This window comes from Streptomyces sp. NPDC050619, assembly GCF_040654815.1.
Lineage (GTDB): Bacteria > Actinomycetota > Actinomycetes > Streptomycetales > Streptomycetaceae > Streptomyces.
On the sequence record NZ_JBFAIR010000014.1, the window covers coordinates 1 to 115,343 of the forward strand.

The 115,343-nt window shown below is 70.8% G+C and carries 89 protein-coding genes and 6 pseudogenes (1 of these 95 running past the window's edge); 47 read left to right on the forward strand and 48 right to left on the reverse strand.

Annotated elements, in window-relative coordinates:
- Positions 1 to 223 (forward strand): annotated as a pseudogene (locus AB0I77_RS23105) (hypothetical protein); the annotation flags it as partial.
- Here AB0I77_RS23105 and AB0I77_RS23110 read toward each other — a convergent pair.
- From AB0I77_RS23110 to AB0I77_RS23120, 3 genes are all read right to left on the reverse strand, one after another.
- Positions 137 to 1,099 (reverse strand): transposase, encoded by a 963-nt coding sequence (locus AB0I77_RS23110; RefSeq protein ID WP_363284541.1) that lies wholly within the window; start codon positions 1,097 to 1,099, stop codon positions 137 to 139. The pseudogene AB0I77_RS23105 and the gene AB0I77_RS23110 overlap by 87 nt on opposite strands.
- The gene (locus AB0I77_RS23115; protein ID WP_363284542.1) at positions 1,080 to 1,835 is read right to left on the reverse strand and encodes a transposase; all 756 of its coding nucleotides are present in this window, start codon (positions 1,833 to 1,835) and stop codon (positions 1,080 to 1,082) included. Before AB0I77_RS23115 ends, AB0I77_RS23110 begins: the two co-directional genes overlap by 20 nt.
- A 144-nt stretch (positions 1,836 to 1,979) precedes the next feature.
- Positions 1,980 to 2,663, reverse strand: coding sequence for a rhomboid-like protein (locus tag AB0I77_RS23120; protein ID WP_363284543.1), 684 nt, complete (start codon positions 2,661 to 2,663; stop codon positions 1,980 to 1,982).
- A gap of 104 nt (positions 2,664 to 2,767) precedes the next feature.
- Between AB0I77_RS23120 and AB0I77_RS23125 the strand changes: the two genes are divergently transcribed.
- Positions 2,768 to 3,244 carry a transposase gene (locus AB0I77_RS23125; protein ID WP_363284544.1) on the forward strand — a complete coding sequence of 159 codons (477 nt, stop codon included), beginning with the start codon at positions 2,768 to 2,770 and terminating at the stop codon, positions 3,242 to 3,244.
- Positions 3,245 to 3,311: 67 nt separating this feature from the next.
- Here AB0I77_RS23125 and AB0I77_RS23130 read toward each other — a convergent pair whose 3' ends face one another.
- Positions 3,312 to 3,926, reverse strand: coding sequence for a TetR family transcriptional regulator C-terminal domain-containing protein (locus tag AB0I77_RS23130; protein WP_363284545.1), 615 nt, complete (start codon positions 3,924 to 3,926; stop codon positions 3,312 to 3,314).
- Between the two features lie 110 nt (positions 3,927 to 4,036).
- Here AB0I77_RS23130 and AB0I77_RS23135 point away from each other — a divergent pair, with 110 nt between their 5' ends.
- Both AB0I77_RS23135 and AB0I77_RS23140 read left to right on the forward strand, forming a co-directional pair.
- The gene (locus AB0I77_RS23135) at positions 4,037 to 4,297 is read left to right on the forward strand and encodes a hypothetical protein (protein WP_363284546.1); all 261 of its coding nucleotides are present in this window, start codon (positions 4,037 to 4,039) and stop codon (positions 4,295 to 4,297) included.
- A 40-nt stretch (positions 4,298 to 4,337) separates the two neighbouring features.
- Positions 4,338 to 4,687, forward strand: a pseudogene (locus AB0I77_RS23140) (transposase family protein); the annotation flags it as partial.
- A gap of 491 nt (positions 4,688 to 5,178) precedes the next feature.
- Here AB0I77_RS23140 and AB0I77_RS23145 read toward each other — a convergent pair.
- On the reverse strand, positions 5,179 to 6,216 hold the full coding sequence (locus tag AB0I77_RS23145) for a pectate lyase (RefSeq protein ID WP_363284547.1): 1,038 nt from the start codon (positions 6,214 to 6,216) through the stop codon (positions 5,179 to 5,181).
- Positions 6,217 to 6,687: 471 nt separating this feature from the next.
- Entirely contained in the window at positions 6,688 to 7,422 is a 735-nt protein-coding gene (locus AB0I77_RS23150; RefSeq protein WP_363284548.1) for a hypothetical protein, read from the reverse strand.
- Between the two features lie 176 nt (positions 7,423 to 7,598).
- Here AB0I77_RS23150 and AB0I77_RS23155 point away from each other — a divergent pair, with 176 nt between their 5' ends.
- A complete protein-coding gene (locus tag AB0I77_RS23155) occupies positions 7,599 to 8,387 on the forward strand; it encodes a DeoR/GlpR family DNA-binding transcription regulator (protein ID WP_363284549.1) in 789 nt (262 codons plus the stop codon).
- 24 nt (positions 8,388 to 8,411) lie between these two features.
- Here the strand turns inward: AB0I77_RS23155 and AB0I77_RS23160 are convergent, their stop codons facing one another.
- From AB0I77_RS23160 to AB0I77_RS23170, 3 genes are read right to left on the reverse strand one after another with little or no spacing between them, the layout of a single operon-like run.
- Positions 8,412 to 9,311, reverse strand: coding sequence for a carbohydrate ABC transporter permease (locus AB0I77_RS23160; RefSeq protein WP_363284550.1), 900 nt, complete (start codon positions 9,309 to 9,311; stop codon positions 8,412 to 8,414).
- Positions 9,311 to 10,288 carry a sugar ABC transporter permease gene (locus AB0I77_RS23165; protein WP_363284551.1) on the reverse strand — a complete coding sequence of 326 codons (978 nt, stop codon included), beginning with the start codon at positions 10,286 to 10,288 and terminating at the stop codon, positions 9,311 to 9,313. The genes AB0I77_RS23160 and AB0I77_RS23165 overlap by 1 nt, the downstream gene beginning before the upstream one ends.
- 4 nt (positions 10,289 to 10,292) lie before the next feature.
- Positions 10,293 to 11,543, reverse strand: a complete 1,251-nt coding sequence (locus AB0I77_RS23170; protein WP_363284552.1) for an extracellular solute-binding protein — start codon at positions 11,541 to 11,543, stop codon at positions 10,293 to 10,295.
- Positions 11,544 to 11,980: 437 nt separating this feature from the next.
- On the opposite strand from AB0I77_RS23170, the gene AB0I77_RS23175 reads away from it, so the two are divergent.
- The 12 genes from AB0I77_RS23175 (at position 11,981) to AB0I77_RS23230 (ending at position 36,569) form a co-directional block, all read left to right on the forward strand.
- A complete protein-coding gene (locus AB0I77_RS23175; protein ID WP_363284553.1) occupies positions 11,981 to 14,998 on the forward strand; it encodes a TIM-barrel domain-containing protein in 3,018 nt (1,005 codons plus the stop codon).
- Between the two features lie 105 nt (positions 14,999 to 15,103).
- The gene (locus AB0I77_RS23180) at positions 15,104 to 16,972 is read left to right on the forward strand and encodes a glycoside hydrolase domain-containing protein (protein ID WP_363284554.1); all 1,869 of its coding nucleotides are present in this window, start codon (positions 15,104 to 15,106) and stop codon (positions 16,970 to 16,972) included.
- On the forward strand, positions 16,969 to 20,628 hold the full coding sequence (locus tag AB0I77_RS23185; protein WP_363284555.1) for a beta-galactosidase: 3,660 nt from the start codon (positions 16,969 to 16,971) through the stop codon (positions 20,626 to 20,628). The genes AB0I77_RS23180 and AB0I77_RS23185 overlap by 4 nt, the downstream gene beginning before the upstream one ends.
- Positions 20,625 to 24,335, forward strand: a complete 3,711-nt coding sequence (locus AB0I77_RS23190; protein ID WP_363284556.1) for a beta-galactosidase — start codon at positions 20,625 to 20,627, stop codon at positions 24,333 to 24,335. The genes AB0I77_RS23185 and AB0I77_RS23190 overlap by 4 nt, the downstream gene beginning before the upstream one ends.
- Positions 24,335 to 26,341, forward strand: a complete 2,007-nt coding sequence (locus tag AB0I77_RS23195; protein WP_363284557.1) for a TIM-barrel domain-containing protein — start codon at positions 24,335 to 24,337, stop codon at positions 26,339 to 26,341. The genes AB0I77_RS23190 and AB0I77_RS23195 overlap by 1 nt, the downstream gene beginning before the upstream one ends.
- A 9-nt stretch (positions 26,342 to 26,350) precedes the next feature.
- Positions 26,351 to 27,574 (forward strand): SGNH/GDSL hydrolase family protein, encoded by a 1,224-nt coding sequence (locus tag AB0I77_RS23200; RefSeq protein WP_363284558.1) that lies wholly within the window; start codon positions 26,351 to 26,353, stop codon positions 27,572 to 27,574.
- Positions 27,575 to 27,583: 9 nt separating this feature from the next.
- On the forward strand, positions 27,584 to 29,731 hold the full coding sequence (locus AB0I77_RS23205) for a GDSL-type esterase/lipase family protein (protein WP_363284559.1): 2,148 nt from the start codon (positions 27,584 to 27,586) through the stop codon (positions 29,729 to 29,731).
- Between the two features lie 11 nt (positions 29,732 to 29,742).
- The gene (locus tag AB0I77_RS23210; RefSeq protein WP_363284560.1) at positions 29,743 to 31,191 is read left to right on the forward strand and encodes an alpha-L-fucosidase; all 1,449 of its coding nucleotides are present in this window, start codon (positions 29,743 to 29,745) and stop codon (positions 31,189 to 31,191) included.
- A gap of 5 nt (positions 31,192 to 31,196) precedes the next feature.
- Positions 31,197 to 32,141 carry a hypothetical protein gene (locus AB0I77_RS23215; protein ID WP_363284561.1) on the forward strand — a complete coding sequence of 315 codons (945 nt, stop codon included), beginning with the start codon at positions 31,197 to 31,199 and terminating at the stop codon, positions 32,139 to 32,141.
- Positions 32,138 to 33,031, forward strand: a complete 894-nt coding sequence (locus AB0I77_RS23220) for a beta-glucosidase (protein WP_363284562.1) — start codon at positions 32,138 to 32,140, stop codon at positions 33,029 to 33,031. Before AB0I77_RS23215 ends, AB0I77_RS23220 begins: the two co-directional genes overlap by 4 nt.
- A 25-nt stretch (positions 33,032 to 33,056) precedes the next feature.
- Positions 33,057 to 36,173, forward strand: a complete 3,117-nt coding sequence (locus AB0I77_RS23225) for an alpha-N-acetylglucosaminidase TIM-barrel domain-containing protein (protein ID WP_363284563.1) — start codon at positions 33,057 to 33,059, stop codon at positions 36,171 to 36,173.
- A gap of 87 nt (positions 36,174 to 36,260) precedes the next feature.
- Complete coding sequence (locus AB0I77_RS23230; RefSeq protein WP_363284564.1) at positions 36,261 to 36,569, forward strand: GNAT family N-acetyltransferase; 309 nt, start codon at positions 36,261 to 36,263, stop codon at positions 36,567 to 36,569.
- A gap of 88 nt (positions 36,570 to 36,657) precedes the next feature.
- On the opposite strand, the gene AB0I77_RS23235 is transcribed toward AB0I77_RS23230, so the two are convergent.
- Both AB0I77_RS23235 and AB0I77_RS23240 read right to left on the reverse strand, forming a co-directional pair.
- Positions 36,658 to 37,374 carry an NAD(P)-binding domain-containing protein gene (locus AB0I77_RS23235; protein ID WP_363284565.1) on the reverse strand — a complete coding sequence of 239 codons (717 nt, stop codon included), beginning with the start codon at positions 37,372 to 37,374 and terminating at the stop codon, positions 36,658 to 36,660.
- A 19-nt stretch (positions 37,375 to 37,393) separates the two neighbouring features.
- The gene (locus AB0I77_RS23240; RefSeq protein ID WP_363284566.1) at positions 37,394 to 38,425 is read right to left on the reverse strand and encodes an LLM class flavin-dependent oxidoreductase; all 1,032 of its coding nucleotides are present in this window, start codon (positions 38,423 to 38,425) and stop codon (positions 37,394 to 37,396) included.
- A 103-nt stretch (positions 38,426 to 38,528) separates the two neighbouring features.
- On the opposite strand from AB0I77_RS23240, the gene AB0I77_RS23245 reads away from it, so the two are divergent.
- The 4 genes from AB0I77_RS23245 (at position 38,529) to AB0I77_RS23260 (ending at position 40,981) form a co-directional block, all read left to right on the forward strand.
- On the forward strand, positions 38,529 to 39,005 hold the full coding sequence (locus AB0I77_RS23245) for a MarR family transcriptional regulator (protein WP_363284567.1): 477 nt from the start codon (positions 38,529 to 38,531) through the stop codon (positions 39,003 to 39,005).
- A gap of 36 nt (positions 39,006 to 39,041) precedes the next feature.
- Positions 39,042 to 39,509 (forward strand): helix-turn-helix domain-containing protein, encoded by a 468-nt coding sequence (locus AB0I77_RS23250; RefSeq protein WP_363284568.1) that lies wholly within the window; start codon positions 39,042 to 39,044, stop codon positions 39,507 to 39,509.
- A gap of 118 nt (positions 39,510 to 39,627) precedes the next feature.
- Entirely contained in the window at positions 39,628 to 40,617 is a 990-nt protein-coding gene (locus AB0I77_RS23255; protein ID WP_363284569.1) for a pirin family protein, read from the forward strand.
- 25 nt (positions 40,618 to 40,642) lie between these two features.
- Positions 40,643 to 40,981: a GNAT family N-acetyltransferase gene (locus tag AB0I77_RS23260; RefSeq protein ID WP_363284570.1), complete on the forward strand. Its 339-nt coding sequence runs from the start codon at positions 40,643 to 40,645 to the stop codon at positions 40,979 to 40,981.
- 17 nt (positions 40,982 to 40,998) lie between these two features.
- On the opposite strand, the gene AB0I77_RS23265 is transcribed toward AB0I77_RS23260, so the two are convergent.
- The 8 genes from AB0I77_RS23265 to manD form a co-directional block, all read right to left on the reverse strand.
- Complete coding sequence (locus AB0I77_RS23265; protein WP_363284571.1) at positions 40,999 to 41,736, reverse strand: spermidine synthase; 738 nt, start codon at positions 41,734 to 41,736, stop codon at positions 40,999 to 41,001.
- Positions 41,737 to 41,843: 107 nt separating this feature from the next.
- Positions 41,844 to 43,529 carry a ribonuclease J gene (locus AB0I77_RS23270; protein ID WP_363284572.1) on the reverse strand — a complete coding sequence of 562 codons (1,686 nt, stop codon included), beginning with the start codon at positions 43,527 to 43,529 and terminating at the stop codon, positions 41,844 to 41,846.
- The gene (locus AB0I77_RS23275; protein WP_363284573.1) at positions 43,526 to 44,221 is read right to left on the reverse strand and encodes a bifunctional 4-hydroxy-2-oxoglutarate aldolase/2-dehydro-3-deoxy-phosphogluconate aldolase; all 696 of its coding nucleotides are present in this window, start codon (positions 44,219 to 44,221) and stop codon (positions 43,526 to 43,528) included. The genes AB0I77_RS23270 and AB0I77_RS23275 overlap by 4 nt, the downstream gene beginning before the upstream one ends.
- Positions 44,222 to 44,993: 772 nt before the next feature.
- Positions 44,994 to 46,010 carry a sugar kinase gene (locus AB0I77_RS23280; RefSeq protein ID WP_363284574.1) on the reverse strand — a complete coding sequence of 339 codons (1,017 nt, stop codon included), beginning with the start codon at positions 46,008 to 46,010 and terminating at the stop codon, positions 44,994 to 44,996.
- A gap of 149 nt (positions 46,011 to 46,159) precedes the next feature.
- Complete coding sequence (locus AB0I77_RS23285) at positions 46,160 to 47,191, reverse strand: L-idonate 5-dehydrogenase (protein ID WP_363284575.1); 1,032 nt, start codon at positions 47,189 to 47,191, stop codon at positions 46,160 to 46,162.
- Positions 47,188 to 48,582 (reverse strand): MFS transporter, encoded by a 1,395-nt coding sequence (locus AB0I77_RS23290; RefSeq protein WP_363284576.1) that lies wholly within the window; start codon positions 48,580 to 48,582, stop codon positions 47,188 to 47,190. The genes AB0I77_RS23285 and AB0I77_RS23290 overlap by 4 nt, the downstream gene beginning before the upstream one ends.
- A 56-nt stretch (positions 48,583 to 48,638) precedes the next feature.
- Positions 48,639 to 50,090 (reverse strand): mannitol dehydrogenase family protein, encoded by a 1,452-nt coding sequence (locus AB0I77_RS23295; protein ID WP_363284577.1) that lies wholly within the window; start codon positions 50,088 to 50,090, stop codon positions 48,639 to 48,641.
- Positions 50,087 to 51,295, reverse strand: coding sequence for a D-mannonate dehydratase ManD (manD, locus tag AB0I77_RS23300; protein WP_363284578.1), 1,209 nt, complete (start codon positions 51,293 to 51,295; stop codon positions 50,087 to 50,089). The genes AB0I77_RS23295 and manD overlap by 4 nt, the downstream gene beginning before the upstream one ends.
- Positions 51,296 to 51,386: 91 nt before the next feature.
- Here manD and AB0I77_RS23305 point away from each other — a divergent pair, with 91 nt between their 5' ends.
- The 5 genes from AB0I77_RS23305 to AB0I77_RS23325 all read left to right on the forward strand — a co-directional run bounded on the left by AB0I77_RS23305 (position 51,387) and on the right by AB0I77_RS23325 (position 60,042).
- Positions 51,387 to 52,100, forward strand: coding sequence for a GntR family transcriptional regulator (locus AB0I77_RS23305; RefSeq protein ID WP_363284579.1), 714 nt, complete (start codon positions 51,387 to 51,389; stop codon positions 52,098 to 52,100).
- A gap of 164 nt (positions 52,101 to 52,264) precedes the next feature.
- Positions 52,265 to 53,371 carry an FAD-dependent oxidoreductase gene (locus tag AB0I77_RS23310; protein WP_363284580.1) on the forward strand — a complete coding sequence of 369 codons (1,107 nt, stop codon included), beginning with the start codon at positions 52,265 to 52,267 and terminating at the stop codon, positions 53,369 to 53,371.
- A 172-nt stretch (positions 53,372 to 53,543) separates the two neighbouring features.
- Positions 53,544 to 54,950 carry a cytochrome gene (locus AB0I77_RS23315; RefSeq protein ID WP_363284581.1) on the forward strand — a complete coding sequence of 469 codons (1,407 nt, stop codon included), beginning with the start codon at positions 53,544 to 53,546 and terminating at the stop codon, positions 54,948 to 54,950.
- A 120-nt stretch (positions 54,951 to 55,070) separates the two neighbouring features.
- Positions 55,071 to 55,418, forward strand: coding sequence for a hypothetical protein (locus tag AB0I77_RS23320; RefSeq protein ID WP_363284582.1), 348 nt, complete (start codon positions 55,071 to 55,073; stop codon positions 55,416 to 55,418).
- Between the two features lie 13 nt (positions 55,419 to 55,431).
- Positions 55,432 to 60,042 carry a hypothetical protein gene (locus AB0I77_RS23325; RefSeq protein ID WP_363284583.1) on the forward strand — a complete coding sequence of 1,537 codons (4,611 nt, stop codon included), beginning with the start codon at positions 55,432 to 55,434 and terminating at the stop codon, positions 60,040 to 60,042.
- 115 nt (positions 60,043 to 60,157) lie between these two features.
- Here AB0I77_RS23325 and AB0I77_RS23330 read toward each other — a convergent pair whose 3' ends face one another.
- Entirely contained in the window at positions 60,158 to 60,859 is a 702-nt protein-coding gene (locus tag AB0I77_RS23330; RefSeq protein ID WP_363284584.1) for an ABC transporter permease subunit, read from the reverse strand.
- 163 nt (positions 60,860 to 61,022) lie between these two features.
- Between AB0I77_RS23330 and AB0I77_RS23335 the strand changes: the two genes are divergently transcribed.
- The gene (locus tag AB0I77_RS23335) at positions 61,023 to 61,304 is read left to right on the forward strand and encodes a hypothetical protein (protein ID WP_363284585.1); all 282 of its coding nucleotides are present in this window, start codon (positions 61,023 to 61,025) and stop codon (positions 61,302 to 61,304) included.
- Between the two features lie 172 nt (positions 61,305 to 61,476).
- Here AB0I77_RS23335 and AB0I77_RS23340 read toward each other — a convergent pair whose 3' ends face one another.
- Positions 61,477 to 61,650 (reverse strand): hypothetical protein, encoded by a 174-nt coding sequence (locus tag AB0I77_RS23340; RefSeq protein WP_363284586.1) that lies wholly within the window; start codon positions 61,648 to 61,650, stop codon positions 61,477 to 61,479.
- A gap of 114 nt (positions 61,651 to 61,764) precedes the next feature.
- Entirely contained in the window at positions 61,765 to 61,971 is a 207-nt protein-coding gene (locus AB0I77_RS23345; RefSeq protein ID WP_363284587.1) for a hypothetical protein, read from the reverse strand.
- Between the two features lie 325 nt (positions 61,972 to 62,296).
- On the opposite strand from AB0I77_RS23345, the gene AB0I77_RS23350 reads away from it, so the two are divergent.
- Positions 62,297 to 64,291, forward strand: coding sequence for a protein kinase (locus tag AB0I77_RS23350; RefSeq protein WP_363284588.1), 1,995 nt, complete (start codon positions 62,297 to 62,299; stop codon positions 64,289 to 64,291).
- A gap of 34 nt (positions 64,292 to 64,325) precedes the next feature.
- Here AB0I77_RS23350 and AB0I77_RS23355 read toward each other — a convergent pair whose 3' ends face one another.
- The 3 genes from AB0I77_RS23355 to AB0I77_RS23365 are packed head-to-tail and all read right to left on the reverse strand — an operon-like array spanning position 64,326 to position 68,370.
- Positions 64,326 to 65,618 carry a VWA-like domain-containing protein gene (locus AB0I77_RS23355; RefSeq protein WP_363284589.1) on the reverse strand — a complete coding sequence of 431 codons (1,293 nt, stop codon included), beginning with the start codon at positions 65,616 to 65,618 and terminating at the stop codon, positions 64,326 to 64,328.
- Complete coding sequence (locus AB0I77_RS23360) at positions 65,615 to 66,889, reverse strand: AAA family ATPase (protein WP_363284590.1); 1,275 nt, start codon at positions 66,887 to 66,889, stop codon at positions 65,615 to 65,617. The genes AB0I77_RS23355 and AB0I77_RS23360 overlap by 4 nt, the downstream gene beginning before the upstream one ends.
- A 53-nt stretch (positions 66,890 to 66,942) precedes the next feature.
- Positions 66,943 to 68,370, reverse strand: a complete 1,428-nt coding sequence (locus tag AB0I77_RS23365) for a hypothetical protein (protein ID WP_363284591.1) — start codon at positions 68,368 to 68,370, stop codon at positions 66,943 to 66,945.
- A gap of 212 nt (positions 68,371 to 68,582) precedes the next feature.
- Here AB0I77_RS23365 and AB0I77_RS23370 point away from each other — a divergent pair, with 212 nt between their 5' ends.
- Positions 68,583 to 70,136, forward strand: coding sequence for an MFS transporter (locus AB0I77_RS23370; protein WP_363284592.1), 1,554 nt, complete (start codon positions 68,583 to 68,585; stop codon positions 70,134 to 70,136).
- Positions 70,137 to 70,139: 3 nt separating this feature from the next.
- Here AB0I77_RS23370 and AB0I77_RS23375 read toward each other — a convergent pair.
- Positions 70,140 to 70,719 (reverse strand): annotated as a pseudogene (locus AB0I77_RS23375) (TetR/AcrR family transcriptional regulator).
- Positions 70,720 to 70,871: 152 nt separating this feature from the next.
- Here AB0I77_RS23375 and AB0I77_RS23380 point away from each other — a divergent pair.
- From AB0I77_RS23380 to AB0I77_RS23395, 4 genes are read left to right on the forward strand one after another with little or no spacing between them, the layout of a single operon-like run.
- Positions 70,872 to 71,432, forward strand: coding sequence for a 2Fe-2S iron-sulfur cluster-binding protein (locus AB0I77_RS23380; RefSeq protein WP_363284593.1), 561 nt, complete (start codon positions 70,872 to 70,874; stop codon positions 71,430 to 71,432).
- Positions 71,429 to 72,421, forward strand: coding sequence for a xanthine dehydrogenase family protein subunit M (locus AB0I77_RS23385; RefSeq protein ID WP_363284594.1), 993 nt, complete (start codon positions 71,429 to 71,431; stop codon positions 72,419 to 72,421). The genes AB0I77_RS23380 and AB0I77_RS23385 overlap by 4 nt, the downstream gene beginning before the upstream one ends.
- The gene (locus tag AB0I77_RS23390) at positions 72,418 to 74,535 is read left to right on the forward strand and encodes a xanthine dehydrogenase family protein molybdopterin-binding subunit (RefSeq protein ID WP_363284595.1); all 2,118 of its coding nucleotides are present in this window, start codon (positions 72,418 to 72,420) and stop codon (positions 74,533 to 74,535) included. The genes AB0I77_RS23385 and AB0I77_RS23390 overlap by 4 nt, the downstream gene beginning before the upstream one ends.
- A complete protein-coding gene (locus tag AB0I77_RS23395) occupies positions 74,528 to 75,727 on the forward strand; it encodes an XdhC/CoxI family protein (RefSeq protein WP_363284596.1) in 1,200 nt (399 codons plus the stop codon). The genes AB0I77_RS23390 and AB0I77_RS23395 overlap by 8 nt, the downstream gene beginning before the upstream one ends.
- A gap of 143 nt (positions 75,728 to 75,870) precedes the next feature.
- Here the strand turns inward: AB0I77_RS23395 and AB0I77_RS23400 are convergent, their stop codons facing one another.
- On the reverse strand, positions 75,871 to 77,163 hold the full coding sequence (locus tag AB0I77_RS23400; protein WP_363284597.1) for an MFS transporter: 1,293 nt from the start codon (positions 77,161 to 77,163) through the stop codon (positions 75,871 to 75,873).
- 106 nt (positions 77,164 to 77,269) lie between these two features.
- A complete protein-coding gene (locus AB0I77_RS23405) occupies positions 77,270 to 77,848 on the reverse strand; it encodes a GNAT family N-acetyltransferase (RefSeq protein ID WP_363284598.1) in 579 nt (192 codons plus the stop codon).
- 581 nt (positions 77,849 to 78,429) lie between these two features.
- Between AB0I77_RS23405 and AB0I77_RS23410 the strand changes: the two are divergent.
- Positions 78,430 to 78,741 (forward strand): annotated as a pseudogene (locus AB0I77_RS23410) (FAD-dependent monooxygenase); the annotation flags it as partial.
- Positions 78,742 to 78,783: 42 nt separating this feature from the next.
- Here the strand turns inward: AB0I77_RS23410 and AB0I77_RS23415 are convergent.
- The 6 genes and pseudogenes from AB0I77_RS23415 to AB0I77_RS23440 all read right to left on the reverse strand — a co-directional run bounded on the left by AB0I77_RS23415 (position 78,784) and on the right by AB0I77_RS23440 (position 88,674).
- Entirely contained in the window at positions 78,784 to 81,684 is a 2,901-nt protein-coding gene (locus AB0I77_RS23415; RefSeq protein WP_363284599.1) for a glycosyl hydrolase 115 family protein, read from the reverse strand.
- Positions 81,685 to 82,137: 453 nt separating this feature from the next.
- Positions 82,138 to 82,500, reverse strand: a pseudogene (locus AB0I77_RS23420) (C40 family peptidase); the annotation flags it as partial.
- A 1,686-nt stretch (positions 82,501 to 84,186) separates the two neighbouring features.
- Positions 84,187 to 85,302 (reverse strand): NAD-dependent epimerase/dehydratase family protein, encoded by a 1,116-nt coding sequence (locus AB0I77_RS23425; RefSeq protein ID WP_363284600.1) that lies wholly within the window; start codon positions 85,300 to 85,302, stop codon positions 84,187 to 84,189.
- 24 nt (positions 85,303 to 85,326) lie between these two features.
- Positions 85,327 to 87,087 carry an acyltransferase gene (locus AB0I77_RS23430; RefSeq protein ID WP_363284601.1) on the reverse strand — a complete coding sequence of 587 codons (1,761 nt, stop codon included), beginning with the start codon at positions 87,085 to 87,087 and terminating at the stop codon, positions 85,327 to 85,329.
- Between the two features lie 49 nt (positions 87,088 to 87,136).
- The gene (locus AB0I77_RS23435; protein ID WP_363284602.1) at positions 87,137 to 87,811 is read right to left on the reverse strand and encodes a response regulator transcription factor; all 675 of its coding nucleotides are present in this window, start codon (positions 87,809 to 87,811) and stop codon (positions 87,137 to 87,139) included.
- On the reverse strand, positions 87,808 to 88,674 hold the full coding sequence (locus tag AB0I77_RS23440; protein WP_363284603.1) for a histidine kinase: 867 nt from the start codon (positions 88,672 to 88,674) through the stop codon (positions 87,808 to 87,810). Before AB0I77_RS23440 ends, AB0I77_RS23435 begins: the two co-directional genes overlap by 4 nt.
- Positions 88,675 to 88,813: 139 nt before the next feature.
- Between AB0I77_RS23440 and AB0I77_RS23445 the strand changes: the two genes are divergently transcribed.
- The 6 genes from AB0I77_RS23445 (at position 88,814) to AB0I77_RS23470 (ending at position 94,460) form a co-directional block, all read left to right on the forward strand.
- Entirely contained in the window at positions 88,814 to 89,521 is a 708-nt protein-coding gene (locus AB0I77_RS23445) for an ABC transporter ATP-binding protein (RefSeq protein ID WP_363284604.1), read from the forward strand.
- Positions 89,518 to 91,830 carry an FtsX-like permease family protein gene (locus AB0I77_RS23450; protein WP_363284605.1) on the forward strand — a complete coding sequence of 771 codons (2,313 nt, stop codon included), beginning with the start codon at positions 89,518 to 89,520 and terminating at the stop codon, positions 91,828 to 91,830. Before AB0I77_RS23445 ends, AB0I77_RS23450 begins: the two co-directional genes overlap by 4 nt.
- 140 nt (positions 91,831 to 91,970) lie before the next feature.
- Positions 91,971 to 92,417: a MarR family transcriptional regulator gene (locus AB0I77_RS23455; RefSeq protein ID WP_363284606.1), complete on the forward strand. Its 447-nt coding sequence runs from the start codon at positions 91,971 to 91,973 to the stop codon at positions 92,415 to 92,417.
- Between the two features lie 356 nt (positions 92,418 to 92,773).
- A complete protein-coding gene (locus AB0I77_RS23460) occupies positions 92,774 to 93,094 on the forward strand; it encodes an SMR family transporter (RefSeq protein ID WP_363284607.1) in 321 nt (106 codons plus the stop codon).
- Positions 93,095 to 93,146: 52 nt separating this feature from the next.
- The gene (locus AB0I77_RS23465) at positions 93,147 to 93,578 is read left to right on the forward strand and encodes a multidrug efflux SMR transporter (protein WP_363284608.1); all 432 of its coding nucleotides are present in this window, start codon (positions 93,147 to 93,149) and stop codon (positions 93,576 to 93,578) included.
- A 63-nt stretch (positions 93,579 to 93,641) separates the two neighbouring features.
- On the forward strand, positions 93,642 to 94,460 hold the full coding sequence (locus AB0I77_RS23470) for an alpha/beta hydrolase (RefSeq protein ID WP_363284609.1): 819 nt from the start codon (positions 93,642 to 93,644) through the stop codon (positions 94,458 to 94,460).
- On the opposite strand, the gene AB0I77_RS23475 is transcribed toward AB0I77_RS23470, so the two are convergent.
- Genes AB0I77_RS23475 through AB0I77_RS23495 form a run of 5 tightly spaced genes read right to left on the reverse strand, consistent with a single transcriptional unit; the run spans position 94,441 to position 99,828 of the window.
- The gene (locus tag AB0I77_RS23475) at positions 94,441 to 95,709 is read right to left on the reverse strand and encodes a glucarate dehydratase family protein (RefSeq protein ID WP_363284610.1); all 1,269 of its coding nucleotides are present in this window, start codon (positions 95,707 to 95,709) and stop codon (positions 94,441 to 94,443) included. The two genes, AB0I77_RS23470 and AB0I77_RS23475, sit on opposite strands and share 20 nt — an antisense overlap.
- Positions 95,706 to 96,614, reverse strand: a complete 909-nt coding sequence (locus AB0I77_RS23480; RefSeq protein WP_363284611.1) for a 5-dehydro-4-deoxyglucarate dehydratase — start codon at positions 96,612 to 96,614, stop codon at positions 95,706 to 95,708. Before AB0I77_RS23480 ends, AB0I77_RS23475 begins: the two co-directional genes overlap by 4 nt.
- Before the next feature lie 24 nt (positions 96,615 to 96,638).
- Positions 96,639 to 97,583: a carbohydrate ABC transporter permease gene (locus tag AB0I77_RS23485; RefSeq protein ID WP_363284612.1), complete on the reverse strand. Its 945-nt coding sequence runs from the start codon at positions 97,581 to 97,583 to the stop codon at positions 96,639 to 96,641.
- Complete coding sequence (locus AB0I77_RS23490; RefSeq protein WP_363284613.1) at positions 97,580 to 98,497, reverse strand: sugar ABC transporter permease; 918 nt, start codon at positions 98,495 to 98,497, stop codon at positions 97,580 to 97,582. The genes AB0I77_RS23485 and AB0I77_RS23490 overlap by 4 nt, the downstream gene beginning before the upstream one ends.
- Entirely contained in the window at positions 98,494 to 99,828 is a 1,335-nt protein-coding gene (locus AB0I77_RS23495) for a sugar ABC transporter substrate-binding protein (protein WP_363284614.1), read from the reverse strand. Before AB0I77_RS23495 ends, AB0I77_RS23490 begins: the two co-directional genes overlap by 4 nt.
- 166 nt (positions 99,829 to 99,994) lie before the next feature.
- Between AB0I77_RS23495 and AB0I77_RS23500 the strand changes: the two genes are divergently transcribed.
- Both AB0I77_RS23500 and AB0I77_RS23505 read left to right on the forward strand, forming a co-directional pair.
- Complete coding sequence (locus AB0I77_RS23500; protein WP_363284615.1) at positions 99,995 to 100,921, forward strand: aminoglycoside 3'-phosphotransferase/choline kinase family protein; 927 nt, start codon at positions 99,995 to 99,997, stop codon at positions 100,919 to 100,921.
- Positions 100,918 to 101,799 carry a fructosamine kinase family protein gene (locus AB0I77_RS23505; protein WP_363284616.1) on the forward strand — a complete coding sequence of 294 codons (882 nt, stop codon included), beginning with the start codon at positions 100,918 to 100,920 and terminating at the stop codon, positions 101,797 to 101,799. Before AB0I77_RS23500 ends, AB0I77_RS23505 begins: the two co-directional genes overlap by 4 nt.
- A gap of 16 nt (positions 101,800 to 101,815) precedes the next feature.
- On the opposite strand, the gene AB0I77_RS23510 is transcribed toward AB0I77_RS23505, so the two are convergent.
- Complete coding sequence (locus AB0I77_RS23510; RefSeq protein WP_363284617.1) at positions 101,816 to 102,199, reverse strand: DUF5997 family protein; 384 nt, start codon at positions 102,197 to 102,199, stop codon at positions 101,816 to 101,818.
- 58 nt (positions 102,200 to 102,257) lie between these two features.
- On the opposite strand from AB0I77_RS23510, the gene AB0I77_RS23515 reads away from it, so the two are divergent.
- Positions 102,258 to 103,034, forward strand: a complete 777-nt coding sequence (locus tag AB0I77_RS23515) for a LysR substrate-binding domain-containing protein (RefSeq protein ID WP_363284618.1) — start codon at positions 102,258 to 102,260, stop codon at positions 103,032 to 103,034.
- Positions 103,035 to 103,072: 38 nt separating this feature from the next.
- Here AB0I77_RS23515 and AB0I77_RS23520 read toward each other — a convergent pair whose 3' ends face one another.
- Positions 103,073 to 105,889, reverse strand: a complete 2,817-nt coding sequence (locus tag AB0I77_RS23520) for a beta-L-arabinofuranosidase domain-containing protein (protein ID WP_363284619.1) — start codon at positions 105,887 to 105,889, stop codon at positions 103,073 to 103,075.
- Between the two features lie 122 nt (positions 105,890 to 106,011).
- Positions 106,012 to 106,173, reverse strand: coding sequence for a hypothetical protein (locus tag AB0I77_RS23525; protein WP_363284620.1), 162 nt, complete (start codon positions 106,171 to 106,173; stop codon positions 106,012 to 106,014).
- Between the two features lie 51 nt (positions 106,174 to 106,224).
- Here AB0I77_RS23525 and AB0I77_RS23530 point away from each other — a divergent pair.
- Positions 106,225 to 106,380, forward strand: a pseudogene (locus AB0I77_RS23530) (BBE domain-containing protein); the annotation flags it as partial.
- A 5-nt stretch (positions 106,381 to 106,385) separates the two neighbouring features.
- Here the strand turns inward: AB0I77_RS23530 and AB0I77_RS23535 are convergent.
- Together AB0I77_RS23535 and AB0I77_RS23540 are read right to left on the reverse strand one after the other, a co-directional pair.
- Positions 106,386 to 107,078 (reverse strand): HAD family phosphatase, encoded by a 693-nt coding sequence (locus tag AB0I77_RS23535; protein WP_363284621.1) that lies wholly within the window; start codon positions 107,076 to 107,078, stop codon positions 106,386 to 106,388.
- Positions 107,079 to 107,097: 19 nt separating this feature from the next.
- Complete coding sequence (locus AB0I77_RS23540) at positions 107,098 to 107,574, reverse strand: Lrp/AsnC family transcriptional regulator (RefSeq protein WP_363284622.1); 477 nt, start codon at positions 107,572 to 107,574, stop codon at positions 107,098 to 107,100.
- A 212-nt stretch (positions 107,575 to 107,786) separates the two neighbouring features.
- Here AB0I77_RS23540 and AB0I77_RS23545 point away from each other — a divergent pair, with 212 nt between their 5' ends.
- Together AB0I77_RS23545 and AB0I77_RS23550 are read left to right on the forward strand one after the other, a co-directional pair.
- Entirely contained in the window at positions 107,787 to 109,430 is a 1,644-nt protein-coding gene (locus AB0I77_RS23545) for an FUSC family protein (protein ID WP_363284623.1), read from the forward strand.
- A gap of 88 nt (positions 109,431 to 109,518) precedes the next feature.
- Complete coding sequence (locus tag AB0I77_RS23550) at positions 109,519 to 110,553, forward strand: lactonase family protein (RefSeq protein WP_363284624.1); 1,035 nt, start codon at positions 109,519 to 109,521, stop codon at positions 110,551 to 110,553.
- 156 nt (positions 110,554 to 110,709) lie between these two features.
- Here the strand turns inward: AB0I77_RS23550 and AB0I77_RS23555 are convergent, their stop codons facing one another.
- The 4 genes from AB0I77_RS23555 to AB0I77_RS23570 form a co-directional block, all read right to left on the reverse strand.
- Entirely contained in the window at positions 110,710 to 111,633 is a 924-nt protein-coding gene (locus AB0I77_RS23555) for a hypothetical protein (RefSeq protein ID WP_363284625.1), read from the reverse strand.
- A gap of 203 nt (positions 111,634 to 111,836) precedes the next feature.
- A complete protein-coding gene (locus AB0I77_RS23560; protein ID WP_363284626.1) occupies positions 111,837 to 112,817 on the reverse strand; it encodes a BadF/BadG/BcrA/BcrD ATPase family protein in 981 nt (326 codons plus the stop codon).
- Entirely contained in the window at positions 112,814 to 113,491 is a 678-nt protein-coding gene (locus AB0I77_RS23565) for a uracil-DNA glycosylase (protein WP_363284627.1), read from the reverse strand. The genes AB0I77_RS23560 and AB0I77_RS23565 overlap by 4 nt, the downstream gene beginning before the upstream one ends.
- Positions 113,492 to 113,762: 271 nt before the next feature.
- Positions 113,763 to 114,848: an exo-alpha-sialidase gene (locus AB0I77_RS23570; RefSeq protein ID WP_363284628.1), complete on the reverse strand. Its 1,086-nt coding sequence runs from the start codon at positions 114,846 to 114,848 to the stop codon at positions 113,763 to 113,765.
- A 271-nt stretch (positions 114,849 to 115,119) separates the two neighbouring features.
- On the opposite strand from AB0I77_RS23570, the gene AB0I77_RS23575 reads away from it, so the two are divergent.
- Positions 115,120 to 115,343, forward strand: partial view of a hypothetical protein gene (locus tag AB0I77_RS23575; protein WP_363284629.1) — the 5' end (the start) only. It continues 361 nt past the right edge of the window; only the first 224 of its 585 coding nucleotides appear in the window; the start codon lies at positions 115,120 to 115,122; its stop codon lies off the right edge, out of view.

The following is a 115,343-nucleotide window of genomic DNA, read 5'->3' on the forward strand; positions in this document are numbered from 1 at the left end:
ACTCCAGCGCGTCTTCTACACCTCCGCACTGGTCAGCGTCCGCTACGACCCGAACTCGCGGAAGTTCTACGACCGCAAACGCGCCGAGGGGAAGATCCACACTAACTTGACTCTGTCGGGGATCTTGGGGACAAGGTCAACTGCCGAGAGTCCGCCAGGACTTCGACCGAGGGATGCCGAGCTGGTCCAGGAAGGTCTGGAAGGCGGTCGGTGGCCGCGGTGAGGGGGTTTCCTCTTTCGGTGGCAGGCCGCTGAGTCGTTCGCTGTTCACGGCGATCGCCGTGAGTACGTGTTTCAGGTGGGCTTTCGGCTGTTCTCGGTAGCGGCAGTGGCGCATGCCGTGTCCGTGGGCGAACTCGTTGATGGTGCCCTCCACCCCGGAGCGGAACGCGTAGCGGGCCTTCCGGTCGGGCGTCTGCTGCTCGGTGCGGACGCGGAGTTGCAGGTCGCGGAGTTCTCGTGGGGGAAAGCCCACGGTGCGGGCGCTGTCGGCGGTGGTGGTGCAGCGGGTGCGGGCCGGGCAGGGGCGGCACTGGCTCTTGGTGAACCGGGCCACGATCAGCGGGGCGGCGGTGGGCGAGGACGTCGGGTAGGGGCCATGCCATCCCTTGCTGACCTGGCCTTGGGGGCAGGTGACTTGCCGGCGGTCGAAGTCGATGTGGAAGTCGTTCCGGTCGAAGCCCTCGTTCATGCGGTGCTGGCGGGTGGGGTTGCCCGGCAGTGGGCCGCTGACGGTGATCTGGTCTTCGCGGGCGGCTCGTTCCAGGTGGACCAGAGAGGTGTAGCCGCCGTCGACCAGGTGCTCGGCGGGCAGCAGTCCGCGACGCGCCAGGCGGGTATGGATGCCGGGCAGGGCCTGGGCGTCGTTGGTGGCGGCCGAGGTGGTGGCCACGTCCGTGATCACGTTGGCGCCCTCGAAGCCACACGTCTCGGTGAGATGGGCGGCGAACCCTTTCCAGCGGATGATGTGTCCGTGACGGACGTAGCGCGCCGTGGTGTCGTAGGGGGAGACGATCGCCGAGGAGGAGGGCGGCAGCCCGCCGTCGTCGGCGGTGCGCCGGCGCAGGCGGCCCGCCGCGTCACGGTAGTAGTTCTGCACGACGATCTGCCGCAGGGCCTCGGCCTGCGGGGCCGGGCCGGTAGCCCGATCCCTGCCGGTGGAGGCGTTCCAGTAGTCGGCAGGCGTCGTCGCCGGCGGCGAGGATCCTGGTCTTGGGCCGGGTGGGGTTCTTGCCCAGACGGACCGGACGGCCGTAGCGGCGTCCCCAGTCCTCGTCGACCAGGTCGTTCAGCAGGTGCGAAGCGGTGCGGGCCACTTCCTCCAGCGCGGCGCGGACCGCCTCGGTGACCAGTTCCAGCCGGGTCAGGTCGCGCACCGCGGTCAGGACGTGGGTGGAGTCGGTGCGTTGCGTGGGGCGCTCGCGCACCAGGCCGGCCTCTTTCAGGCGGGCGAGTGCCAGATCGAGGAGACGGTCGGCGCGGTCGTCCTGGGCGATGCGCTCGCGGAAGTCGGCCAGCACGCTGTGGTGGAAGCCCGGGTCGTCCAGTTCCATGGCCAGGGCGTATTTGAAATCGATGCGGCAGCGGACCGCTTTCGCTGCCTGCCGGTCCGACAGACCGAGCAGGAACTGCAGCACACAGACGGTGGCCAGTTGGGCGGGCGACAGACCGGGGCGGCCGTCGCGCGGGTACCAGCCAGCGAAGTCCTCGTCATTCCACAGTCCGTCGAGGCGATCACGTACCCATATCGCCGTCGTACCGCCCGGGTTGCTCGCCCGCGCGACCTGCGCGGTCAGAGACGGAACTTGCTCACCGGAAAGGGGACGGAGCGACAACAGGCACCTCGACAACGGGATCGGCATCGGCCTTCGAAACACCCCGCATGCCCGCTGGTCATGCAACCGCACCGGGAAATTACAAGATCCCCGACAGAGTCAAGCCCAGCCCTCAACACCAAAACACGACACCACCACCGACTCTCACCACCACCGACACCACACCGAGAGGCCGCACTTTCTCTCCAGGAGAACCCCGGCCAGGAATCCGACGGCCGCCGCCGACAGATGTCCCACGGTGGTGAAGTCGGGCAGTGGGCCGTTCCATTCGGCTCCCGCGACCGGCCAGGCGATGACCGCGGCCATCGCCACGACACTCGTGGACCGCCGCCGGACTAGCACAGCCGAGGCGGCGAGCGCGGCCTGGGCGCCGTAGCTGATGCCGTAGTCCAAGGCGTGCCGAACACTCTCGGGATACCAGCCGCAACGCAGGGCGATCTCGATGACGCACGCCGTGAAGAGGGTGGCCCCGACGTGGCCGGCCAGGAACACCGCACAGGCCCGCCACGCCCCGTAGCGGGATTCGAGCCGCACCAGGCAGACCGCGACGCCCATGCCGAGCGTGATCACCGTGCCCGCGAACTCGAGCGAACGGACGTGGGTGAGCGTGCCGTCGAAGAAGAGGGCGCTGCCGGCCAGCGAACCGATGGGGTCCCGCTGGAGATTGCCGATGTTCGTGCTGACCGCCAGTAGCGTTCGTGCGGCGGTGGCAGGGGACGCGACCTCGGTGAGCCAGGCATGCGTGAGCAGGAGAAGCAGCAGGTAGCCGGTCGTCGCCGGGCTGGTCCGGGCGAGAAGGAGCAGTAAACGCGGGAGACGAAGGAGCACGCGACGATGCAATCGCCGACGGCACGCATCGTGCAAGATCGCTGTGGGAAAGCCTCGCCGGATGTTGACCGGCCGTTGACTCTCGGCATGCGACCGCATGGGGCATGGAGTCGCCGACCATCGTTCAATGCTCCTGCTGGGTCCTGTCGGACCGGCAGGCGGCAGAAGCCGTCCGCTGCCGCATCAATTTCAAGTATGCCCTGGCCATGGAGCTGGACGATCCCGACTTCCACCACAGCGTGCTGGCCGACTTCCGCGATCGTATCGCCCAGGACGCCCACGCCGACCGTCTCCTCGACCTCGCGCTCACGCGCCTGAAGGAGGCCGGCCTGGTGCGCGAGCGCACCCACCAGCGCACCGACTCCACCCACGTCCTGGCCGCGGTGCGCGACCTGACCCGGCTGGAACCTCGGCGGTGCGCCAGCAACAGACACCCGGCTGGAAGGCCCGCTACGCGGTCCGCTACGGAGTGGAAGGCACCATCAAAGAGTTCGCTCATGCGCCACTGCCGCTACCGAGGACAGCCGCTTACCTCGACGATCAAGATCCCCGACAGAGTCAAGCTGAGGGATGTCCCGTAACTGCTGATCTGCTCTGAGCGGGCTGCACGCCGGGCTGGTGCGATGCCGATGTGTTGGGCTGGAGGCGTCAGCCGCGGTCGGATGCGTTTTCCAGCAGGTGGTCGATGTGGCGTTGGAGGGTGGCCAGCGCCGTGGCCGGGGAGTGGTGGCCTGCCAGGACGTGGACCGTGAGGCCGTCGGCCAGGGCGAGGAGCGTGTGTGCTTCGCGATCGGGGTCGAGGTGCTGGAGGATTTCCTGGGTGTCCTGGCCGTAGCGGATGAGCCACGCGATGAGGCCGTGGAGCTTGGCATAGGTGTCGTGCAGGACGGCGGCCAGTTTCTCGCTGGCAGGGGCATGCGTGATGAAGGCCAGCCAGACGTGAGCCTGTGTCCTCGATTCCTCATCCAGCAGGGCGAGTTCGGCCAGGGTGTGGGACAGCAGGGTCGACGCGGCCTGGGGGGTGGATGTGGCGGCGATGCGCTGGTTGGCGCGTTCGCTGACGTGTTGGGAGATGTGCTCCAGCGCGAAGAGCAGCATGTCCTGCTTGGTGCGGAAGCACCGCTGGACAGCGCCCATGGACACATTCGCCTGGGCCGCGACGTCGCGGAGGCTGACGGCCTCCATGCCGGAGCGCGCGATCAGGGTGCAGACCGCCTCGGCGATCCGTCGGCGTCGGTCCTCGTAGTCGACCTGCCTGGGCACGGTTTGCTCCCTCCCGCGTTCTGATGCACTTGCATCGTATCCGGTTCCGCTGCACGATGTGATGCGATCGCATCGGAATGATGCGTGGACACCGGGAGGGAAAGCTCGTCATGGCGAAACAGCTCCAGAGGACGGACAGCAGCTCAGGTCAGGGGCTGCTGTGGCTGTTCGGTGCCATCCTGGCCATCCAGGGCTTCGGCTCCGCCATCACGGAGGCGGGGTGGGATACAAGCTTTGGCGTCGCTGGCCTCCTGCGGGCAGCCCATATGCCTGAGTGGGCGACGCTCCTGGTCGGCTTCGCTGGTTTGGCCCTGTTAGGAATGGCGGCGCGCCGTCACTACGCGAGGAGGCGGGCGGACCGCCACCCGTGAGAAGTCCGCAGGCCAACCGGCGAGCTGAGATGCTCCGGGTGTGGCTGGTGTGATCACGGCGTCGGAGCCGTCCTGGATAGCCCCGTTCACCGGGCTGAGCCCGCGGCTGTTCAGCAAGTTGGTGACCTCGCTGCGTCGCGAGGGCGCTGATGCTGTGCGGCGGGGCCGGCCGTGGAGCTGCCGCTGGAGGACCGGGTGCTGCTAGCAGTGGCGTACTGGCGTACGAACTTGACCCTGCGGCAACTGGCGCCGCTGTTCGGTGCATCGAAGTCCGCCGCGGATCGAATCGTCGACGACATCGGTCCGCGCCTGGCGCTGCAGCACCGGCGCCGGTACCGGCGGGACACGGTGCCGATCGTGGACGGCACCTTGGTGCCCACGCAACCGCACCTATCCGACTACGCGGTCGGCGAGTACTACCTGGCGGGTTCCGCCCGGATGGGCGACCATGCCCCGCGCTGCCGGCCGTGACGGCGCTGATCGACAGGCAGGCCGCGGACCCCGCGCACGAGCCCCCCGCCGGCCGCGGACCCCGCGCACGAGCCCCCGCCGGTCGCGGGCGCCCGTGACGCGGGCCGAGGTCGCGTGGCGCCCAGCGGGTGTCTCCGATTCGGGTGTGAGGCGTCGCGACCACGACGGCCGGAGAAGGAACGGCCGTTCCACCACTATTTCTGCCGGTCCTGCGAGAGGGCCGCCGGCCTCCGCGCCCGGCGCGGTGGCCCCATCTCCTTGGCCCGCTCACTCGCGACCGTCCACGACCAGCGACGGGCTCCGGATGCGCAGATCAGGCGGCTTCGGACGGCTGGCGACCGGTGACAGCGGGGGCCGGCCTCCGACACGAGACCGGCACCCGTCATGCCAGTGATCCAGGGCAAGACCGCTCAGGCGCCGATCTTCCCGATCCCCACCCCGGCCCGGACGAGGGAGGGAACGTCGGCTGCCGGGTCCAGCGTGTACGAGTAGTACGTGCGCGGCTCGGTCACCGTTCCGTTGGTCTCGCACGCACCGGACCCGGTGAAGACGTTGCTGCGCTGCACCAGCCGGCCCGGCCCTGACTCGTCGTACCCGCTGGCGGAGTAACAGGGGTGCGGAACGCTTTCGAAGTAGTTGCCCTCGACCACCACGCCCGCGTTCATGGTCGATGCGACGCCGTATATGGCGTTCCCCTTGTAGTAGTTGTTGTAGATGTGCACCGGCTCACCGAACCGCACCCGCGGATGCCGCTGACGTGAGCCGTCGAAGAAGTTGTGGTGGATGGAGACCTTCAGTTTGGCCGCGTCCTGGCTGCCGTTGCCGTCAGAGTGCCCGAGCAGCATGCTCTTGTCGGTCTTGTTGAACCAGTTCCACGACACGGTCACGTACTGGGACGCGCGGACGATGTCGATCGCCCCGTCGACCGGTGCGACGAACTCGTTGTGGTCGATCCAGATGTGGTGTGACTCCTGGCCGACGTTGACGGCGTCGTCCTCGGCGTTGGTGAACTTGAGGTTGCGCACGATGACGTTGTAGGAACGGTAGAAGTCCAGGCCGCCGCCGTTGATGACCGCCGAGGAACCGACCCCGATGATGGTCTTGTTCGGGCGCACCCCCTGCTTGCTGGTGATGTTGATGGTGCCCTGCACGCGGATGACCAGCGGGCCGGTCGTGTCGATGTAGTCCAGGAACTGCTGGGTGTTGGTGGCGGTCACGGTCGGCCCGCCGACTCCGCCGGTGGTGCCGTTCTGGCCGAGCGCGTTGACGGCCGCGAAGCCGGTGGGGGACGTCTCCGCCAGCGGTGCCGGGGTCTGCGCGGCGGCGCTGTCACTGCCGGTGGACACCGCCGTCCCGCCGAGCAGCAGAGCGAGCGCGAGAGCCGTAACGCCGCGTGCGGCACGTAACGGCCGCTTCGGCTCGGGCAGTTTCAGGAGCGACGACCTCATGCGGTTCCTCCTCAGCTGAGTGAGTGGATCTTTCCGACGCCCGGGCCCGCTTGCACCGGGACGGGGCGGTCCGGGGCGAGGCGGCCACTCTGTGGGCGGACTCGCCAGTTCGCCTGACTCGTTGGCGGCTGTGCCGGATGCCCTTGGCGTCCCCGGTGGCGGCACTGGTCTGTGCTGTGCCGAGTGCATATCGACACTCTCCTGTCAGGAGATGCGCCCCGCGCGGGCGGACGTGTTGAGGCGCAAACGGAAAGATAGAAAGCGCTTTCCAATGTGTCTTGGACGTTACTCAGGTGTCCCGAGCATGTCAACAATGGGCGCCTCCAGGGCGAAGGAGTCCGTGGACGGATCGCCCTCGTTGGCGCTGGCAGCGCGGTGATCGGGGTGAGGAAGCACTGGGGATCTTCCAGAGGGCGACTGCCGAGCAGTTGGGGAAGCTGACCCGGGTGAGGAGCGGTTCTTACCGCACTGTCATCGCAGGATGTTGACGGCCCGGGCGACCACCAGGACCACGGTGACCAGGGAGACCGAGGACTGGAGCATCATCAGCATCTTGGCCCAGCGCGACAGCGGCATCACATCGGTCGGGCTGAAGGCGGTGGAGTTGGTGAACGACAGGTACAGGTAGTCCGGGAACGACGGTTCCCAGTCCGGGGGCGCGGTCTCAGGGCTCTGCATCTGGACGAAGAGGAAGTCGGCGAACTGGTGGTGACCGCGAGCTCGCGCCAGCGGTCCGCCGCGGTCCCACTCCCAGTACCACAGGGCGAACACGATGACGTTCGTCAGCCAGATGCCGCCACCGGTCAGCAGCAGCGGCCCGGCGTCCGTCCCCTCGGTGCCGTTCACCAGGCCCGCCACCAGCCGGACCGCCGCCCAGCCGTTGGCCATACTGATCAGGCAGATCAAGGCCAGGCCCAGCCACCGCAGCCACCGGGTCCGGGGCTCCACCCGCCGCGGGTTCGCGGCGATCAGGCCGGCCAGCAGTACCAGTTCCAGGACCGGTAGCGCCCAGTACGGCTGGAGGGTGAGCCGGTGCGGCAGCATCAGCTGGAGGGTTACCGCCACCAGGATCACGGCGGTCACCGCCCAGCGCGGCTCACCCTGCGTCGCCCGGCGCCATGCGGGTGCTACATCCTGCTCGCCGCTCCGCAGCAGCCGCTCGATCCTCGCCAGGCGGCTCTCGGCGTCGTGCATACCGTCGCTCATGGCGACGATTGTCCAGGGGACAGATGTTGATCACGTGACTGGCCGGACCGCGGGCGGCACTGTGCGCAGAAGTGCTGGCTTTGGCCGTCTAAGCTGCTGAAAAAGGCATCACCTTTCAGGGAATCGGACACGGCTCGCGCTCTGCGGGTCCGCACACCACGAACAGGGGACGACGCATGGCGGCACCGCAGGACCGATGGAGCGCCTTGCTGGACATACTGACGCGCGACGGGCGGATCGAGGTCGAGGCCGCAGCGGAAGTACTGCACGTCTCCACCGCCACGATCCGGCGCGATCTGGATGAGCTGGCACGCCAGCAAATGGTCACCCGTACCCACGGCGGTGCCGTGATCAACGCCATCGCGTACGACCTGCCGCTCCGCTACAAGGCCGCGCGCAACGCTCCGGAGAAGGAGCGGATCGCCAACGCGGCGGCGGGCCTGGTGAAGGCGGGTGCCGTGGTGGGCCTGAACGGCGGCACCACGACCACCGCGGTCGCCCGGGCGCTGGCCATCAGGCCCGAGCTGAGCACGGAGGGCGCCGGGCCCTCGCTGACGGTCGTCACCAACGCGCTGAACATCGCCAACGAGTTGGTCGTACGCCGTCATGTGAAGCTCGTCGTCACCGGGGGAGTGGCCCGCCCGGCCTCGTATGAGCTCACCGGACCGCTCGCCACCGGGATGCTCGCGCAGATCACGCTCGACCATGCCTTCATCGGCGTGGACGCGATCGACGTCCGGCACGGGGCGACAGCTCAGGACGAGGGCGAGGCCGGCATCAACTGGGCGCTGGCCCGCCGCGCCGAACGGGTGATCGTGGTCGCGGACTCGTCCAAGCTGGGTCGGCGGGCCTTCGCCCGGATCTGCCCGGTGGAGGACGTCCATGTGCTGGTGACCGACAAGGCGGCGGGCCCGGAGCTGACCGAGCCGTTCGCCGCGGCGGGCGTGGAGATCGTTCGGGCCTGAGTGCCTTTGGGTGTCAGGGTCAGGTCATTTGATGCCACCGGCCGTCAGACCGCTGATCAGATAGCGCTCCACGAAGACGAACAGGACGACGACCGGCACGATCGCGATCAGCGAGGTGGCGAACAGGTACTGCCACTGCTCCTGGTACGCCGTGACGAATCCGGGGATGGCCTTGGTCAGCGTCGTCCGGTCGCCGGACGAGGTGATGGTGAGCGCGACGACGTACTCGTTCCAGGCCCCGATGAACGTGTAGACGAGCGCGGTCACCACTCCGGGCAGCGCCAGCGGCAGGGTGACCCGCATCATCGCGCCCAGCCGGCCGGCCCCGTCCATGAACGCCGCCTCCTCCAGTTCCTTGGGGATGCTCGCGAAGTACGCGTTGAGGATCCAGATGCAGAACGGCAGGTTGAACGCCGCGTTGACCAGGATCAACCCCTCCGCGGTGTCGGTCAGATCGAGGCTGACCATCTCCCGGTAGATGCCCACCAGCAGTGCGGTCGGCGCGAACATCTGGGTGACCAGCACCAGCAGCAGGAAGGCGCCGCGCCCGCGGAACCGGTGGCGGGCGGTGTAGTACGCGGCGGGCAGCCCCACGGCGAGTGCGAGGAGCGTGGACATCCCGGCGACGTACAGCGAGAACAGGAGCGCGTCGGAGACCGGCGGATCCTTCAGCGACCAGACGTCGGCGAAGTTCGACCACTCCCACCGCGACGGCAGATAGGACGGCGGTGACTTCATCAGTTCCGGCGTCGGCTTCAGGGCCGTCAGCAGCATCTGAAGGTACGGCGCCAGGAAGAACAGGGCCACCAGCCAGCCCACCCCGGTGAGCACGACGGTGCGCGGCCGGAGCGGACGCCGCCGCCGGGCCTTTGGGGATTCGACTGCGGATTCGACTGTTGCGGATCGGGCCGTGACGGCGGACATCAGCCGATCTCCTCTCGCCCGCGCACGACGCGCAGGTACACCAGCACGACCAGCAGGATCAGCGCGAAGTTCACGACGGCCATGGCCGCCGACTCGCCGACGGCCTGGTTGTCGAAGGCGAGCTTGTACATGTAGGTGGTGGTCGTGTCGGTGGCGAAGCCGGGACCGCCGCGGGTCATGGCCCAGATGATCGGGAAGGAGTTGAACACGTTGATGACGTTGATGATGGCGGCGACCAGCAGGGAGGGGCGCAGCAGCGGCAGTGTGATCGAGAGATAGGTGCGGGCCGTTCCCGCGCCGTCCAGGCGGGCCGCCTCGTACACCTCGGCCGGGATGGTCCCGAGGCCGGAGAGGATGACGAACGCGGAGAAGGGCAGGGAGACGAAGACCGCCACGGCCATCATCCAGGCGAACGCCTGGGTGGGATGGGCCAGCCAGTTCACCGGTTTGTCCAGGATTCCTACGTCCATCAGTACGCGGTTGACGACGCCGTAGAAGTTGTTGAGCATCCAGCGCCAGGTCAGCGCCGTCATCAGGACCGAGGCCGCCCAGGGCACGATCAGCGCCCAGCGGACCATCCGGCGCCCGGGGAAACGCGAGTTGAGCAGCTGCGCCAGTGCCAGCGAGACGGTGATGGTGACCGTGACCACGCCCACCACCCAGACCAGGGTGCGCAGCACCACGCCCGGCAGGTCCGGTTCGGCGAACAGCTCGGTGTAGTTGGCGCCGCCCGCGAAGCCGCGGGTCAGTCCGGTGGAGCTGATGTCCATCAGGGACGTGCGGACCATCTCGACGACGGGCCAGATGACCACGGCCAGGATCAGCGCGAGCGCGGGGCCGAGCCACAGCAGCGGCTCCAGCGCCCGCAGGCGGTGACCGTTCCGGACGCGCGGTGGCGGTGCCTCAGGCGTCGTCCGTCCCTCCCCGGCCCCCGCCCCCGCGCCGGCGGTGCGCGTAGTGACGTTCTGCACGGCCACCCCGTCAGCCGTCCTTCTCGGCGGTCTCCTGGATTTCGCCCAGGACCTTCTTGGGCTCGGCGCCCGCCACGGTGGTGCCGATGCGCTGCTTCACGACGCCTTCGACGGCCGACCACTTGGGGTTGTCGGTGGGTGCGAACCGCGCGTCAGACAGCGCGTCGACGAACGGCTTGTAGTAGGCGGAGTCCGAACTCAGCGCGGCACCGGCCGACTTGGTGACCGACAGGAACCCCTCGGTGGACAGGAACTTCGAGGCGTTCTCCTTCTGGTAGAAGAAGTCGAGGAACTTGTTGACCGCCTCGCGGTTCTTGTCCTTGTCCTTCTTGAAGGCCACCAGGTAGTCCTGGACACCGAGCGTGTTGTGCGTCGTGCCGTCCTTGCTCGGCAGCGGCGCGACGCCGTAGTTCAGGTTCTTGTCGACGGTGTCGATGAAGCCCTTGCGCATGAAGACGGCCCCGTTGAGCATGCCGATCTTCCCCTGCGCGAACTGGTTGAAGACGTCCTTGCGGTTGGTGGTCTCGGGGTTGGGCTGGGTCAGCCCGGCCTTCGTGAGCTTGCGCAGGTAGTCCAGTGTCTCGACGTTCGCCTGCTGGTCGACCGTCCAGTTGCCCGACTTGTCGATCCAGCCGCCGCCGTTGTTCATCGCCCAGATGTAGAACTCGGCCTGCGCCTCCTCCGCGCCGAGCGGCAGGCCCAGCGGGATGTCGCCAGCCTTCTTTATCTTCTCGGCGGCGTCCTCCACCTCGGCCCAACTCGACGGCGGCTCGGAGATCTTGGCCTTGTCGAAGATGTCCTTGTTGTAGAAGAAGAGCCGTGCGCTGGAGATGAACGGCAGGCCGTACTGGACGCCTTCGTACTGCGCCTGGTCGGCGAAGAGCGGCAGGAAGTCGGCGAGCACCTTCGGCGACACGATGTCCTTGGCCTGGTAGATCAGGTCGTCGCGGGCGAAGTCGGAGAACTTGTTGTAGTTGAGGACGTCGGGTTGCTGCCCGGTCTGGACGTACGTCTTGACCTTGGAGTCCATCTGCTCCCAGTCGACGACCTCCAACTCGACCCGGTAGCCGGGGTTCTTGGCCTCGAAGGCCTTGATGAGGTTGTCCCAGTAGGGCTGGGTGTCGTCGTCGTACTTGGCGGCCACGAATCTGATCGTCTTTCCGCCGGAGTCGCCGCCGGATGAACCTCCCTTGCCGCAACCGCTGAGGACCAGGGCGAGGGCCACACCACCTGCGGCGATGCCGATGAGGCGTCGTTTCACGGGGTACCCACCTTCGTTGCACGACAGTGATTGTTTCTGCTCGAAAGTGGCTTGATTCAAGCATTAATCACCATCATGCCCGACAGTTAGCGCCTGATGTCAAGGGCGGGACGCTTGCCGGTGCGTACTCCGGCCGCGCCTGTGTGGCGGACCGGGCAGGGGAGCCGGAACCGCCCGAATCGGGCGCGGTTCACGCAGAATTTACAGCCGCCTCTGCCGGTCCGACCCTCCCCCGAGCAGGGCGCCGACCCGGGAAGGTGACCGTCACCAGGGTCGAAAGTGGTCGGTGGTGCCGCCGAGAAATCATGGAAGAGGATGTTGACAGCTGACGTTTCTAGCCAGAACATGAGCACAAATGAGCATGATCATGTGCATGATCTTGCTTGGCGTGCTGCTCCGTGAAGCAACGCCCCGCCCCGCCCCGCAGGAGGACGTGAGTGCGCATCCAACCGCTCAGACGGCGCAAATACCGTGGTCCCGGAAGGCTGTTGGCCGCCGCGCTGGCCCTGACGCTCGTACCGTCCGTTACCGGACCCCTCACCACGAAGGCCCAGGCGGACACCGTCGACGGGCCGAAGGTGACCCAGAGCGCGGACGGCCTCACCCTGTCCGTGCCGGGTGCCGAGAACACCCCCGGCTACACCGTCGACATCGCCACCGACGCACTCGCCCTCACCACCGAGCGCTCGGGAAAGACCGTGCTCGGCACCGCGGGTGGCGACACCGGAGGACTCCGCTTCCGCTCTGGCGGGAAGTGGGAACACGCCACCGCGGTCACCGACTGGACGTGGCAGGGCGGCGTCCTCACCCTCACCACCGACACCACCCTCGACGGCGCCACCGTCGACGCCCGGCTCACGCCCGAAGCCGACCGCTACCAGCTGGACTGGGACGTTGAAGGCGGCAGCCCCGACCAACTGGGCCTCGCCTACGACCTGTCATCGGCCGGCCATTGGTACGGCCACGGCGAGGCGGAGACCCCGCAGGGCGGCCCCGGCGTCAACCAGCCCTGGCCGCTCGACACCGGCGAGGTCGACCACGAGACCTTCGGCCCGGCGTCGTACAACATGATCGACCCGTTCTGGTACACCTCCAAGTCGACCGGTCTGCGCGTCGACACCGGGGACGTCATGAACGTGGCGCTCAACAAGGGCAAGGACGGCCTCGGCAGCTTTATCGTCGAGTCGCCCGACACCTACAAGGCCACCGTGTTCGTCGAGTCGACGCCGCTCGAGGTCTACCGCGACTACATCGGCATCGTCGGCAAACCGGCCAAGTCCGACGCCACGTACGAGCAGTACGCCAAGCCGCTGTGGAATTCCTGGGCGCAGTTCTACACCAAGATCGACCAGGAGAAGCTGCTCGACTACGCCACCGACCTCCACGACAACGGCCTGGACGGGCACACCATCCAGCTCGACGACAAGTGGGAGTCGAACTACGGCAATCTGACCTGGGATCCCAAGACCTTCCCCGATCCCAAGGGCCTCTCCCAGAAGATCCACGACATGGGGTTCGACTTCGGCATCTGGGTCACCCTGTGGATCAACCTGGACTCCGACAACTACCAGTACGCGGTCGACCACGACTATCTGCTCAAGGACGCCAAGGACACGAGCAAGCCCTGCGAAGTGACCTGGTGGAACGGCCAGGCCGGGATCATCGACCTGGCCAACCCCGAAGCCAAGGCCTGGTACGAGGGCAACCTCAAGACCCTCATGGACACGTACGACATCGACGGGCTGAAGTTCGACACCCGTTTCTTCGACGAGAAGTGCGCGCCGCGCGAGGGCCACCAGGCCACGGACTACCAGAAGCTCGGCACGCAGCTCGCCGACGAGTTCGACCTCCAGGGCGCCGGCATCCGGGTGCACTGGAACCGGACGGCCCACGAGGCCGGCTTCGTCACCCGCCAGGTCGACAAGGGCACCGGCTGGGACTCCCTGCGCGCCTCCGCCACCCAGAACCTGGCCATCTCCACCATCGGCTACCCGTTCGTCGAGTCCGACATGATCGGCGGCTCCGGCGGCCAGCCCGCACCGACGAAGGACGTACTGGTGCGCTGGGCGCAATCCGCCTCGCTGATGCCCTTGATGTACGCCTCGACCTCCCCGGTGGACACCAACGACACCACCACCGGGCAGAAGGTGGACTACGACCAGGAGACCGTCGACCTCTACCGGCAGGCGATCGACACGCACGAGAAGCTCGCCCCCTACATCTGGGACCAGGTGCAGAGCACCCTGAAGACCGGCGATCCGATCATGCGGCCGCTGTTCTTCGACTTCCCGAAGGACGAGGCGAGCTACACGGTCACCGACGAGTGGATGCTCGGCCCGGCCGTACTGGCCGCGCCCAAGCTGAGCACCGGCGCCACCCGCTCCGTCCATCTGCCGTCGGGCACCTGGTACGACGTGAACCAGGGCACCGTGATCCGGGGCCCCAGGACCCTCAAGGGGTACGCGGCCCCGCTCGGCGTCACCCCGGCCTTCGTCAACCTCAAGGCCGAGGGCGCCGACAAGGCCGTCAAGGCACTCAAGCGCGACGACGCTCCGGCCGCCTCCGTCCTGATCACCCCGGACGCCCCGTCCACCGACGCCGGTAAGCCGTTCGAGGTGACCACCGAGGTGACCAACTGGAGCACCGGGACCCTCAAGGACACCAAGGCGGCACTGGATCTGCCCGACGGCTGGAGTGCCGAGGCGACCGGCCCGACCACCGCGACGTCCCTCAGGAACGGTGCCACCCTCACCACCACCTGGACGGTGACCCCGGCCCAGGACGCCCGCTGGGGCAGCCACCCTCTCACCGGCACCGCGACCTACAACGGGGCGACGACGGTGTCCGACACCGTGCAGGCGCAGGTGAAGGCCGCCCCGGGCAGCGTGCAGGAGCCGTACCTGACGGCGGACACCACCGCCGGGGGAGCCCAATACGCCCAGGCCGGGGACCAGTTCGCGATCTGGGCGGGCGGCCAGGACCTGTCCGGCTGGAAGGACGAGAAGGGCGTCATCTACCGCGACGACGCGGCCGGGGAAAAGGCCACCGTGCAGGCCCAGCTGGTCTCCCAGGACAGCGCCTCACCGGTCGGCAAGGCCGGCGTCGCCCTCGCCAACGACCTGACCGCACCCGAGAAGGGCGGTTACGGGGTGCTGGTCATGACCCAGAGTTACGGCCTGGAGTTCATGACCGACAGCGACGGCGACGGGAAGCTCGACACCTGGGCGGGCGGTGGCTCCACCTACCACCCGGCGTATCTCAAACTGACCCGCGACGGCGCCACCTACACCGCGTACGCCAGCAAGGACGGCGAGACCTGGTCGCAGGTCGGCACCGCCCAGGTGCCGTCGGCCACCGGCACCACAGACGCCGGGATGGTCGCCAGCGCGGCCAACGTCAACTACCCCGGCGAGAACATCGAAGCCGTCTTCAGCGGATTCTCCGTCACCTCCTGACGCCATCGGCATCACCCCGCTTCCCGGCAGGCCTTCCTCCCCCTTGGGGGCCTGCCGGGGACCAGACCCGTCCTCGCACGGTCGTAAGAGAGGGAACCCACTCCCATGGCACGTACGTCCTCAGTCGTCGCCGGCTTCGTCGCGGGCGTCGTCGTGGCCGCGAGCACCACCGCCATCGCCGTCACCGGTACGACGACCACCGGCACCGACCTCAATTCCAAGGCCACCACCACCTGGCTGACCGTCAAGGTCGCCGACGCCATGGGCACCAGGGACACCATCACCTGGGTTCCCACCGGCTCCTTCGCCGGTTCCGCGGAAGAGCGGGTCCCGCGCTACCCGATGACCGCCATCCAGGGCAAGGACACCAAGGAGCTCAAGCTCTCCGCCGTGCGCAACGAGCAGGTCTCGGCGCAGTTGGCGATCGCCTCCGGCAAGAACCTCGACGACGTCAAGGCCGTGGTCGGCGACCTCACCGGACCCGGCGGCACCAAGCTGTCCGGCGCCGACACCCAGGTCCGGTTCGTCAAGTACGTGCCCGTGCAGCGCTCCAAGAGCGAGGTCGACTGGTCCGCCACCATCGACCAGGTCAGCTCCGGCAAGGAAGTGTCCGGCGACCGCAACCCCGACGTGGTCGGCGACGCGCTCGAGGACCGGGACTCCGTGGACGTACCGGCCTACGCGGCGCAGCCGCTGTGGTTCACCTTCCACATCCCCAAGGCGGCCAAGCCCGGTACCTACACCGGCACGGTGAAGGTCAACGCCGACGGCCGTACCCAGACCGCCTACCCGCTGACCATCGAGGTCGCGGACGCGAGCGTGCCCGACCCGAAGGACTACAGCTTCTTCCTCGACGTGTGGGCGCAGCCGGAGACGATCGCCAAGAACCACGGCGTCCAGCTCTGGTCCGACGAGCACTGGAAGCTGATCGAGAAGTACAACCGCGACCTGGCCTCGCGCGGCCAGAAGGTCATCAACACCACGATCGTCGACAACCCGTGGCACCACCAGTGGTCGCTGGGCACCCGGGAGTCGCAGACGGCCACGCCGTACACCAGCATGGTGGGCTGGACCTGGAACGGAAAGACGTTCTCCTTCGACTTCAGCCGCTGGGACAAGTACGTCCAGACCGCCAGACGCGCCGGTCTCGGCCCCGACATCGGTGCCTTCTCCATGCTGGCCTTCCAGGACCAGGAGCACCTCACCTACACCGACACCAGCACCGGCAAGACCGTCTACGAGAACGTCGACCTGGGCGGCGACCGCTGGCGGGAGGCATGGGGAGCGTTCCTGCCCGCCTTCGAGAAGCACCTCAAGGCCAAGGGCTGGCTGGAGAACACCTGGCTGTCCTTCGACGAGCGGCCCATCGACACCATGACGGTCGTCAAGGACTTCGTCCACGAGGTCGCGCCGGCCTTCGACGACCGTATCTCCGTGGCCGGTTCGATCAGCACCGAAGGCGTCGCGTCCAACCTGTCCGTCGACTGGGGCGGCATCGACGCGATGACGAAGGAGAAGGTGGCGGAGCGGCGCAAGGCCGGCAAGATCACGACCTTCTACGTGTACGGCGCGCCGGCCCACCCCAACACGCTGTCGTTCTCGCCCGCCGTCGAGTCGCGGATGCTGCCGTGGATCTCGGCCCAGCGGAATCTGGACGGTTTCCTGCGCTGGTCGTACAACAGCTGGACCAGCGACCCCTTCAACCAGCCGGTGCACATCTTCACGCAGGGCGACGAGTACCTGGTCTACCCGGGCAAGGACGGCCCGATGTCCAGCATCCGCTGGGAGCAGCTGAAGGAGGGCATCGAGGACTACGAACTCATCGCCCAGCTGCGCAAGAAGGACGGCGGCACCGACAGCGATGTCCTGACCGAGGCCCTCACCACCGCGACCCGCGACCTCGACGGCCGGACGAAGGACGTCAGCGACATCGAGACCGCGCGGGCGGCCGTCGTGAAGGGGCTGACGTCATGAGGGGCAAGTGGAGATCTCTGCTCCTCGCCGCGGTCCTGTCCGTGATGCCGCTGGCCGGCGCGGAAGCCGTTGCGACTCCGGCCCAGGAGGCGCAACAGGCCCAGGCCCCGCACACCGTCACCTACGACCAGTACTCCGTGCGGGTCGACGGCAAGCCCCTGTACCTCTGGGGCGCCGAGTTCCACTACTTCCGGCTGCCCAGCCCCGACGCGTGGCGCGATGTCCTCCAGAAGATCAAGGCGGGCGGATTCAACGCGGTCTCGCTCTACTTCGACTGGGGCTACCACTCGGCCAAGCCGGGCAGCTACGACTTCACCGGCATCCGCGATGTGGAGCGGCTGCTGGACGAGGCCGAGCGCGCGGGCCTGTATGTGATCGCCCGACCGGGCCCGTACATCAACGCGGAGGTCTCCGGCGGCGGCATGCCCGCCTGGCGCAAGACCCAGGCCGGTGTGAACCGCACCTCCGAGCCGGAGTACCTGAAGGCGGCCCGGGAGTGGATGAGCCGGATCAACCCGATCATCGCGCGGCATCAACTGACGCGCGGTACAGGCAACGTGATCCTCTATCAGGTCGAGAACGAGTACCAGGGCGGTCGCGAGGACGCCGACTACATGCAGACCCTCATCGACTGGGCCCGCGAGGACGGCATCGACGTCCCGACGTTCGTCAACGACGGCGGCGCCAACCAGAACTGGGTCAGCGGCAAGGGCGCCCCGGACATCTACGGCTTCGACGCCTACCCGCAGGGCTTCGACTGCAAGGACCCCGACACCTGGAAGAACCTGCCGGACTACTCGTACGTCAATGAGTGGAAGCCTGAGTCCCCACTGATCATCCCGGAGGCACAGGGCGGCGCGTTCGACCCCTGGGGCGGCACCGGATACCAGGACTGCGCGAAACTCACCGGCACCGACTTCACCCGGGTGTTCAGCAAGATGAACATCGCCGCCGGGGTGAGCGGCCAGTCCTTCTACATGACGTACGGCGGCACCAACTGGGGCTGGCTCGCCGATCCCAACGCGGTCTACACGTCGTACGACTACGGGGCGCCGATCAACGAGTCCCGCCAACTGACCGACAAATACCAGGAGTTCAAGCGCCTCGGATACATGGTCAACTCGGTGACCTCCCTGGCGCGCACCGACAAGGCCGAGGCCCCGACCCCGTCCGACGACGCCCTGCGCATCGACCGGCGCGTCAACCCCGACGACGGCACCCAGTTCTTCACCGTCCGGCACGCGGACACCCGCGTGAAGGACAAGGACGAGACCACCCTGTCGCTCACGGGCAAGGACGGCGACTACCCGCGCGTACCCCAACAGGGCACGATCACCGTCGACGGCCGGGACGCCAAACTCCTCGTCGCGGGCTACGACTTGGGCGAGAACCAGCGGCTGGTCTACTCCACCTCGGAGATCATGACGCACGCCCGGATCGGCGACCGGGACGTGGCGCTGCTGTACGGGCGTGCGGGCGAGGCCGGCGAGACGGTGCTGCGGTACGCCGAGCGGCCCGAGGTCACCGTCCTCGACGGCGATGTCACCACCACCTGGGACGCCGGACGCGGCGACCTGCGTCTGAACTACACGCACCAGGGCCTGGCCCGGGTCCTGGTGAACGGCATGGAACTGCTGATCGCCGACACCGCCGAGACCGCCCACTGGTGGCGGCAGGACACCGCCGGGGGCCCGGTCCTCGTACGCGGACCGTCCCTCGTCCGTACGGCCGAACTGGCCAGCGGCACCCTGAAGTTGACCGGCGACTCCACCAAGGCCGCGAAGATCGAGGTCATCGCGGACGCCGGGAAGGTGACCTGGAACGGCCGCGAGGTCGCCGTCACCCAGGCGCCGCGCCCGGTCGAGCTGCCCGCGCTGACGACATGGAAGTACAAGGAGGAGGCGCCGGAGTCCGCTCCCGGCTTCGACGACTCCACCTGGACCACCGCCGACCACCTCACCGCCAACAACGCGGAACTCGCGGGGTCGCTGCCGGTCCTCGCGATGGACGAGTACGGCTACCACCACGGCAACGTCTGGTACCGCGGCCGGTTCAAGACCACCGGTACCGCGACCGCGCTCGCCCTCGACGCCAAAACCGGTAACACCGGCCAGTACGCGGTCTGGCTGGGCGGCCGCTACCTCGGCAGCTCCGGTAATGGCGCGCACACCTTCGACATCCCGGAGGGCACGCTGAAGGCCGGCCCAGACAGTGGGGACAACGTCCTGTCCGTCCTGGTCGAGAACGCGGGCCACAACGAGGAATGGGGCCACGACTACTCCAAGGAGCCGCGCGGTCTGCTCAGTGCCGAGGTGATCGGCGGGGCCTCCACCCTCACCTGGAAGATCCAGGGCAGCCGCGGCGGCGAGAACCCGGTCGACACCGTCCGGGGCCCGTACAACAACGGCGGGCTGTACGGAGAGCGGGCCGGCTGGTCGCTGCCGGGATACTCCGACAGCAGCTGGAAGAGCACGCCCCTCTCCGCGCAGGCCGGGAAGACCGGGCCCGGCGTGCGCTGGTACCGCACCTTGGCCCAGCTCGACCTGCCGCAGGGTCAGGACAACGCGCTCGCGCTGGATCTCGCCGAAGCCGAGGGCGGCGGCACCGGCTACCGCGCCCAGATCTTCGTCAACGGCTGGCTGATCGGCCGCTACCTGCCGGACACCGGACCGCAGACACGCTTCGTCATCCCCAAGGGCCTCCTGCGCGAGCAGGGCACCAACACCATCGCCCTGGCCGTGTGGTCCACCGAGGCAGGCGCCGGCCCGGGCTCCGCGAAGCTCGTCGACCTCGGCGCCACGGCGGGCGGGATCAAGGTCGGCACGGTGGCCGCACCCTCCTACAGCGCCACGACGTACGCCATGCCGACCGCGGGCGCCCACGTCACCGTCGACGCCGAGCCGTTCCTGAGCACCGGCACCGCCGCCAAGGTTCCCGTCACGCTCAGCGTGCCGAAGGACGCGCCGACCGCCTCGAACGTCGAGCTGGCGCTGAAGGTCCCGGACGGCTGGACCGCGACGACCGACGACACGACCCGTTTCGACCGGGTCGGGCCCGGCGACACCGTCACCGCGGAGTACACCGTCACGCCACCGGCCGACCCGGTCCACTACGCCCTCCTGACCGCGACCGCCAAGCTCACCCAGCCCGGTCTTCCGGGCACTGTCACCGGTGTACGGGCCGTGCAGGTGCCACCGCCCGCGCTGTCCGCCGACGCCTATGTGAGCGACCTGACCCTGGTCAAGGCGGTCAACGGCTGGGGTCCGGTGGAGCAGGACGCCTCCAACGGGGAGGACGCCGCCGGTGACGGTCGCCCCCTGAGCATCGGCGGCACCACCTACGCCAAGGGCCTCGGTGTGCACGCGAACAGCCAGATCCGGGTCTATCTCGGTGGCGGCTGCACCCGGTTCACCGCGACCGCCGGGGTGGACGACGAGGTCGGCGACGGCGGCAGCGTCTCCTTCCAGGTGATCGCCGACGGCCGCTCCCTGTTCGAGAGCCCAGTGCTGTACGGCTCCGACGGCGGCGCCGCGGTCGAGGTGGACGTCACCGGCGCCCGCTGGTTGGACCTGCTGGTCGACGGGGACGGCGATGTCTCCTCGGACCATGCCGACTGGGCCGACGCCAGGCTGACCTGCACGGGAGGCACCTCGTGAACCTCGCCCGAGTCGGACGGCTCAGAGCCCTGCTGTCCGCGGCGCTGGCCTCCGTACTGCTCGCGGTCCTCACCGCCGCGGTGGTCCCGGCCGAGGCCGCCGTCGCCAAGCCGACGCCCCACACGGTCAGTTACGACAAGTACTCCGTCGAAGTCGACGGCGAGCGGCTCTTCGTCTGGTCCGGGGAGTTCCACTACTGGCGGCTCCCCAGCCCCGACCTGTGGCGCGACGTGCTCCAGAAGATCAAGGCCAGCGGCATGAACGCCGTCTCGATCTACTTCGACTGGGCCTACCACTCCCCGGCGAAGGGCGAGTACGACTTCACCGGTATCCGCGACGTCGACAAGCTCCTCGACATGGCCGAGGAGGCCGGGCTCTATGTCATCGCCCGCCCGGGCCCGTACATCAACGCCGAGACGGACGGCGGAGGCTTCCCCGGCTGGCTGACGACGCAGAAGGGACAGGCCCGCTCCACCGATCCCGAGTACCTCGACGCCGCCCGCGAGTGGCTCAGGGAGATCGACAAGATCCTCGCCCGCCGCCAGGTCACCGACGGCACCGGACCGGTCCTGCTCTACCAGGTCGAGAACGAGCTGTACGACCCGGAAGGCCGCGACTACATCGTCGAACTCTCCAAACAGGTACGGGCCGACGGCATCACGGTGCCCCTCGTCGGCAACGAGCCGATGCCCCAGTACGCGGGCGGCGAGGGCCTGGACTTCGTCGGCGAGCTGGACCAGTACAACTCCTTCTGCAAGGGCGAATGGTGGCTGCCCACCCTCAAGCGGCAGCAGGACGACGCCCCGCTGTCGATCTTCGAGGCGGGCACCGGCTGGTTCCAGACCTGGGGCGACACCGGCTACGAGAAGTGCCGGGAGAAGATGGGCCCCGCCTACCAGAAGATCGTCAACAAGCACGAGGTCATGCAGGGCACGACGATCGAGAACCTCTACATGACCTACGGCGGCACCAACTGGGGCTGGCTCGCCGACCCGCGCCAGGTCTACACCTCGTACGACTACGGCGCGCCGATCAGCGAGCCGCGCCAGACCGGCGCCGACTACGACGAGATGAAGCGGCAGGGCCTCTTCTACACCACCACAGGACCGCTCACCGCGACCGATCCGGCCGACGCTCCCGCCTCGTCCAACGACGCCGTGCACATCGAGGCCCGCGCCAACCCGGACACCGACACCCGGTTCCTCTACCTCCGGCACGGCGACCCGATGGCCGACGCCGACGCCACCACCACCTTCGACTGGAAGACCCCGGACGGCACTTATCCGGTCACCGCACGGCTGGGCGGCAAGACCGGCAAGATCCTCGTCGCCGGCTACGACCTCGGTGGCGGCCAGCGCCTCGTCTACTCCACCAGCGAACTGCTGACCAGCACACAGACCCGGACCGGTGATCGCACACAAGCCGTCCTCTACGGCGGCGAAGGCGACCCGGGACAGACCGTGCTCCGCTACTCCGCCGAGCCCAAGGTCACCGTGCTCGACGGCAAGGCGGACGCCACCTGGGACGCCGAACGCGGCGACCTGAAGCTGGACTACATCCACTCCGGCCTCACCCGGGTCCTCGTCCAGGGCGGCGGCCGTCCCGATCTGCTGCTGCTCATCGGCACCGACGACGAGGCCGCCGGCTTCTGGCGACAGGACACGGCGGCCGGTCCGGTCCTGGAACGCGGTACCGAGCTGGTCCGCACGGCGTCCGTCACCGGCCGGACGCTCGCGCTCACCGGAGACGCGAAGAAGGCGGGCCCTCTGGAGGTCTTCGCCCCGCCCGGCGTACGGACCGTCACCTGGAACGGCGTACCCCTGAGCGTGAAACCGACCTCCTCGGGCAGCCTGCTGGGCACAGTGCCCGGCCCGAAGGACGTCACGCTGCCCGAACTGACCGGCTGGAAGACGTCCGCCGAAACTCCAGAAGCCGCCCCGGACTTCGACGACTCGTCCTGGACGTACGCCGACAAACTGACCACCGACAACCCGACCGAGCCCGGGACTCTGCCGGTGCTCTACCAGGACGAGTACGGCTACCACTACGGCTACGTCTGGTACCGGGGCCGCTTCAAGGCCACCGGCACCGAGAAGTCCCTCTCCCTGACCGCCTACGCCACCAACCCGGACACCGGCTCGGCCGCGGTGGGCGCGTACTCGGTGTGGATCAACGGGAAGTTCGCCGGGACGAGTCAGACCGGCCGCAAGACCTTCCCCATCGCCGACGGGCTGCTGGACAAGGGCAAGGAGAACGTGATCTCCGTCCTGGTCGGCACCATGGGTCACAACGAGGACTTCACCTGGAACAGCGACGACCACAAGCAGCCGCGCGGCCTGACCACGGCGTATCTCGCCGGCTCCGACGCGCAGATCACCTGGCGCATCCAGGGCGCCCGGGGCGGTGAGCAGCCCGTCGACACCGTACGCGGGCACATGAACAACGGCGGTCTGTACGGGGAGCGTTCGGGCTGGACACTGCCCGGCTATCCGGACGGTTCCTGGGACGACGCCACGCTGCCGGCCAGTGACACCACTCCCGGGATCGCCTGGTACCGAACCACCTTCAACCCCCGCCTGCCCCAGGGCCAGGACGTCTCGGTCGGCGTCACGATCACCGACGACCCCGACCGCGACTACCGCGCCCTCATCTACGTCAACGGCTGGCTGCTGGGCCACTACGTCAACGACACCGGTCCGCAGCACACCTTCCCTATCCCGGGCGGCATCCTGCGCGCCGACGGCAAGAACACCGTCGCCATCGCCTCGTGGAGCGAGGACGCGAAGAGCGGCGGCCTCGGAAAGGTGGGTCTCACCACACTCGGCAATGCCGCCTCCTCGCTGCGGGTCGCCGATGTCACCGCCCCGGCCTACGACGCCGCCACGTACGCCGACCCGGCGACCCCGGCACGGGTGACCGTCGACGCCCCCGACTCCGTCGAGCCGGGCGACAGCTACCAGGTCACGGCGACGGCCGCCGTACCGGACGACGGCAAGACGCTCAGCGACCTCACCCTGACCCCGAACCTGCCCGACGGCTGGACCGCGACCCCGGCCGACCCGGTCCGGCTCGGCACTCTCGAGCCGGGTGCCTCGGCAAAGGCGCGGTGGACCGTCACCGTGCCCGCCGACCAGCAGACCGGCACCGTCGCGATCCTCGGCACCACCGCCGACTTCACCCGGGACGGCAAGCCCGGTTCGGTGACCGGGGAACAGGTGGTGGCGGCGCAGCCACCGCCGCTCACGGCCGGCGAACACTACGTCAGCGATCTGCCGTTCCAGTCCAGCAGCAACGGCTGGGGGCCGGTCGAACGCGACCAGTCCGTCGGCGAGAACGCCGAGGGCGACGGACTGCCGCTCACCCTCCACGACACCGTCTACGACAAGGGCCTCGGCACCCACGCCGCCAGCAGCGTCCAGGTGTGGCTCGGCGGCACCTGCACCACCTTCCATGCGGCGCTCGGCCTCGACCAGGAGACCTACGGCAGGTCCGACGGCCCGGCCACCGTCACCTACACCGTCCTCGCCGACGGAACGCCCGTCTACGAGAGCGGCACCGTCGACCGGGACACCGCGACGAAGGAGATCGACGTCGATGTGGCAGGCGCGCGCCGACTCGAACTCCTCGTCTCGGACGCCGGGGACGGCAACGCCCTCGACCACGCCGACTGGGCCGACGCCAAGCTGACCTGCGGCGGCGGTGCCTGATGCCCGCCATCGGGAAGCGGGCTGTCCGCTCCGGCTCGGCGGCGCTGCTGCTGGCCGCCCCGCTGCTCGGCACGGCCCCAGCAGCCGCCGACTCCGGGCCGATCACCTTCACGACACCCGCCTACGAACTGCGCGTCGCCACAGACCGGTTGGCCCTCACCACGGCACGGGCGGGCCGGACCGTCCTGGCCACCGCGCCCGCGGCCTTCCGGTTCCGGATCGGCGCCGACTGGCACCTCGTCCGGGAGGTCACCGGCAGCACCCGTGACGGCAACACCTTGCGCGTCACCGCCGCCACCGACCTGCCGGGCGTCACCGTCGATCTGCGGATCACCCTGCGCTCCGACCGGTACGACATGAACTGGTCCCTGTCGGGCGCCCGCGCCGACGCGCTCAGCACGGCGTACGACCTGAGCAGCGCCGGGCACTGGTACGGCCACGGCGAGAACAGCGACCAGACGGTCCAGCCATGGCCGCTGGACTCGGGGCAGTTGGTGGACACCGGGTTCAGCCCGGCCTCGTACCAGGTGGTCTCCCCCTTCTGGTACACCTCCAGCGCCACCGGGCTGCGGGTGGACACGAACGACCCGATGGACGTGCGGATCAACTCCGGCGGCAACGGGCTCGGCGAGTTCACCGTCTCCGGCGAACGACCCGCCGCCTCCACGGTGTTCGTCGAGGACACCCCCGCCGAGGTGTACCGCGACCACATCGCCCTGGTCGGCAAGCCCGAGCGCTCCGACGCCGCCTACGAGCAGTACGCCACCCCGCTCTGGAACTCCTGGGCCCAGCTCTACGGCGAGCAGACCCAGGAGAACGTCCTCGCCTGGGCCCGAGCGCTGGCCGGCGCCGGGCTCGGAGGGCACGCGGTCCAGATCGAGGAGAGCGTGATCGCCGCCGACTTCGGCGAACGTTTCCCCGATCTGCCCGCCCTCTCCCGGGAGTTGGGCCGCATCGGCTTCGACCTCGGCATGTGGACCGGCCTGTACATCCCCGAGACCGCCGCCAACTTCTCGGAAGCCGTCGACAACGGGTACCTGCTGAAGGACCCGTCCGACCCGGCCAAACCCTGCCTGTTCACCTGGTGGAACGGTCGGCAGACCGGGCTGATCGACCTGGCGAACCCGGCTGCGCGCCAGTGGTACACCGACGATCTCAAGGCCCAGACAAGCGAGTCGGGGGTCGCCGGGTTCAAGTTCGACACCGCCTTCTTCGACGACCGGTGCGCCCCCTATCCCGGGGCCACCCGCACCGACTACGTGCAGTACGGCACCGAGCTGGCCGACGAGTTCGATCAGCAGGGAGCGGGGCTGCGGGTCGCGTGGAACGCCGCGCAGGACAAGGGCTTCGCCACCCGCACGGCCGACAAGCCGACCACCTTCGCGGGGCTGCGCGCCGCGGTCTCGGCCAACCTGGCGGTCTCGACGATCGGTTACCCCTTCGTCGAGACCGACATGATCGGCGGCTCGCTCAGCTATCCGCCGCCCACCAAGCAGGTCCTGGCCCGCTGGGCACAGGCGGCGTCCCTGATGCCGCTGATGTACGCCTCGACCTCACCCACCGGTGTACGGGACGCGACGACCGGCGAGTGGGTCGGCTACGACGAGGAGACGGTCGGCCTCTACCGGTCGGCCATCGCGACCCACGAGCGACTGGCCCCGTACATCTGGGATCAAGTGCAGCAGACGCTGAAGACCGGTGATCCGATCATGAGGCCGCTGTTTTTCGACTTCCCGAAGGACGAAGGGAGTTACCCGGTCACCGACGAGTGGATGCTCGGCCCGGCCGTGCTCGCCGCGCCCAAGCTCGACGCAGGCACCACCCGGGACGTCTTCCTGCCGACCGGAACGTGGCGCGACGTCACCGACGGCAAGGTCGTACGCGGCCCCGTGACGCTCAAGGGATACCCGGCCCCGCTCGGGGTGACCCCGGCATTCGTGAACCTCAAGGCCAAGGGCGCCACCAAGGCGTACCAGGCGCTCGCGCACCCCGGCGCGGAACGGTAGGGGCGGCACATGCACGTGATACGCGGCAGGCTCGCGGCTTTGCTCCTGGCGGTCGCGGCCGTCGTGGCGGGGACGACGGCACCCGCCGAGGCCGGTGGTCAGCAGGACGACCGGCACGCCTGGACGGGGACCTGGGCGACGGCGGCCAGCGAGCACTACGAGGTCTCGGGGATGTCCGAGGTGACGGTACGGATGCCGGTGCACACCAGCCTCGGCGGCTCATCCGTACGCATCCGGCTGACCAACGCCTACGCCACCGACCCGGTGACCATCGGCCACGCGACCGTGGGCCTGCGCGACGGGGGTTCCGCCGTGGCCCGCCCGTACGACCTGCGGTTCGGCGGGAAGCGCGCGGTCACGATCCCGGCGGGCGGCGAGGCGGTCAGCGATCCGGTCGGCCTCGCCGTGCCGGCCCTGGCCGACCTCGTGGTCAGTCTCCATCTGCCCGGCCAGGTCACGCACATCACCGACCACTGGTGGGCACAGCAGACCGTGTACTGGACGGATTACGGTGCGGGCGACCACGCCGCCGACACCGCCGGTGACGCCTTCACCTGGACCACCACCAGCTGGCCTTTCCTCAGCGGCGTCGACGTGACCGCGCCGAGAACCGGCTCGGTGGTGGCGCTCGGCGACTCGATCACCGACGGGTCCTACTCGACGGCCGACACCAACCGGCGCTGGCCCGACCTGCTCTCCGCACGGCTGAACGCCTGCATGCCCGGCGCCGGGGTGCTCAACGCGGGCATCACCAGCAACCGGATCACCGCCGGGACCCCGACGAACCCCTCGGCCCTGGACCGGCTGGAGCGCGATGTGCTCTCCCAGCCGGGAGCGCGGACCTTGATCCTCTTCGAGGGCATCAACGATCTCGCCGGGGCGAGCGCCGAGCAGATCATCGCCGGGATGACGGAGATCGCCGACCGGGCGCACCGACGCGGGATGCGGGTCGTCGGCGCCACGATCACCCCGTACAAGGACTTCACCTGGGGCGGTTGGACCGAGGCGACGGAGGCGCGGCGACAGCAGGTCAACGCGTTCGTCCGGGACTCCGGCGGGGTCTTCGACGACTACGCCGACTTCGACCGGGCCGTACGGGACCCGGCGGATCCGCGTCTGCTGGGCGCCGCGTACGACTCCGGTGACCATCTGCATCCCAATGACGCCGGGATGAAGGCCTTCGCCGACTCCATCGACCTGACGTCGCTCGGCCTCGGCCGCGGCTGTTCCTGAGGAGGAACTGTGTCCAGACGCCTTGAACACCTGCGTGGACATCGAAGATTCGCGGCCCTGGCCACAGCCTTGGCGGCCACCTTGGCAGCCCTGCTTCCGGGGGTGCCGGCCGCGGCCGAGACCCAACAGCGGGAGTGGACGGGGACTTGGGCGACCGCGCAGCACGCCTCGTACGACCCGGGCACCTCGGAGGTGACGGTACGGATTCCGGTGCGGGTGAGCGCGGGCGGGTCGAGCGTACGCATCCGCCTGACCAACGACTTCACCACCGAGCCGGTGACGATCGGCAACGCGACCGTCGGACTTCGTGCTGCCGGTTCCGCCGTCACGAAGCCGCAGAAGCTGCGGTTCGGCGGGAAGAGCGAGGTGACGATCGCGGCCGGCGAGCAGGGAGCCAGCGATCAGGTCCAACTCACCGTGCCCGCCCGCAGCGACCTGGTCGTCAGCCTGTACTTCCCCGGCCGGCTCACCCACATCAGCCAGCACTGGATGGGCCTCCAGACGGTCTACTGGACGCCCGACGGCGGCGGCGACCACGCCGCGGACGCCGGCGGGGACGCCTTCACCAAGACCGATTCCACCTTCCCGTTCCTGACCGGCGTCGACGTACAGGGCGGTGACACGGCGGGCGCCGTGGTGGCGCTCGGCGACTCCATCACCGACGGCGCGGCCTCCACCTCGAACGCCAACCGGCGCTGGCCCGACTATCTGGCGGGCCGGCTGTCGGCCTGCTCGTCCACCGCCGGAGTTCTGAACGAGGGCATCAGCGGCAACCGGATCACGGCCGGCGTCGACGGCAACCCGTCGGCGCTGGACCGGCTGGAGCGCGATGTGCTGTCACAGCCGGGTGCCCGGACGGTGGTCCTGTTCGAGGGCGTCAACGACCTCAGCTGGGGCGGCGCCACCGGCGATCAGGTGATCGACGGCATGAAGGAGATCGCCCGGCGCGTGCACGCCCGCGGGCTGCGGCTGATCGGCGCGACGGTCGTGCCGTATCGCGGCTGGGGCGACTGGTGGACCGAGGCGAAGGAGGCCGACCGGCAGCAGGTCAACACCTTCGTACGCGATGGCGGCGTCTTCGACGGCTACGCCGACTTCGACAAGGCCGTAAGGGACCCGGACGACCCCACCCGCTACGCCGCCGCGTTCGACTCCGGTGACCATCTGCACCCCAACGACACCGGGATGAAGGCGTTCGCCGACGCGATCGACCTCACCACTCTCGGGGCGGCCCGCGACTGCCCCTCGGCCCGCGTCCGGCTCACCCCGTACCGGCCGACCCTGCAAGCCGGCGGCGACGGCACGAAGATCACGTCGACCGTCACCAACACCGGTCCCACGGCGGTCACCCAGGTCAGCACGCGCCTCGACCTCCCCGACGGCTGGTCCGCCGAACCGGCCGGCAGCGCGCGGATACGCTCCCTCGCCCCGGGCGACAGCGCCACCATCACCTGGACGGTGACCCCCGCGGCCGACGCGGTCTGGGGGACCCACGAGATCGGCGTACGCACCTCCTTCCTCCAGGACGGCCGGACCCGCCACGACTCCGACAGCGTGGACGCCACGGTGACCCCCGCTCCGTCCGCCGTCCAGCCCCCGTATCTGACGACCGCCACCACCACCGAAGAGCCCCAATACGCCCAGAACAGCGGCCAGTTCGCCATCTGGGCGGGCGGCCAGGACCTGTCCGGCTGGAAGGACGAGAAGGCGGCGGTCTACCTCGCCGACGCCGCGCCGCCGTCCGGCACGGTGACCGCCCGGGTCGTCGGTCAGACCGGCAGTGGCCCGTCCGCGAAGGCGGGGATCGCCGTCGCCAACGACCTCACCGCGCCGGAGGCGGGCGGCTACGCGGTGCTCACCATGTCCGCGCAGTTCGGCCTGGAGTTTCTGACCGACAGCGACGGCGACGGGAAGCTCGACACCTGGGCCGGCGGCGGCAGTTCGTACCACCCCGCCTGGCTGAAGCTCGTCCGCGACGGCACCGCCTACACCGCGTACGCCAGTTCCGACGGCACCGCCTGGCAGCAGGTCGCCACCGCCACCGTGCCGTCCGCGAGCGGCACCGGCGACGCCGGAATGGTCGCGAGCGCCGTCAACCTCAACTACCCCGACCAGATCACGACAGCACTCTTCGACTCCTTCTCCACGCACGAGTGAAAGGCACATTCATGGCAGTCGACCGCAGACACTTCATGACCACCGCGGCCGCCCTCGGCGGCGCGGTGCTGCTCGCCCCGCCCGGCACCGCCCAGGCGCTCGCGCGGGGCGCTGCGTCCGGCGCCCCGGGCATCCCCGACTACCAGCCCACCAAGGCCTCCCTCGACACCCACCCGGTGCCGCGCTGGTACAAGGACGCCAAGTTCGGCATTTTCGTCCACTGGGGCATCTACTCGGTGATCGGCGGCGCGACGCCGAGGAGCGCCTCCGAGTGGTACCTGTGGTACCAGAGCACCAAGGACTCCGCCGAGTGGAAGTACCACCGCGACACCTACGGCGAGGACGTCACCTACGACGACCTCATCCCGCAGTTCAAGGCCGAGAAGTACGATCCCGACGCCTGGGTGAAGCTGTTCGAGCAGGCGGGCGCCGAGTACTTCGCGCTGACCAGCAAGCATCACGACGGATTCGCCCTCTACCCCAGCCAGGTGACGGACCGTCACTCCGTGGCGTACGGCCCGAAGCGCGACCTCGTCGGTGAGCTGATGACCGCGGCCCGCAAGCGCGGCACCGTGCGCCCGGGCCTGTACTACTCGCTCGGCGAGTACTTCAACCCGGCGATCGGCCGGCCGATGCGCAACTTCTACACCGACCAGGAAATCCCGATGACCGGCTACAAGCCGGTCGATGACTACATAGGCGACTACGAGCTCAAGCAGCTCTACGAGATCATCGACCGCTACGACCCCGAGCTGCTGTGGGCGGACGGACAGTGGTTTAGGCCCACCGGCGAACCGCCGTGGCGCAGCGAAGAACCCATGGCCCACTACTACAACCAGGCCAAGAACCGTAAGTACCCCAAGGGCGTGGTGATCAACGACCGGTTCGACACCCACTTCGACTTCGCGACGTACGAGCAGCGCACCAACCCCACGATGGATCCGCAGAAGTGGGAGTGCTGCATGACCATGGGCTACTCCTGGGGCTACAACAAGCACGAGCCGGACGAGGACTACAAGACCTCCAAGTTCCTGATCCAGCTGCTCGCCGACGTGGTCAGCAAGAACGGCAACCTGCTGCTCAACATCGGCCCCAAGCCGGACGGCACGATCCCCGAGATCATGCAGGAGCGGCTGCGGGACATCGGCGCCTGGCTGAAGGTCAACGGCCCGGCGGTCTACGGGTCGACGCCCTGGGTGCGGGCGGAGGAGGAGGGCAGCTCGCTCGGCATCCGCTACACCGTCTCCCCGGGCAAGTTCAACATCATCGTGCTGGGCGCGCCCAGCGGCACCCTCTCGGTGCCCGGCGACATCCCCATCAGCGCCACGTCCCGGATCCAGCTGCTCGGCACGAGCGGCAGCCTGAGGTGGACCCGCGGTGACGGAAAGATCAACATCGCCGTCCCGTCCTCCCTGCCCAGCGATATCGCCAACGTCTTCACCGTCGACTGGGCCCGGTGACCGGCATGGGAATCTCTGACGGCACCCAGTTCGACACCCTGGGGCCCACGCTCACCGTCACCACGCAGCCCGCCGAGCCGGCCGGCGGTGACACGGTCACCGCCACCGCGGTCCTCACCAACGACTGCCCCTTCCCGCTCCGCAACGCCGTCCTCCACCTGATCGACCCCGGCGCCACCACGGCGGCGAAGACGATCCCGCTCGGCGACCTGGGGCGCGGCGCGAAGACGACCAGGCGCTGGGAGACGGCGATGCCGGCCGACGTGGCCGGGAACGTGTCGTTCACCGCGCACGTGGTCTTCGACGTCGACGGGCGCAGCAGCGACTGCGCGCGGTCCGCGAAGACGGTCACGGTGCCCTACGTGCCCAATGAGGTGCGGGACCCGTACCGGACGTTCGCCACCACCGACGACGCCGAGTTCGGCCAGTACGGCAGCCAGTTGGTGATCTGGGCGGGCGGCCGCGACTTCTCCGGCGGCACCGACGAGAAGGGGGGCATCCTCCTTCCCGGCTCCGCCGCCGAGTCGAGCGTGGTGCAGGTCAAGACGGTCAGCCTCACCGGCAGCGACAACCCCACCGCCAAGTACGGCATCGCCGTCGCCAATGACCTCACCGCCCCCCAGAAGGGCGGCTACGCCGTCCTCACCATGTCGAAGTCGTTCGGCCTGGAGTTCATGACCGACAGCGACGGCGACGGACGGCTCGACACCTGGGCCGGAGGCGGCGGTTCCACCCACCCCGCCTGGCTGCGCCTGGTCCGCGACGGCACCACGTACACCGCGTACTCCAGCGTCAACAACGGCCTTTCCTGGACCGAGATCGCGAGCGCGAACGTCCCCTCCGCGAGCGGCGCCCTGGACGCCGGCGTCGTGGCGAGCGCCGTGAACCTCAACTACCCCGGCACCATCGTGCAGGCCGTGTTCGACCACTTCAGCGCGGGAGAGTCATGAACGCCTACCGTCCCGAACAGGACTTCCTCCCGCCGCCCGTCTCCCTCACCGTCACCCCGGCCACCCCCGGGCCGGGCCAGGACGTGACCCTGACCGCCACCCTCGAGAACACCACCGGCATCACCTTGCGCGGCACCGTTCTCTACCTCGCCGTGGGCGACATCGCGGAGTCCGGCGACCTGGGCGGCATCACGCCCGGACGGTCGGTCACCCGCAGCTGGCGGACCAGGCTCCCCGACGACGCCGAGGGAGTGGTCCCCTGCATCGCGCACGCGCTCTTCGACGTGCACGAGGACGGATCCGACTGCACCCGCACGACCTCGACGCTGAAACTGCCGTACAGGTCGCTGGCCGGTGCCTTCGACAACGCCGGCATCTCCGCCGACGACGCCACCACCACCGCCGACATCGACGGCTCGCGATCCAGCCTGTCCGCCCAGGCGCTGGCCTCGGTCGGACTGACTCCCGGAGCCTCGGTCACCTACGGCGGGACGACCTTCACCTGGCCGGACACCGAGCCCGGGGCCAAGGACAACGTGGTGTCCTCCGGGCAGACCGTACGGCTGTCCGGCACCGGCTCGCGGCTGGCCTTCCTCGGGACCTCCACCTGGGGCGACGGCAAGGGGCCCGGGAAGGTCGTGTACGCGGACGGCACCGAGCAGGCCTTCTCAGTCGAGGTCCCCGACTGGTACTGGGCGAACCCCGCGGCCGCGGTGGTACTGCCGTACCGCAACACCCCCTCGGGCCAGGACGACAACCCGGTCAGCCTCTACACCTTCGGCGTCGAGCTGGAGGACAAGGAACTGCACTCCGTCGTGCTGCCGAAGGTCAGCGACGGCCTGCCGAGCGGTGGCCCCGCTCTGCACATCTTCGCGATGACCGTCGCCTGATCCGAAAAGCTTTGGAAGGACGTTCATGACAGGCAATCAACCCCTCAGCCGCAGAAGCCTGCTGACCGGGGCGGCCGCGTTCGGCTCAGTGATGCTACTGACACCGCCGCCAGGTGCTCACGCCGCACCAGCGGCCGCGAACCCGTTCGACACGACCCCCGCATCGGTCGCGCTGCGACGGCTGCTGCCCGACCACCACCGGCAGGTGACGCTGCGCACGCTGGACGCCGCAAGCGCCGACCGGTTCGAGGTCACCGGCCGGGCCGGGGCGATCACCGTGGCCGGCACCAGCCCGGCGGTGCTGCTCACCGGCCTCAACACCTATCTCGCGCGGGCGGCGAAGGCCGACATCTCCTGGAACGGCGAACAGCTGAACCTCCCCAGGCTGCTGCCCGCCCCCGGCGGGGAGATCGCCGGATCGGCGAACGTGCCGCACCGGTTCGCCCTCAACGACACCAACGACGGCTACACCGGCCCCTACCGGAACTGGGACGCCTGGGAGCGCGAGCTGGACGTGCTCGCGCTGCACGGCGTCAACAGGGTGCTGGTCTACACCGGCGGCGACGCCGTCTACTACGACACCTTCCGGCAGTTCGGCTACTCCGACGCCGAGATGCGGGCGTGGATTCCGGCACCGGCCCATCAGCCGTGGTGGCTGCTGCAGAACATGTCGGGGTTCGGCGGTCCGGTGTCCCGGCAGCTCATCGAGCGCCGGGCCGACCTGGCGCGGAAGATCGCCGACCGGGTGCGGGACCTGGGCATGACCCCGGTCCTGCCCGGCTACTTCGGTACGGTGCCGGACGACTTCGTCGCGAAGCACGGCGGGGACGCGGCCGTGGTGCCCCAGGGCGACTGGGGAGCCTTCAAGCGACCCGACTGGCTCGACCCGCGCACCACGGCCTTCGACGAGGTGGCCGCCGCCTTCTACCGGGCCCAGGCGGAGCGGTTCGGCGACAGCACGATGTACAAGATGGACCTGCTGCACGAGGGCGGCAACCCCGGTGACGTCCCCGTGGGCGAGGCCGCGGCAGCCGTCGAAGGGGCGCTCCAGAAAGCCCACCCGGGCGCGATCTGGGCCATCCTGGGCTGGCAGTCCAACCCGTCCACGGCGCTGCTCGACGGGGTCGACAAGTCCCGGATGCTGATCGTGGACGGCCTGTCCGACCGCTACACCACCGTCACCGACCGGGAGAGCGACTGGGGCGGCACCCCGTACGCCTTCGGCAGCATCTGGAACTTCGGCGGCCACACCCCGATGGGCGCCAACGCCCCGGACTGGGTGGAGCAGTACCCCAAGTGGCGTGACAAGGAAGGCAGCGCGCTCGCCGGGATCGCGGCGATGCCGGAGGCCGCCGACAACAACGCGCCCGCGCTCGCCCTCCTCACCGACCTGGCGTGGACACCCGGCACCATCGACCTCGACGACTGGTTCGCCGCGTACGCCGTGTCCCGATACGGCGGCGAGGACCCGCACGCCATCGCCGCCTGGAAGACGATCCGCGACACCGCGTACAACATGACCCGCAAGGACGCGTGGAGCGAGGCGCCCGACGGGCTGTTCGGCGCCCGGCCGAGCCTGGGCGCCAACAAGGCCGCCGCGTGGGGCCCGGAGGCCGACCGCTACGACACCACGGCCTTCGACACGGCCCTGACCGAGCTGCTCCAGGTCGCGCCGCGGCTGCGCGACAGCTCCGCCTACGCCTACGACCTCGCCGACGTGACCCGTCAGGTGCTGTCCAACCGCAGCCGCGTGCTGCTGCCCCGGATCAAGTCGGCGTACGAGGCCGGGGACCGCGCCGGCTTCGACCGGCTCACCAAGACCTGGCTCAGCTGGATGAAACTGATGGACAAGGTGCTGGCCACGTCCGGGCAGCACCTGCTCGGACGATGGCTCGCGGACGCCCGGTCCTGGGGCGTCACCACGGCCGAGAAGGACCAACTGGAGTACGACGCACGGTCGATCATCACCACCTGGGGCGGGCGGGAGAGCAGCGACGAAGGGCTGCACGACTACGCGAACCGGGAATGGGCGGGACTGGTCGGCGGCCTGTACTACACGCGCTGGAAGACGTACTTCGGCGAGTTGTCCGCGGCGCTCGCGGCCGGCCGGGAGCCGGCCGGGATCGACTGGTTCGCGCTGGAGGACCGCTGGGCGCACCAGCACGACAGCTATCCGGTGAATACGTCGGGTGACGTCTACAAGCTGGCCCGGCAGGTGCGGGACACCCTGGCCGCCGATGCGGACCAGGTGGCGCTGACCGGGGCGGCCGACCGGGGCGCGGTGGCGGAGGGCCGCCCGGTCACGGTCACCGTGTCGTTCACCAACCGCAACGGTTTCGGGCCGGCGACGGATGTGACGCTGTCCGTCGACGCACCGGAGGGGATGACCGCCGAACCGGCCGGTCCGACCACCGCGGCCTCGGTCGCCCCGGGCGACACCTTCTCGGCGACCTTCACGGTCACCCTCACTCAGGCCACCGGCGCGCTGATCTCCCGGGTACCGGTGGGCGCGTCCTACCGGACCGGCGGCACACGCGGCTCGGCCTCGGCGGCGATCCGGCTGATGGCGGGCAGCGGAGTCCAAGCGCCTTACCGAACCGCCTCCTTCAACGACGCGCTCTTCGGTCAGTCCGGGGACGCGCTCGCCATCGAGGGCGCGGGCGCCGACCTCTGGGGCACCACCAACGAGTTCGGCACGGTCTACCGGGCCGCCGCCTTCGGGTCCTCCTCGACCGCCACGGTCCAGGTCACCTCGCAGGACACCACCGGCGGCTGGGCCCGCGCCGGACTGATCGTCCGCGACGACCTGTCCCAGAACGGCTCGGCCGGCTACGTCAATCTGGCGGTGACCCCGTCCAACGGCTGCGCGCTGTCCTGGGACTCCGACGGCAACGGCCAGTTCGACGCCATCCAACTGGCCGGTTCCCTGACCGCCCCGGTGTACCTGCGGCTGACGCGCTCCGGCGACACCTACACCGGGGAGTGCAGCCCTGACGGCGTCTCCTGGACCAAGGTCGGCACCGCCACACCGGGCCCAGTTGCCGACACCCAGGACATCGGCGTCTTCATGACGGCGGCCAACGGCTGGACCGGCACCCGCGGGATCGCCGGCTTCGAGGACTTCTCCATCACACAAAGTTGATGCATCAACGATATGTCGCTAGTCTTACGGCCTGGTCGATCGAGCCTCCCGTCCAAAAGGACGGGGGCAGGTCCAAGAGGAGGACGTATGGCGGTCGAAGTGAGCGACCTGCCCGAGGCGAAGCGGTACGAGGCCCGGGTTGACGGAGAGCTCAAGGTCGCGGGCGTCGCGGAGTACATCCGTACGACGGAACTCGTCGCGTTCCTACACACCGAGGTCGCACCGGAGTACGAGGGCAAGGGAGTCGGGTCCGCGCTGGTCCGCACCGCCCTTGACGACGCACGCGCCTCGGGACTGCGGGTACTGGCCACCTGCCCCTTCTTCGCGGGCTGGATCGCTCGTCATCCCGAGTACCAGGACCTGCTGTACCAGTCCCGCAGCAAGGTCAGTGACTAGCGCAGCCGCACACCAGGGCTCCCCGTCATCATGCCTCTCTTGATACGGGGAGTGGCTGCCGTTCCCGACAGCCGGCCGCTCAGCTCGGTCAGGCCGGCTCTGCGGCCGGCGCCGGATCAGCGGTCCGCGCGCCGGCGACAGCCCGTCCGCGCGCCGAATCCGGGAAGCGGTCGATCATCGCGCGCAGTTCCCCGGCGTCGACGTTGGCGCCGAAGGGCTCGGTGCCCGGTTCGAGCCGCACTCCCGCGGCAAGCGATCCCGCGATGACGGGGTCGAAACCGAGGCCGTCGACGAGGCGCGCGACGAGAGCGCGGTCGTCAGGATCGTCACCGGCGAGTGCGATCGCCTTGCGTCCAGGTGTTCCGGCGGGCCGGGCCCCGTCCTCCAGGTCGTGGTAACCCATGTGGTTGAAGGCCTTGACCACGCGAGAGCCGGACAGGAACTCCTGCACGATCTCGCTCGACGAGGTGCGCGGGTCGGTGAGGTCCTCGCGGACGCCGTCGATCTCCCACCAGTAGTTCATCGCGTCGATGACGAGTTTGCCCCGCAGCTCTTCGGCCGGAACGGTGCGGTACTTGCCGAGGGGGACGGCCAGGACGGCGACGTCCGCCCGCGCGGCGGCCTGCGCCGCGGTGACCGGGACCGCGCCGGGGGTGAGGACGTCGATGGTGAGGGCGATCTTGGCGGGGTCGCCGGATCCCGCGATGAGTACGCGGTAGCCGGCTGCCATGGCCAGTCGTGCGAGCACGGTGCCGACCTTTCCCGCGCCCAGGATGCCGACGGTGCCCACGGCTGTGGTGTTCATGTCTTCTCCGTTCACGGCGTCAGCCGGCGAGGAGGTCGCGGACCATCGGGATCACCTTCGTGCCGTACAGCTCGACGGCACGCAGGCGGGCGCTGATCGGCTGGGCTCCGGCGGTGTAGATGAGGTCGAACCGGCCGACCTCGAGTGCCTTGACGGCGCGGGCGATCTTGCGGGCGACCGTCTCGGGCGAGCCGATGTAGAGGGAGCCGCGGGCGATCTCGCTCTCGTACTCCTCCCGGCGGACCGGCGGCCAGCCGCGCAGTGCGCCGATGCGGTCACGGATGACCTTGTAGTGCGGCCAGTGCAGCTCCCGCGCCTCGTCGTCCGTGTCGGCGATGAAGCCCGGTGAGTGCATGCCGACCGGGTGGGCGGTCGTGCCGAACTTGTCGGTGGCGCGCTGGTAGAGGTCGACGTAGGGCGCGAAGCGCTCCGGGCTGCCGCCGATGATGGCGATCATGAGCGGGAAGCCGTACTGCGCGGTGCGGATGACCGACTGGGGTGAACCGCCGACACCGACCCAGGTGGTCAGCTGCCCGGACTCGGTCTTGGGGAAGACGTCGGCGTTGTCGAGCGGAGCGCGCTTGGTGCCGCTCCAGGTGACGGGCTTCTCCTCCAGCAGCTTGGCGAAGAGCTCGATCTTCTCCTCGAACAGCACGTCGTAGTCGCTCAGGTCGTATCCGAAGAGGGGGAACGACTCGGTGAAGGAACCGCGCCCGAGGATGACCTCCGCCCGGCCGTTCGAGAGTGCGTCCACCGTCGAGAACCGCTGGAACACGCGGACGGGATCGTCGGAGCTGAGCACGGTCACGCCGGAGGAGAGACGGATGCGGCTGGTGCGGGTGGCGATTCCGGCGAGCACGGTCTCCGGAGACGAGATCGCGTACTCCGGACGGTGGTGCTCACCGAGGGCGATGACGTCGACCCCGGTCTCCTCCGCGAGAACGGCCTCATCGAGAACCTGCCGGATGGCCCGGGCGTCGGACACGGGGGTGCCGGAGTCGTCCTCCGGCACGTCGCCGAACGTGTCCAGGCCGAAGACGAGTTCAGACATGGAGGGCTCCTTCGTGAACGGCCGCTGTGTCCGTGGCCGACTGGTTGACGTGTCAATCAATACTCTCCTATGATTGATGTGTCAACTACAGGGATGGCGACACATGACAGAGCGACGCAAGCTGCTTCCCACCGCCGAGGAACTACGGATCTGGCGCGACTTCATCGAGACGACACAAGCGCTCCGTTCCGAACTCGCCTCGCGCCTGCAGAGGGAGTCGTCCTTGTCGACCGGCGACTACGCCGTGCTCCTCGCGCTGCGGGAAGCGGAGGGGCGCAGGCTGCGCCCCTCCGTACTGGCGGCCCGCATCGGCTGGCAGCGCAGCCGTCTCTCGCACCAGCTCGGGCGCATGGAGCGGCGAGGGCTGATCCGACGCGAAGACTGCCGCACGGACAGCCGGGGCGCTGAAGTGGTGCTCATGCCCGAGGGGGCGGAAGCGTTCCGGGACGCGTCCCTGCCTCATCTGCGTGCCGTCCGGGAACTGTTCGTCACCCCCCTCACGCCGGACCAACTCGCCGCGGCCGAACAGATCGCGGCGACGCTTCGTATCCGACTCGAGGCGCTGGGCGGCGATCGGTAGTTCGATGAGCTGTCAACCACGTCCTAGACTTCCCTCATGGACGAGACGGTGCGGTGGTTGACGCCGGAGGAGCAGCACGCGTGGCGGAGCTTCGTGCGGTTGCAGGAGCGGCTGGGGGGCCGGTTGTCGCGTTTGTTGCAGAGCGAGTCGAACATGTCGGTGGCGGACTTCGCGGTCCTGGTCAATCTGACGGACGTACCGGAGGGGCGGCAGCGGTTTCTGGAGCTTGGCCGGGTCTTGGAGTGGGAGAAGAGCCGGATGTCCCATCACATCGCCCGCATGGTGAAGCGCGGGCTGGTGGTGCGCGACGAGTGCGCCGAGGACGGGCGCGGCGCGTTCGTGGTGATCACGGAGGCGGGGCGGGCCGCGATCGAGGCCGCCGCCCCGCTTCATGTGGAGTCGGTGCGCGCCCTGTTCCTCGACCACGTCACGCCGGCGGAACTGCGGACGCTGGCCCGGATCTCCGAACGAGTGGTGGCGAAGCTGGATGAGGACGCGTCCTGATCCGGGGCACCGGGGTGCGGGGAGGTGATCCTGTGGAGCCTGGTCGGCGTGTGCCATTCGCCCGCACTCATGGCATGATAGTTGATGTGACAACAAGACGGTGTGGGAGGTGGTCTCGGTGAGCAACGTGGAAACCGAACCTGCGGAACTGAGGTGTGGCGCGCTGGTCGACAGCGCGGAACCCACCGAGGCGCCCGGGGTCGAGGTGCTGGCCGCCCGGGACGTGCCACTCGGCGGACCCCGCGCGATGCTCGTACGGCGCACGCTGCCCCAGCGGGCTCGGACCCTGATCGGGGCCTGGTGCTTCGCCGATCACTACGGCCCCGTCGACGTCACCACGACGCACGGCATGGACGTCGCTCCCCATCCGCACACCGGCCTTCAGACAGTGAGCTGGCTGTTCAGCGGGGAGGTCGAGCACCGCGACAGCCTGGGCACCCAGGCCCTCATCCGGCCCGGCGAGATGAACCTCATGACCGGCGGGTACGGCATCAGCCACTCGGAGGTCTCCACCCCGCGCACCACCGTTCTCCACGGCGTCCAGCTGTGGGTGGCGCTACCCGAGGAACACCGGAGTACCGAGCGCGACTTTCAGCACCACATCCCCGAACCCGTACGGGTCGACGGGGCCGAGATCAGGGTCTTCCTGGGCTCGCTCGCCGGAGCCGTCTCACCGGTGCGGACCTTCACGCCCCTGCTCGGGGCCGAGATCACCCTCGAACCCGGTGCGGCGATCAGTCTCGCCGTGGACCCCGCCTTCGAGCACGGTCTCCTCGTCGACAGCGGTGACGTCCGCCTGTCCGGCACGGTGCTGCGCCCGGCCGAACTGGGCTACGTGCCTCCAGGCGTCGGCGCCCTGACGCTGGTGAACGAGTCGGAGGGTCCGGCGCGGACCATCCTGCTGGGCGGCCCTCCGTTCGAGGAGGAGATCGTCATGTGGTGGAACTTCGTCGGACGCAGCCATGAGGACATCGTCCGGGCCCGAGCGGACTGGGAGACCTCCTCCGACCGCTTCGGCGACGTCGTGGAGTATCCGGGGGACCGCCTTCCCGCGCCGGCCCTGCCGAACGCCGTCATCCTGCCGCGCCGGAATCCCCCGCGTGGCTGACCTCCGTCCGAAAGCAGGGCACCCCATGAGCCAGTCTTCCGCCGCTGTGACCGTCGAGCGGGTGGATGCCGGTCACCGGTACGAGATCCTGGTCGACGGCCGGCGTGCCGGGCTGACCGCGTACCGCGATCGCGAAGAGCAGCGGGTCTTCTTCCATACGGAAGTCGACCAGGCCTTCGCCGGTCAGGGCCTGGCGGCACAGTTGGTCCAACAGGCACTTGCCGACGTGCGCCGGTCCGGGAAACGCATCGTGCCGGTCTGCCCCTACGTGGCCAAGTTCCTCAAGAAGCATGACGAGTTCGCCGACATCACCGACCTCGTGACGCCCGATGTACTGCGATGGCTGGAGACGGAACTGGGCTGACCGGGTGGGGCCGCGGCTCACCCCGGACGAACAGGCACTTCCTGCTTCCGCGCCACATAGACGGTGTTCGTCGCGATGCCGCCCTGGAGCGGGTTGTCGAAGTCGACCACGTGGGCTTGTGGCGCGGCGAAGACTTCCGCGAGTGTGGAGGTGAACTGCTCGTCCGGCGGGTCGTTGGACCACAGGGCGAAGACGCCGTCGGGGTGGAGGCGGTCGGCGAGGGCGCGGAGCCCCGGCGGCTGGTAGAGCGCGGCGTGGCGTGGATTCAGTACGTGGCGCGGCGAGTGGTCGATGTCCAGCAGGATGGCGTGGAAGCGGCGGCCGGGTGAGCGCGGATCGAGGCCGACGGGATCGCCGGCCGCTGCGAAGAAGTCGCCCTGGACCAGTCGGCAGCGGGGGTCCGATGCCAGGTGGGAGCCGAGCGGCACCAAGTGGCGCTCGTGCCATTCGATGACTTCGCCGAGCGCCTCGACCACGATCAGGGACCGGACACGGGGGTCGTCCAGGGCGGTCCGGGCGGTGTACCCGAGGCCGAGTCCGCCCACCGCTACGTCGAGATCGGCATCGGGCGACCGCGCCAGTCCGAGCCGGGCCAGTGCGACCTCTCCCGCGGTGAAGAGGCTGGACATCAGGAACTCGTCCCCGAGTTTCACCTCGTACACATCGGTCTCCGATCCCGGATACCGCCGACGCCGCAGAGAGATGTCCCCCAGAGGTGTCGGGCTCCAGGCGATCTCTTCGAAGCGCCTGCTCATCCACGCACCTTCTCTGGTCGGCGGGTCGGCGGGTCGGCGGGTCGGCGGGGCGGCGGGGTCCGGGCGGTCCGGCGGGCCGGTGGTGGTCCGGCGGTCGTCGGTCCGGGTCAGGCGTCGATGATGACCGGGATGATGAGGGGCTTGCGGCGGTAGGTGCGGAACGCCCAGGACGCCACCGCGCGGGCGATGAGCTGTTCGAGCTGGTGCGCGTCGCCGACACCCTCCTCGGCCGCGGTGGCCAACGTCTTCTCGATCACCGGGATGACCGGCTCGAAGGTGGTGTCGTCGTGGACGAATCCGCGGGCCAGGAAGTCCGGGGGCTCGGCGAGGGCGCCGGTGTCGGCGTCGACGAGCGCCACGACGGTGACCACGCCTTCGTTGGCGAGGGTGAGGCGGTCCTTGAGGGAGGCTTCGGTGGCGCCGCCGACTTCCATGCCGTCCACGTAGACGTTGCCCGCGGGCACCTTGCCGGTGATCGAGACGCGACCGTCGACCAGGTCGACGACCACACCGTCCTCGGCGATGACCACTCGGTCGGGATCGACGCCGGTACGGATCGCGAGGTCGGCGTTGGCCCGCATGTGCTTCCACTCGCCGTGCACGGGCATCACGTTGCGCGGCTTGACGATGTTGTAGCAGTAGACGAGTTCACCGGCGCTGGCGTGTCCGGAGACGTGCACCTTGGCGTTGCCCTTGTGGACGACATGGGCACCCCACCGGGTCAGCCCGTTGATCACCCGGTAGATGGCGTTCTCATTGCCCGGGATCAGGGAGCTGGCGAGCAGGACGGTGTCGCCCTCGCCGATACGGATCACATGGTCGCGGTTGGCCATCCGGGACAGCGCGGCCATCGGCTCGCCCTGGGATCCGGTGCACACGAGGGTGATCTTGTGGTCGGGGAGCTTCTCCAGTTCCTTCATGCTGACCACCAGGCCGCGTGGAACCTTCAGGTAGCCCAGGTCGCGGGCGATGCCCATGTTGCGGACCATCGACCGGCCCACGAAGGCGACCTTTCGGCCGTGCTGGTGAGCGGCGTCCAGGACCTGCTGGATGCGGTGCACATGGCTGGCGAAGCTGGAGACGATCACGCGGCGCGGCGCGGTGCGCAGGACCTGCTCGATCGCCGGGTTCAACTCCCGCTCGGAGACGGTGAATCCGGGTACTTCGGCGTTGGTGGAGTCGGTCAGGAAGAGGTCGACGCCCTCCTCACCGAGGCGGGCGAAGGCCCGCAGGTCGGTGATGCGGTCGTCCAGCGGGAACTGGTCCATCTTGAAGTCGCCGGTGTGCAGCACCATCCCCGCACCGGTGCGGATCGCGACCGCGAGAGCGTCCGGGATGGAGTGGTTCACCGCGACGAACTCGCAGTCGAAGGGCCCGAACCCGCGCCGGTCGCCCTCACGTACCCGCACCGTGCGCGGCCGGATGCCGTGCTCCTTGAGCTTGGCATCGAGGAAGGCCAGCGTCAGTTTCGAGCCGACGACGGGGATGTCGGACCGTTCGCGCAGCAGATACGGCACGCCCCCGATGTGGTCCTCGTGCCCATGGGTGAGCACCACCGCCACGATGTCGTCCAGGCGGTCCCGGATCGAGGTGAAGTCGGGCAGGATCACATCCACGCCGGGCTGGGTCTCCTCGGGGAACAGCACGCCACAGTCGACGACGAGCAGCTTCCCGGCATACTCGAAGACGGTCATGTTGCGGCCGATCTCACCGAGGCCGCCCAGGGCGACGATCCGCAGCCCTCCCTCGGGCAACGGCGGGGCGGCTTGCAGCTCTGGATGCGGATGGCTCATACCTCGACGTTACCGGAGAGCCGGGAAGGGTTGATCCATTGCCTCCGCGATCTCGTCCGAACGACGGCGTCGGCCAGTGAGTCGGTGAAGGCACGGGCGCGTCGGGTGATCTCCGGCCAGTCCCCGGCGGCCACCACGGAGGGCGGTACGACGTGCGAACCGGCGCACACCGCACGCGCCCCGGCTTTGAGGAAATCAGCCGCGTTGTCCGCGTCGACGCCTCCGGAGGCCACCAGGGGTGCGTCCGGGAAAGGGCCGGCCAGGTCCTGGAAGTACCGGGGGCCGAAGGCGCGGGCGGGGAAGATCTTCACCGCGTCCGCTCCGAGATCGAGTGCCAGCCCTACCTCCGTCGGGGAGAGGGCGCCCATCACCACCGGCACTCCGGCCGCCGACGCCGCTTTCGCGACGTCCGGGCGGCAGCCGGGCGTGACGAGATACCGGGCACCCGCGTCGATCAGCTCCTCTGCCTGCTCAGCGGTCATCACCGTGCCCGCGCCGATACCGTCCGCGCCGCGTGCCACCGCCCGGCGCAGGTGTGTGGCGAGCCCGGGGGTGGTGCGGGTGAACTCGATCCAACGGATACCGCCCGCGCGCAGGGCCGCGCACAGCGCCGCCGCGTCGGGGATCTCCGGTGCCCGGACGACGGCGATCACACGGTCCTGGGACAGCCCGGCGAGGAAGTTGGTGTTCATGGGGGAGGTTCCCTTCGGGTGGACGGGTGGACGGGTGGACGGGTGGACGGGCTGGCGGGCGGACGGGCGGCGGTCGGGCAGGCGGGGCGGACGGATGAGCGGGGCGGACGGCGGGAGGGGCGAATGGCGCGCGGTCGGACGGTCGGTCGGACGGGCGGGCTGGCGGGCGGGGCGGACGGACGAGCGGGGCGAACGGCGGCAACTGCCGCCCGCCGTACCGGCCGCGCCCTGCCGGCGGACGGGGCGAACTGCGGACGAACGAGCGGGGCAAACGGCGGGCGGGGTGGACGGTGGACGGCCGTGCGGGGGCGGTCGGGCGGGGCGGACGGACGGACCTCGGGGCAGGGTGGGGCGGACGGTCGGACGGGCTGGCGGTGGACGGGTAGGCGAAGGGGTGTCCGTGCGGGGGCGGTCGGGCGGGGCGGACCGACGGACCTCGGGGCGGGGCGGGGTGGACGGACGTCCGGGCGGGGCGGGCGGACGGTCGGGTGGGGCGGGCGGACGGTCGGACGGGCTGGCGGTGGACGGGTAGGCGAAGGGGCGTCCGTGCGGGGTCGGTCGGGCGGGGCAGACGGACGGACCTCGGGGTGGGGCAGGGCGGACGGACGGACCTCGGGGTGGGGCAGGGCGGACGGACGGACCTCGGGGCGGGGCGGACGGACGTCCGGGCGGGACAGGCGGACGGTCGGGTGGGGCGGCCAGCGGACGGCGGGGCGGACGGGCAGGCGAAGGGGCGGACGGGCGGGGCGGAGAACACGCGGCCCGGCGCCGCTCACCTCGGTGTCGTGGCCGCCCAGGCGGTGTCGTCCAGGGCGAGGTGGTGGTCGGTCTCCGTGCGGGGCGGCATGACGGGAACGTCGTCCCTGGTCCGCAGTGCGGCGGAGGCCGCGAGATGGCCGAGGCGCAGCCGGGCCCGTGCGTCGCGGTGCTCCAGGACGCCGGCCAGATACCCGGCCGCGAAGGCGTCACCCGCGCCGACCGGTTCGACCACCTTGGTGGGCAGGGCTGGGACGAACGTCCGGGTACCGCCGGCATAGGAGGTCGCCCCGTGCTCGGCGTCCTTGACGACCACGACCGGTGCGGGTTCGAGCAGGTCCGCGATGTCGTCCGGCCGGGCGGTGCCCCACAAGGCCTCGGCCTCGTCCCGTCCGACGAACACGATGTCGGCGGCGCGGGCGAGGCTCAGCAGGTTCCGTGCGGCGTCCGGGGTGCCGCCGCGCCAGAGCGCTGGGCGGTGGTTGACGTCGAAGGAGACGGCCGGCCCACCGGCCGACCGGCCTGCGGCGCGGTGGACGAGTACCGCCTCCAGCAGCCGGGCGCAGCTGTCGGAGAGCGCCGCGGCGACGCCCGAAAGGTGCACGATGCGGGCGTCGCGCAGCGCGGGCAGCCGGACCAGGTCCGGTCCCATCAAGGTGGCCGCCGATCCGCCGCGGTAGTAGTGGGTGCGGGTACGGTCCGGGCCCGGATCCTTGAAATAGACCCCGGTCGGCCGGTCCGGGTCGGTCTCGACGGCTGTCACGTCCACACCGCGTGCGGTGAGTTCGGCCAGGATGCGGCGCGCGAACGGATCGTCGCCCAGGCGGCTCAGCCACGCGGCGCGGTGCCCCAGACCGGCCAGCCCGCAGGCGACGTTCGACTCGGCACCGCCGATGGCCATCCTGAGCGTCGACTGCTCGGCGAGCGGACGGCCGTCCGGCGGGCTGAGGACGGCCATCGTCTCGCCGACGCACACGACGTCGGCCATCTGCCGCCGGCTGTCGGCGACGCGGGACGGGAGCGACAAGGACACGGGATTCTCCTGGCGGACGGACGGTGCGTGACGGCGTACGTGGTGACATGTCGATGCATTGACGTTGTGACGTGACGTGACGTGACGTGACGTGACGTGACGTGACGTGGTGTGGCGTGACGTGCGTGCGGGAACGAGCCCGGCCCGCCTCAGATCCCGCCCAGCCGCAGCATCACCTTGCTGCTACCGCTCCCCGGGTCCGCGGCGACGGCCAGCGCCTCCTCGGCCCGTTCCAGTGGGAAGCGGTGGGTGATCAGCGGGGTCACGTCCAGACCGTCCCGCAGGGCGCGCAGGGCGTCGTCGATCTCCTCGACGAAGCGGTAGGAGCCGATCCAGGTGATCTCGCGGGTCACCAGGTCGCCGAGGGCCGTGGACACGGCCGTACCGGGCAGATTGCCGACCTGGACGAGGGTGCCGCCCCGGGCGGTGGCGCGTAGCACCGGGCCGAGCGCGGACGGTGCGCCGGAGGCCTCGAAGACCAGCTCCACGTCCTCGGGCAGGCCCTCTCCGCGGGAGAGGTCGCGGGTCTCGTCGGCGCCCATGGCGCGGGCGACGGAGAGGGAAGAAGCCGCCAGGTCGGCGGCGATGACCGTGCGCGCCCCGCGATGCCGGGCGGCGGCGACGACCAGGGAGCCGATCGGTCCGGCGCCGTTGACCAGGACGGTGCGGCCGCGCAGGTCGGGGACCCGGCCGACGGCGTGCAGGGCGACGGCCAGCGGTTCGGCCAGGGCACCGCGCTCGGTGTCGACGCCGCCGGGCAGCGGCCGGATCTGGGCCGCGCCGACCGCCCGGTACTCGCTGAACCCGCCGTCGGTGTGCGGATCGAAGGCCGCCGAGCCGAAGTAGCGGATGCGCGGGTAGAGGTTGGTGCGTCCGGCGATCCGCTCCGGCAGGACGCCGTCGCCGACCAGGTGCGCCGGATGGACGGTGACCGGCTGTCCTTCGTCGAGGCCGGTGACCCCCTCGCCGAGCGCGGCGATCCGGCCCGCCACCTCGTGACCGAGCACCAGCGGGTGCGCGAGCGAGGCGGTGCCGGACGCCCCGTTCTTCCAGTAGGCGATGTCGGATCCGCAGATCCCGCCCCATTCCAGGGCCAGCAGCACCTCGCCCGGGGCCGGCACCGGCCGGGGGCGTTCGTCGACGCGTACGTCGCCGGGACCGTGCACCACGACCGCCCTCATACGGCGTCCTCCAGCCGGACCAGGTCGCGTCCGCGTGTCTCGGGCGCGAGGAACGCGCTGACGAAGGTGATGAGCGAGTAGACGATGAGCATCGCGGCGATGGGCCACCAGCTGCCGGTGACGGCCGTGAGCGTCGCCGCCAGGACCGGGCCGATCGCGGTGGCGAGGATGCCGCCGATCTCCTTGGCGAGCGCGAGCTGGGTGAACCGGGTGCGGGATCCGAAGAGTTCCGCCATCGCCACGCTCTCCAGCGAGAACAGGCCGAGGACACCGATGTTCAGGCCGAGGACCATGCCGATCATCAGGCCCGGAGTCGATCCGGAGGTGATGAGCAGCATCACCGGGAAGGCGAGGACGGTGGTGAGCAGGGACAGCGCGAGGTACATCGCCCGGCGGCCGTAGCGGTCGCCGAGCAGTCCGACCGCCGGCACGGTGGCGAAGCCCAGCAGCGAGCCGTACACGATCGCACTCGTGGGGACGGACCGGCCGACCGCGAGGTTGGTCGCGATGTAGCCGACGAGGAACGTCTGGACGAGACCGGAGTTGCCCGCCTGGCCGAAGCGCAGCCCCAGCGCGAGGAAGAAGGCCTTGCCCTTGCGCTGGCGGATTCCGGCGGCGAGGACGTTGCCCTGGTGCTCGTCGACCGTGGCGACGGCGGACTCGACCTCGTCGCGGGACATCGCCACGCCGTCCACCACGTCGGGGCGCTCCTCGAACACGGGGCTCTCCTTGAGGCCGCGGCGCAGCCAGATGGCGAAGAACATCAGCCCGAAGCTCAGCAGGAAGGGCAACCGCCAGCCCCAGGAGAGCAGTTGGTCCTCGCTCAGCACGGCGAGCAGGATGGCCCACAGCCCGGAGGCGGCGAGCGTTCCGGAGTTGGTGCCGAGCGACGCGAGAGAGGCGACCAGGCCGCGCCGCCTGACCGGTGCGTACTCGGCGAGCATCACGGTGGCCCCGGCGATCTCGGCGCCGGCGCCGAATCCCTGGATCAGCCGCAGCGCGACGAGCAGGACGGGCGCGAGGATGCCGATCGTGGCGTAGGTGGGCAGGGCGCCGATCAAGGTGGTGGAGACGCCCATCAGCATGATCGTGAGATACAGGACCCGCTTGCGGCCGATCCGGTCGCCCATCCGGCCGAAGTAGACGGCACCGGCGAGCCGGGCGACGTAACCGACGCCGTAGGTGGCCATCGCGGCGATCAACCCGATCGCGGGGCTGACGTCCGGGAAGAAGATCTTGTCGAAGACGATCGCGGCGGCCAGCGAGTAGAGCTGGAAGTCCATGAATTCCATGGCCGTGCCGAGCCAGCCCGAGACGGCGGCGCGGGTCAGATCGCGGGTGCTGCGTGGTGCGGGGGGCGCCTGCTGAGCGGCTGTGGCGCTGTCCTTCATCGGTGAACTCCGTTGTTCGGGGACTGAAGTGGGGCCCAGATGGACTGAAGTGAGGCTCAGATCTCGACGCGGCCGGCCCGCAGGGCGGGGAGCCGGTCCGCGACGGCGGTGGTGAGGGCGTCCTCGTCCGCCAGGTCCGTGGCGCCGAGGACGCGCAGGAGTGCGCGGACCGTCTCCACGTCAGGGACGGCCGGCCCCCAGCAGGCGGCGAGCGCGTCGGCCGCGGGATCGGTGGGGGCGTCGGCCTGGCGGGTGCCGTGCATCCAGCCGGCGAGGGCGAGTTCGAGGACCGGCGTGCTCGTGCCGTGGGCGCGCAGGGTGCGCAGGGCGGGCAGCCAGCGCTCCGTGATCTTCAGTGATCCGTCGGAGCCGATCTGCCGCAGCAGGTGGTGCATCGCGGGATTGCGGAAGCGTACGACGAGGTCGTCGGCGTACGAGCCCGGATCGGGGCCGCCCGCGGGGAGGGTGGGGGCGACCTCCGCGCACAGGGCCCGGACGAGGCGCTCGCCCCAGTCCGCCGCCAGGGCGCCGGCGATGGTGGTGTGGCCCGCCGCCGCGCCGAGGTGGGCCAGGGCCGAGTGCGAGCCGTTGAGCAGCCGGAGTTTGGTGAGCTGGTAGGGCGCGGCGTCCGGGACGAACAGGGCGCCGTCCAGTTCCCAGGGTGGCCGGGGTGCGGCGAAGGAGTCCTCCAGGACCCACTGCCGGTACGGCTCACCCGTCACCGGGAGGGCGTCGTGGACGCCGAGCGCGGAGTCGGCCGCCGCTCGGTCGGCCTCGCTGGTCGCGGGCACGATCCGGTCCACGACCGTCGAGGGGAAGGCGACGGCTTCGGCCATGCGGTCCAGGATCCGTGTACGGTCCGGCCAGGCGGAGGCCCGGACGAAGTCGCGTACGACCCGGCTCAGCGCGGCACCGTTGCCGGCCATGTTGTCGCAGGACACGACGCTGATGGGCGGCGCTCCGGCGCGCATCCGGGCGGCCAGCCCGGCGGCCAGGCGTCCGACCACCGTGGTGAGGGGGCCGCCCTGGGCTGCCGCGAGGTCGGCGGCGACCGGTGCCGCCGCGGTGTTCAGGCCGCCGGTTTGGGGGGAGCGGTGGTAGCCCTTCTCCGTGATGGTCAAGGTCACCACCGTCACCTCGGGGTCGGCGAGGAGAGTGTCCACGGCCGTGGCGTCGGGCCCCATGGCCAGCGCACCGACCACCGCACCCACCACACGGGACACGCTGCCTTCCGGGCGGCGTTCGGTCAGCGAGTAGAGGCAGTCCTGGTCCCGCAGGGCGCGCACGGTCCGCGTCGACCGGGGCGCGACGGCCGTGATGCCCCAGGGCTCGCCCGACCGGGCGGCGGCGTGCTCGGTGTAGACCGCCTGGTGCGCCCGGTGGAAGGCGCCGAGGCCGAAGTGGACGATACGGGGGCGCAGTTCGGCGGGGTCGACCGCCGGACGCTGCTCGGGCGCGAGCCGGGCAAGCGCCGTGCGGTCCAGTGCGGGGAGGGCGAGGGTGCTCACCAGTCGTGCACCGAGCCGTCGAGGCGCCGCGCGACCGGGAGGTAGCGCCGCTGGTAGGGGAAGCGTTCGGCCGCCTTCTCGTCGTACTCGACGCCGAGGCCCGGCTGATCGGAGGGGTGGAGCATGCCGTCGGCGAAGGTGACGCCGGTGCGGAACACCTCGGCGGTCGCGTCGGGGTGGCCCATGTGCTCCTGGATCCCGAAGTTCGGCACGGCGATGTCGAGGTGCACGGCGGCGGCCATGCTGACGGGGGAGAGGTCGGTGGCGCCGTGGGAGCCGGTCCGCACCTGGTAGAGCGCCGCGAGGTCGAAGATCCGCCGCAGGTGGGTGATGCCGCCCGCGTGCACGACGGTGGTGCGTACGTAGTCGATGAGCTGCTCGGTGATCAGGTCCTTGACGTCCCAGATCGAGTTCATCACCTCGCCGACCGCGATCGGCGTCGTGGTGTGCCGGCGAATGAGCCGGAACGCCTCCTGGTTCTCGGCCGGGGTCGGGTCCTCCATCCAGAACAGCCGGCAGTTCTCGACGCTCTTGCCGAAGCGGGCCGCCTCGATCGGCGTGAGCCGGTGATGGATGTCGTGGAGGAGGTGGAAGCCGAAGCCGAACCGCTCCCGGACCGCTTCCAGGTAGGCGGGCGCGAAGCCGAGGTAGGCCTCGGTGTCCCAGGGCTGTTCGTCGGGCAGTTCGGTCGCGGCCGGTTCGTAGACCTTCCCCTTGCGGACGCCGTAGGTGCCGCCGACGTCGGGCACCGCGGCCTGGGCACGGACGGCCTTGTAGCCGAGCTCCAGATAGCGCTCGACGTCGTCGAGGAGCGAGGGCACGTCCGTGCCGCTGGCGTGCGAGTAGACCAGCACGCCGTCGCGGGAGCGGCCGCCGAGGAGCTGGTAGACGGGCAGCCCGGCGGTCTTGCCCTTGATGTCCCACAGTGCGGTGTCGACGGCGGCGATCGCCGTCATGGTGACGGGCCCGCGCCGCCAGTAGGCACCCTTGTAGAGGTACTGCCACATGTCCTCGATGCGGGCGGGGTCCCTGCCGATCAGCAGCGGAACCACGTGGTCGCGCAGATAGCTGGCGACGGCCAGCTCACGGCCGTTGAGCGTGGCGTCACCGAGGCCGGTCACGCCGTCCGTGGTGGTGATGCGCAACGTGACGAACGTGCGCCCTGGGGAGGAGACGAGCACCTCGGCCCGCTCGATCTTGCTCACTGGCGGCTCCATCCTGTCGTGCAGTACTTGTATACAAACATCTGTCGCACAGGTGAGCAATACCCTTTCCGCTGCTACGTAGGATGGGCGCATGGCTCAATCGAACGGGCGGCGGACCAGTCGGCGCGGTATCTACCTGAAACTGCGTCAGATGGTCCTGACCCTCGAACTCGCCCCGGGCGCCGCCCTCTCGGAGAACGAACTCGCCGCGTCCCTCGGCGTCAGCCGCACTCCGGTGCGGGAGAGCCTGATCCTGCTGGCCCAGGAGGGCCTGGTGCAGGTCTTCCCCAAGATCGGGTCGTTCGTGTCCCGGGTGGACCCGGCACAGGTCGCCGACGCGCAGTTCCTGCGGGAGGCCGTCGAACTGGCCTCACTGGAGGATCTGTCCACGCCGCTGGATCCCGCGGTCGTCGGGGAGCTGCGCGACAACTTGAAACGCCAGCAGCGGGCGGACCTCGACCTGGAGGAGTTCTTCGCACTCGACGAGGCGTTCCACGAAGGCCTGATGCGGCTGAGCGGTCATGGCAACGTCTGGACCACCGTCGCCGCGGCCAAGGGGCATCTGGACCGGGCCAGGCGCCTCGGCCTGCACGAGAACGTGTCGCCGGCGGTGTTCGCCGCCCAGCACCTCGAGATCTTCGACGCGGTGGTCGGCGGGAACGTCCCGCTCGCCCGCACCGCCATGCGCGCTCACCTGCGGGCCGTCTTCAGCGACATCGAGCGCATCCGCGCGCACTCGCCCGAACTGTTCGCCGCCGACCCCGCGACGGTGCCGGTACGCCGCAACGTCGTGGTCTGGGAGTGACCGCGCCGCTGCCTTCGGTCACCTGGGCGATCGTTTCACAAAACGTCCACACAGGCCCGTCGAACCTTGAGATTTCAAGCGTTACGCTCACCGGCAGTCGAGTGACCGTGGCCCGCCCTCCGCCGCACCACTCGCTCCCCCCCCACAGGCACAGGAGGCTCGGCGTGCGTCACGGCGACGTAGTGGTGATCGGCGGCGGCTATGCGGGCGTCCGCCTGGCGAAACGACTGGACGAGACGGCGCGGGTCACGCTGGTGGACCGCAAGGAGGTCTTCTTCCACCGCATCGCCTCCCTGCGCGCCGGCGTGCGCCCCGAGTGGACGGTGACGCCCTTCATCCCCTACGACCGGCTGCTGCGCAACGGCCGTGTGGTGGCGGCCAAGGCGGTCCGTGTCGACACCGCCGAGCGGCAGGTGGTGCTCGCGTCGGGCGACCGGCTCCGCTACGACGTGCTGGTGATCGCCACCGGCGCCGACTACCCCGAACCGGCCCGCTTCACCGGCACCACCACCGAGGAGGCGATGAAGTCCTTCGCCGGACACCAGCGGAACATCGCCACCGCCGATCACGTCCTCGTCGTCGGCGGCGGGCCCTCCGGTGTCGAGCTCAGTGCCGAGATCCGCCTGGCCCGGCCGGACGCCCGGGTCACGCTCGCCCACTCCGGGCCGGCGCTGCTCCACTCCACCGGCAGCGCCCGGGCCGGGCGCAAGGCCAGGGCCTGGCTGGAGTCCCACGGCGTGGAGGTGCGCCTCGACTCCTTCATGTCCCCCGGCAACGACTTCGGCACCTATCGCGACGCCCGTGGCAACCTCGTCGGCGCCGATCTCTCCCTCTGGGCGACGGGTACCACCCCCAACACGCTCTGGCTGCGGCTGGCCGGGCACGGCGACTGGCTGAACCCGGCCGGGCACATCAAGGTCGACCGTACGCTCCGGGTCGAGGGTCGGCCGGACGTGTTCGCGGTCGGCGACGTGAACGACGCCACCGAGCTCAAGATCACCCCGGCCGCGCTCGCCCAGGCCGACCTCGCGGCCCACAACATCCGCGCCCACCTGGGGAGTTCCGGCAGACACCGCAAGGTGCCCCGCTTCTACCGGCCGATCCAGCGCACCCCGCTCATCGTGCCGTTCGGCCCGGCCGACGGAGTGACCATGCTGCCCGTGCCCGGCGGCGAGACAGCGGTACTCGGCAGCCGCACGACCACCCTGGCCAAGGCCAAGACGCTCATGACCCCCTACATGCGGCGCCAACTCGGGTACACCGCGACCTGAGACGGCAGGGCCGCGGCCCGCGCGCACGCCGCGGCGATTGTCTCCGTCATATCCGCAACTGTGCGTTGTGCCCCCGTCGTTCACCCGCTGGTGCGGCCTGGGGTAGGGTCCCCACGTTTCCAGTTACCGGCTGGTACGCCGGGGTGCGGGGTGTCGGAGGGGCGGCAAGACAATGGAATCCCAGTGGGGCGATGGCGGATCCGTGGACCTGGACGACACCCGGTTGGAGGCGATGACGCTCGAACCGCTGCTGACCCGGGACTACGAGACGCGCCCCTCGCTCGTGTACGAGCGGCTCCGGCAGCGGCACGGCCCGGTCGCGCCGGTCGACCTGCTGGGGGTACCCGCCTGGCTGGTCCTGGGCTACCGGGAGGCACTTCAGGTGCTCCAGGACGACGACGGGTGGCCGAAGGGGCTGGAGAACTGGCGGGCCCGCTCGGAGGGCAGAGTGCCGGCCGACTGGCCGCTGGGGCCCTCCCTGGAGGTCAACCATGTGCTGATCCAGGGCGGCCCCGGCTACCGGCCGTTGCGGACGGCGTGGGACGCGGCGCTCAAACCCTTCCAGGACCCGCGCCACCCCCAGGCGAAGAGGCTGAAGACGGCCGTCACCGCCTACGCCGACGAACTGATCACCTTGGTGGGCCAGGCCGGCGGCACGGGCCTCGCGGACCTGTCCGCCCAGTTCTCCCGGCCGCTGCCGCTGATGGTGGCCAGTCACCTGCTCGGCTTCCCGGGTTCGCAGGGCGACGACGCGCTGATGGACATGTGGCGGGTGCTGGACGCGGGACCGGACGCGGAGCCCGCCCTGGAGCGGCTGCTGGCGGCGCTGGCGCGACTGGGGGCGACGAAGCGGCAGACGCCGGGGGACGACTTTCCCTCGTACCTGCTGGCCGCGCACCCCGGACTCTCCCTCGACGAACTGGCCCGTGAGCTGTTCATGCTGCTGGGCATGGTGTCCGACCACGTCGGCATCCTCATCTCCAACACGGTGGTCGAGGTCATCTCGGGCGAGGGCAGCGTGCGGGCCAGTCTGTCCGCCGGGATGGTCAGGGAGGCCATGAACCGGGTGGTCATGCGCAAGCCGCCGCTGGTGAACTTCGTCCCGCGCTTCGCGGCGAGGGACACCCCGCTCGGGAACCACACGATCCGGGCCGGCGACCCGGTGTGGGTCTCCTCCGCCGCCGCGCACGCCGACCCGCTCTTCGCCGACAACGTGGCAGCGAGCACCACGGTCAGCACCCGGGCGCACCTGTCCTGGGGTGCGGGCCGCCGCCAGTGCCCGGCGGCGGCGCGCGAGCTGGCTTCGACGGTCGCGGCGGTCGGTGTGGGCCGCCTGTTCGAGCGGTTCTCCGACCTGGATCTCGCCCTCCCCGTCGACCAACTGCCGTGGCGCTCCTCGCCCTTCATGCGGGGCCTGCGCTCGCTGCCGGTGCGGTACGAGCTCGCCCCCATGCCCGAGCGACGGCCGGCGTACGCCCCGGCGTCCCAGCCGCCCGAGACGGTGCTGCCGGACCCGTCCGCCCGGCAGCGGTCATCGCTGTGGCGCTATCTGACGGGCCTGATCCGCGTCGGCCGGTGACACCGGGACGCGCTCGGAGTGCGCCAGGTACTCTCCGTCTCTTCGGCGTGTCGGCCCGGTCCACGGATTACTGTGGGCTGATCGAGCGCGAGGCTGTAACAGCCGTGAGTGGAGAACGAGTTGAGCGACACCGAGTTTGAGTTGGCCGATGCGCGGACAGACGGGCGGGCGCTGCCGTTCTGGGTGTTGAGCGACGAGGACGGCGGCGACGGGGACACGATGGGGCTGTTCGGCCGGGACAGCGAGGCCGTGCTGCGCCAGGTCCCTCTCGGGCCGCTGCGCAAGAACCTCGCCGAGACCGTCGCGGCGCTCCAGCAGGTCTTCGCGGATGTGGCCGCGCAGAGCGACACGCTCCCGCTGAGGGAGGCGCAGCTTCAGTTCCAGGTGACCGCGAGCGGTGGCGTCCAACTCATCGGCACGTCCCAACTCCAGGGCACGCGCGCGCTCACGCTGGTCTTCAGGCAGTAGGCCCCCACGCGCGATGGGACGCAGACGAGCGCTCCTGATCGGGGCGAGCGACTACGAAGCGCCGGGCATCGCCTCCCTCCCCTTCGTCCCGACGGACATGGCCGCCCTCGGCGAGGCACTGGAACGCCGCGGCGTCGAGGTGACCGTCCCGAAGGCGAAACGGCAGGTGGGCGCCAACTTCGTCAACGTCGAGATGGCGCGCTTCCTCAAGAAGGCGCAGCGTGGCGACGCGCTGCTGGTCTGCCTGAGCGGTCACGGCGTACACGCCGAGGGACAGGACTACTTCGTCCCCGAGGACGCGCATCCGGAGATCGAGCCCTTCGAGGAGGGCTGCGTCGCCATCGACTGGAAACGCGACCTGGAGCGATCGCTCGCCGACCACATCGTGATCCTCGTGGACGCCTGCCGTGAGGGAATCGAACGGGACTCCCAGGCCCTCAACGGCATCACCGGCTGGAGCCGGCGCAAGGCGGGCATCGTGCTGCGCCGCAAAGTCGCCTACGTCTACGCCTGTTCCCCCGGCCAGGTCGCCCGCTTCGTGGGCCGTGCCGAGCGGGTCCAGGAGGGCCTCGACTTCGGCACCAGGCCCGGGGACTCCTTCAGCCTCTTCTCCCGGGCCGTACGGGACGTCCTGCTGCACCATCCCGGCGCCCTGGACCTGAGCGGTTTCAAGGAGCTGGTGCAGGCCCGCGTCGAGGAACTCCACCGGGCGTACGGCAAGACCGAACTGCAACAGCTGCGCGTCCTGATGAACGCGGCGGGCGACCCGGACGACTTTCCGGTCGTCGGCCCCGCACCGGAGGCGGACGGCGAGGACACCGCCGTAATGCCGCCCGTGAGCACGCTCGTCGGGCCCGCGGCGGCGGCCCCCGACAGCATGTCCACGATCCCCGCGACCGACGCCGACGACCCCGGCGTACGGCTCGCCCGGGCCCTCTACAGCTTCCAGCTGCGCGGCGACCTGGACCAACTCCTCGACTTCGTGGCCGACGGGCCGGCCAGGGACGTCGTACAACTCGCCGCCGTCGTACCCGAGTCGGCGCGGGCGCGGATCTGGACCGCGTGCGCCCGGCGACGGCCCGGACCCGCTCTGTGCGCACTGCGCCGCCTGCTGCGACAGGAGGGGGATTCGGTGCTCGAACTCGCCCTCCTGGACGACGCGTTGCGCGGCCGTCCGCCGCACGAGGTGCTGCGGGGCCTGGACGCCGACGAGGTGGGCGAGATCCTGGGCCATGTCACGAGGACCTACCCGGTACCGGCCGTCGTGTCCCTGGTGGAGTCCCTGCTCCACAACGGCCTGGTGACCGAGGCGGGCCAGCTCCTGTACGGCGCAGTGGGCCGCCCTGTCGATCAACTCCCGGCACTGGTGTGGGCCTTGCGCAGAGCCGGCCTGATGCGCGCCGCGGGACACGTCCTCGCGCACTGCGGGCGGCACTGCCGAGCCGTCGGCCTGCCCACCCTGCTGGCCGTACTGGAGAGCACCGGCCGCCGGTCGGACCGCGGGCGCGTGCTCGACGCCGTAGCGGGCCGCCCGACGGCGGACCTGGCGGCGTGTCTGACCGAACTGCGCGCCGCGGGACGGCCCGACGAGGCCGCGGACCTGCTGGTCGGCGCGGTGAGCGCCGGCACGGACACGATCTCCCGGCTGACCCGGGAGCTGATCCGGTGCGGGGCCACCGCGGCCGCGGTGCTGCTCCTGAACACCGCGGCCGGGCGGCTGCCCGTGTCCCGCGTGACCGATCTCCTGTGCCAGTGGGCCGAGGAGGGACCGGAGGGTGTTCCCCCTCAACTGCTCCTCATGGACAGCATGGTGCGGGTACGAGGACGCACGGAGAACGTCCAGCTGGTACGTGCGCTGTGCACACGGTGGCTCGACCGGCAGGCCAGAACGCTCCTCGCGCTGTGGACACGGCGCCGTCCGACTTCCGAACTGCCGCAACTACTAGGGGAGTTGGCCAGCACCGGCCACCATGCCGAGTGCTCGTACGTCCTGGCCACCGTCGCCGCACGCCTACCGGCACAGACGGTGTCCGCCGCGTTCACGGCGCTGTGCGACGACGGGCTCGGGGCGCGGGCCGAGCACCTGGTGTGGATGGTGGTCGACCGGCGGCCGGACGACACCCTGCCGGAGGCGTTCGCGGCGCTGCGGGACGCGGGAGCCGGAACGGAACTCCGCCGCGCGGTGTCGGCCGCCGTCGCGGATCCGTACCGGTCCGTCGGCGAGGTGCTGCCGGCGCTGCGGGCCCTCTCCGGCACCGAGCCGGCCCGTCGCCTGAACGCTCCGGACAGCCGCGCCCTGCTGCGAACGGCCTTGCTGCACCGCTCTGTCGCCGACCTTTGTGTGCTCGTCCGGGCGTTGTCCGACGGCGGGGACACCGCGCTGCTGACCTGGCTGCGCCAGGAGGCGGCAGAACGGCTCCCCGTCGCGGACCTGGCCGAGCTGGCCCTGATCCTGCATGCCGGTGGCCAGGGTGGCGAAGGTCAACTGCTGCTCCTTGCTGCCGGCGCCAGCCGCCCCGCCGAGGACCTGGGCCCGCTGGTCGAGGCGCTGCACGACGGGGAAGCGCCCGGGACGGTGGTCGTACTGCGCGACTCCGTGGCCCGCAGCAGGCCCGGAGCGGATCTCAGCCTGTTCGTCCGTGCCCTGCGCGCCTATGGACGGGATACCCACGCCGAGGGCGTGCTCGCCCTGGTGGGCCAGCGCCGTGGGATCGACGTGGTCGCCACCCTCGTACGAGAGCTGACGACCGCCGACAGTCTGGTGGCCGCCGCCCTCCTGGCCGAACTCGCCGCCGTGAGCCGACCGTTGGACGACGTGATCACCCTGATGACGGAACTGCTCGACAGCGGCTGCCAGTGGGCGGCCCAGCGGGTCGTTGCGGGGATGGCGGTCCGCCGCTCGTCCGTCGTCGTCAAAGTGCTGTGCAGCCTGCGGGAGAGCGGCCGCCACGACGCCGCAGGACTGTTGCTGCGCGCCTCGGCCGGGCTGTGCGTCTTTGACGACCTGCGACGGCTGGTGCACGACCTGCGCGAGGAAGGGCTCGACGAAGAAGCGGACCTGGCCGCCGACGCCCTGGGAGCGGTACGCGATCCGGCCGAACTCGCCGTGCTCCTGGGACAGGAGAGCGACCCACCGTACGACGAGAGGGAGCGGGTGATGTCCTCGGCAGCCCGGAGCCGGCCCGGCACCGACCTGCTGGACCTCGTGGGGTGCACGGACGCCGAGCTCCGCGACTGGGTGCTGGAGAGCATCGGCGTGTACTGCCCCGTCCCGGTCATGGCGGAGCTGGTCGAGGCCCTGTACGCGGACCATGCGCCTCAGCGGGTCGAGAGCATCGTGCGTGCGGCTTGCGAGCAGGGCAGGTTCGAGGACGTGATCTCACTGCTGAGGAGCGTCGGCTTCACCGACGGTGAAGACATCGGCGGCTCGGCGAGGCGCTTGTGGGACACATTCCTCACCGTTCTCCAGGACTTCGTGCCGACCTGTTCCATCGCGTGGGCACGCCGGCTGAGGCAGGCCGGACTGCACCGGCCCGCCTCACAGGTGCTGGCCGCTGCCGTCGCTCGGCCGGCCGAGGAACTGGGAAGGACACTGGTCGCGGCGCAGCAGGTGGAGTGGGACCCGGACGCCCAGGGCCTGCTGGAAGAGCTCGCTCGAACGGGCGGGAGGCGGACGCTTCTGGCTGCGCGAAAGGCGATGGGGTGGGATGCCGCGGCACAGGAGGCGTTGACGGCGGTGCTGCACCGGCTGCCGCGACTCATCCTGGCCGCCGACGCTCGCGCGTACGCCGACGAACTGACCTGGGCGATGAAACTCTGTCCGACGGAGGAACTGATTCCCACCCTGGTGGAGGCCGTCGGGGCCGCGGACAACCCCCGCGAACACCTGGTGAGCGCGTTCTTCAGAGACCGCACGAGGGACGACCAGGTGCGGCTGCTGAAGGCCCTGCGTGAGGCGGGTCTGGAAGATCGGGTGCGGGGCGTCATGCAGACCGTGCTGCGCTACTGCGCCCTGTCCGAGGTGGCCACCTTCGTACTGGCCCTGGACAGGGCGCGGGCCTACGACGACGTCGACCTTCTCCTCACCGTCGCCGCCGACAACCCGGTGTTCCCGACCGGCCTGCTGATCGAACTGCGCGAGTGGGGAGGGGCCGCCTCGGCGGAACGACTGCTCCGTCTCTCCATCGCGCTTCCCCAGAACTACTCCCGACTGCCCCGGCACGCGGCCGAACTGGCGGGGGCCGGTCTGCTGGACGACGCCCGGCAGATCATCACGGCCTACGTCGAGCGATGCCCCGACGGTCGGCTCGGGCAAACGATGGCGCTGCTGAACGAAGAGTCGCTACGTCGGTGGAAGAAGCTCCTCCTGAGGCAAGTCGTCATGGACCGCGACCTCCCGGTCCTCGGCCACACCCTGACGCAGCTGTGCGAGGCGGGCAGACTCGAGACGGCCGGAGAACTCCTCGCCGCCGTGAAACGCCATCGCTCCGCCGGGGAAGCGGAGACCATCGAGAAGGACCTGGCCGCCGCGGGCCACGACCTCAGCCCGGGAACGGCGACCGCTTCATCGAGGCGAGCCGCCACCGGCAGACGTGCGTTCAGCCGATTCCGCCGGACCACGTGACGTTCCGCCGACCGGCTGACGCAGATCATCATCGTGGTGGCGGTGGGACGTTCGGACGGGTCGATCACCGTGTCACGGTGGTCCGGGAGACCGGCAGGGCGCTGCCCGTGGCTACTCATGCCGCCCCCAGTGATCGAGTGCGTCGCGCGGGTCGTCGCCGACGAAGTTGCGGGCGACGACGAACAGCACAGTGAGCATCGCGGGCAGGACGACCAGCCGGGGCGCGGAGAAGAGGAACTCCTGTGCCGCCTGGACCATGTAGCCTCAGTCGGCCTGCGGCGGCTGTATCTCCGGGCAGCAGCTCCCGCGCGAGGATGCGCGGGGTGCTGGTGCCGCAAAGCCAGCAGGCGACGACGTAGTCGCGGGCCGCCTCGCGTGTCGTCAGCGCGCGAGCCAGCCGGGCCAGACCGGGCGCCAACGAGACGCCGATGTCGAAGACCAGACTGACCGTGCCCGGCCCGGCCGCCGCCACCGGCAGAATCACGAGCAGGATGGACGGGAACGCGACGGCGAGATCCACCAGGCGCATCAGGATCTGCTCGACGAATCCGCCCGCGTAACCGGCCACGAGTCCGATCGCGGTCCCTGCCACAGCGGCCGGCGCGGTCGCCGCGAACGCCACGAGCAGCAGCGGGCGGGCGCCGTACACGAGCCGGGCCGGCTCGTCGCGGCCCAGGTCGTCCGTGCCGAGCGGATGGCCCGCGGAGCCGAGGGGCGCCGGCGTCGACGAGGTCTGACGCAGCGGGTCGGCCAGGATCAGGAACGGGCCGACGGCCGTGACGAGGGTCACGGCGATGAGGAGGAGCCACGCCAGCACGACGGCCAGGACCGCGCGATGCGGCGCCGGCGCGGTGCGGCGAGAACGGTCCGCCCGGCCGAGGGAGGCGGGGCGCGGGAGGCACGGCGGTCACGGCGGGCGAACCGGCGGGCGCGGAGGCTGTGGCGCCCGCCGCGACAGCCGGATCAGACACCGCCGGATCATGTCCTTCACCCCGTCGGTGAGCGATCTCCACGTCCCCGTCGGCCTGGCGCCAGTCGATGCGGGGGTCGTCGAAGTCGACCCGGAAGATCGAGTGGCGCTCCACCTCGGGCTGCCCGGCGTCCAGCGGGACACCGGCGGCGTCAAGGGCTTCCTCCAGCGGCTCGCCGGGGCCCGGCAGGATGGGCCGATAGGCCGGAGAGCCGTAGAAGCGACGGCGCAGGGCGGGGTCTCGGATCAGCGCCGTGTCGAAGCCGGTGTCGAGCAGGGCGCATCGGCATGATCAGTTCCGGCGATCTTCGGCTGCGAGAGTCCAGCAGGGATCCGGAGCCTATGTACAGGGATCCGATGGCTGGTTCCGGTCAGGTGAACAACTGTTCCCCGTCAGCCTGCCTGTGGCTCGTGCCCCGGTCCTCGGTCCTATGTCCTCGGCGGAAGAGTCGGGGCACGCGCGGTTACTTCCGGGTGCCGGGGACCGTGGCCGCGCTGGTGGGCGCTGGGGAGGTCTCCTCCTTCACGTCCGTGACCTGGAAGGGATTCCTGTTCGGAGTCGGCGATTCCGTCGTGGCCTGGAGAGGGGCCGGCTCCGGGTCGGAGAACAGCGGGCTCGTGTCGATGAGACGTCTCACCTTCGTTGCGGGCATGCCAGAGCAGAGCGGTGTGTGGACAGGCCGGCTCCCGGACGGAGGAGCGGGCGACCGTGACCGCCTGCTGCGCCGCGACCAGCGCGGACGCAGCAGGTCTCAAAGATTGGTCAACTTGGTGTACGGACTCATGATCCGTGTCTGCAGCGAACCGAAATCGACAAGAACCGCGATTCCCTCCTCGACGCCGATCACTCGGCCGAGGCCATACACATCGTGTGTGACTCGGCTTCCTACCTCGAAGTGCTTGGGAGTTGGCGCGGCCGGGGCCTTGAAGGGGCTGGTCGGCAGATGACGCTTGGGCATGGGTGACTTTCTCATTGTCACCAGTATGCGCCAGCCGGACCGGCGCGAGGGGCTCGCTGCTGCCACTTGCCATGATCGATCAGTGATACCGGCCTCGGCGGCCTGCCCGATCGGGCGATTCGGGGCAGTCAGAGTGTTGTATATCGCAGTATGTCGGACAGTTTCCGGCGGACGTCGTCGTCCGGAGACCGCTCGCCCGGACCTGGAACTCGACGGTGCCATCCGCTCCGCCTGGTCTAGGGTTGATCGCGTGGACGCGTTGACAACTGAAGATCCGCCCCGCATAGGCCCTTACCGCCTGCTCGCACGTCTTGGTGCGGGTGGCATGGGCCGCGTGTATCTCGCGCGCTCCGAGGGCGGGCGTACGGTCGCCGTGAAGGTGGTTCAGGCCGAGTTCGCCCAACATCCGGAATTCCGGCGAAGATTCGCGCTGGAGGTGGCGGCCGCCCGGCGCGTCGGCGGGAGATGGACGGCGCCCGTCCTGGACGCCGACACCGACGCGGTCACTCCCTGGGTCGCCACCGGCTACGTACCGGGTCCGGATCTGCATAGCGTGGTGTCCAAACAGCACGGTCCCCTGCCCGAGCACTCGGTGCGGGCCCTGGCGAACGGCCTCGCCCACGCCCTGCGGGCCATTCACGGCGCCGCACTCGTCCACCGCGACCTGAAACCCTCGAACGTCCTGCTCACCATCGACGGGCCGGCCGTCATCGACTTCGGTATCGCCAGGGCGCTGGACACCGTGGCCGACGGGGTCAGGACCCACACCGGAGCCGTCATCGGCTCACCGGGATTCATGTCGCCCGAGCAGGTGCGCGGGCAGCGGCTCACCCCGGCCTCCGACGTGTTCTGCCTCGGTTCCGTCCTCGCGTTCGCCGCGACCGGGCGGATGCCGTTCGGCACGGCGGACAGCGGCGTGCACGCCGTCATGTTCCGGATCGCCGAGGAGGAGCCGGACCTCGACGGCGTCCCGCCCGGGATGCTCGATCTCGTACGGGCCTGCCTGGCGAAGGCGCCGACCGGCCGGCCCACGGTGGAGCACCTGTTGGCGTGGACCACCGATGCGGACCTCGGGAACGGGCACCCCTGGCTGCCCGGCCCACTGCTAGCCGAGCTCGGTCGCCACGCGGCCAGGCTCCTCGACGCGGACGCTCCCGCGCACTCGCCCGGCCTTCCGGACGGGCCTGCGTACACGCTTCGTCCTCCGGACGCTCCTGCACATTCGCCTGGCCTTCCGGACGGGTCTGCGTATACGGTCCGTCCTCCGGACGCTCCTGCGCACTCGCCTCGCCTCCCGGACGGGCCCGAGTACACGCTCCGTCCCCCGGACGCCCCCGCGCACTCGCCTCGCCGCCAGGACGCCCTCGCGCACACGCCCCACCCCCCGGCGGCCGTACATATCGCACCGCCGCAGCCGCCGAGCGCGACCCACGGAGCGGGCCAGGGCCCGACTCGGCACCCCAGCCCCAGCCCCCGCCCCCGCCGCTCCCGCTCCCGCGTCGTGTGGATCGCGGCGGCGACCGCCGTCGCCGTCACGGGGGCCGCCGTTGTCGTGGTCACCCAACTCCCCGACCACAAGTCGGACGGCGTCCAACGGGCGGGCGCGGGCTCCCCTTCGAGCAGCGAGTCCGGAGCCGACGAGGCAGGCAGGTTCGACGGTGCCTGGGCGGGGCTCGTGCAGCGCACGGACAGTTCCATCGCGGACGAGCAGGAGTATCTGCGGATCGATGTCGACGGAAGCGCCGAGCCGGGCGAGAAGGCGGCCGACTTTCTGTACCTCGGCAAATACACGTACTGCAAAGTCGAGTCGACACTCGGGTCGAAGAAGGGGAAGACGATGACGCTCGCCTCCTTCAAGGTGGTCAAGGCCGTCCCCGCGACGGCCGCCAAGGGCGCGTGCGACCTGACCCGGTCGAGCGGCCTCAAGTCGTCGTCGGGCGAGCTCAGTTGGGAGATGGGGGACATGACTGCCGACCTGAAACCCGTGGCGAGGACCGGCAGCCGGCCGATCCCCGCCAAATTCCTCGGTACCTGGCAGTCAGAGGTGCAGGGCACGGTGGCGATCAAGCAGGGGGCGGTGGGTACGAGGGTCGGCAAGTACACCGGGTGGTCGATCGACTGGCGCTGCAACGGAAGCTCGGAACTGGTGTCGGCCACCAAGAACATGCTCACCATGAGCCCACTGGAACTCGACGCCTCGACGCCGCGGAACATCAGCTGCCCGCACGGCGTCCCCGAGACGATCACCTGGAAGTCGAAGAACGAACTGGAGATGCGCTACCCGGAGAGCATCGGGATCCGCCTCACTCGCGTCGAGTGAGGACGTACGCACCGGGTTCACCGGCAGCGGGCGGCTACCCGATGTCCACCACGCGCGCCCACGCGGGCGGTGAGTCCGGCACGTATTCGGGATCACCCTCGTCCCACGACGAGGACGCCCCCTGCCGAGGGAACAGACCCACCACCGTCCGGCACGGTGGTGGGGTGTCCGGCCACGGCGTCTGGCCGTCGGTCAGGACCACGATGACATCGGGGCCGGGCCGCGCTCGCAGCGCCTTGGCGAAGCCCGTGCGCAGATCCGTACCCCCGCCGCCCGTCAGCGGTATTCCCTCACCACGGCACAGCGGGTGCACGACCCGTGCCGCCGCGTCGCACGGCAGCACGGTGATCAGGTCGCGACGGCCGCCCACGGCCCGGGAGATCGCGGCCACCTCGAGGATCGCGCTGCCCAGTTCGGCATCGCTGACCGACCCGGAGGTGTCGATGACCACGGAGACCCGAGGCGGCCTGCGCCGCAGGCTCGGCAGTACGACGCCGGGCATCCCGGCCGAGCGCCGCGACGGCCGGCCGTAGGTGTAGTCCTCGCCCGCGCCCGGTCCGGAGGCCGCAGAGCGGACGGCCGCTCCCAGCAACTCCCGCCAGGGCTGCGGCGGATGGAAGGCCTCCTCCGCCCACCGCTGCCAGCCCTGCGAGGCGCTCCCCGGACGGCCGGTGATGCCCTGCGCCACCCGGAACCGGACCGCGTCCCGTTCCTGCTCGCTCAGTCCGTGCGCACCGTCCGGACCCAGCTCCCACTCCCGTTCCAGTCCGTCGGCGCCACTGCCGCAGTCCAGCCAGGAGAGGTCCTGCGTATGCCGCCCGAGCCGGAACTGGCGCAGGTAGTCCTCCATGAGCTGCCCGACGGGCAGCGCCAGGGACGCCGGCTCGACGGCGCCTGCGGGCCGGAGCAGCCCGTCACCGAACGCGTCGTCGTTGATCTCGCAGTCGGCGGCGATGTTCATCCGCAGCCGTTCGCCCGGGCCGGTCAGCCCGCGCTCCCGGGCGACCCGGTCGCTGCGCCCGTGGTGGTCGCGCAGCAGGTGCGACACCTCGTGCACCCAAACCCCGGCCAGTTCCTCCACCGGCGTCCGGTCCACGAACACCGGCGAGACGTAGCACCGCCAGTACCGGTCGACGGCCATCGTCGGCACCCGCCGCGACTCCACGGTGTGCAGGGCGAACAGCGCCGTCGCCAGGTAGGGGCGGACCCGCGCGGCCTGGAGCCGGGCGGCGAAGAGCTTGTCGAGGTCCAGTGCCCCCGGGAGGTCAAGCGTCCCCGGGAGGTCCGGTGTCCCGGGTGCGTCCGGGGCCGAAGTCCGGCCTGTCATCGGCCCGCCTTCGTGGCGACCGCGGCCCGGGCCGCCGCGCGGTCCGCTCGCCCGGACAGGGACACCACTCCGGCGAGCCGCTCGATCGACGCCGGTACGTCCCAGTCCTCCTGGCGCAGGGTGGCGAGGGTGGTCGCGGGGACGACGACCAGGTCCGGGGCCCCGGTCTCCACCGCCCGGACCAGGAGCGCCCACGCCGCGTCCCAGCGGGACTTCTCCGGGCGCCGGCGGACCGCCGCCACCACACCGTCGAGCACGGCCTGGCGCAGGTCCCCCCGCTCGGGCAGGACGGCACCCGCCGGGTCGGCGAGCAGCACTTCGGGGTCCGGGAGGTCCATCCGGTCCACGCTCGCCAGCAGCTCCAGCCCCGGACCGTCGCCCACCGTGCCCCTGACCAGGAGCGACAGTACGTCCCGGGAGGAGCCGGCCGCGGTCGCGAAGGCGATCAGGCCCAGGGTCATCTCCCAGCTCCGGGGCGACGGCCAGGGGCCGCCCCGGCGCGTCTCATTGCTGGGCAGCTGGTGTACGAGTTTGGGCCGGGCGGCGAGCAGCCCGCACACCGCGCGGCGCGCGAAGTCCACGGCCTGAGGAAGGTTCTCCGGGTCGAGCCGTGGCAGGGTCGCCCGGGGCCACGTCCCGCCGAGGCCGCGTACCACGACCTCGTGATCGTGGGTCCATTGAAGGTGAACGAACCGGTTGGCCAGAGGCGGGCTCAGCTCCCAGCCGTCGGCCGCCGAGCCCCGCGGATTGGCGGCGGCCACGATCCGGACACCGGGCGGCAGTTGCAGGGAGCCGATCCGCCGCTCCAGCACGAGTCGGAGCAGCGCGGCCTGAACGGCCGGGGGCGCGGTGGACAGTTCATCCAGGAACAGCAGCCCTCGGCCGGCCCGTACCAGGCGCACCGCCCAGTCCGGCGGGGCCATCGGAACGCCCTGCTCCGCGGGGTCGTCCCCGACGATGGGCAGCCCCGAGAAGTCGGACGGCTCGTGCACACTGGCGATCACTGTGGTCAGCGGAAGGTCAAGGGCGGTGGCCAGCTGGGTCAGGGCCGCGGTCTTGCCGATCCCCGGCTCACCCCACAGGAGGACGGGCAGGTCGGCGGCCACGGCCAGGGTCAGTGCCTCCAGCTGTGTGTCGGGGCGCGGTTCGGTGGTGGCGTCGCGCAGGAGCGTCAACAGCTCCCCGGCGACGTCGAGTTGGGAGGTGTGGGCCGGGCCGGAAAGGAAGTCGGAGGGAGAGTCGGTGGCAGCGAACGGCGTGCGTGTGGGCATGTGTGATCACCTTTGGGTTCGTGGTGAGAGGAATGGGGACGAGGGTCCCCGCGTCAGCGGGAGGTCGCGTGGCGCGGGCGTGGGCGGTCGGCACGGGAACGGCGACGCTCCCGGTGGAGGCCGATATGGCCGGGACCGGGACCGACCAGGCCTGCCCGGAACAGTCCGTAGGTGATCCGCCGCCGCGCCGCCGCCTCCAGTTCGTCCCGCAGCGCGCCGCTGCGCAGCAGTGCGTCGGGACCCAGCAGGCCCTCGACGACGGCCAGCGCACCGGCGATGTCGCCATGGTCCAGGCGGTGGCGGACGTCGTCGAGGCACTCCGGACGACGGTGCGCCTCGTCGATCAGCCGCAGGCAGGGCAGCGGCGTACCGGTCAGCGCGGCCAGCAGCTCCTCCCGCCGGATCTCGGCCGGGTCATGATCCAGCGCGGTCAACACCCCGTTGACCAGGCCGATCCGGTGCCGAGCTCCCCGGCACTCGACGAGACGCGGCTGTCCTGCCCGGTCCGGGGCCCGCGACGGACCGGCCGGCGCATGATCCGGTACCAGTGCCGAGGCGACCAGCGGGTGCAGTCGATCGACCTCGATCGCACCGGTGCGGATCAGTTCCAGGTCGGGCAGCACCCAGGTCGCCGCGTCGGGCAGGACCGGGAGCGCGGAGGCGCCGGCATCCGTGCGCGCCGCCGCGAGCCGTAGCGCGGGTGGCCCGCCGCCCCGGTCCGCGACCAGGTCCAGGACCAGCCGGTGCCGGGCCCCGAGCCGCACGACGACGCCGCCGGCCGGTCGTCCCTCGGCGTGGAGCAGCATCCCCGCCTCGGCCGGCCACCGGTCGACGGCGCAGCGGCGTCCCGGCGGCACCATCCCCGCCAGTTCCGGGTCCACCGCGGGACGGCCGTCGCCGGGCAGCGGATCGGCCCCGGACCGCACCCGCAGCTCATCGGTCCTGCGCGCGTCCCACAGGTGGCGGTGCAGGTCGAGGCGGAACCGTCGGCTGGGACGGGGGTGCGGATGACGGCGAGAGGCGGCGGCCTCGGAGCGGGATCCGTCCCACAGCGCGAGACTGATCCGCTGGCCGGCATCCGCCCAGGCCGGCGGAGTCCGGACCACGAGGTGCACCGGGCATACGCCGTCACGCCCCGCGGTGTCGTACCGCGCGAGACCGATGGTCAGCCCCGGGCGCAGCAGCCCGTCAGGCGCGATCCTCGGCAGGTGCCAGCGCAGCAGGTCAGGAGCCAGATGGCGGAGATCGGCGCGGACTTGGGCCGCGAGTTCTTGGCCATGGGTACGGGCAAGGGAACGCAGATCGAGATCGACATCGATGCCTGTGGCGGCGCACGCTCCTGCCCAGTCACCGGCAAGGCGACGGGCGGTCGCAGTCTCGATCATGGAGGGCGGCACGGCGAACTCACGCACGCGCGGCCAGAAGGAAAGACAGGAAAGGCGGGAAGGGCGGGAATTCCCATTCGCGGTCTGAGTGAGCATCAGCACTCACCTTGCGCGGACGGGACCCCCAATCTGCCAACACAAAGAGTCATCATCGCGGGGATCATAGCGTCCCTCGGCTCTGTCTGCCAGGTACTCGTGTTCGAGTGGTGCGGGCTGTGGCACGGGCGTACCGTCGAACGGTGGACAGCAGTGGACGGAACGTTCACTGACCCCTCGTGCGGGTGCGACCCCCGAGAGTGCGACACACCATGAGCAGCAGCCCGAAGCCGACTTCCGCAGACCGGACCACCACCCAGGAACCCGGCGGTGGCGGGAACGCGATGGCCCTGCTGGTCATCGCCTCGTGCCAGCTGATGGTGGTGCTGGACATCACCATCGTGAACATCGCGCTGCCGGACATCCAGCGCTCGCTCGACTTCTCCACCACCAGCCTGGCCTGGGTGGTCAACGCGTACACCCTCACCTTCGGCGGTCTGCTCCTGCTCGGCGGCCGGACCGGTGACATCCTCGGCAGGCGGCGCGTGTTCGTGTTCGGCGTGCTGCTCTTCGTGGTCGCCTCGCTGCTCGGCGGGCTGGCGCAGAACGAGGCTCAACTCCTCGCAGCACGCGCCCTCCAGGGCGTCGGCGGTGCCATCGCGTCCCCGACCGCCCTCTCCCTGGTCAGTACGACCTTCCGCGAAGGCCCGGAACGCAACCGGGCTTTCGGGGTCTTCGCCGCGGTCTCGGCGGGCGGCGGCGCGATCGGGCTGCTCGCGGGCGGGATGCTCGTGGAGTGGCTGAACTGGCGGTGGGTGCTCTTCGTCAACGTCCCGATCGGGCTGCTCATCGCCCTCGCCACGCCCCGCTGGATCAAGGAGTCCGAACGGCACCCGGGCCACTTCGACGTCATGGGCGCGCTGACCTCGACCGTCGGCATGGTCCTGCTGGTGTACGGGTTCATCAGGGCCGCGCAGGAGGGCTGGCGGGACGCGCTCACGCTGGCCTCGTTCGCCACGGCCGTCGTCGTCCTCGTGGTGTTCGTCCTGATCGAGCGGCGCTCCCGGCAGCCGATCACGCCGCTGCACATGTTCGCCGACCGCAACCGCGCGGGCACGTACGGCATCATGCTGTGCCTCGCCGCCGCGATCTTCGGGATGTTCTTCTTCCTCACGCTCTTCGTGCAGAACGTGCTGGACTTCAGCCCGCTGGCCACCGGCTTCGCCTTCCTGCCGGTCAGCGCGGTCATCGCGATCGGCGCCGGGCTGGCCTCACGGTTCCTGCCGAAGTACGGCCCCAAGCCCTTCATGGTGGTGGGGGCGATCCTGGCGGCGGCGGGCCTGGCCTGGCTGACGCTGACCGACGTCCACTCCACCTACGCGGGCAGTGTGCTCGGCCCGATCCTCGTCTTCAGCCTGGGCATGGGCATGGAGTTCGTCTCGCTCACCTTGATGGCGCTCTCCAACGTCTCCGTCCAGGAGACCGGCGCGGCCTCCGGGCTTCTCAACGCCACCCAGCAGGTGGGCGGCTCGCTCGGACTGTCCATCCTGGTCACGGTGTTCGGTACGGCCAGCACCAACGAGGCGGAGAAACAGATCCCGCGCTTCCTGGCCCAGGCGACCCCGGCCGAGCGCCTGCGCTTCGAACGCACGGGGCAGCTTCCGCCGCCCTGGTCCGACGAGGTCCTGACCGCCGGGGTCTCGGCCGCCTTCGTCGTGGCGGCGATCTTCACCGTGGTCGCCGCGGTGATCGCCGTCGTGGCGATCCAGGTCCGACCCTCCGACCTGGAACGCCTTCAGGGCGGGGGCGGCCCGGGGCCGGTCTGACGCCTACCGCTTGAGTGCTCCCGCCCGCAGCCCGTCCATGATGAGGTCCAGGAGCCGGGTGGCGCGCGGTTGCCAGTCGCCGCCGGGGTCGATCTGCCAGAGACCGCCGATGGCGAGCATGAAGTCGTCCGCGGTCACCCCCGGGCGGATGGTGCCGGCCTCCTCGCCCGCGCGGAGCAGGAGTTCGGCCGCGTCGCTCACCGGGGCATGACCTGGTTTCGCCAGGTTTCCCGGTGCGCTCAGGGCCTGACCGGATCGCTTCGGCCAGGCCGGCCTTCGCCATGGCGAACTGTGCGAGGCGGTCCATCCACTCGCGCAGCGCCTGGTCCGGTTCCCGGTTCTTGAGCAGCACGGCCGCAAAGTCGGCGACCTGCTGCATCTCGTAGCGGTAGACCTCCAGGACGAGCGCCTCGCGGTTGGGGAAGTTGCGGTAGAACGTGCCCGGCCCGACGCGGGCCTTCTTTGCGATCGCGCTCAGCGGGGTGTCCGCGGAGCGTGTCAGCTCCACGAGGGCCACTTCCAGGATGCGTTCGCGATTGCGTTGTGCGTCCGAGCGCAGGTGCGCGTCCTTCTTCTGCTGCACTCGTCCTCCTCGCGGGCTCGCGGCCGAAACCCGTCCTTGCTCAACCAGACAGCTGTCCACTACGTTTCGAGAAGCGGACAGATGTCCGTTTGAGTCCACTCTAGCGACCCGACGACGCCACGTCCCCAGTAACGTTCGAAAGAAGGCTGATCATGGCTCCCGCCCCATCGTCGACGTCCAGCACCATCACCTTGAACATCAACGGCGAGAAACGCACGCTCTCCGTCGACCACCGCACCACCCTGCTCGACGCCCTGCGCGAGCGCCTCGATCTGACCGGGACCAAAAAGGGCTGCGACCAGGGGCAGTGCGGTGCCTGCACCGTGCTGCTCGACGGTCGCCGGAGCGTGTCCTGTCTGCAACTCGCCGTGGCGGCCCAGGGGCGTGAGATCACCACCATCGAGGGCGTCGCCGAAGGGGAGCGACTGCATCCGGTGCAGCAGGCCTTCCTGGATCTGGACGGCTACCAGTGCGGCTACTGCACGCCGGGCCAGATCTGTTCGGCCGTCGCGGTGATCGAGGAACACGCCGCGGGCTGGCCGAGCGCCGTCACCGACGACGTCCGGCCCGAAGCCGGACCGCCACCACTGACCGCCGACGAGATCCGGGAGCGGATGAGCGGCAACCTGTGCCGCTGCGGCGCGTACGTATCGATTGTCGAGGCCGTCGCCCGCGCGGCCGAGGCGCAGGTGGCCGAGGAGGCAGCCGCATGAGGGAGTTCGGCTATCAGCGCGTGTCCGACGTCTCCGGCGCGGTCGCGCTCCTCGACGCAGATCCCGACGCACGCTTCCTCGGCGGCGGTACCAACCTCGTCGACTTGATGAAGACCGGCGTCGAGCGCCCCGCCCGACTGGTCGACTTACGCGAACTCCCGCTGAACGAGATCGAGTTGACCCGGACGGGCGCCTTGCGCATCGGCGCGACCGTCACCAACAGCGACCTCGCCGCCCACCCCGAAGTCCGAAGCCGCTACCCGGCGTTGGCGCAGGCGGTGCTGGCCGGCGCCTCCGGACAGCTGCGCAACATGGCCACCGTCGGCGGAAACCTGCTCCAGCGCACCCGCTGCGGCTACTTCGCCGATGTGACCAAGCCCTGCAACAAGCGTGTCCCCGGCAGCGGTTGCCCCGCCGTCGAGGGCGAGCACCACAACCACGCGATCCTCGGTGCCTCCGGCCACTGCGTGGCCGTCCACCCTTCTGACATGGGCGTGGCGCTGACGGCTTTCGACGCGGTCGTGTCGTACGAAACCGCCGACGGGCCTGGCGAGTTGCCGCTCGCCGAGTTCTACCTGCCCGTGGGGGACACCCCGCACCGGGAGACCGCGCTGCCGCCGGGGGCGCTGATCACCGGCGTCACCCTGCCGCCCGCTCCGGTCGCCGCCCGCTCCCGTTACCGGAAGGTGCGTGAGCGTGCCTCATACGCGTTCGCGATCGGCTCGCTCGCCGCCGCGCTCGACGTCCGAGGCGGCGTCGTGCAGGACGTACGCCTGGCCTTCGGGGCGGTCGCCTCCCGGCCGTGGCGGGCCCGGGCGGCCGAACGCGTGCTGACCGGTGCGCCTGCCGACGCCGAGACCTTCGCCGCCGCCGCGGACGCCGAACTGGCCGCCGCGAAGCCGCTGCCCCACAACGGATACAAGGTGACACTGATGCGCAACCTCGTCGTGGCCGTCCTGACCGAACTCGCCGAGGAGGCCGCCCGATGACCACCTCCCCCACGCGACTGAAGGGCGCCGTCGGCACCGCGCACACCCGCGTGGAGGGCCGCGACAAGGTCACCGGAGCGGCCCGCTACGCGGGGGAGATCCCCTTCACCGAACTCGCCCACGGCTGGCTGGTGGTGTCCACCGTCGCCCGGGGCCGGATCAGTTCGGTGCAGACCGCTCCCGTCCTCGCCATGCCGGGCGTGGTCACCGTCCTGCACCACGGCAACGCCCCGCGTGTGGACACCGACTACGTCGGCATGCTGGGCAAACCGGACCAGACCGCGGCCGTCTTCCAGCACGACCGGGTCCCGCACATGGGCTGGCCGGTGGCCCTGGTCGTCGCCGAGACGTCCGAACAGGCCAGGGAAGCCGCCGAAGCGCTGGTGGTGCACTACGAGGAGGAGCCGCACGACGTGGCGTTCTCCGCCGACCACCCGGACGCGTACCCGCTGGACGCCCACATGCCGGCCGTGGCGGAGAAGGGCGACCTGGAGTCCGGACTCGCCGCGTCCGACGTCGTCGTGGACGCCGAGTACACCACCCCGGAAGAACACCACAGCCCGATGGAGCCCCACGTGGCGACGGCCCTGTGGGACGGCGGCCGACTCGAGGTCGTCGACTCCAACCAGGGCACCACCTGGGTCGCGAGCGAACTCGCCAACCTGTTCTCGCTCGACCCGTCCGCGGTGCGGGTACGGTCGGAGCACGTCGGCGGCGGCTTCGGCAGCAAGGGCGTCCGGGCCCACCAGGTGGCCGCCGTGATGGCCGCGACCGTCCTGCAACGCCCCGTCCGGGTCGTGATGACGCGCCGTCAGATGTTCTCGCTGACCGGCTACCGCAGCCCCACGATCCAGCGGGTCAGGCTCGGCGCCGACGCGGACGGCCGGCTGCGCGCGCTCGAGCACCGTTCCCAGAGCCTCACCTCGACCGTGCACGAGTACATCGAGCCCAGCACCGGGCCGGCCCGGACGATGTACGACGCCGACGCCCACCACACGGCCAACCGGGTCGTACGGCTCGACGTGCCGACCCCGACCTGGATGCGCGCGCCGGGCGAGGCACCGGGGTCGTTCGCCCTGGAGTCGGCGCTCGACGAGCTCGCCGAGAAGTGCGGCATCGACCCGATCGAACTGCGCGCCCGCAACGAGCCCGAGCGGGGCCCGGTGTCCGGGCTGCCGTTCAGCGGTCGCAACCTGCTCGCCTGTTTCCAGGAGGGCGCCCGCAGGTTCGGCTGGGCCGACCGTGACCCACGTCCGGGCCTGCGCCGTGACGGACGCTGGCTGCTCGGCACCGGCACGGCCGCGGCCTCCTTCCCCGCGGGCGCGATGCCGTCCACGGCGGCCGTGACGGCTCAGGCGGACGGCACCTTCACCGTGCGGATCAACGCGGCGGACATCGGCACCGGCGCACGCACCGCGATCACCCTGGTCGCCGCCGACGCCCTTCAGGTGCCACCGGACCGCGTCCATGTGCGCATCGGGGACAGCGACTTCGGGCCGGCGGGGATCGCGGGCGGCTCGACGGGCACCCGCACCTGGGCCTGGGCGGTCTCGGTCGCGGCGGACGAACTGCGGGAGCGACTGCTGCCGGGCGCGGTCATTCCGCCGGAGGGGATCACCGTACGGTCCGACACCACCGAGGCCATCGGCGCCCTCGCCCAGAAGGAACGGCACTCCTTCGGCGCGCAGTTCGCCGAGGCCGCCGTCGACGTCACCACCGGCGAAGTACGCGTACGCCGCATGCTCGGCATCTTCGCGGCGGGCCGGATCGTCAACCCGCTCACCGCCCGCAACCAGTTCGTCGGCGGGATGACCTGGGGCATCTCCATGGCCCTGCACGAGGAGGCGGTCCGGGACCGGGCCACGGGCGGCCACTACGGCGCCGACCTGGCGGGCTACCACGTCGCCACGCACGCCGACGTACCCCTCATCGAGGCGGACTGGGTGGACGACCCCGACCCGGACGACCCGGTCGGGATCAAGGGCGTCGGCGAGATCGGCATCGTGGGCGCCGCGGCGGCCATCGCCAACGCGGTCTGGCACGCGACCGGCGTACGCCACCGGGACCTGCCGATCCGGCCCGACCGTGTGCTGCGGGCAGGCCGACATGCTTGACATCGCCGACGAGTTGACCCGGTGGGCCGAGGAGGGCCGCGACTTCGCCGTCGCCACCGTGGTGGCCGTCGGCGGCAGCGCCCCCCGCCCGCCGGGGGCCGCGCTCGCCGTCGACGCCGACGGCACCGTCATCGGCTCGGTGTCCGGCGGCTGTGTCGAGGGGGCGGTGTACGACCTGTGCGCCCAGGCGCTCCAGACCGGCAAGAGTGTCCTCGAACGCTTCGGCTACAGCGACGAGGACGCCTTCGCGGTCGGGCTGACCTGCGGCGGGGTCATCGACATCATGGTCACGCCGGTCGGCGCGGACGCGCCCGTCCGGACGGTGTTCCGCTCGGCCCTGTCGGCCGCCGTCCGGGAGGAGCCGGTGGCCCTCGCCCGGGTCGTCCGGGGCCCGGCCGAACTCCTCGGCACAGCACTGCTCGTGCGCCCGGACGGATCGTACGAGGGAGACCTCGGCGCGGATCCGAGGCCGGCCCGGACGGCGGCGGCGCAGAGCCGCGCCCTGCTGGAGGCCGGCCGCACCGGCACGGTCGACCTCTCGGAGGACGGCTCGCACTGCCCCGGCGGCGTGACGCTGCTCGTCGAGTCGAGCGTGCCGCCGCCGCGCATGATCGTCTTCGGGGCGATCGACTTCGCCGCGGCGCTCGTACGCGCGGGCAAGTTCCTCGGCTACCACGTGACCGTGTGCGACGCCCGTCCCGTCTTCGCCACCCCGGCCCGTTTCCCCGAGGCCGACGACATCGTGGTCGACTGGCCGCACCGCTACCTGCGGCGCACCGAGACCGACGGGCGCACGGCCTTGTGCGTGCTCACCCACGACGCCAAGTTCGACGTACCCCTGCTGGCTCAGGCGCTGCGGCTGCCGGTCGCGTTCGTCGGCGCGATGGGCTCGCGCCGCACCCACGCGGACCGCGACCGGCGGCTACGTGAAGTCGGCCTGACCGACGAGGAGTTGGCCCGGCTGCGATCGCCGATCGGGCTCGACCTCGGAGCCCGTACGCCCGAGGAGACCGCGCTGTCCATCGCGGCGGAGATCGTCGCGGCGCGGCGGGGCGGGACGGGCGTTCCGCTGACCGGCTCGGGGACGCCGATTCACCGGGACGGGGCAGAGCCGGCCGGGGCGGGGACGAGTCCGAGCCGTCGGACGGGGAACACCGTGCTGACGCGGTCGCGCGTGGCGAGTCTGCGGTAGCTGCCGCCGTCGGCGCGGGGGACCGGCGGCGGGCGTGGCGTCGGTGCTGCCGCCGGTCCCGAGTCCGGGCGTGGTGCGGGGCAGGCCCAGTGAGGTCGAACCGCATCACCATTTCCGCATGTCCGACCGGCATCGTCCGGTGGTCAAACCCCTGCTTCTTCATGCTCGTCTCTGCGTCGCGCGGTGTTTTCGGGTAGTTCCCGGACGCGTGGCAACGCGGACACGGCGACCCAGAGCACGCTCAGTACGGCACCCGCCGTGCCGATCCACAGGGTGGGCCGCAGGCCGAGCGCGCTGCCCAGCGTGCCGGCCAGTACCGCGCCGATCGGGCGCACTCCGAAGTTGGCTGTCTGCACCACGCCCATCACGCGGGAGCGCAGCGTGGGCGGGATGACGGCGATCAGATAGCTGTTGGCGGAGATGTCCAGGACCGCGACCCCGCAGCCGGCGCCGAGGTGCGCGGCAACCAGCGCCGTGATCACCAACGCCGCGGGGCCGCCGGCCAGCGGAACCAGCAGCAGGGGCAGGCTGAAGCCCAGGAAGCCGGTCACGATGGCCGGGCCGATGCCGATGCGCCGCACCACGCGCGGCGCGGCGTAGGCGCCGGCCAGGCCGCCGAGCCCGAACACGGCGAACACCGCCCCCATCGTCCCGGGGGTCAGTCCCAGTTCGGTGGTCCCGTACAGCACGAACAGAGTCGTCGTGAGGGTTTGGCACAGGCTCAGCATGGCGACCCCGGCCAGCAGCAGGGCCGGGGTGCGGTGCGCCGTCACCCAGCGCAGCCCGTCCGCAAGCCCGCCCTCACCGCGCGGTGCGGGCGGCGCCTCCCGCGTCCTGATACGTCCCAGGCACACCGCCGACACCAGGTAGGTGATGGCGTCCATGAGCAGGGCGAACGGCGCGGACAGTGCCTGAACCAGCGCTCCGCCCGTGCTCGGCCCGGCGACCGCGGCCACCGACCTGCTCCCCGAGAGCAGCGCGTTGCCGTCCACATACCTGTCCGCGGTGACCACGGACGCGTACACGTGGTGATTGCAGACCCGGAACAACACCGTGAGCACCCCGACGGTGAACGCCGCCGCATACAGGTGAGCCATCGTCAGCGTGCCCCACGCATACGCCAGCGGCAGGGAAGCGATGGCGGCGAAGCGCCCGATGTCCGCGACGATCATCGCCCTGCGCCGGTTGGTCTGCCGGTCCGCCCAGGCCCCGCCGGGGATCGACAGCAACAGCGAGGGCAGCAGCTCCGCCGCCGTCAGCCACCCCATCTCGGCCGCGCCCGCGTCCAGCAACAGCACGGCGGCCAGCGGCACCGCCAGGTACGAGATCTCGTCCCCGACCAGCGAGATGCTCTGCGCGCTCCAGTACAGCCGGAACCCCCGCTGCCGCAGCAGCCCTCCCCGACGACGCCCCGCCCTCAAACCCACCCTGCCCATCAGGTGGTCCGGACGGTGATGTCACACGCGCTGTGGGCCCCTGGGCCCGCAGCGCGCCCGATCCGCCGCCGGACAGAATGCGGCACAAGGTCGCGTACAGGCCCGGTCACCCGACGACCCCGTGTGCGGCGGTGGGCAGAGCCAGCAGCATGATGTGGGAGACGGGCTCGTCGTCTGCCGGCCGCCAGTGGCCGATCCGGCGGTAGCCCCATGCGGCGTAGGCGGCGTGCGCCGGTGCGGCTTCCGGATCGGGCCGCATCGCCAGCGTGACGCGCTCCACGCCCAGGCCCTCCAGGAGGTGGGCGTGCAGCCGGGCCGCCACGCCCTGCCGCCGCCATCCGGCCCGTACCGCCAGTTCGACGATGCCCAGCGTGCGCTCACCGCTCTCGGCCGCGAACTCCGCTGTCGTCTCCTCCTCCATCGCCTTCCACCAGCCGGTGTCCGGCGGCAGGGGGTAGCCGAAGGCGTAGCCGACGGGCAGGTCGCCGCAGCGGGCCACGACGAGGCGGGCGCGGGGAACCCTGACCTCCTGCGCGAAGCGGTCCACGAAGTCGGCGATCTCCTTCGTGCCTTCGCAGTACGGCGGTTCGGCCCAGATCTCCTTGTACATCGGCAGCACGACGTCCAGCTGCACGGCGCACTCCAGCCCCTCCCACCGCTCCACCGTGATAGGTGGGTTCCCCATCCGTCTCCTCCCGTCTGCTGGCACCAGCCGGAGCCGGGGTCGGCTAGCGCCTGCCCGGACCAACAGGGATGGACCTGCGGCCACTGACGCCCGAGTTGCCCTTCGCAGTGGCGGGGTGGCGGACAGACCGGCGGGTACCGGCGCCCGGGCTGCCCTTCGCGGTGGCGGGGCGGTGCACGGGCCTGCGGGTACCGACGCCCGGACCGGACTTCGCGGTGGCGGGGCGGTGCACGGGCCTGCGGCTACCGATGCCCACTCCGCCGCCCTTCGAAGTCGCGGGGCAGAGTACGGGTGTGCCCGGGGCAGAGGCGAGGGCCTCGGTCGCCACCTCAGGGTCCATGAGTGCGATCATGTGTGCGGTCCTCCCGCTGTCCAGGGCCGATGGGGCAACGAGACGCCGCGGACGGCCTTCTGCCTCGTCGTCTGCGTCACCGCTCTCGGTGACGGCTCGCTCATCGTCTGCTGACAGCACGCCGGCGGAAACCTGAAAGGTTATAGGGCGCCCGGCGTCGTGGGCGGTCGCGGGTCCGCTGCGGTGTTCAGGCCGTCCAGTAGTGGGGGATCGAGGTGCAGACCGCGAAAACCGCCGGGAGCGCGTGCCCGGAGTGACGCTCCTCGGCGATGCCGCGCACCTGATGCCGCCGTCCGGTGACGGCGCGAACCTCGCGATGTTCGACGGCGCCGAACTCGGTAAGGCCGTCGCCGCTCACCCGGACGACTTCGAGGCGGCACTCACCGCCTACGAGGAGGCGCTGTTCCCGCGCACCGAACCGTTCTACGCCGAGGCGCACGACATACTGGACCTCTGCCTCGGCGAACGCGCACCGTTCGGATTCATCGACCTCTTCAACGGTGATCCCCAGGGCCTGGACGCGACACAGGAACAGCTCTGAGCCACGCCTCCGGCGGACCCTGTGCCGCCGTTGCGAGCCGCGCTACTGAGCCGGAGCGTCCACTCCCGGCGCGTACCCGGGGTCCCGGTTGAACACCGGGTGGTAGCTCTCCGGCGGTGCGAGGTAGGTGGCGGGCAGGCCGCCGGTGTCGATGACGATCTGGTCCACGGCGATCGCGGCGTCGACCATGAAGAGCCGCAGGACATGCTCGCCGGGCTCGGTGACGGTCACGGTGGCGGTCAGCTTCTCGATGCCCTCCTCCACATTGCGGGCCCAGGCGTCCCCCCGGTTGCCGGTGGCGACGGCCTGCCCGGACAGGACGGTGACCGGCTGGTCGTCGAGTGCGACGGCCACCCGGCGCTGTCCGCGCTCGTCCAGGGAGGGCAGGCGGAAGACGGTGACCGGGAAGCTCCCGGTGCTCGTGAACCGCACCCGGTATCCCAACTCCGGCGCCCGGCTCGGGAAGTCACCGGTGACCGGCGCCGCCGTCGACGGCACGGCCTCCACGGCTCCCGTACGACGGCCCAGCCCGCGCACGGTCCGCCAGCGGGCTCCGCCGCGCGCCACCCGACGGTCGAAGTGCCCGGCGTCGATCGAGACATAGCCGTGCGCCTCGACGAACGCGCGGGCCCGCTCCCTCTCGCTGACCACACGCAACGGCACCTCGACGCGCTGTCCGGCACCGGTGAGGACGACCGCGGACTCGTGCGCGCCCTCGGGAACGCGCGCCCAGTCGATCTCCACCCACACCCGGGTCTGCTCCGTCATAGAGCCGCCCGCCGAACTCAGCCGCACCCACGGATGGCCGGCCTCGGCCGCCCAGTCCACCGCGAGGAAACCGGTGTTGAAGACATCCACGAAGCGTCGGTCCCGGGTGTAGGAGGAGAAGGACAGCGGGCGTTCCGCTCCCGTCTCGTTGCCCTCGGCGGCCACCCCCAGCCCGGAGGTCTCCTGCCGGGCGACCCGGGTGACGGCCGGGCGGCCCGGCGCCTTCGGGATCTGCGAGGGGTACGGGTTGACGATCCCGTCCCATTTCCCGCCCGCCACCTCGGTGTTGTACCGCTTGGTGATCGCCGCCTCCGCGGCGTGGGCGGCCTCGGCCAGGTCCGCGAAGCGATTGGTCCCGGCCCCGCGCCCCTGCCGGAGGGCGAGCGCGTTGCGGTCCGCCCAGTAGTACTTCAGGTTCATCAAGTACGCGCCGTGCACCGGGTATTCGACAAGCTCGTAGAAGGCGTCCCGGTAGGACTCGGGCAGCTTGGCCCCCGTCGTTCGGGCCCGCTCCAGCAACCGCTCGTACGCCGCCAGCCGGCGTCCCGCCTCGTCGCCGTGATGCACCACGGAGAACATCGCGCGGTCGATGAACTCCGGGCGCCGCTCGGCCGCGAGGCGGTAGTACTCGGTACGGATCGCGGCGATCTCCCGGCCGTGCCGCTGCCCGAACTGCCGTCCGGCCCACTCGGCCAGGAAGTCCTCGACGTGGTCGGCGTCCCACCGGTCCACGTCCCAGGCCATGTCCATGCTGAAGGCCAAGCCGGTCTCGATCGACTTGAGGTCACCCACGTTGAAGATCCACATGCGGTCGACACCGTGCTCGTACACCCGGCGCAACTCCTGCCAGACCTTGGACAGTTGCGTGGTGTCCAGCCACAGGTAGCTGCGCGGACGGCCCCAGTAGGACAGGTGGTAGTAGATGCCGTTGCCGCCCGGGCGCACGCGCTCCGCGTCGTTCGGCAGCTGGCGCATGTTGCCGTGGTTGTCGTCGGGCCAGATCAGCGTGACGTCCTCGGGGACCCGCACGCCCGCGTTGTACAGCTCCAGAACTTCCTTGTACGGGATGAAGATCTGCGGCTCGGCCGCGGTGCCGACCTCCTCGGCCAGGATCCGGCGCTGGTCGGCGATGATGTCGTTCATCACCACGACCTTCTCCGGGACGGTGGTGGCGTACTTGGTCTCCAGCGCGCTGTCGTGCAGTCCGCGCATGCCGAGCGTCCAACTGCTCTCGTAGGCCGCGTTCTGTCTCGCCCGGGCTCTCCAGTAGTCGGAGATGACACCGGGGTTCACCGTGTAGTCGTAGACCGGCGGGGTGCCGTCCGCACCGGGGTGCTCCTTCGCCCACGGCTCCCACTCGTGGACGCCGTTGCGCAGCAGCGCCTCGGGGTGGCTGGAGCCGACGACGATGCCGTAGCGGTCGGCCAGTTCGGGGTTCTCCCGGTGTTTGTTGAAGAAGTCGGAGTACGGATGCATGGCCGGCCACAGGTAGTTGGCCTTCAGACGGAGCAGCAGCTCGAAGACGCGCTTGTACGTCTCGGGACCGATGTTCTTGTCCGGCTCCTGGGTGCGCCGGGACCAAGTGGTCAGGTTCTGCTCGTCGTTGATGAAGACGCCCCGGTAACGGACGGACGGCTCGTACCGCTTGAGTGGGCCCGCGGGCACGGTGAGGGTGTCGCGGTGCTCGACGGGGACGTCGGCCCACCAGTACCACGGCGAGACCCCGATGCGCTCCGAGGTGTCGTAGATCCCGTAGATCGTGCCGCGCCGGTCGCTTCCGGCGATGACCAGGGCGCGGTCCACGCCGGGCAGCGGGCGGTTCACCACCTGGGTCACCGATGCCTCCCAGCGCCCCTTCACCCCGGAGACGTCCAGGCGCCGTTCCGCGACGAGCCGGTCGACGACGGGGCTCGCTCCGAGGGTGCCCACCAGGACCAGGAGGGCCGCCCGTTCGGGCAGGGCGTGGCGCAGCTGCGGCCGTACCCCGGTGACCCGTTCCACGTCCGCCTGTAAGTCTCCCGCCGCCCGGATGACGGCGGGGTCGTCGGCCGCGTCCACGAAGATGTCGACGGCCGCGCCGCCCCGCACCAGCGGGAAGTCCGCCCCCGACGAAGCGGCTCGGGCGGTCGGGGGAAGCACCGCGGGGAGCAGCGGGGCGACCCCAACGGCTGCCATGCCTCGCAGGAACGACTTACGGGTCAATGGTTGCGACGGGCCCTGTGGTTCGTTGTGCGGCACGAGACGCTTCCTTTCCGCGCCGGGCCGCGACGGCTTCTCGTGCGGGCCGTGTGCGGAGCCGACGCATGGGCGGTCGGGAGAAGGCCGAAGAGCTGCGAAGCAGCAAGCGCGAGTGCGTTGGCTTGGTCGGGCGCGGTCAGAAAGCGCTTGCTATGCGCTACGGAACCCTAGGCCAGGTCCGGAGGAGGCGTCCAGAGTTGTGCGGGATCGGGGTTGCAGGTTGGGAAGGGCCCGGCTGGTGGGGCTGGTGGGGCTGGTGTGTCTTTTTGGGTCTGGTGGGTCTGGTGGGACCGGCGGGGCGGATGGTGCGAATAGGTCAACGGGGAGCGGGGCCGGGGGCCGGTCAGGCCGTCGACGGGGCGGGTTCGGTGCGTGGGCGTCAGCTACGGCTCAGGCCGGCCGGATCGCTCCGCGGATCGCCGACTCGCCGGCGTGGAAGATCGACTCCTCGCGTATGTACGCCCCCGGGCTCGGCGCGTGAACCATCATGCCGTTGCCGACGTAGAGGCCCACATGGCTGAGGTCGTCGAAGAAGAAGAGCAGGTCCCCGGGCAGCACCCCGGAGAGGGCGACCGGCGTGCCGACGCTCGCCTGCGCCTGCGTGGTACGCGGGAGTTCGACTCCTACGGCCTTCCAGGCGGCCTGGGTCAGCCCGGAGCAGTCGTACGATCCCGGCCCGGCCGCACCCCAGACGCACGGCCTGCCGATCTGGGCGCGGGCGAAGGTGAGTACTTTGGCGGCCTTTGTGTCGTGTCCGGGGGATGTCACCTGGTCACTGAGGGGGTGGTTCGGGTTGGTGGGCAGGGTGGTGGTGACCGGGTGGGCCGTGTTGGCGGGCTGGCCTGTGGTGGGGGAGTAGCCCGTGTCGGTGGGCAGGTTCGTGGCGAGGGATCGGCTCGCAGTGGCGGGCTGGCTCGTGGCGAGGGAGTAGCCCGTGTCGGTGGGCGTGCCTGTCGTGAGGGACTGGCTTGCGGTGATGGGCTGGCCTGGTGCGACGGGGTAGCTCGGGTTGGCGGGTTGGCCGGTGGGGAGGGGGTAGCTTCCCCTGTTGGTGGGCTGGCTCGTGTTGAGGGGGTAGGTGCCTGTGTCGGTGGTCTGTCCGGTGGGGAGGGGGTGGTTTCCCGTGTCGGCGGGTGTGGCCGTGATGATTGGGTTGGCCCCTGTGTCGGTGGGCTGGCCGGTCGTGTGGGGGTAGTTTCCCGTGTTGGTGGGCTGGCCCGTGTTGAGGGGGTAGGTGCCTGTGTCGGCGGGCTGGCCCGTGGCGACTGGGTAGGAACCCGTGTCGGCGGGTGTGCCCGTGACGACTGGGTAGCCCCCTGTGTCGGCGATCTGTTCCGTGGCAAGGGGGTAACTACCCGAGTCGGCGAGCGTGCCCGTGATGACCGGGTAGCCGCCTGTGTCGGCGGCCTGCCCCACGGCGAGGGGGTAGCCGCCGGTGTCGCTGGGCACGCCCGTCGTGAAGGACTGGCTCGTGGTGATGGGCGAGTCGGCCGTCGTGAACGTGGTCGGCTGTTGTTGCTGCCAGTTCGCTTCGGTCGCGTAGTGGGTCGGTTCCGTGGCCCAGGTGTTCTCGGCGGGGCGGGACTCGATCGCCGTGAGCGGTGTGCTGAGTGTGGCGGCGTGGTCGGCCAGCTGTTCGCGGGCCAGGGTGAGCTTGTGCCGGTTCCGTTCCTTGGTGGCCTGCAGCGAGGACTGGCCCGGCTTGGTGGCTGAAGCGGGCAGCGCCTGGGGAGCCTCCTGCCGCGTTCCCGATCCGCTCGGCAGTGCGGGGGCGGCCTTGGCGGTCAGCTCCGGCACAGTGGGGTCCGCGGTCTTCGGCTCAGGCTGGGTGAGGCCGGCCGCCGGGCGCGCGGGCCGGGTCTGGGCGGCCGGACGGACCGGCTTGCGGTCGGTCGGCAGGAGCGCCGGGACGGTCGGCCCCAGCTTCGCGCGCGCCACCTCGAACCACTGCCTGGCGACTTCGGCGAGGGCAGGGTCGGCGGGCTCGCGGGTGTCGGAGGGTTCGGCGGTCACCGAACCGGCCCGGGCGGCGCGCTCGTTGTCGGTCACCGAACCGGTCCGCCGCCCCGGCGAGCCCGCCTTCGTCGCACGGGTCGCGTTGTAGTTCCCCGTGGCGGTCTCGGCCTGGTCGTAGAGGGTGTTGACTCGCTGCCGGACCTCTTCGCGGCTCGGCCCGTCGTCCCCCGTCGCGGGCGTGGCGCCCGCGGGCTGCGAGAACAGGGCCACGGAGGTGAGAGCCGCCGTCGCGAGCGCGGAGTTGCGCATGCCCGGGAGGCTGCTCCCTCCGGGACGCGAGGTTCGTTCCGGCGCCATGGGAGACGTACTCCTTCCGTACTCCGCCCACTGAATCGACCCGTCGAGTGCCGGGTCGGTCCCGGGGTGGGCGAGAACTGGATGTCAACCTAGCCAACTTGTGTGCCTGGTGTGAAGATTGAAGCGTTAAATGTCCGATACGTATCTGTGACCTTCGTCCCTGCGCCCCGCCGCGCTCGGCTTGCTGCTAGCCCCGCGCCGCTCCCGCCACGCCTCGTAGTGGTCGAGCACCGTCTCCTCGATCGGGCGGTAGATGATGCCCAGTTCGCGCACGCTGCGGCTGTTGTCCACCTGGAACCGGATGCCGAGGTGTCTGCGGATGTAGTCCTGGGTGAGGCCGAAGGCCGGGCCCAGGACACGCACCGGCCAGTGCGGGAGCGCGGTGCGCGGAAGGCGGAGGTCGCGGGGGTGGCGGCCGCGGATGATGCGGGACATCTCGCGGAACGACGTCATGGTCCGGGCCGCGACGATGTACCGCCCCTTCGCGTCCGGACGCTCCGCCGCCGCGATGTGCGCGTCGGCCACCTCGCGTACGTCGGCCGTCGTGAAGCTGAAGTCCGGCGCGCCGTAGAAGAAGTAGCCCTTGAACAGCTCGTCCAGCAGGAACAGGCTGCCGGATTCCGACGACGGGGCGAGCGAAGGGCCCAGGATCAGGCCGGGGTTGACGGACACCATGCGCCAGCGGTCCTGGGCCGCCTCCGCCTCCCACGCCGCCCGTTCCGCGACCGTCTTCGCGTAGTGGTAGGGGTTGTTCTCCACCGTGCTCGTGGCGTTGAAGTACTTCTCCGACAGCACCTGGTCGTCCATGTCCAGGACGTCGGCGTAGTCGCCGAAGATCGCGCCGACGGTGGAGGTGAAGACCAGCCTGTCGACCGTCGGCGTCCGCTCCACGCTCGCCAGCACGTTGCGGGTGCCGAGCAGCGCCGGGTCGACCATGTCCCTGCGGCCGTCCTTGATCTTCTCCGGCATCAAGAACGGTGACGCCACATGGAAGACCACCCGGCAGTCGCGCATCGCCTCGTCGAAGGAGCCCTGCTTCAGCAAGTCCGCCTCGAACAGGGCCAGTCGGTGAGGAAACGCCTCCTGCATCTCCCGCAGCGGCGCCACCTTCGTCGCGTTCGCGAGGCTGCGTACGGTGGTGTGGACCCGGTAGCCCCGCTCCAGCAGTCGCCGGACCAGATGACTGCCGACGAAACCGCTGCCGCCGGTCACCACCACAGTCGTCTCCCCGCCTGTGTCCACGCCCTCACTCCTCGCCTTCACTCCTCAATCCCGGGCACCGGTTGGTCCGAGGGCCCGGCGATCCGCCCCGCGATCAGGGTCGGGCATGTTCCGGCCCAAAGGGAATACGGCGCCGGGTGCCGGTTCGGGGCGGTGGATGCCGCGCGGGCGGTAGCCGAGTGCGTCGGACCGGCCAAGCAGGTCGGCGAGGAGCCAGACGATGGCCAGCCACATCTCGGTGCCCTGGAGCCCCGGCTCCGGACCGGGGCCCGCGGTGCCGGGCCCGAAGCCGAAGCCCCGGCCGTCCCGCCAGCGGGGGAGGGCAGCGGCCAGCTGCCGCTCGGCCCACCCACGGATCTCGGCCGTACGGTAGCCGCTGCCGCCGCCCGTCCCGAGCTGCCGGGTGCACAGCCACAGCGGGTGGGCGACGTCGAGCACGTTGCAGGCGTTCTCCTGTCCCGCGCCGAAGTAGCGGGAGTCGCGGGCGTGGTCCAGTACCGCGTCCACGACCCGCTCCGGGTGCGGCACGGGCAGCCCGAACTGGGCGAACGAGCCTCGCGTCAGCCGGTAGTAGCCGTTGACCACCTGCAACCGCCCGGCCCCGGGCGAGGGGACGCCCCACATCCCGGTCCACGGATCGGCCCGGGACAGCAGCCAGCCGAACAGCGCCTCCCACGCGCCCGACTCCCTACCGCGGTCCTCGCCGCGCCGCACGTTCCAGTGGGCGGCCGTGGCCCAGGCGTCGATCCAGGCTCCGGCGCCCCACGCGCCGTCCCGCCAGGGCAACTCCTCAAGTCGAGCGACCAGTTGACCAGCCGTCATGTCCCTTGCCCCGCAGACCCGGTGCGGGAAGGCGGCATCCAGCAGGTCAAGGGCGTAGCCGACGCAGAGGATGTGGTACAGCGCCGCCCCGTCACGAGGAAAGCGGTCCTCCGGCAATGACTCGCCGAACTCCGGCACCAGTCCCGTGTCCGGGTCCTGGAATGCGCCCAGGCGCCCGACATGCTCGTCGGCCGGCAGTTGCCCGGGCGCCGCGCCCAGCAGCAGGTCGGCGATCTCCACGGCGTCGCAGTGCGCCCGTACGGTGGGCGCCGTACCGGGACGGTCGACGTACCGGCCGCCGTCCCAGCACCCGGCCAGCAGGTCCGCGGCCTGGGCGCGGGCGGTGTCGGCGAACCGGGCCAGGGTGTCCTCGCCGCGCCCGGGGCGGATGGCCGGGGCCGCTCGGGTGTCGCGCCGGTCGCGCAGCGGGCGTGCCGGGTTCCCGGCGGCCACGGTCCACGCCGGGAGATCCTTGGTGACCACCGCTCCGGCGCCGATCACACAGTGGTCGCCGAGGGTCACGCCGTCCACCACGACCACGTGCGAGCCGATCCACACATCGTCGCCGACCTTGATCCCCAGGCTGGTGAGCGGCTGTTGGAATACCGGCCGGTCGGGGGACATGGAGTGGTTGAATCCGAGCAGCGAGGTGTGGGCGCCGATGCGTACGCCGCTGCCCAGGGCGACCGTGCCCCGCACGGTGGTGAACGGGTTCAGCGTGCAGTCGGCGCCGGTGGTCAACTCCCCGGTGACATAGGCATGAGCGGCGATGTACGAACCGTCCCCGAGCCGCAGCCGCTCCGGGAACACCGCCGCGGACTCGGCGACGTAACACCGCTCCCCGATCTCCGTGTCCCCGCCGATCGCCCGTTGCCGCTCCCGCTGGCCGACGCGCTGTTCCCCGGTCGCCTCCTCGGCGAACAGCCAGGGACAGTGGTCGAAATGCCGTACGGACTGTACGGAGTGCTCCTGTTGTTGATCCATGTCCGCACGCTAGGCAGCCGGACGCCTGGCGGGGAAGGCCCAGCGGGCCCTACAGCTCCCTCGGCCTGACCAGCCCCGTCTCATAGGCGAGCACGACGGCCTGGGCGCGGTCGCGCAGGGCCAGCTTGGCGAAGATGCGGGCCACGTGGGACTTGACCGTGGCCTCGCTCAGGGTCAGTTCGGCGGCCAGCTCCGTGTTGGACAGACCGCGGCCCAACAGGGTCAGCACCTCCAGCTCGCGGGGCGTCAGGGCCGTCAGGTCACCGTGGACGGCGGGTGGGCGAACGGCGTCCGAGGCGAAGCGCTCCACCAGGCGCCGGGTGATGGATGGCGCGAGCAGGGCGTCGCCCGTGTCGACCAGCCGTACGGCCGCCGCCAGATGCTCCGGGGTGACGTCCTTCAGCAGGAAGCCGCTGGCCCCGACCGACAGTGCCGTATAGACGTAGCGGTCCAGGTCGAAGGTGGTCAGCATGAGCACCCGGCAGTCCGGGGTCTGTTCCAGGACGCGGCGGGTGGCCTCCAGGCCGTCCATGACCGGCATGCGGATGTCCATCAGCACGACGTCCGGCTTGAGTTCGCGTGCCAGCGTGACCGCCTCCGCCCCGTCGGCCGCCTCGCCGACCACCTCGATGCCCCGGGCGGTCAGGATCAGCCGGAAGCCGGTCCGGATCAGGTTCTGGTCGTCGACGATCAGCACGCGGGGAGTCCGCTCGGCCGCGGTCACGGGCGGTCCAGGGGGATGCGCGCCCGGACCCGGTAGCCGCCGCCGAGGCGGCGCCGCGCGTCCAGGTCCCCGCCGTACACCGCGACCCGCTCGCGCAGCCCGAGCAGTCCGCGTCCCGTGCCCTCCCGGTGCCGGGGCGCCGTCCGCGCGGGAGTACCGCCGGTCAGGACACTCGGCCCGGTGTTGAGCACCTCCACGCGCAGGGCGTGGTCCGCGTACCGCACGGTGACCTCGGCCTTGCCTCCGTCGCCGTGGCGGAGCGCGTTGGTCAGCGCCTCCTGGACGATCCGGTACGCGGTCACGTCGATCCCCTGCGGCAGCGGGCGCGGCTCCCCGGAGATCCGCACCTCGACGGGCAGCCCGGCGAACGAGATCCGGTCGACGAGCGCGCCGAGCCGGTCGAGGCCGGGCTGCGGCGCAAGGTCCTCAGCGCCGCGGACGTCACCCCCTTCGCCCCCTTCCTCGTATGCCGCGTCTTCCCCGCTCTGCGACGGCGCCAACAGCCCCAGCAGATGCCGTAGATCGGTCATCGCGCCGCGTCCCGCGTCCTCGACGGCCCGCAGGGCAGCCGCGGCCTCGTCCGGCATCGTGCCCAGCACCTCGCGGGCGGCCCCGGCCTGGACCACCATGAGGCTGACGTTGTGGCTGACGATGTCGTGCAACTCCCGGGCGATCCGGTCGCGTTCGGCCGCGACCGCGGCGCGCGCCGCACTCTCCCGCTCCCGCTCCAGCAGCCACCCGCGCTCCCCGACGGCCGCCTGCCACCGCCGCCGCGTACGCCACAGCGCCACCGCCAGCCATACGACGGCCGCACACGCCACCCCCACCGCCGCCATCAGCGCGTTCGTCTCCCCGTCCGACACGAGGCCCACCTTGGCAGACCGGCACCCGATCCGCATCAGCCTGTGGATTCAGGGCCCTGCATCTCCAGGATGAGGACGGCCCGATCTGCCATCCCGGGAGGGATGTTCAGGCCACGGTCCGCTCCGTAGCGTCGTACGCATGATCGCTGAGGAGAGCAAGGGAGAGGCCGTCGTACGACTCGACGGTGTGCGCAAGGAGTACGGCGAGACGACCGCGCTGGACGGCGTGTCGCTGGAGATCCGGGCGGGGGAGGCGGTCGCGGTGATGGGGCCCTCGGGGTGCGGCAAGTCCACGCTGCTCAACATGATCGCCGGGTTGGACCGGCCGACGGGCGGCTCGGTCGTCGTGCACGGCGAGAGCGTGGGGGAGTTGAGCGAGAAGGGTCTCGCCCTCTACCGGCGGCGCCGTATCGGCATGATCTTCCAGTTCTTCAACCTCGTCGACGACCTGTCGGCGCTCGACAACGTCGCCCTGGCCGCGCAGTTGACCGGATCCCCGGCCCGGCAGGCCCGTCGCCGCGCGCTGGAGCTCTTCGACGAACTCGGCATCGCCGACCGCCGCAACGCCTATCCGGCGGTGCTCAGCGGCGGCGAGCGGCAACGCGTCGCCGTGGCACGGGCGTTGATGAACCGCCCGGCCCTCCTGCTGGCCGACGAGCCGACCGGCGCCCTGGACAGCCGCGCCGGCGAGCAGGTGATGGACCTGCTGCTCGACCTCAACCAGATCGGCCAGACACTGATCCTGGTGACCCACGACGAGCACCTCGCCCGCCGCTGCGCCGGCAGGCTGGTCGAGATCACCGACGGCCGGGTCACCGGCGAGCACACCCTGGAGCCGAGCGCATGAGGGCGGTGTGGCGGGCCGCGCGCGCGGCGGTGCGGCGGCGCAGACTCCAGACCCTCGTCATCGCCCTGATCACGCTGACCTCGACGGCGGCGATCGTGGTGGCGCTCGGTCTGCTGGACGCGGCCTCCGCGCCGTTCGACAAGGCCTTCGGCAAGCAGCGCGGCCCCCATGTCATCGCGGCGTTCGATCCCGCCCGGGTCTCGGACGCGCAGTTGGCGCGGGCGGCCCGGCGATCGGGTGTCGAAGCCGCGGCCGGGCCCTTCGCCCAGGCCACGGTCGAACTGCCGCGCGAGACCATGAACTTCGGCCTGGGCACCGACCTCACGGTCGTGGGCCGCGCAGGCCCCGGGGGCCTGGTGGACCGGCTGGACCTGTGGGCGGGCCGCTGGGCGACCCGGCCGGGCGAGGTCGTCCTGAACCGGGACCCGGAATGGACCATGGACCACATGGGCGAGAGGCTCCAGGTGCCGTCGGGCCCGGACCTCACCGTCGTCGGGTTCGCCTTCGACCTGAGCCAGAGCGCGGACGCCTGGGTCGCCCCCGAGCAGAGCGCGGCGCTGCACCCGACGGCCACGCAGATGCTCTTCCGCTTCACGGACGCCGCCTCGCAGGACCGGCTCCGCGTGAGCCTGTCCGCCGTCACCGAGGGGCTGCCGCAGGACGCGCTGATCGCCTCCCGGTCGTATCTCACCCTCAAGGAACAGATAGGCAGCGCGGCCCGCGCGTACACCCCCTACCTGATGGCCTTCGGGATCCTCGGCATCGTGGTGGCGGTGCTGATAGTCGCCAACGTGGTCAGCGGGGCGGTGATCTCCGGCTTCCGGCACATCGGCATCCTCAAGGCGCTGGGCTTCACCCCGGGACAGGTGGTCGCCGTCTACCTCACGATGATCTCCGTCCCGGCCGTCGTCGGCTGCGCGCTCGGTACCCTCGCCGGCAACCTGCTGTCGCGTCCCTTCTTCGAGTTCGTCTTCACGGGGCCCGACGCCGGGGTGTTCCACGGCAGCGTCTCCGTCGCGCCCTGGGTGAACGCCCTCGCCCTGCTCGGGATGCCCGCTGTGTGCGTCCTGGCCGCGCTCGCTCCGGCGGCGGGCGCCCACCGGCTGTCCGCGGCGCGGGCGATCAGTGCGGGCAGCGCCCCGCGCGCCGGGCGGGCGCCCGGCATCCAGCGCCGGCTGGCGGGCAGCAGGCTGCCGCGGTCGGTCAGCCTGGGGGTGGGCCTGCCGTTCTCCCGGCCGGGCCGCAGCGCCCTCACGCTCGCCGCCGTGGTCCTGGGCGTGACCACCGTGACGTTCGCGACCGGCCTGGCCTCGACGATGACGAAGTTCGGTAACGCGGGCCGGGACGCCTACCAGGTCACGGTGTACGCGAGTAACCACAAGGACGGCAAGGAGATCCAGCCGGAACACAGCGACCTCGAACTCCAGTCGCTGCTGCGTTCCCTGCCCGGCGCCCGCGAGGTCACCGCCAGATTCGACATCGAAGCACGCGTGGCGGGCTCCGCGCACGAGGTGATGCTCGAAAGCCGGCGGGGTGACCGGCCGCAGCTGGACAGCGTGCTGACGAAGGGCCGGTGGACGCACCGAACCGGTGAGGTCGTGGCCGGCTCGGCCTTCCTGCGCAAGAACGACCTGCGGGTCGGCGACCGCATCCGCCTGGAGAAGGGCGACCGGGACGCGGCGGTGATCATCGTGGGGGAGTACATGCAGAGCGACCGTCGGACGGTCGTCACCGACTCGACGACGCTGACCACCCTGGCCCCGCTGGAGAAACCCATCGCCTACCACGTCAAGCTCCGTGCCGGAGCGGACCCGGCGGCCTATGTCCGCGCGGCCCGGGCGGCCGACCCCGGGATCACCCCTGACCCGGTCGGCGCCAACACCATCACGCAGACCATCGTCGGCTCCGCGTCGGTCCTCACTCTGATGCTGGCCGTGGTCGCCGCGCTCGGCGTCTTAAACACGGCTGTCCTCAACACCCGCGACCGGCGCCGCGACCTGGGCATGCTCAAGTCGATCGGCATGACACCACGTCAGGTCACCGTGATGACGGTGACGTCGATGGCGGTGCTCGGCGTGCTCGGATCCGTGCTCGGTGTCCCGTTGGGCATGGCGGGCCACCAGCTGGTGGTACCGCGGATGGCGGACGCGGTGGACATCACCCTGCCGTCGTCCATGATGGAGGTCTGGCAGGTCCCCGCCCTCCTCGCCCTGGCCCCCGCGGGCGTCGCGATCGCCGTCCTGGGCGCGTTCGTCCCGGCGCGGAGCGCCGCGCGGCTGACGGTCGCGGAGGTGCTGCACAACGAGTGACAGGGCCTGGGAGGTCGCCCAGCTGGTTGCTTGTCTGTACAAATATCACTACGCTATGGGTCACCTGGGGAATCAAAGACGAGTGTGGAAGCTTGCGCAGACATGTATATTGTCGGCAACGCCGCTTGGGAGGCTCCCCGATGACCGCCATCTCTTACGCGTCCACCGCGTCCTCCGACCAGGTCATGTGGAGCAAGGTCCTCGCTTTGCACACGCATGTCGAACGCCAGCTCACCCAGGCGCTACAGCGCAAGCACGGCATCGGCCTGTCGGAATTCCGTGCCATGGAGTGTCTCGCCCAGGCCGCCGACAGCGAGCTGCGCATGCAGGACCTGGCCGACAAGATCGGCCTCGGTCAGAGTTCGGTGACGCGACTGGTCGGCCGTCTGGACGCGGCCGGCCTGGCCTTCCGTGACCTGTGCCCCGACGACAAGCGCGGCGTGTACGCGGTGATCACCGACGAGGGCCGGGAGCGCTACGCCGCCGCCCGGAGCACCTACGACGAGGTGCTGAGCTCGGCGCTGAACACCGTGGGAGCCGTCCCCGAGCTGGCCCGCACGGTCCAGGCGCTGCGCAGCGGCGTCTGACCGGAGTCCTTACCGCCTCCCTGCCACGACCCGCCCCTGTGGACGGGCCACACGAGAGCCGCCCCGCTGCCCCGGGCGGCTCTTTGCGTTCCGGGATCCGGCGCCGCAGGACAGTGAACGCGGCCTGGCCGCGTACATGCCGGGCATGACCGGGACGTCGTTCCTGCTCGCGCTCGGCCCGTCCCTGCTGGCGACCCTGCTCGGGACGGCGAACTCGCCGGAACCCAGCCCGAGCGGCATTGACAGCTAGATACATGTTCATGCAATCTCTATCCGTCCGTTTGAGGTCTTGCGGCAGGGTCCCATGGCGGACATCTACATGCACGTACAAACAAATATTAAATGAAAGGACTGCCATGCAGTGGCTCTACCTCGCCATCGCGACCATCTTCGAGGTCGCCGTCGCCATCGCTGCCGGCAAGGCCGAAGGCTTCAAGAACCGCCCGTGGACCATCGCCACCCTGATCAGCGGTGCCATCGGGACCTACTTCCTCAGCAAGGCACTGCTGACCTTCGACGTCGGCGTCGGATACGCCATCTGGACGTCCAGTGCCGGCGTCGGCATCACCCTGCTCGGAGCGGTGCTCTTCGGCCAGCGTCTGAACTGGCGCAAGACCCTCGGCATCGTCGTCATCATCGGGGGAGTCGTCGGCCTCCAGCTCAGCGGTGCGGCCTGATCATCCCGCCACCGTCTGATCCATCTCTGCCTCTACGAAAGGGCTCGGGCACATGCCCAACACCGGCCGCTCCTCGGCCAACCCCTGGCTCAGGCTCCTCCTTGCCGGAGTATTCGAGATCGGTTACGCACTCTCCGTCGGCGGCAGCCAGGGCTTCACCCGCCTGACGTGGTCACTGGTCGCTGTCGTGTTCTTCCTCCTGACGCTCTGGGCACTGAGCGTCGCGCTGGGCACCATCGACGTCGGTATCGGCTATGCCGTCTGGGCGGGCATCGGGTCAGCCGGTGCGGCGCTGCTGGGGCCCGCCTTCTTCGACGAGACCCTCACCTCGATCAAGTCCCTGTGGCTGTGCGTCATCATCTCCGGAGTGGTCTGGCTCAAGCTCGCCGACCGGTCGGAGGACACTCCGGAACCCGCCGACAGGCCGCAGGACACCCAGGGCATCGTCGCCGGCTCGCAGGAAGCCCAGGGCGTAAAGAGCTGAGGAGCTGTAGTCGACGTAGCCGGCCGGCATGCTGCCCCCGACCCGTCCTCAGGAGAGCCACCCGTGATCGACCTCGGCCGCATCCGCCTCTTCCGCACCGGTCTCGGTCCCGCCGCCGGGCCCGTGGTGATGCTGGTGCACGGCTGGGGCGGTGACGGCCGGGAGTGGTCGGCGCACGCGGAGGCGCTGGCCGAGCGGTTCCGGGTGGTCGTGCCCGATCTGCGCGGGCACGGGCGTTCCGAGGTGCCGGCCGAGGGCACCACCCCGGCGGAGATGGCAGCGGACCTGGCCGCCCTGATCGACACCTCGGGCCCCGACCCCGTGGTCACCCTCGGGCACTCCATGGGCGGCCAGGTCGTGAACCTGCTGGCCGTCCAGTATCCGCACACCGTGCGGTCGGTGGTCGCGCTCGACCCCGCCCACGGCGCCCACGGCGAGGAGGTCGAACAGATCCCGGCCCGGCTGGCCGCCTACCGTGCCGACGGCTCGCGCGCGGCGGCCGGCTTCGTGGCCGGTGCCTTCGCGCCGGACGCCCCGGCCGGGCTGCGCACCGCGCACGTGCGCACCATGCTCGGGACGCCCGGCCACGTCAGCGCCCAGGCGTACGCCGGGATGTACACCGACCCGGGCGCGGTGGGCGTCCGCCCGCACAGCGAGCGGTACTTGAGCCGTCGCACCCAGCCGGCGCTGACCGTATGGTCATCCGCCGAAGTCACCGCCTGGGAACGCGGCACCCTGCTCGTACCCGGCTCACGCGTCGACCACTGGCTGGGCAGGATCGCGCACCGAGGCACCGGGCACTATCTCCACGAGGAGCACCCGCGGCGCACCGTCCGCCTCATCGAGGACTGGGTGAACCCCGTCACCAGCGGGGCAGCCTGAGCTCGTACTCCGGCTGAATCCGCCGCATGTAACCGGTGTCGTCCCGCGCGCGCATCCCGGAGTCCAGGTACAGCCGGTGCAGCCGGTCGAGGGCGTCGTGGTCGAGTTCCACGCCCAGGCCGGGCCCGGTGGGGACCTTGACCGCGCCGTCGCGCAGTTCCAGGGCGCCGGGGACGATCACGTCGTCGGCCGAGTTCCACGGGTAGTGCGTGTCGCAGGAGTGGTCGAGGTTCGGGATCGCCGCGGCGACATGGGTCATGGCGGCGAGGCTGATGCCGAGGTGCGAGTTGGAGTGCATGGACAGCGTGATCCCGAACGCCTCGCAGACGGCGGCCAGTTCACGGGTGCGGCGCAGCCCGCCCCAGTAGTGGTGGTCGGTGAGCAGGACCTGGATCGCGTTCTGCTCGATCGCGGGCTTCAGGTGCTCCCACGCGATCACGCACATGTTGGTGGCCAGTGGCATGGGGGAGTCCTTGGCGACCTCCGCCATGCCCGGGATGCCCTTGGTCGGGTCCTCCAAGTATTCGAGTACGCCGTCCAGTTCGCGGGCGACGTACTTCGACGTCTCCACCGTCCAGGCCGTGTTGGGGTCCAGGCGCAGCGGCTGCCCGGGGAACGCCTCCGCCAGCGCCTTGATCGCGGCGATCTCCTCGTCGGGCGGGAAGACACCGCCCTTGAGCTTGAACGAGCGGAAACCGTACCGCTGTTGCATCAGCCGGGCCTGCTCGACGATCCCGGCCGGGTCCAGCGCCTCGCCCCAGTCGTCGCCGACGGCCACGCGGCCGTCGAGAGCCGGGTGTTCGGCCCACTTGTAGAAGAGGTACGCCGCGAACGGCACGGCCTCGCGGACCGTACCGCCGAGCAGGTCGACGACCGGGCGCCCGAGCAGCTTGCCCTGTGCGTCGAGGCAGGCCACTTCCACCGCCGAGGTGGTCCAGCCGCGCTCGTGGGAGCTGGGCACGGTCGGCAGCAGGGCGGCGTCGATCGCGGCGGCGACGGCCGTCGTGTCGAAGGCGTCCATGCCGACGACCACCTTCGCGGCGGCCTGAAGCCGCTCCAGCCGGGTCGTGCCTCCCGGGGACTCGCCGAGCCCCACCGTGCCGTCCTCCAGGACGAGTTGGAGGATCACGCGCAGGGCGAGCGGCTCGTGGACGCCGTTGGAGTTGAGCAGCGGCGGGTCGCGGAAGGCGATCGGGGTGACGATCAACTCCCTGATCCTGGTGGGGTTCGAACTCCTGGTGGGATTCATGCGCCGACCACCTCCAGGCCGCGGTCGATGAGTTTCGTGAGCCGGGCCAGGTGCTCCGGCGTCGGGTCGAGCAGCGGCGCCCGTACGCCGCCCACGTCCAGGCCGCGGAGGGTCACCCCGGCCTTGACCAACGCCACGGCGTATCCGGGAACCTCGTCGCGGAGTTCGACGAGCGGGCCGTAGAACCCGTCGAGGAGCCTGTTGACGAGCGCCTCGTCGCCCTCGGCGAGCGCCCGATGGAAGGCCAGGGCGATCTCCGGGGCGAAGGCGAACACCGCGGAGGAGTAAAGGTCGACGCCGATGCTGCGATAGGCGGGCGCGGTCATCTCGGCGGTGGGCAGGCCGTTGAAGAACTGGAAGTCCTCCCTGCCCGGTACGGCACGCACGGCCCGGACGATGCGGTGCATCCGCTCGATGTCGCCGATGCCGTCCTTGAGGCCGACGATCCCGGGCAGGGCGGCGATCTCGGCGGCCGTGGCCTCGGTGAGGCGGGCGGTGCCGCGCTGGTAGAAGACGACGGGCAGGCCGGTGGCCTGCGTGACCTCCTTGGCGTACCGCACCAGGCCCTGTTGCGGGGCGCTCACCAGGTACGGCGGCAGCAGCAGGATGCCGTCGGCGCCGGCGCGTTCGATGCGGGCGGACTGGTCGCGGGCGACAGGCACCGGGCCACCGGCCGCGGCCAGGACGGGCACGCGTCCGGCCGTCGTCCGGACGGCGACGCGTGTGGCCCGCTCGATCTCCTCGGCCGTCAGCGCGTGGAACTCGCCGGTGCCGCAGGCGACGAACACGCCGCCCGCGCCGGCCGCGACGCCCGCCTCGATGTGCTGGGCGAGCGGGTCCTCGTCCAGTGAGCCGTCCGCGGTGAACGGCGTGACCGGGAAGAACAGCACTCCGTGGAACTTCATGTCTCCCTCAAACGTGGGGGTCGGTCAGCCCTTGGTGGCCCCGGCGGCGATGCCGGTGACCAGCGAGCGCTGGAGGAGCAGATAGACGATCAGGCTGGGGACCAGGGCGATGACCGCACCGGCCAGCACCACCCCGGAGCCGACCTCGGGGTCGGTGCGCAGAATGGACAGGGCGACGGTGACCGTGTAGTCGGTGGGGTCCTTGGAGGCGATCAGGGGCAGCAGGTACTGGTCCCAGATCATGACGAAGCCGAGCACGCCGGCCACGCCGAGCGCGGGCTTGCACAACGGCAGGACGATCTGCCACAGCATCCTGAACTCGCCCACGCCGTCGATCCGGGCGGCCTCCTCGATCTCGGCCGGGATGTCCTTCATGAACTCGGTCAGGAGCATCACCGAGAAGCCCCAGGCGCCGAGCGGCAGGATCACGCCCCAGGCGGTGCCCTTCAGATCCAGGCCGACGACGGGTACGTGGCCGAGGACCAGGGACAGCGGGATGGCGATGACCTCTTCGGGGAGCATCATCGTGAGCATGAACAGGGTCAGGATCAGGGCTTGTCCGCGGAACCGGTGCCGGGCCAGCGCGTACGCGGCGAGCACGGACACCGCGAGCTGGAGCAGCAGCGCGCCGCCCGCGATGACGAGCGAGTTGGTGAAGTAGTCCCAGATGCCGCGCTCGCCCGCCACCTTGAAGTTCTGAAGCGTGCTGTCGTGCGGCAGGAAGGACAGCGAGGAGCCGCTGGCGTGCGCGGTGAAGGCGCCGGAGAGGATCGTCAGGAAGGGCGCCGCGAAGATGCCGAGGGCTATCGCGCACAGCAGGATTCTCAACGCCCAGGCGACGCCGGGCCGGTCGCTCCAGCCGAGCGCCGTGTCGAACCGGGCGGGGGTGGCCCGCTGGGACTGGCCGCCCTTGCGCGCCGCGGCGGTGGGCGCCGGCGTCCGGACGGGATCGATGGCGGGTGCGCTCATCGCACGTCTCCCCTCTTGCGGAAGTAGTTGACCGTGACGGTGAGCAGCAGGGTCACGCAGAGCAGCAGCACGGAGGCCGCGGAGGCCCCGCCGATGTCGTTGCGGGTGAAGCCGAGGGTGTAGGCGCGGGTCATCCAGACCTCGGTGGAGCCGGCCGGGCCGCCGCCGGTGAGGACGAACACCTCGGTGAACACGCGCAGTCCGCGGATCGCGGCGAGGGTGAGGACGATGCCGAGCGCGGGTCGGATCGCGGGGAGCGTCACATAGCGCAGGCGCTGCCACAGGGAGACGCCGTCCATCGCGGCGGCCTCGTACTGGGACCGGTCCACGCCCGCCAGGCCGGCGAGGATGATCACCATGTTGTACGGGGCGAGCATCCATATGCTCATGACCATCGTGGCCCACAGCGCGGTGTTCGGGTTGTCGAGGAACTGCGTGGGCCCGAGGCCGAGGAAGCCGAGGCCGTGGTTGATCAGGCCGTCGGAGGTCGGGTAGTACAGCAGCCGCCACATCTCGCCGACCACGGCGGTGGCGGTGACGACCGGCAGGAAGACGGCCGTGCGCATGAACTTCAGGGAGCGGGCCTGGCCTTCGAGGAGCAGGGCCAGCAGGAAGCCGACGGCGATGGCGCCCAGCGACTGGCCGAGACCGAGGAGCAGGGTGTGGCCGATCGCGTCCTGGAAGCGGTGGTCGCTCAGGACCCGGGTGTAGTTGTCGAGGCCGACCCACTTGTCGCCGAGGAAGGGCCGTACGTCGAAGAAGCTGAGCCAGATGCCCTTGCCCATGGGCAGGAACTTGAACACGAGGGCGAGCAGCAGTCCGGGGGCGAGGAACACCCAGGGGAGCGCCGCCTTCTTGGCGAGGACTCTGCGCCGCTGGGGGCGCCGCTGGGGCGTGGTGACGGTCGCGGTCATTTCAACAGGTCCTGGTCCTTGAGGTCACCGGAGAGGGTGTCGTTGAGTTCCTTCAGGCCGGAGCTGACGTCGCTGCCGCAGTACGTGAAGATCGCGTTGAGGCTGTCGGCGGTGTCCTGCTTGATCGGGGCGAAGTCCGGTGCGTTCGGGAACTGCTCGGAGCTGTCCTCGTACGCCTTCTGCACCACGCTCCAGCGGGCGTCGTCGCGCACCTTCGCCGCGTCGAGCGTGGAGTTGACGGGGATGCGGACGACGGGCTGGTGGCCGTCGACGCTGGTCATGGCGATCCGCTGGCCCTCGGGAGAGATCAGGAACGCGGCGAGCGCCCGCTCCTGCTTCGCCTTGCCGGTCCTGGCGCCGAAGTAGACGTTCTCGCCGTCGGCCAGCACGTCGGATCCGGCGGGGCCGGCCGGGGCGGCCACGACCTCGTACTTGTCCTTGCCGGGCGTCGCGTCGAACGTGGTGATGTTGTACGGGCCGGTGAGGTACATGCCCGCGTTGCCGTCCTGGAAGTTGGTGGCGTTGCTGGTGATCGCCGTGAGCGCGCCCGGCTGGACGACGTTCTTGTCGCCGCAGAAGAGGTTGTCCTTCAGCCAGGTGACGGCGCGCACGGCCGCCGCCGAGTCCATGGCGGGGCGGTAGCCGCCGTTGCCGTCCGGCTCGATGATCTTCGCGCCGCCCTGCCACAGATAGCTGGCGCCCCACCAGGCGGCGTAGCCGTTCTGGGCGCTGCCGGGGACGACCATGCCGTAGGTGTCGGCCTTGCCGTCGCCGTCCGGATCCCCGCTGGCGAAGGCCTTGGCGACCTGGAGCGTCTCCTGCCAGGTCGTGGGTGCCTTGAGACCGAGCTTGTGCAGCCAGTCCTTGCGGATCATCAAGGTCATGGCCTGGCGGGAGTACGGGACGCCGTAGTGCTTGCCGTCGATGCCCACGGTGGACGACCAGGTCTTGGCGGTGATCTGGTCGTGGCCCGCGATCGAGTCGGCGGTGATGGGCTTGAGCAGGCCCTGACTCTGGTAGCTGCCCATCAGAGCGGTGTCGTTGATCATGACGTCGGGCAGGTCCTTGGTGGACGCCCGGCTCTGGAGCTGCTGGTCGAAGTTGATGACCGGCTGGTAGTCGATCTTGATTCCGGTCTTCTTGGTGAAGGCGGCGAAGACGCGGTCGTAGGTGGCGGCGGAGTCCGGATTGCTCCGGGTCCACACCTCCAGTGTGTTCGGGTCACCTGAGCCGGCGCTGCCGGAACCGGAGCCACAGGCTGCCGCCGTGAACATCAGCCCCGCGACGGTGACCGTGGAAGCCAGGCGGCGACGTCGTCGGCGATCGCCCATGAGACTCTCCGTTCATATACGTGAACTCTCTTCACGCATCTAAATGATCGCTCAAGCTACGAATCGTTTCATCCGTATGTCAATACATGGGTGAAAGATTTCACCAGGGTCACACTTCTGCCCCGAGACGTGCGTTCGAGCAGACCGACGGCCTAGCGTCCACGTCATGCTGCCTGTGGTCGAGACCGACGAAGAGTGGGACGCGGTCGTGCCCGACGAGACGGTGATGCGGGCCGGTGCGCGGGAGTTGTGCGCCCGGCTCGGGCTGGCCGGCGAGCCGCTGACACGGTTCCCGGACGGGTCGCAGCCGGTCTACGCCGTGGGCGACGAACTCGTCCTCAAGCTGTTCCCGCACGCCGCCGCCCAGGACGGCGTCGCCGAAGGGCGGGTGCTGTCCCACATCCAGGGGCTGCTGCCGGTCCCCACGCCACGGGTGCACGACTTCGGCCCGTACGAGAACGGCTGGCAGTACGTCCTGATGTCCCGGCTGCGCGGCGAGAACCTGGCCCATGCCTGGGACCGCCTGTCACGGGCCGACCACGAGCGCCTCGTCGCCGATGTCGCGGAGACCCTCGCCGTCCTCCACGCCCTCGATCCCGCTCCCCTCGCCGACGTCCTCGGTCCCGGGGACTGGGGCGCGTTCCTGGACCGTCGCCGGGCGGCCGCCGTCGAGCAGCAGCAAAGGCACGGGCTGCCGGACGCCTGGCTGGAGCAGATCCCCGACTTCCTCGCCTCGGTCGCCCTGCCGCGCGTGCCCCTCCCCGCGCTGCTGCACACCGAGGTCATGTGCCAGCACTTCCTCGTAGAAACCGACGACGGCCCGCGCCTGACCGGCCTCTTCGACTTCGAGCCGGCCATGATCGGCCACCGCGCCTACGACTTCGTCGGCGTCGGCGTGTTCGTCACCGGCGGCGACCCGCGGCTGATGGCCCGCTTCACCAGGTCCTACGGCCACGCCTTCGCTCCGGACGAGCTGCTCGCGTACACACTGCTGCACGTGTACAGCAACCTGCCGTGGTATCTGCGCGAACTGCACGCCCCCGCCCAGGGAACGCTGACCTCACTCGCCGAGGCCTGGTTCGGCACGGCATGACACACCTTCAGACGCCCGCGGAAGACGAGGGGCCCGGTGCAGCGGCCGCGCGGCTGACCGGGCGCCCGGTGATCGAAGAGCGCCGGCTGTCCGGAACGCTCGCCGAAGTCACCCTCGACGGCGGACAGTTGGTCATGGTCAAGCGGGGGGACGGACCGGACGCGGCACGGGCCGAAGCGGCCGGGCTGCGCTGGCTGGCCGACGCCGGAGCCGTCCGTATCCCGACGGTGCACGGCCACGACCGGTACCGGCTGGTGACCGACCAGGTCCCGCACGGGCAGCCGAGCGGGACGGCCGCGGTCCGGTTCGGCCGGGAGTTGGCCGCCCTGCACGCCGCCGGAGCACCCGCCTTCGGCGCCCCGCCGCCCGGCGGCCCGAGGGACGCGTACATCGGACGCGCCCCCATGCGGAACGTCGACGGCACCGACTGGCCGGCCTGGTACGCCGAGCACCGGGTGCTGCCCTACCTGCGCCGCGCGGTCGACGACGGCACCGTGCGCCCCGCCGAATCCACCGTGATCGAGCGGGTCTGCGAGCGGCTGCCCGAGCTGGCCGGCCCGACTCAGCCGCCGGCCCGGCTGCACGGCGACCTCTGGAACGGCAACGTGTTGTGGGGCGGCGACGGCCAGGTCTGGCTGATCGACCCCGCCGCGCACGGCGGACACCGCGAGACCGACCTCGCGATGCTGCACCTCTTCGGCTGCCCCCATCTGGACCAGGTGCTGGAGGGCTACCAGCAGTCGGCCCCGCTCGCCGACGGCTGGCGGGCCCGCATCGGGCTGCACCAGCTCTTCCCGCTCCTGGTGCACGCCGTCCTCTTCGGCCGCGGCTACGCCGAACAGGCTCTCGAGGAAGCGCGAACGGTCCTGGCGCGCTGAGGTGCGGGGACCGGAATCAGGACTGGTCCGCCTTCTTCTTCTCCTTGAGGCGCGCCGCTTCCTCGCGGACCTCGGCCTGAAGGGCACGCTCCTTCTCCAGCCACTCGGGCCCCTCCTGCCTGAGCGCCTCGATCTGCTCGGTGGTGAGCGGCTCCGTGACCCCGCCGCGCGCCAGACCCGCGATGGACACACCGAGCCGGGCCGCGACCACCGGGCGCGGGTGCGGGCCGGTGCGCCGCAGCTCCGTCAGCCACGCGGGCGGGTTCGCCTGCAACTCGTTCAGTTCGGAGCGCGTGACGACGCCCCCCTGGAACTCCTCAGGGGTGGCCGGGAGGTACACACCCAGCTTCTTCGCCGCGGTCGCGGGCTTCATGGTCTGGGTGCTCTGGTGCGACTTCATGGTGTCCAGACTATCGACCGCGTACGAGACCTCCGACCACGACGGGTAGCCTGGCGAGGTGACAGGCTCGGCGGCATCTCCTTCGTTCCGGCTCGCGTACGTCCCCGGAGTGACCCCCGGCAAGTGGGTGCGGATCTGGCAGGAACGCCTGCCCGACATCCCCCTGGAGCTCCTCGCGGTGTCGGCCGCGGAGGCATCCGGCGTGTTGCGCGACTGCACCGCCGACGCGGCCTTGGTACGGCTCCCGGTCGACCGTACGGTCTTCAGCGCGATCCCCCTCTACACCGAGACGTCGGTCGTCCTGGTCCCGCAGGACCACGTCGTGACGGCGGCGGACGAGGTGTCGACCGAGGACCTCGCCGACGACGTCGTGCTGCATCCCCTCGACGACGTCCTCGACTGGGAGCGGCCGCCGGGACAACCCGCCCTGGAACGCCCGGCCACCACGGCGGACGCCGTCGACCTGGTGGCGGCGGGCATCGGCCTCCTCGTCGTCCCCCAGTCACTGGCTCGCCTGCACCACCGCAAGGACCTGACCTACCGCCCGGTCGTGGACGCCCCCCAGTCAGGCGTCGCCCTGTGCTGGCCCGAGGACGCGACCACCGAACTGGTCGAGGACTTCATCGGAATCGTCCGCGGCCGAACGGTCAACAGCACGCGCGGCCGAGTCCAGGCCCCGGCGCAGACCCAGCCGGAGCGCAAGAGAGCCGAACCGAAGGGCGGGGCACGGAAGCCCGCCCCGGGCAAGGGCGCCCGGGGCGGTGCCGGTGGCACGCGTGGTGGTTCCGGCGGCTCGCAGAGTCCCCGGCGCGGCAAGCCTCGCCGTCGGTCGTAGCGCGGGCCTTCCGTACATCCGCGCCGGGGATCAGGAGATCAGGGCGCGAAGGACGCCTTCCGCGCCGTAGTCACCACCTTGTCGCCGTCCGCCTGGGACAGCAGGCCCGCGGCCACCCACGCGGCCACCGTCGACCGCACCCTGGTGACCAGCGCGCCCTTGCCGCCGAACGGCGCCCCGGCCCAGATCTCGTCCAGCAGCGTGCTGCCGTCGGCCTTCGCGGGGTTGGCCACGCCGGAGTCGATCGTGCCGAAGACCACGTGCGGTTCGGACCGCCGGAAGTAGGCGTGGGTCGGATCCTCGGTCCCCTCGAAGAAGGGGGCGAACTCCGTGCCGTCGAGGGTGTGGTGGAGCGGCTTGCCGGTCACGGGGGTGAGCGAGGGCAGCAGGTCGCCGGAGAGCCCGGCGTTGCGGTACAGACCGAACTCCAGGTAATCCGTCGTGGAGTTACGGCCGACCAGGTTGACCGGGCCGTAGAACAGGGTCTGCAACGACGGGTCGTCGGGTGCCTGCTCCACCCGCAGCCGGAAGGGCAAGGCCACGCGCACGGTGTCGCCCTCGCGCCACGTCCGGGACACGGTGAAGTAGCTCCCCGGCGTCGGAGTCCCCGGCACCGCACGCCCGTTGACCGTCACCCGGAATCCGGCACTCGCCCAGGACGGGACCCGCAGCCGCAGCGCGAAGGAGGCGCTGCCGCCGCCGATGGTCAGCTTGGTCCCCTGCTCCCTCGGGAAGTCGGTGGTCTGGGTGACCGTGACGCCCTTCTCGGCCCAGGTCAGCCTGGACGGGCTGTAGAGGTTGACGTACAGGGCGCTGCCGTCGGCCTTCTTGAAGTACACCGAGTCCTGGTACTTCGTGGCGCTCTCCATGCCGGTGCCCTCGCAGCAGGTGGTGCCCTGCTTGGGCGTGTAGTCCCGCACATGACCGGGCGTCAGGCCGATGAAGTACGTGACGAGCGGCTTCTCCGCGTCCGCCTTGTCCTGCTTGGAGCCGAGCACCTGGTTGTACAGGGCCCGCTCGTAGTAGTCCATGTACTTCGGGGACTGCTCGTGGAAGAACAGCATCCGGCTCAGCTTCAGCATGTTGTACGCGCAGCAGGTCTCGGCGGTCGTCGCGCTGATCGTGCCGGCGATCACCCCGGAGGCCTTCCAGAACTCCGAGGTGCTGGTGCCGCCGATGCCGTACATGCGTCCCGGTACGACCATGCCCCAGAAGTTCTTCGCGGCGGTGAGGTAGCGCTCCTCGCCCGTCGCGTCGTACAGCCGGACCAGCCCGGTGAAGATCGGGATGTGCTGGTTGGCGTGCAGGCCGTCGAGGATGTCGGTGCCGGCGGCGCAGGCGTCGATGAGCGTGTCGAGGTCGAACAGCTTGGCCAGCGCGAGGTGTTCGGCCTTCCCGGTGAGGGCGTGCAGGTCGACGATCGCCTCGACGATGCCGCCGAACTCGCCGCTGGAGAAGATGCCCCACATCCGCTGGAGGGTGGCGTCGGGCAGCTTCGACAGCCGGGAGTACATCCAGTCGCCCATGCCGGAGGCGAGGTCGAGCGCCCGTGCGTCGTCGGTGGCGCTGTACGCGTCCAGCAGGCCCCTCAGGATCTTGTGCGCGGTGTAGTAGGGCGCCCACACCTTGGTGTAATCGGGGCTGGTTCTCGACTCCAGTTCGATGAACTGTGTCTCCGGATACGCCGCGAGGAAACCGGGGTGGCTGGGCGCGCCCCAGGTGCGGCGCAAAGTGGCGGTCAGGCCCCGCCCGGAGGCGTCCGCGAACGTCGACCCGGCACTCTCGTCGAAGGCGTACGAGGCGAGGTCGCCCCGGCCGGCGGAGACCTCGGCGGCCCGGCTGTCCTGCAACTCGGTGATCTCGGCGGGCGTCAGGGCCCGCGACCAGACGTTGAACTCGTCGTAGGCGCCCGGGAAGACGGGGTCGGCGGAGTAGTTGGAGCGGCCGAGCCAGTTGTTGGTGAGGATGCCGAGGGCCGCGGGGGTGAGGGACATCGCCGTGTTCCGGGCGACGGCGGTGCCGTTGACGTACAGGGTGCCGGTGCCGCCCGCGAGTGTCACCGCCAGGTGGCTCCACTCGTTCAGCGGGAGCGCGGCGGTGCCGTTGAGGGCCTGTTCGCCGCCGGCGCCGCTCGTCGTGATGGCGAAGCGTGGCACACCGTTCGCGTTGCGCGCGGCCAGGTACAGGTAGCGGGTGGTGTCGTTGCCGAAGTCGAATATCCGGGTCCAGTTGGCGTCGTGCGTGGGCTTCACCCAGGCGGACAGGGTGATCGCCGAGGCCCCGCCGAGGACTTGGGCCGGGAGGTCGACGTACTGGTAAGAGCCGCGGACGTTCTCCGCCCCGGTCCCGAACCTCCCGGCGGTGCTCAGCACGGTCGGCTCGCGCCGCAGCGCCTCGCGCACCTCGGTCAGTGCCTCGACGATGGTGCGGGTCTTGTCGACGAAGACCTGCTCGCCGGTGCCGGCGTACGCCTGGGACAGCATGGTCAGGAAGTGACCGGTGTAGTGGCCCCGGAGGTTGCCGTTGGCCTCACCGTCCAGGCCCTCCCAGCCGCCGGGGGCGACCGCGCCGCGGGTGGAGAGGCCGGCGTTGGCACGGAAGACCTGGAGCAGCCGGTTCACGTCGTAGCCGCGGGCGTGGTCGAGCATCAGCTGCCGCTTGTCGGCGAAGAGGCCTTGACCGAGTGTCACGTCGTCGAGTGCGAACGGCTGTACTGACCACACGGACGGTTCCTCCGGAGCGACGGCGGCGACGGCGGCGGCAGCCCGGCCGGTCGCCGCGTACGGGATCGCCGGCGTCGCCGCGGCGATCGCCGCGGCCTGGAGGAGGTTCCGTCTGGAGAGGGGCGGTGCCATGTGTGCTCCTCAAAGAGTCCACGGATGTAAAGAGTCCACGATGTTCGAAACTACGGACGGCGTGCGGATGACCGACCAGACGATAGGGAGGGGACGGGGGAGCGTCAACGGGGCGGGAGCGTTCAGTTCCGGCCGTTCGGCACGCTCATGGTGGCGAGTGCGACGACCTCTCCACACGGCGGCTGCTCGGCCCGTTCCGCGACCTCGTCGGCTCTGGCGGCGCCGAGCCGGCGCGGGCCGTCACGGACGGCGTCGACCGGCACCGCGTCTACGAGGCTCCGCACGGAGGACTGGCCGCGCTGGGCGTCCGTCTGCGCCGGCGTCGACCCCGACGCGTGATGGACGCGGGCCAGGAACGCGTCCGCGTCGGCTACCGGGGCAACTACGACCGCCTGTCCCGCATCAAGGCCGACCACGCCCCCGACAACGTCTTCCGCCTCAACCAGAACATCCGGCCGGCGTCGACGCCGCGGTACGAATCCCGGCCCTGAGCGGATCAGGAAGACGGGCCGCGCAGGAGCCAGTCGTACGCGGCCCGTGCCGTGAACTCCGCCTGCCCACCGCGCAACAGCAGCCCCGCCGTGGCGAACTCCGGGACGTCGACCTGCGCGGCGACGTACGGAATCGCGATGCAGCGCATCCCGGCCGCGTGCGCGGCGGCGGCGCCCGGAGCCGCGTCCTCCAGGACCACGCAGTCGGCGGGGGTGGCGCCGAGCCGGCGGGCCGCCTCCAGGAAGACGTCGGGGGCGGGTTTGCCGTGCGCGACCTCGTCGGCGGACACGAAGGTACGCAGGTGCGCGTTCAGGCCCGTTCCGGTCAGGACCGCCTCGATGGCCTCGGGCGACGAACCCGAGGCCACGGCCAGCGGGACACCCTCCGTCGCCAGGAGCTCCACGAACTTGCGCATCTCGGGGTACGCGCGCGTGGAGGCGCGGGCCAGCTCCAGATACAGACGGTTCTTCGCGGCGAAGAGCTCGTCGACGGAGGTCCGAAGACCGTACTGCTCCTTCCAGACGGCGATCGTCTCCAGCGTGCTGATGCCGACGAACCTCTCGTGGTCCGACCAGGTGTAGTCCGCGACTCCGTGCGCGGCGAGGACCTGGCGGCCTGCTTCGTAGTAGTTCGGCTCGCTGTCCACGAGCGTTCCATCGAGATCGAAGATGACCGAGAGGGTGCCGAGATTGCTCATGACCCCAGGATGTCAAAGGTCATTTCCGGGCAGCCCGCCCGATCGACTCCACCAGCGGCAGCAGCCGCTGCGGGACGCGTTCGCGCAGGGCCACCTCGGTGCGGGTGCGCACGACGCCCGGAAGGCTGATCAGCTTCTGGATGACGTCCTCCAAGTGCGCGTTGTCACGCGCCACGACCCGCGTCAGCAGATCCCCGCCACCCGTGATCGAGAAGGCCTCGACGATCTCCGGTACGGCGGCCAGCGCGTCGCCCACGTCGTCCAGATGCCCCTGGGTGACCTCGATGTGCACGAACGCCAGCACCGGGTGGCCGAGCGCGGCGGGGGAGAGCGAGGGCCCCGTGCCGGTGATCACCCCGTCCCGCTCCAGGCGGTCGAGGCGGGCCTGGAGGGTGCCGCGGGCGACCCCGAGGATGCGGGCGTACTCGCGCACGCTCGTGCGGGGCTGCTCCAGCAGCAGCCGCAGGATGCGGGTGTCGAGCTCGTCCACTGGCATGGTGGCCAGCCTCCCCTTCGTACGTGGTCCGTTGGTTTGCCGCTGGACGCGCAAGAACCGACATGTCTGTGCCAATGGCTCAGCATTCTAGGTGCCACTTGAGCCAAGTGGAGACCTGATGCTGTGATGGACGCGTCGATGGCGCTGCGGATCTCGCGGCGCCTTTTCCATGCCACGGTTTCGTGGCCGCGGCCCAAGGGGGCGGGGAAGCATTGCTGAAGAAGATGTTCATGGCGCCGGACCCGGGGCGGGCACGGCTGCGTTTCGCGACGCGGGCCGTCCTCGGCGTCGGGGCGGCGGTCGTCGTCTGCGGGCTCGCCGGACACTCGCTCGGCGGTGCCGTCACCGGCGGACTCGCCGCGCTGCTCGCCCTGTTCACGGTCACGGACGCCACGGTCCGGGGCCAAGCGGTCACGACGGCGCTGCTGCCGGCCGTCGGTCTGCCCGTGCTCGCCGCCGCGGCCGCACTGCACGACCACCCCGTCGCCCGCGACCTCACCTTCCTCGCCGTGGTGGGCGCCGGCGTGTACGTGCGGCGCTGGGGCCAGCGCGGGCACAGCCTCGGCGTGTTCGCGTTCATGACCTTCTTCGTGGCGCAGTTCCTGCACGCCACCACGGACCAGCTCCCCGAGTTGTTCGCCGCCGTCGTCCTGTCCGTACTCACGGCCGCTGCCGTGCGTTTCGGGCTGTGGTGCTACGAGCGCCGGCTGCCCCCGGTGCCCGCGCCCGCCCCGCCCGTCGGCAGCGGCCTCGCCCGCGTGACCACCCGCCAGGCGATCCAGGCGACCGCCGGCGCTGGGTTCGCCCTGGTCGTGGGCCAGCTGGTGTCCGGCCAGCGCTGGTACTGGGCCGTCGGCGCCACCTGGTGGATCTTCGTGAACACCACCTCGCGCGGCGAGACCCTGGTGCGCGGCTTCCGCCGGATCCTCGGCACGGTGATCGGCATCGGCCTCGGCCTGCTCGTCGCCGTCCCGCTCGACGGGGCCGAACTCCCCACGGCCGTGCTCCTCGCCGGCTGCGTCTTCGGCATCTTCTACACGGCCGCGGTCTCTTACACCTGGATGATGCTCTGCGTGACCCTGCTCGCCGAACTGCTGTACGGCCTCCTGGGCGTGCTGGAGCCCGGGCTGCTCGCCCTGCGGTTCGCGGAGACCGGCGTGGGCGCGCTCGGCGCCGTGCTGGCGGTGCTTCTCGTCCTGCCCGTCACCACGCACACCGTCACCGACGTCTGGATCCAGCGGGCGCTGCGCTGCGTCCACGCCTGCACCGCCGAGGCCGCCGCCCGCCTGGCCGGTACCGCGAGCGCCGACCCGGCGCCCCGGGTGGCCGAACTGGAGCACCTGCTCGGCCGGGTACGGCTCTCGGTCGCCCCGCTGGTGCACCCGCTGAACCCGCTGCTCGGCCGTAAGCGGCGCGCCCGCCGGGTCCTGGCCCTGCTGGACGACTGCGCCCGCCAGATCCGCGGCCTGGCCGCCGTCACCGCCGACCCGGAGGCCTCCCACGACGCCCGCCTGGCCGCCGCGTGCCGACGCGTCGAGGCGGCGGTCGAGGCGTTGACCGGTGGGGTGCGGATGGCCGGGGCGTCGACCGGTGGGGTGCGGATGACCGGGGCGTCGACCGGTGGCGTACAGGCCGGGGGAGCGCGGACCGGCAGGGTGCGGACCGGCAGTGCGCTCACCGGCAGTGCGCTCACCGACGGCGGGCCCGCCGGTGACACGCGCGAGAGCGTCCCCGCGTTCGCACCACGACCGCCCGCGGCACCCGCGCTGGCCCACCTGTACGGCCTGGAGCGCGCCCTCGTGGAACTGGCCACGCCCCTGCGGGCACCCTCGGGTTCACCGCTCGTCCGCGCCTGAGAGCGAGAATCTCCATCACTCTGGTCTAGACCTCGCATGATCGGCTGCTACCGTCACCCCGACGGCACAGCACCGAGAGGGGACCGCGGTGGCAGACGGCGGCAGGCGACGACGGCGGGCCTTCATCGGGTCCTTCACAGCGGCCGGAGGTCCCGGGATCGTGACGGCGGCCGTGGACGGGACCAGCGGCGCGCTGACCCTCCTGAGCAGCCTGGACGGCCTGCCCGACCCGTCGTACCTGGCTCTGGCGGCCGACGGCGGCACGCTCTACGCGGTCAGCGAGACGGCCGACGGCGCCGTGGCCGCATTCCATGTCACCGGCGACAAGCCCGAGCCGGCCGGCCCGCCGGTGCCGGTCGGCGGCAGCGGCCCCACCCACCTCAGCGTCCACGCGGGCCACGTCCTGACCGCCAACTACGGCTCCGGCAGCGTCACCGCCGTACCCGTCCGCCCCGACGGCAGCCTCGCGGACGCCCCGTCCGGAGTGCTGCGGCACACCGGTTCGGGCCCGCACACGCCCCGCCAGCAGAGTCCCCACGCACACCAGGTGCAGCCCGACCCGAGCGGCCGCTGGGCCGTGAGCGTCGACCTCGGTACGGATTCGGTGCGGGCGTGCACACTGACCGCAGGCGGCCTCTCCCTCCACCGGGAGAGCGCCCTGCGGCCCGGCTCCGGACCGCGCCACCTCGCCTTCCAGCCGGACGGCTCGTACGCGTACGTGGTCAACGAACTCACCCCCACCGTCACCGTCTGCCGCTGGGACGCCGCGGACGGCGCGCTGAAGCCGCTGACGGAGGCACCGGTGCTGTCCGGCGCCCCGGCCGGCGACGCCTACCCCTCGGGCATCGCCGTCTCACCGGACGGGCGCTTCGTGTGGACCGCCACCCGTGGCGAGGACGTCCTGTCCGCGTTCGCCGTCGAGGGGGAGGGCCTGCGGCTGCTCGGCACGGTGCCCTGCGGCGGCCACTGGCCGCGCGCGCTCACCGCCGCGGGCGGATTCCTGTACGTCGCCAACGAGCGCTCCGGCGACGTGTCCTGGTTCGCCGTCGATCCGCACACGGGCCTGCCCCGGTACGGCGGCTTGGTCGAGGTACCTGCCGCGTCCTGCGTGATCCTGGACTGACGGCTGACGGCTGACGGCTGACGGCTGACGGCTGACGGCTGACGGCTGAGGGCTGACGACTGACGGCTGAGGACCGGGAGCCCCCGCCGGACATGGCGAAGGGCCCGCTTCCGTGCATGAAGCGCGCCCTTTCGCCGTACGTCCGTGCCGCGCGGGTCAGCGCACGGGCGCGCCCTGCGGCTGCTGCGGGGCGATGCCCAGCGCCGTCGTGTACTTGGCCAGGGCGAGCTTGCCGATGGCCGGGTAGGGGCCGAGCGCCTCGGCGGCGGAGCAGCCCGCCTCCTTGGTCGCCTCCTCGATCAGCGACGGGTCGATCTCCGGCCCTATCAGATACGGCGCCAGCGCCAGCTGCTGCGAGCCCGAGGAGCGGAGCTGTTCGGCGACGGACGCGATCGAGCCCTCCTGGTCCAGGGCCGCCGCCATCACCGGCACGGCCAGGCGCGCGGCGAGCAGCATGCCGGTGATGCCGGCCGCCTGTACGGCGTCCTCGCCCCCCACTGAGGCCAGGATGATGCCGTCCGCGGCGGTCGCCACGGTGAACAGGCGGGCGCGGTCGGCACGGGCCAGTCCGGCCTCCGACAGGCGCACGTGCAGCGCCTCGGCGAGCAGCGGATGGGGCCCCAGCGCATCGGTCAGGTCCGCGGCGATCCGGCTGTCCATCACGGCCTGGCGGATCCGGCGCAGCAGCGCGTTGTCCGGGCCGGCCAGCAGCGGCACGACGACGGCGACCGGACCGTCGGGCTCCCTGACGTCCACCCCGGCGGCCTTGGCCTGCTCGTAGCGGGCGTGACGCTCCTCGGCGGCGCGGACAAGCACCGCCTGAAGGGTGGGGAACTCCGCGTCGTCCCCGTCGAGGTACCCGATCCGGGCGTCGAGGCCGGGGAGCTCGGAGCGGGCGATGCTCACGACCTCGTCGGCGAGAGCGCGCGTGGCGGTCCCCGGCGTGCCCGGCACCGTGAGGACAAGCGCGGGCGCGCCCTCGGGGGCCGCCAGGGGCTCGGGTCGGCGGTGCCGACCGGGCTGGCGGGGTCGCGGCATTCGTACTGGCAGGCCGGACGCGGGCCCAGTGGGGGAGCTCATGGCGACGCATGTTACTGGCTTCCTGGGCTCCCCTGTTCGGGGAGGGTGCAGGTGAGCGGTATCCGTCCGGTTTTGTCTGATGAGTTCTGATGAGTTACGTACGTATTGGAAGTGATCAGCGGTTTTTCCGGCCAGGTAAGTGATGCGTAAGCACGCCATGTGCCGCGAAGGGGGTCGTGTCGGACACGTGCCGTGCGCCGGGATCAACCACCTTTCGTGGTCACGACGTACAGCATTTTCTCGTCACCCGGCAGAGTGAGCGACCCGACGGCCAGATCGGTCGCGAGGCGGACCGAGCCGTGCAACGGATCGCCCTCGGCCGCCACTCGCCGCGCATGCGGCAGCCGCTTGGCCAACTCCTCCTCCAGCGGTACGGCGAGAGGGTCACCGAGGTGGAACAGGCCGCCGGTGAGCGCGATTAGGGGTTCGCCGGTCGACGGGCAGACGGCGGCCGCGGAGTCGGCCATGTGCCGGGCCGCGGAGCGCAGGATGCCCGCGGCGACGGCGTCGTCGGCCGCGCAGTCGGCCACCCGGGGAGCGAAGGACGCGAGGACGGCTGGACGGTCCGAGCGCGGATACAGCCGGCCCGGCAGCTCCCGCACCGGGCCGAACAGCTCCTCGGCGCAGGCCAGCAGCCGCGCGGAGCCGCCCTCCCGCCCGTCATGGGCACGCAGGGCCGCTTCCAGCCCGGCCCGCCCGATCCAGGCACCGCCGCCGCAGTCGCCGAGCAGATGCCCCCAGCCGTCCGCGCGGCGCCAGCGCGTCAGATCCGTGCCGATCGCGATCAGACCCGTACCGGCGACGACGGCCGCACCGGGCCGTGCCCCCAGGGCGCCCACGTAGGCGGTGACGGCGTCGGCGGCGAGCGCGACCGTACGGACGCCGCACTCACGGGCCAGGGCCGCCGGGAGTTCGGCGCGCAGCGCCTCGCCCAGCGTGGCCAGACCGGCGGCACCGACGACGGCCGTGCCCAGCTCCGTGACACCCGTCTCGGCGACCAATGAGTGGACCAGGGGCGCCAGTTGCTCCATGAAGTGCTCCGGGTCGATGCCCCGGGGACCCGTGCGCACCGGTTCCCGGGACTCCCGCCGGGCCGACGGCCCGCCCCCCGTGGCGCCGCCGACGACGCGGAGGCCGGAGCCGCCGGAGTCGACGGCGAGGAATCCGCCCCCGGCACCGGTCACGGCAGGCGCCAGTCCACCGGTTGTCCGCCCTGCCCGATCAGCAGGTCATTGGCCCGGCTGAAGGGGCGGGAGCCGAAGAAGCCGCGGTCGGCCGACATCGGGGAGGGGTGCGAGGACTCCACCGACGGCAGGCTGCCGAGGAGCGGGCGGAGGTTGCGGGCATCCCGGCCCCACAGGATCGACACCAGAGGCTTGCCGCGCGCCGCGAGGGCGCGTATCGCCTGCTCGGTGACCTCCTCCCAGCCCTTCCCGCGGTGCGCCCCCGGGCTGCGCGGCGCCGTGGTGAGCGCCCTGTTGAGCAGCAGCACGCCCTGCTGGGTCCAAGGCGTCAGATCACCGTTGGACGGCTGCGGCATCCCCAGGTCGGTGGTGAGCTCGCGGAAGATGTTGATCAGGCTGCCGGGCAGCGGACGCACCTCGGCCGCGACCGAGAACGACAACCCCACCGCGTGTCCCGGCGTCGGGTAGGGATCCTGTCCGACGATGAGGACCCGCACCTCGTCGAAGGGCTGTTGGAAGGCCCGCAGGACATGCGGGCCGGCCGGGAGGTAGGTGCGTCCCGCGGCGATCTCCGCGCGCAGGAAGTCGCCCATCTCGGCGATCCGTCCGGCGACGGGTTCGAGGGCCTTCGCCCAGCCCGGTTCGACGATTTCATGCAACGGTCGTGGAGCCACGGGCGTCACCCTACTGCCGTACGGGCGGCGGAGATCAACCCGTGGCCAAGGCCGGTCGCTTAGACCGACCGGCAATTGGAGGGCGGCGTCGCGGGGTCTGGCACGCGCATCTGCCGCGTTGTCGTCGGTCCCGATGGCTCCGCCATCACTCCCTCCTCCGCCTTGCAGCTGCACGCTCCCCCACGCTCGGCTTCGCTCGCGCGGGGGGACCCCCATCGCCCCCGCTCCTTCTCCCACCCTCCAATTGCCGGTCGGTCTAAGCCGGTCCGGATCATCCGACCACCGCGGCCCGCACACACAGCACATCCGGCAGATGCGAGGCCAACTGCCGCCAGCTGTCGCCGTCGTCGGCCGACGCGAACACCTCGCCGTTGCGGTTGCCGAAGTACACGCCCGCCGGATCGGCGTCGTCCGTGCGCAGCGCGTCCCGCAGCACCGTGCCGTAGTGGTCCTCCTGGGGCAAGCCGGCCGTGAGCGGCTCCCAGGTCTTGCCCGCGTCCCCCGTGCGGAAGACCCGGCATCTGTGCTCGGCGGGCACCCGGTCCGCGTCGGCGTTGATCGGGAACACGTACGCCGTGTCGCCGTGGCGGGGATGCGCGGCCACCGCGAAGCCGAAGGTGGAGGGGAGGCCCTCGCCGATGTCCGTCCAGTGCGCGCCCGCGTCGTCGCTGCGGTACATGCCCCAGTGGTTCTGAAGGTACAGCCGGTCCGGGGTCGCCGCGTCCTGCGCGATCTTGTGCACGCACTGGCCGAACTCCGGGTTCGGGTCCGGCAGGAACACGGCGGAGACACCGGAGTTGGACGGCTCCCAGCTGGCGCCGCCGTCCTTGGTACGGAACACCCCGGCCGTCGAGACGGCCACCGTCACCGTGCGCGGATCCCGCTTGTCGGTGAGCACGGTGTGCAGGCCCTCGCCGCCACCGCCCGGCACCCACTGGGAGCGCGTGGGGTGCTCCCACAGGGGACGGACGAGCGAGAAGCTCTCCCCGCGGTCCTCGGAGCGATACAGAGCGGCCGGTTCGGTGCCCGCGTACACCACGTCCGGCTCGGCGGCCGCCGGGTGCAGCTGCCAGACCCGCTCCAGCGAAGCCTCCGTGTCCTGCGGGAACTTGACGGCCGGCTGCGCCGGTTCGGTCCACGTGCGGCCCAGGTCGTCGGAGTGGAACACGGACGGTCCCCAGTGCGCGCTGTCGCCGCCGGCCAGCAGCCGTGGACGGTCCCCGCGGGTGTCGATGGCGACCGAGTACACGGCCTGCGCGTTGAAGTAGGGGCTCTCGTCGAACTCCCAGACGCCACCGCGCCTGCGCCCGATGAACAGGCCTTTGCGTGTGCCAACGGCGAGCAGTACTTCGGTCATGCCGATCACCTTCCGCGACGTCTCTGTCTCAGACACTCGCCAGTCTGCACCCCACCACTGACAGTCACCCCCGGAGAGGGCGTCGCCGCAGGTCAGGGCGGTGATGGCAGCGGGCGGGAGGGCTGTGGCGCGCTGGCGTGAAGACGCCCCCGCACGAGCGGGAAACGCGTGGGACCGGCGAGCCGGGAAACCCGCCGTGAGCAACCAGGACACGTCTCCCGTATGGGAGGGAGGTCCGGCATGTTCGTGCGCTCATGAGGAGGATGCCTCGATGGCCTTCCGTGGTCCGAGGGTGTGGCTGTGGCGCTGGCGGCGCAATCCGCTCAAGCGGCGCGCCGACGCGGTGGAGGCCTGGGTGGTGCTCGGCACCTGGCTGCTCGCCGTTCTTGCCGGAGTACTCGCCGGAGTGGCGGTGGCCCGGTCCGTCGAGCACGGACTGGCCCGGGAGCGCGTCGAGTGGCGCCCCGTCATGGCACACCTCACCGAACAGGCGCC

Bases quoted from the DNA above. Each gene is read 5' to 3' on its own strand.
- AB0I77_RS23415 (WP_363284599.1), bottom strand. From the start codon at position 81,684: ATGGCAGCCGTTGGGGTCGCCCCGCTGCTCCCCGCGGTGCTTCCCCCG.
- AB0I77_RS23350 (WP_363284588.1), top strand. From the start codon at position 62,297: ATGGGCCGCGTGTATCTCGCGCGCTCCGAGGGCGGGCGTACGGTCGCC.
- AB0I77_RS23570 (WP_363284628.1), bottom strand. From the start codon at position 114,848: ATGACCGAAGTACTGCTCGCCGTTGGCACACGCAAAGGCCTGTTCATC.
- AB0I77_RS23480 (WP_363284611.1), bottom strand. From the start codon at position 96,614: ATGAAGTTCCACGGAGTGCTGTTCTTCCCGGTCACGCCGTTCACCGCG.
- AB0I77_RS23240 (WP_363284566.1), bottom strand. From the start codon at position 38,425: ATGTCTGAACTCGTCTTCGGCCTGGACACGTTCGGCGACGTGCCGGAG.
- AB0I77_RS23500 (WP_363284615.1), top strand. From the start codon at position 99,995: ATGCTGCCTGTGGTCGAGACCGACGAAGAGTGGGACGCGGTCGTGCCC.
- AB0I77_RS23555 (WP_363284625.1), bottom strand. From the start codon at position 111,633: ATGAGCTCCCCCACTGGGCCCGCGTCCGGCCTGCCAGTACGAATGCCG.
- AB0I77_RS23135 (WP_363284546.1), top strand. From the start codon at position 4,037: ATGGCGAAACAGCTCCAGAGGACGGACAGCAGCTCAGGTCAGGGGCTG.
- AB0I77_RS23430 (WP_363284601.1), bottom strand. From the start codon at position 87,087: ATGGATCAACAACAGGAGCACTCCGTACAGTCCGTACGGCATTTCGAC.
- AB0I77_RS23285 (WP_363284575.1), bottom strand. From the start codon at position 47,191: ATGAGGGCGGTCGTGGTGCACGGTCCCGGCGACGTACGCGTCGACGAA.
- AB0I77_RS23250 (WP_363284568.1), top strand. From the start codon at position 39,042: ATGGACGAGACGGTGCGGTGGTTGACGCCGGAGGAGCAGCACGCGTGG.
- AB0I77_RS23195 (WP_363284557.1), top strand. From the start codon at position 24,335: ATGCCCGCCATCGGGAAGCGGGCTGTCCGCTCCGGCTCGGCGGCGCTG.
- AB0I77_RS23220 (WP_363284562.1), top strand. From the start codon at position 32,138: ATGAACGCCTACCGTCCCGAACAGGACTTCCTCCCGCCGCCCGTCTCC.
- AB0I77_RS23230 (WP_363284564.1), top strand. From the start codon at position 36,261: ATGGCGGTCGAAGTGAGCGACCTGCCCGAGGCGAAGCGGTACGAGGCC.
- AB0I77_RS23335 (WP_363284585.1), top strand. From the start codon at position 61,023: ATGTCCTTCACCCCGTCGGTGAGCGATCTCCACGTCCCCGTCGGCCTG.
- AB0I77_RS23355 (WP_363284589.1), bottom strand. From the start codon at position 65,618: ATGACAGGCCGGACTTCGGCCCCGGACGCACCCGGGACACCGGACCTC.
- AB0I77_RS23225 (WP_363284563.1), top strand. From the start codon at position 33,057: ATGACAGGCAATCAACCCCTCAGCCGCAGAAGCCTGCTGACCGGGGCG.
- AB0I77_RS23520 (WP_363284619.1), bottom strand. From the start codon at position 105,889: ATGGCACCGCCCCTCTCCAGACGGAACCTCCTCCAGGCCGCGGCGATC.
- AB0I77_RS23185 (WP_363284555.1), top strand. From the start codon at position 16,969: ATGAGGGGCAAGTGGAGATCTCTGCTCCTCGCCGCGGTCCTGTCCGTG.
- AB0I77_RS23365 (WP_363284591.1), bottom strand. From the start codon at position 68,370: ATGCTCACTCAGACCGCGAATGGGAATTCCCGCCCTTCCCGCCTTTCC.
- AB0I77_RS23145 (WP_363284547.1), bottom strand. From the start codon at position 6,216: ATGAGGTCGTCGCTCCTGAAACTGCCCGAGCCGAAGCGGCCGTTACGT.
- AB0I77_RS23125 (WP_363284544.1), top strand. From the start codon at position 2,768: ATGGAGTCGCCGACCATCGTTCAATGCTCCTGCTGGGTCCTGTCGGAC.
- AB0I77_RS23390 (WP_363284595.1), top strand. From the start codon at position 72,418: ATGACCACCTCCCCCACGCGACTGAAGGGCGCCGTCGGCACCGCGCAC.
- AB0I77_RS23385 (WP_363284594.1), top strand. From the start codon at position 71,429: ATGAGGGAGTTCGGCTATCAGCGCGTGTCCGACGTCTCCGGCGCGGTC.
- AB0I77_RS23360 (WP_363284590.1), bottom strand. From the start codon at position 66,889: ATGCCCACACGCACGCCGTTCGCTGCCACCGACTCTCCCTCCGACTTC.
- AB0I77_RS23465 (WP_363284608.1), top strand. From the start codon at position 93,147: ATGCCCAACACCGGCCGCTCCTCGGCCAACCCCTGGCTCAGGCTCCTC.
- AB0I77_RS23455 (WP_363284606.1), top strand. From the start codon at position 91,971: ATGACCGCCATCTCTTACGCGTCCACCGCGTCCTCCGACCAGGTCATG.
- AB0I77_RS23450 (WP_363284605.1), top strand. From the start codon at position 89,518: ATGAGGGCGGTGTGGCGGGCCGCGCGCGCGGCGGTGCGGCGGCGCAGA.
- AB0I77_RS23505 (WP_363284616.1), top strand. From the start codon at position 100,918: ATGACACACCTTCAGACGCCCGCGGAAGACGAGGGGCCCGGTGCAGCG.
- AB0I77_RS23215 (WP_363284561.1), top strand. From the start codon at position 31,197: ATGGGAATCTCTGACGGCACCCAGTTCGACACCCTGGGGCCCACGCTC.
- AB0I77_RS23475 (WP_363284610.1), bottom strand. From the start codon at position 95,709: ATGAATCCCACCAGGAGTTCGAACCCCACCAGGATCAGGGAGTTGATC.
- AB0I77_RS23155 (WP_363284549.1), top strand. From the start codon at position 7,599: ATGGCGGCACCGCAGGACCGATGGAGCGCCTTGCTGGACATACTGACG.
- AB0I77_RS23260 (WP_363284570.1), top strand. From the start codon at position 40,643: ATGAGCCAGTCTTCCGCCGCTGTGACCGTCGAGCGGGTGGATGCCGGT.
- AB0I77_RS23290 (WP_363284576.1), bottom strand. From the start codon at position 48,582: ATGAAGGACAGCGCCACAGCCGCTCAGCAGGCGCCCCCCGCACCACGC.
- AB0I77_RS23540 (WP_363284622.1), bottom strand. From the start codon at position 107,574: ATGCCAGTGGACGAGCTCGACACCCGCATCCTGCGGCTGCTGCTGGAG.
- AB0I77_RS23325 (WP_363284583.1), top strand. From the start codon at position 55,432: ATGGGACGCAGACGAGCGCTCCTGATCGGGGCGAGCGACTACGAAGCG.
- AB0I77_RS23150 (WP_363284548.1), bottom strand. From the start codon at position 7,422: ATGAGCGACGGTATGCACGACGCCGAGAGCCGCCTGGCGAGGATCGAG.
- AB0I77_RS23315 (WP_363284581.1), top strand. From the start codon at position 53,544: ATGGAATCCCAGTGGGGCGATGGCGGATCCGTGGACCTGGACGACACC.
- AB0I77_RS23200 (WP_363284558.1), top strand. From the start codon at position 26,351: ATGCACGTGATACGCGGCAGGCTCGCGGCTTTGCTCCTGGCGGTCGCG.
- AB0I77_RS23305 (WP_363284579.1), top strand. From the start codon at position 51,387: ATGGCTCAATCGAACGGGCGGCGGACCAGTCGGCGCGGTATCTACCTG.
- AB0I77_RS23460 (WP_363284607.1), top strand. From the start codon at position 92,774: ATGCAGTGGCTCTACCTCGCCATCGCGACCATCTTCGAGGTCGCCGTC.
- AB0I77_RS23180 (WP_363284554.1), top strand. From the start codon at position 15,104: ATGGCACGTACGTCCTCAGTCGTCGCCGGCTTCGTCGCGGGCGTCGTC.
- AB0I77_RS23235 (WP_363284565.1), bottom strand. From the start codon at position 37,374: ATGAACACCACAGCCGTGGGCACCGTCGGCATCCTGGGCGCGGGAAAG.
- AB0I77_RS23405 (WP_363284598.1), bottom strand. From the start codon at position 77,848: ATGGGGAACCCACCTATCACGGTGGAGCGGTGGGAGGGGCTGGAGTGC.
- AB0I77_RS23395 (WP_363284596.1), top strand. From the start codon at position 74,528: ATGCTTGACATCGCCGACGAGTTGACCCGGTGGGCCGAGGAGGGCCGC.
- AB0I77_RS23370 (WP_363284592.1), top strand. From the start codon at position 68,583: ATGAGCAGCAGCCCGAAGCCGACTTCCGCAGACCGGACCACCACCCAG.
- AB0I77_RS23445 (WP_363284604.1), top strand. From the start codon at position 88,814: ATGATCGCTGAGGAGAGCAAGGGAGAGGCCGTCGTACGACTCGACGGT.
- AB0I77_RS23245 (WP_363284567.1), top strand. From the start codon at position 38,529: ATGACAGAGCGACGCAAGCTGCTTCCCACCGCCGAGGAACTACGGATC.
- AB0I77_RS23490 (WP_363284613.1), bottom strand. From the start codon at position 98,497: ATGACCGCGACCGTCACCACGCCCCAGCGGCGCCCCCAGCGGCGCAGA.
- AB0I77_RS23210 (WP_363284560.1), top strand. From the start codon at position 29,743: ATGGCAGTCGACCGCAGACACTTCATGACCACCGCGGCCGCCCTCGGC.
- AB0I77_RS23495 (WP_363284614.1), bottom strand. From the start codon at position 99,828: ATGGGCGATCGCCGACGACGTCGCCGCCTGGCTTCCACGGTCACCGTC.
- AB0I77_RS23265 (WP_363284571.1), bottom strand. From the start codon at position 41,736: ATGAGCAGGCGCTTCGAAGAGATCGCCTGGAGCCCGACACCTCTGGGG.
- AB0I77_RS23510 (WP_363284617.1), bottom strand. From the start codon at position 102,199: ATGAAGTCGCACCAGAGCACCCAGACCATGAAGCCCGCGACCGCGGCG.
- AB0I77_RS23380 (WP_363284593.1), top strand. From the start codon at position 70,872: ATGGCTCCCGCCCCATCGTCGACGTCCAGCACCATCACCTTGAACATC.
- AB0I77_RS23400 (WP_363284597.1), bottom strand. From the start codon at position 77,163: ATGGGCAGGGTGGGTTTGAGGGCGGGGCGTCGTCGGGGAGGGCTGCTG.
- AB0I77_RS23485 (WP_363284612.1), bottom strand. From the start codon at position 97,583: ATGAGCGCACCCGCCATCGATCCCGTCCGGACGCCGGCGCCCACCGCC.
- AB0I77_RS23535 (WP_363284621.1), bottom strand. From the start codon at position 107,078: ATGAGCAATCTCGGCACCCTCTCGGTCATCTTCGATCTCGATGGAACG.
- AB0I77_RS23275 (WP_363284573.1), bottom strand. From the start codon at position 44,221: ATGAACACCAACTTCCTCGCCGGGCTGTCCCAGGACCGTGTGATCGCC.
- AB0I77_RS23160 (WP_363284550.1), bottom strand. From the start codon at position 9,311: ATGTCCGCCGTCACGGCCCGATCCGCAACAGTCGAATCCGCAGTCGAA.
- AB0I77_RS23270 (WP_363284572.1), bottom strand. From the start codon at position 43,529: ATGAGCCATCCGCATCCAGAGCTGCAAGCCGCCCCGCCGTTGCCCGAG.
- AB0I77_RS23345 (WP_363284587.1), bottom strand. From the start codon at position 61,971: ATGCCCAAGCGTCATCTGCCGACCAGCCCCTTCAAGGCCCCGGCCGCG.